This is a genomic window from Saccharibacter floricola DSM 15669 (assembly GCF_000378165.1).
Classification (GTDB): domain Bacteria; phylum Pseudomonadota; class Alphaproteobacteria; order Acetobacterales; family Acetobacteraceae; genus Saccharibacter; species Saccharibacter floricola.
On the sequence record NZ_KB899334.1, the window covers coordinates 1 to 111,578 of the forward strand.

The following is a 111,578-nucleotide window of genomic DNA, read 5'->3' on the forward strand; positions in this document are numbered from 1 at the left end:
AGAAGATGCCGTTATTGAACGTCTGGGGCGTGTCGGCGCCTCTTTTGGCCTCCGAAAAGCCTAGATAATCGTTGGCTGGCGTGCCTTCGGAGAGGTAGATCATCCCTCGGTCGCCAAAGATCAGCATGAGAATACGGTTGATGTCGGCAATGGAGCCGCTGGAGATATTGGCCGCCGCTTTGGCCATGATGAGCCTGCGATACGCGTCATCGGCGAGAGCGAAGTTCTGCGTACTGGTGGGACCGTTATAAAAGAAGCCCTCATTGAAGGGGAGCGCCGTTCCGGTGCTGTCGTTCGCTTCGTCAAAGCCGAGATAGCGCGGTTGAGGTACTTTCTGAACGCGGCCCACACCCACGATGCGGCCCCACACATCCAGCCCCCAGCCTTTAGCGGTGTCGATGTTCCAGACGTCGTTGTAGAAGCGCTCGATAAGGGCGTGCGGATCGGCGGCTTGGTTGAAGGTGCTTATGAGCGATAGAAGGCGCGGGGAGTTGGCATATTGCGCCAAGATCGTGCTGCGGAGATCGTCCATTATACAAGCTCCACGGTGATCGTGGCTGGGGTGACGGTCGGGAGCTGATTGATGGGTAGTTTTAAGCGGGTTTGTCCGCTGGTGTTGGCCGTGCTGAGGGTCAGAGAGAGCACCTCCGCCCAATCGCCTAGCGCATCGACCACCGCCGAGAGGCGGGACGCATAGAGCGTGCCGCCCATCCGCGCGCGGTATCGGCCCGCCGTGAGCACGCCCATAATGGCAGCCTGCACCTGCGCAACCACATCAGATGGCACGCTGTCGGATTGTTCGAGCGTGACGGCGACGCTCACGGGCACGGGCTGCGGTCGGTCATAACGAAAGGTGTAGGAGGGGCGATTGCCGTCATAGACCGGGTTGGTGTCCTGCACGGTGACAAGACGCTCGCCCATCGTAGCAATACCGGGCGGCTTCTTGGTAAGGATCGCTTGGCCAATCGCGGTCTCCGTCCCGCCTTCGACGAGCACATAGAGCGCGTGTGGCTCCATCGGCGCCCCGTTGATCGTCGTCGCGTTGCCGCTGGGATTATCCATCACGTAGGCGTCCGTCACGCCATCCAGTTCCAGCAAGGCGCCCATCAAAGACGCGTTTTGGCTGCGGCTATTGGCTGCGACAGAGTTCCGCCGCCGCGTCTCAAAGTCCGTTCGGTTCTCGGCCTCACTACCCATAGAGCCAGGGGCTGGATTGGTCAGTGAGGCGATGCCGAGACCGCCTTGATAAAGCTGGAGGCTTTGAGCAGGGCACGGGATGGCCCCGGCTGTTGTGCAAGCGAGATCAAGCGTGGCGGTTTGTGCCCCTTGCGGCAAGGTAACGGCGGAGGGCGTGCTGTAGAGAAGGCCGTTAGGGTCTGACGCCACAACCGTGCCAGCCGCGATGGTCTGGCCGGGATTGTTGAGCGTGGCCTGCACCGTCACGGTTGTAGGGGTCGCGGCGCGGCGCTCCATAAAATACAGCCGCCCGATGGCTTCTTGCATCCGACCCGAGGCAGAGGCTGGGTCAATCCCGTTGAAGAGGGATAAGAGGGCCGCGAAGGCGGCGCCAAGCACGGCGGTGTCCGATAGGGCAAGTTGGCCTTGCGGGGTATTAAGAGCAGGGTTGGCTGTGCCGCCGAGAGCCATGTTGAAGTCACTGACCCGGCCTGCGAGGATGTCCTGCTCAGAGGGCGCAATAAAGCCTGTCTCGGTGAGTTGGGGCTGTGGCACGGCTGTTGTGGGGTCAGAAAGCGACATAAGCAGTGCGTCCGTTGGTTGCGGTGATGACAAGAATGCCCGTCTGGCGGCGTTCTGATGTTGGGGTGAGAAGATGGCACGTTACAGCGGCCACACCGGGCACGGCCTGCACGGCTTGTTCAACATCGGCGGCATAGAAGGGACTGGTGGACTTGCCAGCTAAAAGCGCGTCGTCATAGGACACGCCGAGGCTCTGGTCATACAGAACCTCACCGAGCCATGTTTGCTCTGCCGAGCACGCATCTTGAAGGATGCTCTGCGCGTCAGACGCCACGGCAAGGTTGCCGGTATCATCAAGCCCAATGTCCCAGCTATCCGCATCAAGGAGGAGGGAGGTCATGAAAGCAGTTCTTCTTTTTGTGCGCACGAAAACTGTAGTATCTGGCTTGGTTCAACAGGGGCTCCAGCATTCGCCAGTCGTAATCCCTTGGCTTGAAGCAATGCTTTCCCATTAATGGCACCAACACATTCAAGTTCCAGATATCCAATAGTTTCTTGGACATTGGAGAGGGAAAGGAAGATCGGGGCTCGGACATCGGCTGGAAGATGTTCAACAGAGATAAGAAGCGATGTTCCTTCCCCGGTAGGTTCCATCCATAGATGAGAAACATGGGTATAGAGGCTAGGTCGTTCTGTTTGGGTCATGGGATGTTCCAGACATAAAAAAGCCGCCCATAAAGAGCGGCATAATGGCGGTTTTGTGCGGCTGTTTACTCTTAATGAGGGGTACGCTCTGTTCCCTGTGAAAGGAACTAATAATGAGCGATAAGAAAAATGCGCCGCCTAGCCAATGCGGCCCATCTCAACACGATATTATGAAGATGGCCGCAACAGACCCTCGGCATGTTGATGGAAGAATGGGGATGGATTCCGCCCTACCAAATACGAGAGGCCCATCTGTAGGAAACGGGAGCCCACTTCCACAGAAGGGTAGCCAAGGTAGCCGCAATGGGAGTGGCAAAAAGTAGCCTCCATGCTGCTATAAGATAGCGCCTATCTTTGGAAGCTGTTTTAAAGTTTTCAAGGGACGCACCATCTATGTAGAGCGTCATACGCCTTACCCCTTCTTCTCTCGTTTGAGCGGCAGGCGGTGAGGCCATGATGCTTTCTATCGTATCAGGGCCAATATTGATTGTTTTTGTTTGTCTGGGCCTTAGCCCTAAAATGCACGTTCCAATGACAGCAGCAAAGCCAATAGACATACCGCCGCATATCGTAGCATAGCTCTGTTTTGTAAAAGCTCCGGCAAGACTTGCAGAGCATAAGGTTGTGGAGAGGGATAGAACACTAAATAAACGGTTCTTGATACGCTCATGAACTTTTGCTGCTTCTTGGTAGCTGTTTGTTACGCGCGTGAGCTTTTCTTGTAATTTCCACTCTTGAAATTCTTTATCAGATTTCTTCTTTTTAGCGTTCCAGAACATAAGAGAACCTTTACTGTGAGATGCTTTACGATACAGCCCATAAAAAAAAGCCGCCCTGGTGTGGAGCGGCATAGATACGTTAATAGGTGGCATATTGCCGCGATGTTAAAAAACAATAATCTTACGAGATATTGCTTTTAGGGAGAAAAAGGAGAAGCATAACAATAAGAAAAAGGAGATTTATTATGTTATCTTACCGTTCTATTATTGGTGCTTCTCTACTGACATTACCGCTTCTATTGGCTCCCGCAGCTTATGCTGGGGATGTTAGAGGTGGAGATGGCACTGTAGTAGGTAGGACTGAAAGCGATGGCACCGTTAGAGGCGGAGATGGCACTGTAGTAGGTAGGACTGAAAGCGATGGCACCGTTAGAGGTGGAGATGGCACTGTAGTAGGTAGGATTGAAAGCGATGGTACCGTTAGAGGTTCAGACGGCACTGTAGTAGGTAATGTTGAAAGCGATGGCACCATTAGAGGTGGAGATGGCACTGTAGCAGGTAGGATTGAAAGCGATGGCACCGTTAGAGGTGGAGATGGCACTGTAGTAGGTAATGTTTCGCCGGGTGATAAGATCGGCGCTTTAGGTTTGCTCGGTTATTTCTTCACAAAACATTAAGTAAGTGGCTCGTGTTTTCTTTGCTTGGTTGCACGGTATTAGGGTTGTGCTCTTTGAGCGAAAAGCCGCCCCGGTGTGGAGCGGCTTATTGGAGGTTAATCTTTCCCGCCTTTGATGAGGCGGAGTAGGGAAGCTTTTTACGCGATACCTTCTTGAACAGAGCTAGAGTGCATGGGGGATAAAGAATACTTCTCTATCTCGTCATGCACATATTCCAACCTCTTTGCGAGCCATGCAATTGTAATAGCTCTTACGGGCTCATCGCCTTGAGAAAGAGAGTCTAGGGTCGCTTGAATGCCGTAAAGCTCATTCAGTTGTTCTTCGATGGAAGTTTTATGCTCTCCTAAGGGAGCGGAAAAACTCCCATGCTTCTTTGTGGTGTTAAGCATGGGCCATCTCCTTTACAGGGGTGAACGCGCCTAGTGTGGTTGCAATCTTAGTGAGGCCCTTTTGGGTGAGCACTGGTTGCCCGTAGGTTTCCCGGCCTGTGGTTTTGTGAAAGATCGTCACCTGCTTTACGTCCATATAGCCCTCTTTGATCGGCTTGGCGTAGGCGTGCTTGCGGCCTGTAGAGGTTTGCACGTAGAGCCACTTAATCGGGTCTTGCACGAGCTTCTGAATGAAACGCTTCTCCGGCCATCCGCACAGCTTGGCACTGTCGCGTAGGGTGAAGGTGCCTTCTGTGTTGGCGAGTTCGTCAAAAGCGAGGGCTTTAGGGTTTGCAACCTCAAGTTGTGCGTCGCGCTCTTTGATCGTGCGGTCAGCTAACTGCAAAGCACGAGCCATGAGAGTTTCTGGTGTGTCCTTCTGAGAGGCCACCATATAGCCGCCATGCTTGCGGATGGAGGGGATCACCTCAGAGGTAAGCCACTTCTTGAAACGCTTGGCTTCTGCCTTGCGGCTTGTCAGAACCAGAGACCACAAGCCGGACTCATTGATAGTTGTTACGTTGCGTCGTTGTGTAACGCCGTTTGAGCTGGTGTAACTAATGTTTACGTCAGCTTTTTCATCAGCGTCTAGGCGTTCCCCGGCTTTGCGGCTGTTACTGTGCTCCAGCACATCACACACATCAGACAGAACCCACCAAGGCTCATTGCTTTGTGTGACAACGCGCACATCTTTTCCTTCAAATGTGAAGGGAATTAGGTTATCGTTCGTCATTGATTGGTCTCCTTGACTGATTGTTTAGGGGCATCAGAGACGCTTTGGTCGGTGGGCTCTGGTGCCTTTTTGATTGCATTGAGTAGAAGTTCATTGATCTCAGCGGTAATGCTCCGAAAATTTTTAGAAGCAGATCGCTTTACCACTTCGTAAACATCAGGACGGAGCCTTAATGTCATGCGGCGACATTCATCGATAAACGTCATTTAATACCCTCTCAACGACACTGATGTCGTGTCATATATGTTGCATGGCACTATTTTGGTGTCAACTATTAATGACACTATTTTCGTGTTATCTGGCTGTATGTCATCTTGTAAGGACAAAAAATGGCAGAAGACCGCTACACTAGAATAACGCTACGGATTCCTAAGGAAGTGCATAAAGCGCTTTTGGAAGCGGCAAAATTGCAATCTCACTCAATGAATGCGGAGATAGTTCAAAGGCTTGAAGAGTCCATAAGATCATCGAAAGATGGAACAGGACAAGGAAGCGCGCCGACACTTGAGGATTATATAGAAAATAGTAAGGAGTTAAAGAAAAATTTATACGACATAATTGAAATGTTAGATAACGCTAAAAAACGGAAGATAGCTGAAATAGAGGAACCATGAAGAAAGCACTGTTAGCCGCTATGGCGCTTGGCTTGGTAGGAGTAGGGCAGGCGCAGGCAGTGCCTAACATCAGCCAGATGAGCGACGCAGAATTTACGCAGTTTCTGAAGAAGCAAACTACAGAAGAATATAATAATTTGCCCGATGATGTAAAACCCATAGAGGCAGAGAGAATAAACTCTAAACAAGAATGGATTGATGAAGATAATAGAAAAGAGGATATAGCCATGTGTGCTCGGGGGCATTGCTCTTCTCAGCCCCTTCTGACTAAGGAACAGTATCAGAATGCCCAAGCAACGATCGCGTCGCGTGATGAGCTTCATCTTAGGCAGATGGGACTGACCCCCGAGACGGCCCATAATGCGACATGGGCGATGGTGCATAAGCCACAGTCACAATGCGCTGTGTTCGCGATGCAGCTCGTCGGGGACTATAATATTGGGCGAACCGCGCCTGATATGGCTGACCCCCGAAGTGATGACGATAGCGTTATTCGTCTTGAGGAAAGCCATATCTGTGACCGAGCGACTATTCAGTAGGTTTCCCGCTTGTTCCCCCTCCCGGTTGTACGCCGCTATGTGTGTGGTTCATCAATGAAATACCGCCTGCGGTTACATCTCCCGTGGTGGTGAAGTTGCAGTTCGCTGTAATGGAAGCGGCTTCGATCTCGACTTTTCCGGGGGTCACGATCCTGATCCCTTCGTCCGTAAACTGCACATATTGAGAGGGGGCGTCATTGAGGAAGCCCCCGACATAGACGCAATCTTTTAGCGCAAAGACGCGCGACGATGCGGGCAGGGAAGGCGCTCTATTCAAGACAGCATGGCTATGGTCGCGCCCTGACACGACGATAAAGCCAATATCGCCCGGTTTGGGGTCGATAATCAGGGCTGATGTGCCACCTTGGATACGAAGATAGGGCACGTCATGCACGATCTCACGCGGATGCGTGCGACCTAGCCCGTCTTGCTGTTGCACCAGCGGCAGGACATCAACCTTGCCGGTTAAAGAAACACCGTCTTGATGCACGGCTTCCACGCGAACCAGCATAGGCGAGCCTAATTTAGCTAAGGCATTCCTCAGAGCTGAACGGGTGCTACGTGATCGGAGGTAGGGGATTTTATTAATGGGGGAGGACATAGCCGGTCATATCCGTTCGTTGGCATTCAGCAGTGGTAAACCACGGCCCGTTAGGCACTTCTGCTGATAAATCGTGAGAGACATAGATGGGCAACCAGAGCCCATCATAAGGTTTAGAGGGGATGCGTAGGGTTTGGCCTTGCTGGTTCTTCCCGGTCGTGCCGACCTCTTGCCAGCCTGCGGGCATTTGTTGGCTGCTCACCTGTAGGGGGACATAAAAGGCGATATCTTGCCGGAAGAGGCAGGAGAAGGTCAGGCCCGTGGCGCTATAGTTGGGATAGCCGACCATACCGCTTTGGGAGGAAATAAGTGGCGCGGAAGGCTGGGGTTTCCCTTGTGTGCCGTTATAATTAGGCCCCCATATATGGAGCGTTCCAGAAACAGAGACTCTTTCATGATCTTCCGTGCGGACAATGGGGACAAAATCATACGTTCCGCCTGTTGCTTCAAGCGTGCCTTCAATTTGGTCTAGTTTAGTCCCTTCGACGTAATGATTATAAAGGGTTCCATACGTGTCCCAGCCGCCATGATCGACTAAGGTGATACCTGCCCCTGTGCAAATATCCTGAAAAATGGACGAAACCGTACGCGGCCCGCGATAGCTGAGGGCGGGTGGGATTACTTTGGCCAGAGCGACTACGGTAAGAGCCTTGACGGTGAAGGTGCTGGAGCCGCCATTAAAGGAGGCGTAGCTTTCCCACACCATGCCGTGAAAGGCGATGGGAAGGGCCGTGCCGTAGGTGCCTGCACGAACGGTCACGGTGCTGCTGGATTGGTTGCGTAAGGTGGGGTTGATGACGTTGGGGGTGTTTTTGAGATAAGACAGGCGGGCGATTTTGTCGGGGCTCATGCCTTCAATCGTCAAGGCGAGTTCCGACCCAATGCTCATCCCCGCATGAGAGATGGTGGCGCGGATGCGGTGGTTTTCTGCCAGTGTCAGGCTGTCGTGAGAGCCGTCCTGATTAACAACGTCGAACGTGACGATAAGTTGCTTGCGGGTGAAGGAACCATCAGACATTGGGGCTCTCCGTGAATGTGAGCAGAAAGCGGCTCCCGAGGCCGTCAAAGGTGGGGTCTTGCGTGCCTTGCTGATCGACGAACATCAGCGTTCCGGGGAAAGGTGAGGCAGGGTTTCGGATCATCTCCACGCGGTCTAAGCAGAGGCAGCCGGAAAGCATCCGTTGCTCATTCATCCAGAGGTCGAGATAGAGGCCGGTTGAGAGCTGACGTATCCAGATGCGGCAGGGTTGCCCCGCGAGAGCGCAGTTTTTCTCCTGCGAGGCGAGAGGGTCGAGTGGGATAGAAAAAGATGTCATGTGCTTACTCCGCCAGAAGTGTTGGGCATGGGTTGAGGCACGACGGTGCCGGTATTTTGCTTAGGAGCGCCTTGGGGGTATTTTGTTTTGACCCAGCCGCTTGTTTTAGCGCTGCGGACTTCTTGAAGGGTGATGTCGATCACCAGCATGTCTGACGTGCCGTCTGAAGCGCGTTTTATGCGGTAGCTGATGATGTTGGCGTTGCTATACATTTTCTCTGGCGTAGAGACGTAGTAGAGGCCGGTATCGTCCACGATGCTGTCGAGTTCTTTAATGAAGGCTTTCTTCACGGAATCTATGCCGTCCCCCATCAAGCCACGCACAAAGCCGGGGAGCATGTTCTCCCACATATTGCCGCTCTCGGAGCCGTCGCAGATGAGGCGTAGGGTCACTTGATAGGGGTTCTTGATCTTGTTGTAAGAAAGGAACGCTCCGTCTTCTTGCGGGGCGGTGCTCAGGGTGCTGCTTTTGCTCATCTCAAGCGTTTCAACATGAGACGCGCCGAGGATTTTCTTGGTAACGTAAGAGCGGGTGGGCTTATGAACGACGCCATCCTTGATCTCTGTTGCATTATAAACGGGAATAGCGTGGTCTTTCCCGTCGTCACCTTTCTCCGTTACCGTTTCTTCTTCGCGCTTAAAGATGCCCCAATGTTTGGCGGCGCGGGCAATAGCCCAGCCCTCTAGCGCTTGCCCTGCAACGGCGGATGCTGTGCCTTCTAGTCCTGATAAGATTTTCATAGATGCGTCCTTACATCGTAGCGCTAAAGTCCGTGTCTGTGAGTGCTTGTGAGATGTGCGATGAGACCGCTTGGCCTATGTCATCGGGGGAGCCATTGCCGCCGTGCACGGTGACGTTGACCACCGGCGCATTCGTTGTGGTGTGGTGCGTTGTGTTGTGTGTGGTGGTCGAGGCAGCTGTGGCGGCTCGTGTGGCGTTTGTGAGGCGTGACACCATCTGTTCATGCTTGTTCTGCCGCTCTTCCTCCGCTTTGGTGAAGGAGCTGAGGAAAGAGGGCGGCAGGGTCAGCGGGCTGCGTTCGGGGGCATGGTCGTTGCGCCGCTGCTGGGCTGAGGACGATGTGCGAGAGGTGGCTCTGTTGTTGGGTGTTTGAGCTGCGATCCGGTCAACAAGAGCCCCATAGCGGTCATGCCCATTCTCCACGCCGATAATCGCGTGCATTAAGGTCGCCATCACGCGGGGGGACAAGGTGCCGAGATGTTGATCTTTCTTCACCCCAAGCCGCTGGGAGGCCGTTTGGATGTAGCTGTCTGTCTGGTTCTGGTCTGACCGTGGCGCGTATTTGTTGATGATCGCCTCAACTGTGTCGAGATGGTCGCGCGTATTGTAAAGCGTGAGCTGCCTTTTAAGAGCGGAAAGCCCTTCTTCTGGTGTGTTGAACACCGCAAAGCCTTGCTTAGGATGAGCGGGGTCTTCTGGGCGTGCGCCGTCTTGGCGAGCAAAGCGGAGATTACCGGGGTTGTTGTTACGTTCCCCACGCGCCATCCCTGCGGCGGCCTTAGCGGGCGGGGTGTTGTTTTGTGTCGGTGAGGGAGGCGCAGGCGATGAAGGAGTGGAATGGCCAAGGAGAGCATCCTTGCTTGTGCCAAGAATATCGGCCCATTCCTCTATTGCCACGCTAGCCGTGCTTAAAAGGCCGCCATCACCTTTAATGAGCTCGTGCCGCCGGTCTACATCGCGTTGGAGGAGGTCGTTGAGTGTCTTGTTAAGGCCCCATGTCTTCTTTGCGTATTCTTCACCTTCTGCAATGGAGTTGGTGATCTTGTGACTAATCCCGGACTGAAAGAACGTGTCTGTACTCCAAGCAGCGGCTCCTGCCACGCCCAGCCTCCCAGCGGCTTTTGCTGCACCAGCGCCGCCGCCTTTGACACTGACGCCGGCAATGGTCTTGAGCGATGATAAAAAGCCGCGTGCAGTGAGAAGGGCAGAGATAACGGCCAGAGCCTCAGCAACGTCTTTGATGCCGCCCGCGATCTCGTCTGGGTGGGCTTTCTCAATGGCGATGAGAGACTGAATGAAGTTGTGAATAGACGGGTCTATGTCGCTATAGACCTGCTGCATGACTTTATCGGTGTTTGCCTGAAGCTCTGTCCAGTCTCTGTAAATCTGTTGTGATTGTTCAAATTGTGCCCGGGTTGGCCCCATATTCTCGAATGTCTTCTTAATAGCGTCATAATCGTTGCGTGTTAGAAGATTATTGAGCGAGGCAGGGCCGCCTAGCCTTTGTATGGTATCGTCTTTTACGGCGCGGCTTTGCGACTGATACACTTTGGAACGGGCGATTTGGTCGAGGGCATCATCGCGCACATGACCGTCGCTTTTAAGGAGATCAACGCCGAGCATCTGTGAAAGATTGTTGACCTCAGCGCGCGTTTTGCCGTCGGCATACTTGTTTTGTAGAGTGACGAAGAAGCTGTCCACGTCTCCCGGGTTCACATGAACGGACTTTGCCGCATAATGAAGCTGAGTGAGCTTCTGTGGGGCGATGTCGAGCTGGTTTGAGAGGTTGCCGAGGGCGGTGTTGGCTTCTGTGATGTCTTTGGTAAAGCCCATGAGGGACTTGCCGCCGGTAAAGAGGGCAAGCGCCCCGACGGCTTCACGGCGGAAAGCTGCGAAGGCATCGGCCCCGTCTTTGCCGGTCTTCTTGAGGCTTTCCCCTGTGTTTTGAGTGCCTTCCTTCAGCTTCTCAAGCCCCTCTTGGGATTGTTTGGTGCCTTTGGCGAGGGCGGAGCCGTCAAGCCCGAGGGTGATAACGAAGGAGTCAGTAACCATTGCCATAGTGAGGGCCTCATAGAGAATATTTTTTTGCTTGCATCTTCTGGGGTGTTTTGCTTCTATGCTTGCATGAAGCGCAAGCATAAGGCCCTGTTGAACGCCATTTTCACAAACCCGGTGAGTGCTACATTGGCATGGGCAGACATTGAGGCCTTGCTTATCAGCCTTGGATGCCGCGTCATGGAAGGTAGTGGGTCACGCGTGAAGTTTATTTTAGGTCAACAGGTTTTGGCCGTGCACAGGCCGCATCCAAGCAAAGAGGCGAAGCCTTACCAAGTGCGGGCTGTGCGTGAGTTTTTAAAGCAAAACGGAGCAACGCCATGAATAAGATGCGTTACAAAGGCTATTGCGCTCGTGTTGAATTTTCCGATGAAGATGATCTCTTTATCGGTCGGTTAGCCGGTATTCGCGATATTATCACGTTTGAAGGCGGGACTGTTGCTGATCTGCGTGCCGCCTTTCAGGAGGCCGTTGATGACTATCTTGAGACATGCGCAGAGATGGGGAAACCTCCGCAAAAGCCTTATAGCGGGCGTGTCATGTTTCGGCTGTCTCCAGAGGTTCATGCTCAGGTCTCCCTTGCTGCTGAACTGGGGGGAACAAGCCTGAACCAATGGGCGGAAAAAGTATTGGGTGAAGCAGCTCAACACTCACTGTCGCATTAGGCGTTATTAAGCTTCTCCACAGCGGCCACTTCCCAAAGCAGCCACATATCTTCCGTGTCATAGACGGTTTTAAGGTCATGCAAGGTGGCGAGGCCGCTGCCCAGAACGGCGGCTAGGGGCGCGGAGACGTTGACGCAGCGGGCGGCTCGTTGGGGGTTAGCTTCTCCCTCAGGGCCGCGACGAACGGATAAATCTGGGAAGTCGCGGCCTTCAAAAAACCCACATTAAGCTTGAACGCCTCTGTGCGCAGGTCGGGCAGGGTTTGAGGGTCGGTAATATCCATCTCCGTGAGCGGAGCGGGCTTAACGCCGTCATTGCTGGGGTCGCGATCAATGGTGACGCAGTCTTGCAGCCCTTGGAAGGCGTAATCGCATTCTTCGTTGGTCATGTTGCCGAAGACGGCCATTGACTGCCCGGCTAGTCCTGCAATGCCGACCTCCAGCGCTTCGCGCGGAGTGCGGCTGCCTGAACGAGCCAGAGAGCGCACGACATTGCGCCCCCAGCGGTCGCCTGTAAAAGCGGACATGCGCGTGATGATAAAGCGCTTGCCTTTATCGTCTCCCGTGCTGGGAGACCATTCGATGCTCTTCATGATGAGTTTCCCTTAGACGCCTGCTGGCAGAATGCTTTCCCAGCGGATATGCACCGTGACATCGTCCAGCATTTCGCTGGCATTGGGCACGGCGTTATATTCCATTAAGACACCGTTAATGAGCGTATATTTCCGCCCCAGCCCTTTAAGGGTGATCTCCCCATTGAGGACATAGACTGTCTGCCCTTGACGGGCGGCGGTCGCGATGGTGTCGAACAGTTTGTAGGTGTTGGAATTGGGCGAGAAGTGCAGCGTCATGTCGAGAGCTGAGGGCACAAAGCCTTTGTTGAGCTTCCCGTCCATTGACATGCGCGTATCGGCGAGCTTGAGAGATTGGCTTTCCCATCCCTTCGCTGCTGCCCAGTTCTCAAGGGTGATGGGCGCATTGAACAGGGTTTGAACGGTCAGCGTAAAGACGGCATCGGCGGAGGTAAGAAGACCTGTGGCCATTATTGCACCTCAAGGCTGGCTAGGTTGATGGATTGGACAGATTGGCCGTCGGTGTACCAGAAGCGGCAAGGCGGGCTGCCCCGTGCGATCCGAACGCTGGCCGGGGTTGAGGACGCGTTGGGTTGGAAATACCAGCCACGGCTTTCAACCGTGCCGCTAATAGAGGTTCCTGCTGCGCCGTCGATCTGCTGCTTTTGGAGGTCGGTCAGAGCAACACCAGGGCGGATGGCCCCAAAGCTAACGGCTTGGTTGATGGTGTTCTGCACCGCCGCGCTGATAAGGCCGTCACCCTGCGTATTGTAAGGAATCTGCCCTACATTAAGCAGGAGATTGATGAGGTCAGACTGGAACGAGGCATTGAGCCAGACTTGGTTGATATAGCTATCAGCCCAGAGGAACTGTCCCGACACCGCGCCATTGCTGACCCATTGCCAGTCGCCAAGGCCGTTCGCGTTGGCGCCATAGAAGGAGTAACCGTTGGCAATGAGGGCATCAGATGTGTCCCCGTCAATCGCGGCGGGCGTGATGGCCCCATTGCGGCGGAAGCACAGATTTGTGCGGCCATTGGTCGCACTGAAGTCCAGAGACGCCATCCAGCCGAGGCAGAGCGCGGAGACCAGCGGGTCTTTGTAAATCGCCGTTGTGCCCTCTGGTGACTGTTTTTTCAGCCACGCGCCAAAGCTTGCGCCGCTTTGTGGGTCAAGGGCCTGCTCGTCGGTATCCCAAGGGACATACCAGTAGCGATCAGACTGAGCACTTGTCCATGTGGCGAAGGCTTGCTTCTGTTCAAGGGTTGGCTCCCAGCTTGTGGTAAAGCCGGTGAAGCTTTGTGTTGCGGATGTCACCACCTTCATAAGAGACGCGGGGTCTGCGTCTGAGGCAGGGTCAACGCTGTAGAAATAGAGCGTGCTGGGCGTTTGTGTGGTGCCACGGAATCCTGAGAAATACACACTCGCCATTTGTGCTTCGATGCTTGCAGGCGTGAAGTCTGTGGCAACGGCGGCGCTTGAGCCATAGGCCCGGATTTTCCCAGCAGGCAAGGCTTGCGTGTTGTTCGTCAGGATCAGGCCGTTGATAAACGACACCCCGCCTGCTGAAGTAATCGCTGACGGGGTGACTTTAACGGTTTTGGAGATGGGGATAGCCCCCATAAGAGTGCTCATAGGGTGAGTTCCTGTATGGGTAAGGGGGAAGAATGAAGATTAGCGATCCACCTCATCGGTTAGCCGATCTGCTCCCACAATACGGGTGGAGGGCATAGAGAGCTGTATGGCGCTCTCAACGGATCGGGTGATGCGGCTGTTAATGTGAAGGGCGAGGTCAAGTGACCATGTGTCCTCATATTGCTTTTCAGCCGTTGTGAAGGGATGTTGCCGGGGCTCTGAGCCATAAAGCGGGGCGGCTTCAGGCAGAACGTCACGGAAAAAGGCGACCGCATCATGGTCGCGCCAAGCGGTATTGAGCTGCACAGCGCCATCACCTGCCCCAGTGCCGTAGAGCGTGACTTGGATGGTCATCACCAGCGACTGAATGATGGTGACGCTCTGGTCATGATACTCGCGGCTATTGGTAGCGACGCGCTTTCGAGAAATGATCTGCATAAGTGCGAAGGGCGGGATCGGCGGTGTTGCGCGGTTTTGCTGGGCTTGAAGCACGACCCAACCTGACGGAAGCACCGTCTCGAGCCAGTCTCCAAGCGCCTTCATAATCTGCGGTTCAGTTGGGGTTAGTTGGATGTTTGTGGCTGTGCGATTTGCCGCGTAACAATCACCTTGCGCCATTCGTCGTCTCCCCATTCTTCGAGAATTTGGGTTATGAGCCATTCAGAGCCCTCAAAGACCAGCACGTCACCGCCGGTTTGAAGTGGGCGGTTAAGGGCCTGTGCCGAGCCGCGAAGATAGACAGCGCGGGCTTCTGACTGTTGTTGGAGGGTGTCCAGCAGTTGAAGGTCAGACGTTGAGAGGGCCTGAACCTCCATCTGGACAGGAATGTCCTCATAGCCGTCACTGACGCTATAATCATCCTGCCGCACCGGCCCGCTGGAGCGTCTGAGCACGCCCTCTGTCAGAGGGTTAACCGCCGTCGTTAAGCCAAGCGCCATATCGTAGAGGTCAAGAACCATCGTCATCCTCCACCTGATAGGACACAGAGTTAAGCATATGTCCTGTGCGGATGAGGGGTTTTTGGAGGTCTGTATCCTTCTCAAAAGCGCCCGTTTCTTCCCAGTCCCGCAGGCGTTCCTTGATGGTGCTGACAGCTAGTGTCGGCTCATGGACGGCTTGAATGGCTTTTTTAATATCTTCAGCAGCGGCAAGACCAACTCGTTCTAGCGCGACGTCTGGGTCATGGCCGTCTTCCTGTAGCGCTCTTTTGACGATCCTCATCCACTTTTTTTGTTTTTCATCGAATGTGGTCTTCATGAAGGGACGAGCAGGGATGTTTTGCGCAGGTGAGCCGAGTTCTTGTGTGGCGGCCACCGTGGCTACGGACGTGCCGTCTGGATAGGTGGCGTTTTCAAAGAAGCCGACCTTAACGGCTTTCTTTTTCCCAAGAGTTTCTTGGATTTTTTTAAGGTGAGCGGCCATTTTTGCGCCGCCTTTTATGGAAGAAGACATAGGTTTTTACTTGACGGTATGAGGATAGTGTCCTAAATATAGGACATGGACGCGGCAACGAAGCCCATCCAATTTTGGAGAGACCAAATGATGACCCTTGAAGAAAAAGCCCGTATCCGAAACCTGAATGCCGATACGGCTTTGAAGCTCGCTCAAATCAGAACAGAAAGACTCAAGGTTGTGACGGCAATCGTTGTTGCGGTTGCGGCTGTTATGAGTGCTCTTATTACTCTCATCAAGGCGCTTTAAGCGCCTTCCCCGAGGGAGAAAAATGATGAAAATGATCGACCGTTTTCTTGATAGTAAATACGTTCTCTACGCTGCTGTGGGCGTGGGCTTGCTTTGCGGTGCTGCGATTGGGCTTTCCTTGTGATGGTTGATGCAGACCTTTTGTGCCGCGTTGGTCAGTCTCTTTTTGGGGAGCGTTGGCAGACAGATTTGTCCGTTCTTCTTGGCGTTAATAGCCGCACGATGCGACGGTGGGCTTCGGGACAGAATGAGACCCCGCTTTGGCTTCATGAGCGCCTTGTTGCTCTTATCAATGAGCGGCAAGCGGCTCTCTCGGATGTTCTATCGCACCTTACGGCCAAATCCTCGCCGGATGAGGGCGTCCGGGAATCATCCTCATCTGACGGTATTGAGCGGTCGCTTGCCAGTAGGTGAGGCCGTATTGCGTCTGGGTAAACCAGCCAGCCTTTGAGGGCAGGCCCGCCCCGTCGAACGAGACGGAGACAGAGCCCCGAGAGGCGGACGCGATGCGCCCCACGCCACCTTGCGTGCCGGAACGTCCCGACCCGCTAGCGTTCAAGCCAAGCTGGGCGATATGGGCCATGAGCAGCCAGAGCAAGTCCTGCCGCTCCTCAACGTCTTTCACCATGGAAAAGGCGGTATTGTTGAGGAACAGGCACGCTTGCCGGAACAGCATCCGCGCCTGTGGCTCCTTCACACTCTGCGCAAGGTCGGGGAAGGCCGCCGCCCAGTCCGTGTAGGAGAACTCAACAACACCGGCGGTCATCGCTGTGCCTGCATGGCACTTTCATCGGGGCTGTAGTCGGTTGCGGGGCGTCCTTCAAACCCTGTCTTCATGTCTTTCAGCTCGCCCAGCCGACCTTCGCCGCGTGAGGCATTGGCTTCCGCAAAGATGATGTGCTCTTTCAGAAGAGACGAGGTGGCGTTTTGCTTTTTCCACGCCTCCCAGAAGTCGCTTGGCACCTCTGTGCGGCCAGCAAGACCTAGAATGCTATTGTGCATTGGATGGAAGCGTGGGTCATGTTTTGCCCCATTTAAGGTCACAGATTGTATGGCTTTCATCACGGACATATCGGGGCGCTTGGCTTTTTCAGCCTCCGCGCGGCGCTCTGCTTCCCCCTCTGGGTAGAGAGACAGAACAATCCCGGATGGTAGGCGACAGAACACGGTAACAGTTTGTTGGGCCATAGCGTTATACTCCAATCATCGTTGCGCAGGCCATTGGACGCCGCCATACGGTTCCCGAGCTTCCTTGAGAGGCTTTCTGGCGATAGGATGTCGAATAGGTTTCGAGGCGGTGCATAATCAGCTTGGATGAGAACGCGGTAAAAACGGTTTCAACGCCGTCGATTGCTTTAGCGAACAGCTGAATAATACGCTGTGTGATCCCCCCATTTCCGCCTGCCATAGCGGGGCCTGCTTCAGGTAGTGTTTCTATCGTCATGTTGGGGAACGATTTCTTGAGGATGTCAGACAGCGTGATGCCAAAGGAATTTGTATAGGTGAGCACATTGGAGAGTTCCGAAGGGATCACCAAGACGAGCTCGCTATTGGTATCAATCAGCCCTTGCAGTTGAGCATTAAGGCGGCGGAACAGTTCTTGCACATCCCCAAAAATGGCGATTGGGTCGCCTGTTTCTGCCCATGAAGTGACGGTTTTCCCAGATTGTGCCCCAGCTTTGGGCGTTGGACTGATAGCAGGCGGCAAGTCTGGGTCGTTGAGGGCACCACGAACATTCTTCCCGTCAATGCCAAACAAGCTGATGAGATTAGCCCGTTTATTGAGCGTCATGACCGCTGAAGTGCGAAGCTCATTGATCCAGCTAACGGAGGCTTCCCCCATCATTTCTGTCTCAAGGTCGCCGTATTTAATCCATGTCTGATAGATGAAGGTCTCACGCGGCTCCCAGTTGACGTTAGCGCCTGTAGCCCCCGCTTGACTGAAGTCGCCATAGGCCGCCGTTGTGCCGGAATTTTCAGAGAAGGGGAAATACACGACGCGTTGCGTGCGTGATCCTTTTTGCACCTCGCCGTAAATCTGCGCTGCCTTGGTCGGCGTCACTAAGGCCCGGACAACTTGCGGGTCAATCGTTGAGCCGACAATCGCAGGAATGCCGTTATTAGGCGCTGTAACGGGCGCATATGATGGCGCGGCATCGGTGGCAAGAGGGCGTTCGTGAGTAAAGTGAGTAATGCCGCGTAGCTCAACGCCATAATGTCGCTGGAGAGCTGGCGCGACGGTGCGATAGGTTTGTGTCGTCATGAAGTTTTACCGGAAGAAGAAGGGGAAGAAGCCTGAGCAGGGCCAACAGTGGCGCTCATAATCATGACTGCGCCTGCGTCTGCTCCGCGCGTGACAATCCATCCTGTTGCACTGGTGCCAGAGGGCGCGGCACCGGGGGAACCTGTTTGGATGGTGCCATCTGTTAAAGAGGCGTAAACAGCTTGGCCGGGGGTTGCTGGCGTGGACGAAACCGCGAAATAATCGCCACCTGTATGTAAGGTGACCATGAAGTTCGGCGGCACGATCATGGTGGATTGACTGAGAACATTGCCTAGATTGACATTGCTCTGGTCGCGGATCGCAAATCCTGTTGGGGGTGCGTTGGGTGTACTGGCAGGCGGCTTATTTAACACCGTTACGCCATCGTCCTGCACCCAAGCGAACGCCCCAACTGTAACGCCGCCATCTCCGGCTCGGTGTCCAAGTTCGCCGGGGATAGCTGTGCGGGTGGGATTGGCGCTCGCTTGATCGCCCGGATAGCCCAGAGGAGGGCCATAATTAATGCGGGTAGGGAAACTCATCGTAAAGCCTTATAATCTGCGGGGAAGAGAGGTTGCGCCAAAAGCTGCAAGCGGATTACTCCCTGCGCTGTCGTTGGCAGCCGGGCGGGGACTTTGTGTGGGATAAAGCGCGTTGACCTTAGCCTGCACCAATGCCTTCAAGCCGGGTGTATTGACACCTGTAAGGCTGTCATTGGCCATGCCTTGTTGAGAGAGGGCGTAGCGGTAAATATCTGCGGCGTTATCGAGGTCATGCACCTCGCCGACGAGCGGGCGGACATCACGACGCGCATCGTTTGCCGCGCGTTGACGTTGGCGTTCGCGCTCCAGTCGGCGCTCTACTATGCGGTTAATGGCGCTATCTGTTGCAGCTTTACGACCGCGCTCTTTGTCCTCGCCGTCATCTTTCGCTGGTTTCTTTTTGGGATCGTCTTCATCGCCATCTTCAGCGGGTTTCGTTGCTTTGCCGTCCTCTTCGCCGTCATTGGCAGAAGGCTTTTTGCCCTCCTTGTCGTCGCCTTCGTCTCCATCTTCGGCGGGTTTCGTTGCTTTGTCGTCATCATCATCGCCGTCATTGGCGCTTGAGGTGAAGAGCTTCTTAATCGCGGCGATTTTATCGTCATCGGCGTCTTCGCCTAAGATGTTGCGCAACGTATCGTCTTGGCTGTCGCAGCCTGTTTTTTCTTTTGTTTCGGCCATAATTGGCGCTCCTTGTGCAGTGTCGTGAACGATGACGTCACTCCCAGCGCGGCCATTGGGCACAAGAGCCACATGGTTGCCGCGAATGTTGGTCATGCGTCCGTCATAGGGCTCGCCTTTGTAGGTGCCCGGGGTCATATCGGCGTCGTAATCATAGCCACAGGACAGCTCACGCTGCTGGCCAGATTTGATCTTCTCAATCAGTGGGCCGTCCCAGATGGTCAGCCCGTTTTTAAGGTAGGGGTCTTCAAAGATGGCGTTTCGCATCGTCGAGCCCACAACGATATGCTTTTGCGGGTCGGCAGCGGTGACGCGTGAGGTGTTCGTGGGGTGTTCATCTAAAACGGGGAGGCCGTTAAAGGTCGCAGCGCCACGTTCGAGTTCGATCGGATCGCGGAGGAGGCGATAGGTCTGTTCGGGTTTGAGGCCAAGCTCTTCAGAACGAGGGATTTCACGGCCAAAATAGCCGCAAATATTGGCCTTGCTAATGGGCGTGGTGTCCACATGCAGCCGCCCATCCTTGTCAAAGGTGCGCACGGAGCCCATGCGGTCAATGGCTAGTCGTTCCATCAGATGTGCTCATAAAAAAACCCGCCATGAAGGCGGGCTGTTGAGGCGTATAAAAAGGGGAGGAAGAGGGCGTTATTCTTCTTCGCAAAGAAGAGCTTTTCGGCCTTTCTCAATGGCGTCTAGGAGAACAGGCAAGGGAATTGTAACGTCATCGGGGGTGCGGAAAAGATTGATCCGCACATCATCATCCCCGTTATCATATGAGAGGAAGGCTATATCCCCACCAGCATTGTCTGGTCCATAAACGGATATTTCACAGACGACGCGATCAAAGTCAGGGTAACTCACAATGTGAGGGTATGAACGCCATTCATTGTTTTTTTCCATGAGAATACTTCCTAAGATAGTCTTCCAATTCACCATCTCTGAGCGGCTCAAGAAGTCCAATCATATTATGTTCAGGGTAAAATGAAGCTCCTCTATCCGTACCATCCTTCGTGAAGGCGTGGAAGCTTTTTCCATAACGTCCTTGATTTTTGTGAAACACCAACAAGTCAGGATCATCTAAAATCTCTTCAATGAGGTGTTGCCCTTGTGCGTTAATGGCTTGGGGGCTCCCAGTAGGGCGAGCAAACACACTCCCCGGACGCCCGCCATGTTTTTGCAAAGCACGGCCTGCGCGGGTGAGGACTTTTCCTTTGTCGGACGGGTCAAGCTCTTGAGCGCGTTTCTTTGCATAATCATGATAGAAGCGCTCGCTTCCAATAGCGATAAAGCGGCCATGCTCATCGCGTGGCTGGTCGGGGTTTCCGGCGCTGTCGCGGGCCATCGGGCGAGGAGGGGCGTCATTATAACCGGGAATGATATATTCGGCGCGGCATCGGCAATTCACGAGCTGTCCGGGTTGGATGTGCTCCCCTGAAATGGGGCAGCCCTCTGCCACGAGGTAACGCCTTCCATCAGCGCGGCGATGGTCGTCACGAGAGAAGCGGCCGCCACCGACATGCCGCCAATAGGCTTCTTTTAAGCCCAGCTCGCCACAACGCTGACGTTCGACCGATTGGTTGATCTTATGTGTTTGGTCGCGAGCGATGGTGGTGGCTTTGCGTTCTGACACGCCGTAGCGGGACTGGAGCTTCTGAGTGAGCGTCCCAAGGTCACCACCTGCCATCACGGCGTCTGTGACGAGGGAGGCCACGCCTTGCTGATACTGTTCCCCAATGGAGGTAATGAGCTGCACGTTCTCTTGTGTCGCCAAGGAAAGGCGACGCTGGAGGTCAGCAGAGGGCTTGAACGTAATACCAAAGCCTGCACGTTTGAGACGGCGCTTGAGGTCTGCGTCCGTGTCTTGCAAGCCTTTCCTTACAACGAGTTCAGCGAGGGCTTCGGCTTGATCGCGGAAGAGGTGCAGCCATTTGATGCGGAGCTGTCCCAGAGCCTTTCGCAGAGCTGTCAGCGGGTTGGCATCGAGGGCAATGTCAGGCTCAGCGCGGCGATAATGGGAACGCACGGTTTGGAGTGTATCGCGGTGCATCCGCTGGATCAGAACGGTGAGGTGCTTGCGATAGGTGACCTCAAGCCCGGCATTGACGCGGCCCTTGCCCAAGCGCTTGGCACGACCGGGGGCGATAAGACGGGCCATTACATATCTCCATCGCCGCCTTCAGAGCCGCCAAGGTTGGGCGGTTCCGTCTCAGGAATACCGGGGGCTTCACCTGAGAGGTTCACGCCACGATACAGGCTGTTCTGGTCTTGCTCTTCGCGCATACGCGCCTCGTCAGGCGTGATCTTGCCCGCTTCGATGTTGATCTTATCCGCTTCAGCTTTGGCTTTCTCTACCGACGCGGCTTTTTCATCGTCGAGCTGCCAGAGATTGACGAAGTCAAAGTCGAGGCTCTCATCAAGCTCGCCCCACAGGTTGAGCTGCACGAGGCGTAGGATTTTCTCAAGGATCGGTCGCAGGTTGTTCTCTTGGAAGGCCGCGATCTCGTCATAGAAGACGCGGATTTCCCCTTCCGATGACGCGTTCAGGCCGTTTGGCGTGATGCCGAACAGCTTTACAAGCGGAATGCCGGGAATAGACGCCATTGCCTCCATCGCCTGCGCTTGTAGGTCAGACAGACCGCCGAGAGGGGTGGCGACGATAGAGACATCTTCGTTCTCCTTATCCGCCACAATCGTGCTTTGCCCTTCAGACACTTGCTGCATGAAAGACGCGCGGCCCATAATCGTGCTGGTGCCATTGTGATCCATCACGCCGCCTTGCAGGGCTGCGGTCATGTCTGTCTTGAGCACAAGCTTGGAAAAGTTGGCCGTGATGTCACTGACGCTATTACGCGTTCGTAAGAAGTTATGAACGTAAGGGCGGAGCTGCTGGGTGAGTGACAGGCCACCAAAGTTAAAGGCAGGCTTGAAGATGTCGGGCACCTCGTAAGGCACCATCTTTAGCAGGCGGTCTTTATGGGTCAGACAGCCCTGAACCCAGTAATTCTCAGGATCATAGAAGCCATCACGAAAGGGCGTATCGGCATTGAAGGCGTTGGTTGATGTCCAGATGGGGTCAATGCGCTTGAACCCGTTGAGGCTGCCTTTTTTGACGCCATGTTGGGTCAGTTTGAGGGGGATATTTTGGCCAGTCGCATCTGTTGCGAGGCCTGCTATATCAATCCACACATAGCCGACACCGTTAAGCAGAGAGTCCAGCACCATACGATAGAGCAGAGCGCGGACATCAAGACGCTTAAACTCGGCTTCAATCGCGCTGATTTTCTCAGCCGTCTCGCGTGATTGCTGTTCACGCGCCGCGTTGGCGTCGTCGTCCGTATCGTAATCGGTGATGTTAATGTTCTTGGTTGATTTAAGGCGTATCCATTCCCGTGTCGTTTCACGAGCGAGCACGTCGCATGGTTTGCGGAACTCGGGCCGTTGTGCCATCTCTGCGAGATAGGGATAGCCCATAAAGAACAAGCCATCTTCGAGCCAGCCAGCGCCAGCCGCACTGTTCGACGCAGCCCATGCCTGCACGTTTGCCATCGCTGCATTGGACGCGCTGTCACAGGCAAGGCGATCATGATCCTGTCCTCGCACGCCTGGAGGAGGGTCGTAGGGCTTAAAACGGTCTGCAAACGCGCTTTGTCGGGCGTCTAAACGCTCAGTCTCAGCCGTGTACTGCCCAAACAGAGACGACAACCACGAGCGCGGCTTCTCGTCAGACGTTGGATGCACGACGGGTTCGCGCCGTTGGGGCGGCGGCGTGGCTTTTTTGCGGAAGAGGGACATTATATTTTGTCTTGTGAGAATCAAAGGAAGGAAGCTAAACTCCCTCTCTTTGGAGGGTAGTTGTGGATTCTTTGTTTGCGAAAGAATTATACGAGATTAAGAGGCAAACATTTTTAAATGGATTTATTCAAAATCCTGATCATTTTTCTGAAGCGTTAGCATTCTCTTATTATCATAGAATTTCTCCTATATTTCATGAAGGAGATGATGGTGTAAGTCTGTATGAAGATGTTTATGAAGTTTCAACTTGTTTTGCTTCTCGCATTATAAAATACATAGATGATAATTTTTTTGGGCAGAGTGATAAAAAAATGACTTTCTCTCATCTTGAGGGGGAATTTGGCAAGGAAAACAGATGGAACATATACCTTGTTCTTACTTATGCGAAATTAGATGTCAGATTTAATTATAAGTTATGGGATGATATTTCTTCCGATTCTCCTTTCGGGATTGATGGCATACCGTCTAAATTTCTTCCTGAAGAATGTAATTTTTGATTTCTGGCATATTTCTCTAGGCTAAACAAAAGACCGTCGCACGACCTGCTGGCCTGCAAAAGCGGAGAAGTCCGGCATCTTGCGGCGGTTCTGAATAAGGCCATCGAGGGCGTAGCGGGTGGCGTCGATCCAGTGATTGTTAGCGTCCTCAATCTTGGGTAAGATGGCTTCTGTCTGGCGGTCGATCTTGTAAGAATAGGTGCGGAATTCCCGAGCAACCTTCTCGGCTCGCTTATGCACACGAATGCCGCGAAAGCCCTTGAGGCGCTCAATACCGTCTTCGACGCTTCCCTTCCATTTCTTCGCGGCTGCGATGCGATAGCTATACTTGTTGGCCATGAAAGAGATCGTCTCAGGGCGTGCACAATCGGCAAGGATAGGCCATGAGCGTGATCCCGGAACCTTGTCGAATAGAGCAGGCAGAGCGTCCATCTCAATCCCAACGCCGCCTTCTGCATAGTCGATATGGAGCACGTCGTCAGTGATAAAGCACCGCACGATAGCCGTTGGGTCTTTGGCAAAGCCCCAATCCACACCGTAATAGAGGCGGGCGTCTTCGGGCGCTTCAAAGTCACAGCCATACTCGACACGATGGCGGAAGATCAGCGCTTCAGTGACCTGCTGATAGCCACCTTCCCAGATATGGTCGTATTCGTCAGGCCGCGCCCTCTGGTCGCGTTCACGCTCATCATTGAGCACGTCAGGAAACCACGGATTGTCAGACCAGTTCGCACAAACCACGACGATCTCAGGATCAGCCTCGGCTTCTGTTGTGCGAAGGAACGCATCTACTGGGTCTTCAGCGTGCGATGGGTTCCAGCTAAACCAGATTTCAGAGCCGGGCTTGCGGATGGTTGGACGAAGGAGTTTGAGCGAATGAGCCGAGAGGGACTGCGCTTCTTCCACCCATGCGACATCAAACCCTTCTAACGACTTGATAGAGTCCGCCGTGTGGTTCTGCATCCCTTGGAAGATGATCACCCCGCCGCCCGGTGTGCGAATTTCCTTATCGAGCAACTCGAATTTATCCGCCAAGCCGAGCCTCATGATTTTGTCGGTCACAAGTTGCTTAACCGACATGGCCAGCGATTTCTGGATTTCACGAATACACACCGCCCGTAGGCCGGGGCGCATCACCGCTTGCGCTACGAGGTTTTCAGCAAAGAAGTGAGACTTCCCAGAGCCACGACCACCCCACACGCCCTTATAACGCGCAGGCTGGAGCAGCGGCGCAAAAACACGTGGTGTCTGAATATCAAGGGGTGCTGTTTCTGCCATCTTTTGGATCAACTATGGTGTGACGTATTTCAGTAATCGGGCCACCATCCGGGCCGCTATGTTCAAGCTGCTGTTTGTCGCCGTAGCGCTTGGGGGCACGTCGGGCCATCATCCAGCGGAGCATCTCAAACTTGGTTTTGTTGGCGGTAGCGTTTTCTGGGTTGGTGCGTTCAATGAGGTCGAGAATGTCATCCTCAAACCCGTCCGTTGCGTGTTCGCGTGCGCGTGCGTACTGGTCAGAAAGCGCTGTGTCTTTCCCGATCCAACGAAAGAACGTATCTTTGCTAGGCCGCTTAACGCCTGAACAAATTTCCCGCACCTTTTTACCAAGCATTATCTCAACCATCATCTCATCAAACAAAGTCTGAGAGAACGACACGCGAGGTTTTCTTGAGGTTTTGCCTTTACGTTCTCTCATTAGTCTCCCCCTCTACGATAGGTGGTGAGAGATGCGCTCTCGCGGTGCATGATTTCAAAACGCAGCATCTCGAACCGAACTCTGTGAGCAGCAGCATTTTCAGGTGTTGTCTCTGCCTCAAGGGCGCGGATTTCATCCGACAAAACCCAGCACGAGATGTTCAAGGCATCAACAAAGAGAAGTTTCTTTTCTTTATCTTCGTTTATAAGGCGCAGAAAGTCCCCGATTGTTGGGCGCCCCTCGCGTCCAGAACAGACGGTGTTAAGCGTGTAACCATCTGCGATCTCGTTCAGCATGGCACGCAGAACATCGTCAGAGAGGGCGTTGTGTAACGTCTGCTGGCTCATAATGTTCTCCGTTGGGGATAGGCATCTTCCCGCGCCTGTGTCCGCACTTCCTTACAGGCAGCGGCCCAAACGCGGGTCATGAGGGTGGAGGGAACGGTTGAGGGAAGAGGATAGACGACATGGTGAGGCAGCATGAATGGGCGGCACCGGATCACATCACGAGCGGACAGACCGAGCGTGCAAGCATCCATCCAAGACGGGTGGACATCAGCTCGGTGAGTGTTGGCAGGCCCGCGTCGGATCGGCACGAGTGCTACGCGTTCGCGCTCACGCTTGAGCACAACACAGAGGCCGCCGCGTGTAGACACAACTCTCCCGCGCCTCAGCCTGCGGCCAGGTTGGGACGTGGGGTAGGGCATGGTGTTTTCTTGTGTAAAGAGAGACAAAAAAGGGAGGTTAAACCTCCCTAAGCCGCAGTAGATACACGGCGATAAATCATCTACCGTAAAGTAAGGTAACAACAGAAAGGAGTCTTTATGGCAGACGATAAAACGAATTCTACACCGCCGTCCCAGTCGTCAACAAGTAGCAACATGACGCACTTCAACACGATAGCTCAGCAACCTAATACAGCTAGACGCGGTGGGTTTATCGGGGATTCAGCAGAGTTTGCGCCACCCCAGCCACATCAGTCCTCCGATAAAGGATAGAGCTGGCGTTAGGAGGGTCCCCCAAAAAACACGCTGAAGCCAGCGTCTATCAGACCAAATGGCTTTCCCATTCTCGACAACCTTATTGTCAATATAGGAAGCAATAAGGACGTTGGTTTCAGCTTGGGGATTGGGGAATTTCGTAACGTAATTGGCGATCTCTCTAATGTAATCAGGGCTTATCAACGTGCTTTGCAGAGCGTAGTTCGTATAAAGCCCACGCCAGCAACAGAGAGACGTTATGGAATAACCAGCCGCTAATATAGCGCAGGCAGGAGAATAAAACTTTCCAGCCATTGCCCCGCCAGTCGCGGCAAGAGTTGTTGTCGTGAGAACGGGTAAGAACATGGCGAGGCGTGAACGAATACGCTCATAGACACCCATTTGTTCTTTAGCGATAGTCTCAGCCATTTGCCGCTGTTGTTCGGACACCCAGAGGAGGAAGTCATTATCCTGTTTATCGGTCATATCTTCTCCTCTAGGTTGCATCCAGCCTATAAACGCCAAAAGCCGCACACCCGATTAGATGCACGACTTCCGACTATGCCAATATCATCTCACGTTTATGCTATACGTACAAGTCCTTTTTTCACGGGCTTCTTTTTTGTGCTTTTCAACATAGAAATTAGCGAGCTGTTCTAGGAGCAAAACACATTGAGAGCGAGCGCATTTAGAGGCGTCTGACTGGCTCTTATGAGGCCACAACTGCTTCCCAATGGCCGAGAAGCTCATGCCCTCGACCAGCAACATTTCTAACCTGTGGTGCGAGCACGATCCAAGCGCTTCACGCACCTCAGCAATCCGAGCGGCCGCTTTACCGCGCGCAACAGCGAAGGTGTGGACGTTGCCGGGGATATAGTCCCGGTCGAGCGGCTCTTTGAGATAATCGGCATAGCCCCCTTTGAAGAAGATATAATCCTCCAACCAACGGTTCGCGGCGGTGACGGCCTCCCCGCTGATGTCGCCGCTTTCGTGCAGTGTTTGCACGGTGCGGGCTTTCACGCGGCGTTTGCGCTTTCCCATGCCGACCGCTTCGTAGTCTGGCTTGAGTGTGCGTTCTGTGGTTGGCCCATCGGAGAGGGCATAGGCGGCGGCTTTGCTCATGAGGCACTCCGTTCTTTTTTCTTTTCAGGGAGCCAGGAGCCAGCGTATGAGCCGCAATGGCCGCGTTCCCACACCACCCACGCATAGGCTGTGGTGCCGCTATGTTTTTGTTTTTGACCGAGCAAATGCCCTGGGACGCAACTAATCCGATCAGGGAAATGCCATACACGGGCAGGGGGTGTTTGCTTGAGCCATTCCGACCGCTTGATTCCTTCAAGGAAGGCAGCGCGGAGGAAAAGGCACACGCGGTCTTGCGCATGATCTAGGGCTGTTTTTACGAACTCTTCCGCCTGATTAAAGGGCGGGTTAGAGATGATCGAGGTTGGCTTGAGATCGGGAATGGCCGCGCTGAAATCCTCAACACGCGCCCCGATGCCACGGTCAACAACGTCGCTTCCGACGGCTTTAATCCCGGCGCGCTCGCAGGCCCGAAGGATGTTCCCTTGCCCGCAACAGGGATCTAAGATCGTTCCAGAGAAGGGCTTTTCCACAGCAAGGAGCCGATCCGTGGCATGTTCTGGCTCTACATACCAATCATGAGCCACGCGGCTATAAGAGGTTTTCTTGGAGGACGTAGACTCAGGAGCAGATTGGAGGATGTCTTGGTAAATCTGTCGAGGGGTGCGGTCTTTCCGGTAAGACAGAAGCCTGACCTTTTCGGCCATGTCGCGCGGATAGCCGGGAACAGTGCCGTCAGTCGGCACAATGAGTTCTCCATAGTGAAAGTGCCCATAGAGAGCGGAATAATCACCGTAAGGCGCCAGCCGTTCCCATCCTTCAGAAGCCAAATATTGTTGCATGGCTCCCGGCGTCAGAAGCATCAGCTCTTGGAGCGTAGGATAGTTCTTTCTCACCTCGTTGTTATGCGTAGACGCAGCTTTTCTGATGCTGTCTGCATTTTCGTTGAGGCCATAAGCGTCAATGAATCTTTCAACTATCTTATCAGAGACTTCATGCCCTCCACGCTCCATACGGGAGATCACGGCGGCCTTTGTATCCAGCTTACGAGCTGCATCCAGCAGCCGATCATCGTGGGCGATGCGGATGTCGCGCACCATCTTTGCGAACTCAGAACGCATCACACATCTCCCCCAAAGCACCGATGCAGAGCGTCGCTCATGCCTTTTTCTTCTTTGTCAGTATGATCTGACGTGAGGAACATTTCATCACACTCCTCGCTTATCCTCGTGCCTCTCACGGCATGGTCTGGGTGCTGGCCGTGGACCATATCGTCACGCATGGCGTTTCTCTCGTTGGGTGGGGAAGAGGTTTGCGACTATCGCGTTCACATGGCGCTTCTGTTCTTCGGTTGGTGGGGTGCGGGGCTTTTCGGGCTCACGAATAGGCTCATTGACGAATAGCCAAAGGGTGGCGCGTTTGTTGCGCAGCGCTTGAACGTGTTTGTCGAGCAGCTCGTAGAATTCTGCTGGGGTTGGCATGAACTTGAACGACCGTAGCGCGTCTCGGCGGAATTCAGCCGTCCACGCCCCAGCGGGAACGTCCTCGGTGATAGCTTCCACAGCAAGCCGCCATGCTTCTCGTTTCTCTGGATCGCGTGGGTTGGCCACCAGAGCCCCAAGTGTTTGGTCGAATTGCGCGATCAGCTTTTGACGCACCTCAAGAGGCGGCGCTGTTAACGCTTCAGCATCCAAAACCGCTAGAAGGCGCACGGCTTCCTCGTGCAGCGCTGGCGTTTTAGCGGTGCGTTTGCCGCGAATGGTCAAGTCGGCAAAACGCTCCCAGCGTCGGGAATGCAGGGCTTCGCTGAGGGCGGCGCTGATAGTGCGCCGTGGGAGGGTGATGTGGGTGAGGCTGGCAGTGCTCATTGGAAGATAATCCTCTCGCTGTTGGCGTGGTCTTGGCTGCGGTATTGAGCGCGCATCTCCTCAAAAATGATGTTGCGGTTGCGTTCGCTTTCGCTCATTCGGGGCGCAGCCTGCTGGCCATGAGGGCGCTGACTTTTGGGCGCAAAGAGCCCCTGCCAGTTGTTGAGCGTTGAGGTTTCCAAGATGTCGCTTGGATCGTGGCCTTGAGCTTTGAACGCGGCCAGCCGCTTGACGGCGATCTCCATCGCTCGAACCGTGGCGGGTTTCTTCATCGACCGCCGCATCTCCAGCCAGCCGTTCCACGCCTCGACAGGCACCCAATCGGGTAAAGCAAATTCCTGCTTCGGTTTTGGACGTGGCTTTGAGGCCTTGGGGGGACTATAGGGGGTATGATGGTTATTGGTGGTTAAATGGTGGTTATGTGGAGCGGCATCTGCTGCCACTTTGGAGGCAGGAGCTGCCACATAGGAGGCAGCAGGTGCCACTTTTTCGGATGTGGCAGGAGCTGCCTCTTTTCTGGCATCAGGTGCCACTTTGGAGGAAAGAGCTGCCACATTGACGGCATCTCCTGCCATAACCAAACGAACGCCGTTTCTCGTATACGTCGTCGATTTTTCTATCAGTCCTGCCTCAATGAGGTCATAACGCGCCTGCCTAACGCAACGATTAGAGAGCCCTGTTGCGGCACAGAGCGTGTCTGTCGACGGGAAGCTCTCACCGCTCTCATTGGCGTAATTAGCGAGCACGAGCAGGACGTGCTTTTGAGTGGGGCTGCCCGGCTGTTCGAGCGCCCAGTTAATGGCTTGGATGCTCATAAGGACACCTCATGACATGGCACGACTTGGTGGGTGTGAAGGCCGTAGAAGCCCAGTAAGGCCGCCTCAGCTCGTCCGTCATCTTTCACGCGAGCAAAAGAGGCGGCATGGGAAGGGAAGAGCTGACAGGCTCGTTGACGTGCCCCGTTCTTATCTGCTGGGGTTTGAGTGCCGCGCTTCCATAGGCGGGGAAGGATAAACGACGTTGGAATAGCGCGAGAGGCTGCAATCCCTTCAAGCACCCCGAAAGCCCGACCAAATGAAAAGGACGATACCGTTCCTTCACCCGGGCGAGCCCCGACCTTTTCAATGAAGATGTGGCAGGGGGAATCATCCTCAATGAGGCGTGCAAGGTGCGACGTGTTAATATGCCGTCGATTTTTACCCGCTTCTTTGACCGTGATCGTGGGCATATCCACCACACGCACCAAGTCCCCGCTCGCAGAGAAGAGGGCCAGCGCACCGCCAGCCCCCGGATCAATGGCAAGATAACGACGGGTCATTAGATCGTTTTCTTCCAGCGCGGGTTTTCTTCCGCCCACGCAAGATCAGCCTCTGGTTCCTGTTGAATATGTACCATGCTATTCTACCTTTCTTCACTGGTGTGTGGAGGGCACGGGAGAGGTCGCTAAACTGTTCTCCCGTGCTGTCGCGCCTTGAGCGATGAACATTCCCCGACGGTTACGACAGCGCTTTTCTAGGCGCCCAATTTTCTTGCGAAGCTGGCCATTCTCAGTAGCGAGAAGTCGCGTTGTACTTTCTTGCAGGCTTTGATTAGCGAGCAAGGCTGTCACTTTATCTTGCAAGCGGCGGTTACGATGGCGAAGCCGGACATAGTTCACGACTAGGCACATCATGGGTTCCCAAAAAAACACCCTTACATCCCCAACGCTTTAAGGTAGATGTCGAGCAGCGTCTCTTGCTCTTCCACCTCAGCAGGCTCTCGCTTGCGGAGCCTGAGCAGCTCTTTAACAACCTTCACATCAAAGCCTGCTGACTTGGCTTCTGTGAAGAGGTCGCGAATGTCCGACCCCAGAGCTTTACGCTCTTCTTCAAGGCGTTCGACGCGTTCAATGATGGAGCGCAGACGATCAGCGGCAATGCCGCCTGTTGTGTGTGTATCTGTCATAATGTGCCTCTAAAATGGTATTTCGTCGTCGAGTGGGTCTTGGCTTGCATCCACGTCAGACATGGAGCGCTGAGAACCGTAGGACTGGCTTTGAGCGGGCTGTTTCTGCTGGGAAGACGCGTGGTCAGACTTGCTGTCGAGCATCTCAAAATCACCACGGAAGCGGCTAATCACGACCTCTGTCGTGTAACGCTCCACACCTTGCTTATCTGTCCATTTGCGTGTCTGAAGCTCGCCTTCGAGATAAACATTGCTTCCTTTGCGTAAGAAGCGTTCGGCCACACCAGCGGTGTGCTCGTTCCAGATCACGACCTTATGCCATTCGGTGCGTTCGCGACGTTCGCCGGTGTGCTTATCCGTCCAGCTCTCGCTGGTAGCGATAGAGAGCTGAACGATCTTTGCCCCTGACTGCGTGTTACGCACCTCTGGATCACGGCCCAATCGACCGACGAGGATGACCTTGTTAACGGAGCCTGCCATTACCGAACCCTCCGCACTTGCAGTTCCTCACGACCGCGCACGCGAATAGTGCGGGTACGCACGTCATCGGAGAGGGCCGCTTGGCTTTCTGTGCAGACAGCGCCGGGAGCGGGAACAAACCGCCCATCGCAGTCACTAAAGTAGGCAATGGTCGTCCATTGTGTGGGGATAGTGCGGCTCATGACGATGCCTCATCTTCACCGGTGCGGCGTTCAATCTCTTCATCGGCAATCTGAGAGAGAAGACCAGCAAGCCATCCCGGCATTGCATGGCGTCTGATCGTCCGAAGGTCTTCATCGGGTAGCTGACAAATAAACATCCGAGCACGCGGATCAAGCAGCTTAGGGCATCCCCATTTCTGCAATTCCTCATCGGTTGGGCTGGTAAGCCTTTTCTCACGGTATTTACGAATGTCCGTTTGAACAGCAAGATTAATCCGATCGCAACGCTCCTGCTCAGAGAGCGTATCGTCGTGGGGACGCTTCGCTTGGGTGTCTTGTGCTACGGTTTCGTTGCCTGCTTCGGAGGTCGAGTCCGTGCGGGCATCTTTTGAAGCTGAACTAGGGGAAGATGAATGTCCGGTATGACCAGAGAAGACCTGATCTGGACTGTCGCTAGAGCCTTGGCTTTGACTAAATTTACTGGAAGTGGCGGGGACAGTAGGGTCGTTATTGACCCCAGAGACGCTACGAACTTCAATGCGAGCGCGGATCAGGTTCGAGAAGCCGTGAAGGAGGCTACTGCGGTCGTGAACGGAAAAGCATATACGCCCCGATAAATAAGCATCGAATAAGGCGGCAGCCTTCACAGCGCGTTCTGCCGCCTGTTCTCCGGGGCTCTTTCCTAAAAACTCAACGGCCAGCTTTAAGCTCTCCTTTGATCGGATAAAGGATGGGAGCTGCCTTGCTTCATTGCTACTCATACCCGTGTCTCCTTCTGGTGTTGTGTGGGGGTGGGGTGATTAGAGCGGGAATTATGAGTGATGTATTCCAGCACCCTTTCTTCCGTGTCGCGGTACATTCTGCCGCCTCGTCGAAGACGCTTCACGAATTTCCCATCATTCACCGCTCTAAAACCGAACGTGCTTTCTGATATTCCCGCCTCAATGACAAACTGCTCGATGCGGGATAAGAGTTTCGATTTGTAAGTCATAGATTGACAGTAATGGGATTTATCCCACCATTCAAGATAAATTTGGGATCTGTCTCAATTGTTTTGCTTTTATTTTAGTGGGATATTTCCCACTATGACTAATGAACATCTGATCCGCGAAATTACCCGCCGCATGGAAGAAAAGGGCATAGGACAAAAAAGATTAGCCTTAGAAGCTGATCTAAAGGAGACCTATGTTCGAGACATCCTTAAAGGTAAATCTAAACGCCCAGATGTGTTTAGCATCGGGCGTTTAGCTCAAGTCTTAGGGTGCTCAATAGAAGAGCTAGTCGGTCTTTCCACCGTCAATGCTTCGCAAGTGAGAAGCTCTGTTGATAGCTTTAAATCTCCTAGTCAGTCTTTGTATACGGAAGAGGAGATTGCTATCGTTGACCTCTGGCGCTCCCTCGTTCCTAATCAGAGAGAGCATTTGATCGGTCTTTTTGAAGCCATTGCTGATCGTAGAGCTGTCTGATTTCTTACTGTTATTTTCGCACATCAAATGCTTCCTTTCTATGTTTGAGGAAGCAAGGCATGTATACTTAAAGCGACCATAAGTTATTGATTTATAGCATTTTAAGAAGATAGGTAAGGGGATAAATCTCACAAAATGTGATAAATCCCAATTTTTTGCTTGCGATATTGTGGGATGTGTCCCATTATACCCTCATACCGAACGAAACGTCCCACGTTGGGCCGTAGGAGGAGGGTAAGATGGCACAAACTTTAGACTGGAACCCCCCGGAATTTTTGAAGGACTGGGCTCTCAATGGCAATCAGTCTGTGCTTGGAAGAAACACAGCATCAGAGATTGAAGAGCAGAACGCCACTTTACAAAAATGTCTCAATAATCTGGATCACACTAGCGTACAGCCGGGTGCTGTTGAATGCTTGGAGAAAGCTATTGCCCAAGGAGAGAAGACGCTAAAAGCACGTCGGTATTTAGACGAACATTATGGCGTGGATTCTGTTTACAGGGTCGGCACTGTTTGCGCTGATAGGCTTCCCTCCAAAGAGGAGGCCGCGCAATGATCCATCTGCACGCAGTAGCGCAGCCACAGCAGGGCGTCTTTGAACAGATTGAGAGTGCTGAACCACGTACTCTTAGAGACGAGACGATCCTTTCTTTTGCTCAACGTCTCTCTCAGTGGGCAGGGCGTATGGCTGCTGCAAGTCGTGGCGCTGAACAAGAAGCGTTTAACGAACTAGAATACGGCGTTGAGACCGTTGTTCAGCATTACATGCCCTACATGCCCGATCCACTTGACCGTTTACGCCAAGGCCAAGATGTCGCACGCAAGCTCAATCAAGACGAGAGGGTGCTGGGGTGATGAGCTACAGGCAAGAGCATGAAGGAAAGATTGTCTGCCCTCATTGCTCCTATGAGAACGAGGGTGATGGTGAGCTAAATGAGGCAGATGAGGGAGCGAAATGGGACTGCACATCGTGCCATAAGAGCTTCATTATCGAAACAGTCGTTCGCACCATAACGGTCACAACGCTCAAGGAGAGTGATTGTATCCTTAATGAAATCTCTCTTGTGGACATGAATATAAATAGAAGCGAGAAAAGCGGTCTTTGTGCGAGTGAACTTAGAAAGAAAAAAGAAGAACTGAGCGTGAAACTTGCCGACCTCTTTCTTCAAGAGCGCCTTATAGAAGATTCAACCTACTAACCACCCCAAGTAAAACCGAGGATTTTTGAGATGCTGAAACACGCAAACAGGAAAGCTGTGTCTAATGTGCGCGACAGAGAACTTGACCAGCAATACGGCCTCTGGACCCGCGCTTACGAAGAAGCCGGACGCTACCGAGGCCGTGGCCAAGTCGCGGAAGCAGACCGAACCATGAGGCTCGTGCCGAATATTGAGAATGAGATTGTCATGCTCGGTGGCGAATTGCCCATGCAGGAGGCGCGGGTATGAAGTCTCTGATTACACAACCAGGCATCTATGATCTCAGTAATGAGCAGTATCATGCTGATCCATGCCCAGAGCCAAGCCTGTCTAATTCGATTGCAAAGGTGCTTTTAAAGCAGAGCCCTCTTCATGCCCATTTCCAGCATCCACGCTTAAACCCTCATCGTGCATCAGGCGCACCAAGTTTAGCTATGGAAAAAGGTTCTGCCTTACATCGTCTGATCTTAGAGAAAGGAGCGGATATTGCCGTTCTTCCATTCGATAACTGCCGGACAAAAGAAGCTAAAGAGGCCCGCGATTGTGCCTATGCAGAAGGAAAGATTGTCCTTTTAGAGAAGAACTTTGACGAAATTTTTGCCTGTGCTGAAGCCGCTAGAGATCAACTTCAACAACGCGAAGACTGTTCTGAATTATTCGGCCATGGACAAGCGGAAGCGACGATTGCGTGGAAGAGCAGCGATGTTTGGTGTCGTGGCATGGTGGATTTTCTGCCAGATAATCCAAGAGCCCCATTGTTTGACCTCAAAGGCACGACAAAAAGCGCAAGTCCTCATGAATGGAGCAGCTCGCTGGTCAGTGACTATCGCACACAAGACCGATTTTATGCTCGCGGCTTGAAAGCACTCCGAGGTGTGACGCCTCAACCTATGCGGTTCGTCGTCGTGGAAATGTATGCGCCCTATGCCGTGTCTGTTTTTACGCCTGCGCAAAGCTTGATGCATGTTGCTGATGAAAACGTCACACGCGCTATTCATCTGTGGAGCGAGTGCATGAAAACGAATAGATGGCCCGGTTACGCGCATATGGCGCATGTGGAAGCCCCGGCTTGGCTGCTGCGTGAGCAAGAAGATCAAGAGCTTAGAGACGATATTTTAGCAGAATTTGGAGCTGTAGCATGAGCTTTACCATTAAACCCGCCGTAAGAGAGAAAATTGGTCTTTTATTTGGCATCGCCGGAGCTTCTGGTTCAGGAAAGACATTCTCAGCTTTGACATTGGCAGAAGGCATTAAGGGCAAGAATGGCAAGATTGCTGTAATTGATACAGAAGCAGGGCGTGCCCTCCATTATGCGCCCCGCCCCGGAGAGAAAGCAGCCCCTGCTAAGGGGACATTCGACTTTCTTCATCTGGACTTTCAGCCTCCTTTCGAGCCGATGCGCTACATTGCGGCCATTCGTGCGGCTGAGGAGGCTGGTGCAACAGTGATCGTGATCGACAGCATGAGCCATGAGTGGGATGGTGAGGGCGGCTGCTCTGATATGGCTGAGGAAGCTGCTCTAGCTGCGGCGACTGACCGCAATGGCAATATCCAACAGTGGAAAGTCGAAGCTATGACGGCCCCAAGCTGGAAAAAGCCCAAGCAGCAGCACAAGCGCATGATGGCACGGCTGATCCAGACCAGAACCCACTTGATTTTCTGCCTACGGGCACAAGAAAAGATCAAGTTCGAGAAGGTGATGAACCCTCAGACAGGCCGGGAACGTAATGAGATCAAGCAAATGGGATTTCAACCGATTTGCGAAAAATCTTTCATGTTTGAGCTGTCTGGCTCGATGACCATGCACCCGGAAACTCCCGGACAGCCCCGTTATGACCTGCCTCGCAAACTCAATCATGAGTTACAGGCCATATTCCCGGAAGGGAAGCGCATTATCGCAGAGCAGGGAAGTCGCTTGAAAAATTGGGCTGAGACAGGAACTGACAGGCCTCCAGAAGATAAGAACCTGATGATAACCCGTGGAATGGTCGAAGCGGTTCAAGATGCTGTCACGGTAGAAGCCCTTCAGAACCTCACCAGTGAGGAGGTGTTCAAGAAGCGGCGTGAATGGTTGAAGTCCAACCGCCCGAAGCTGTCCGAGCAAGTTGAGAGTGCCGTTTCCGAGGCTTTGGCTCGTTTTGAGGCAATAGATGAGGAGATGCCAGCATGAGCCTCTTCCTCATCTTCTGCCTAGCCGCAGCACTCTACGGCCTCATCGGCGCGACACTATGGGCCGTGTTCGAGCTAACACAGCCAGAGCGCAGCTACGTGCCAACAGAAACCCGCGTTGTCGCTTCGTTCATGTGGCCGGTGCTCTTATGCGGCCTCGTCGCTCGCTTGTTGCGTAAAATTAAGAGGGGGTTGTGATGGGAAGTGGATACCACAATCAAGAGCAGTTTTCTGCGCTTTTTTAGAAGTGACACAATCTGTGTCACCTCATCCCAAAATATGCATTAATGCACCAGTAGAAAGATGTCTTATGTTTGAAGTATCTTTTGACAACACAGAATCCGATAAAGCGATCATCGAAAAAATTATACAGCGTCTCAGAGAATTTGATGCTGATGAACGCGATCCGCTCAATCGCAGCGAAGAAGAATATAGACAAGTTCGGGTGTCTATCGCAGCCGCCCAAGCAAATGAAAGCAGCCCCTTTCGCCTAGAGCGCCTCCTGTCCTTTGATATGGTGAGTTTTTACCATGACATCTGGGGATTTTACGACCACACATCACGAGACACAGGCGAGCTTCTTAATTGCTGGCTCCCCCGGTGTGGACAAAGGAACGGCCATGACTAACACGCTAAAATCGTGCCAGTTCTGCGGGGACGAACTGAATAAAGACAATACGCTTGAGTGGCTTCGTGATGCTGGAGATAGGATTGTTGTGGCCGCCGTTTACTGTTTGAGCTGTAGGCATGTGGTCTGGCGTGAGAGGCAGGAGGGATCGGAATGAGTGACAAGTTAAGGCCGTGCCCGTTCTGTGGGAGCCGTGAACTTGGGTGTGATGGACATTACTTCTATTGCACGACGTGTCATGCAACCGGCCCAGATGAGCCGTTGCCAGATCGTGCGTGGGCTGCACAACGCTGGAACCAACGTCGCGAATGGGTTCCGTTCCGTGAGGCATTAGCTATGCCGGAGTTTCGATATGGTGTCCGCTACCCTGCTAAGTTCCCAACAGCCTCGGAACCACATCGCTATGGACATGTGAAGGCTCGAAAGCCTGCTGATGGACGTATGTATTACTACGTCAACGGCTGGCACCAGCCGTCGTTAGACACTCGGGCAGAAGAGCTTTGGGGCGAACCAGTAGTCGGCGACGTGCTCGTTCTTGTCTCAGCTTTGGAGGAATACGCAGATCAGGAGGGAGAGAATGGCTAAGAACAGCTACCCGTTTCCTCCGGCCGCTATGGATGAAAATCAGGCGGCTTTCTTTTGTGGGAATCTAGATACGTCATCGTTCAAGAAGCACATTGCCCCACACGTTGCGGCTATCAAAATCGGGGCTAGAAAAGCCTATCTCACAACGAGCTTGCAAGACTATCTCAACGCTCTAGCGGGGAGGTCCTCCCATGATACCGGCAAGCCCACAAACCCATTGGATAACCTTCTATGAAGTCGGTTCGGATGCGTTACGTAAGACGGATTAAGGATCGCTCTGGGCGGTATCGGTATTATTTACGCCGCCCCGGTGCATCTCAACATATCCGGCTGCCAGACATTTTAGATGATGGCTTCTTTCAGGCCTATGCAAAGGCAATGGGGGAAAAAGTAGAACGTCCTTTCGTGAACTCTCCTAAAACGCTAGCATGGCTTATTGAAAAATGGCAATCAACATCGCGATACCTTGAATTAGCTGAGGAAACACGTAAGACATACGGTCGCATTCTATTACGTATGCAAGAGCAAGATTATGCCCAGTATCTTGTTTCTGATTTTGGGCCAGTTCATATTCGTCGTTTTCTTGACCGTCTGGGCGACAGACCAGCTGCTGCCAATAGTTGGCTCAAACAGTTTCGTATTCTGTTTGATTACGCTGTTGAGTATGGTTGGTGCGAACGTAATCCAGCCCGTGAGGTTAAAAGGCGCAAAGAAAAAGGAGAAGGGCAAGAAACATGGTCTGAAGCACATATTGCACAATTTGAGCAGGCATGGCCAAGTGGTTCACAGCCACGCTTAGCGTTGGCTCTGTTACTTTATACCGGGCAAAGAACAGGTGACGTGGTACGTATGAGCTCAACTAACCGCAGAGATGACCTTATCGCGTTACAGCAACATAAAACCGGGAAAAGACTATTAATCCCCGTTCATCCATGTTTAGCCGCTGAACTTGAAAATGCCTCAACAGGAGCCGCCTTCCTCATAACCGCGCAAGACAAGCCATTTAGCCCAAAGGGATTTTATGAGCGCTTCAAAGAATGGAGAAGGAAAGCGGGCTTACCAGAAGGATTAAGTCCTCACGGCTTGCGCAAAGCAGCAGCCCGCAGGTTAGCTGAAGCAGGATGCTCAACGCATCAAATCGCTGCAATCACAGGACACGCGACTCTATCGGAGGTCGCACGATACACCATCGCAGCAGATCAAGAACGACTAGCACGGGAGGGGTTAGCTAGAATTAAAAAGTAAAACATTTGGTTTTATAGTAAAACATTCTACCAAAAACGGCTAAATTTTGCCATTTTTTGTGCACTCTGGAGGTCCGGGCGGGAATCGAACCCACATACGCGGATTTGCAGTCCGCTACATCGCCATTCTGCCACCGGACCTCGATGAGAACGCTTGGGTTTCTTACTTTTTTAGTTTCCTTACGTCAATAGGGCATGAGCTATTAGGGAAAACATTTTCTTTCACGCATAAAAAAGTTATCATCTCTCAGCACGCTAACATCTCATGACGTAGAGCATTGGGCAAATCACTGGAATGAGCACAGATCATTTTTACACGTTAAAGACAGGCTGGATGATGCGAGCCACGGTTGGGATTGGAGTGTGTTCATCTCTATCATGGCAAGCTGCTGATGCTCAAAAATATGATGGGAAAGGCTCTCCCAATTTTCTTCCTCATACATTACGCGAGGCGATGGCAAGTGCTTATCTAACTAATCCCCAGTTACGGGAGGAACGGGCTCAGCTGCGTGCGGTGGATGAGCAGATGCCCGCAGCTGTGGCTGGGTGGCATCCAACAATACAAGGAACCTTTGGCCTATCGGCCATGAAAGGAAATTCCGCCACGACACAAGATGTTAATATTGGTGGTCGTTCTACAAAAATTCCGACAGCTCAAACATATAACAATTCAGGATATAGTGGCGGCGTTACAATTACTCAGCCGATTTACCAAGGCGGGAGAACGGTTGCAAACATCCGTGTCGCTAAAAACCAAATTCGTGCTGAGAGAGCACATCTGATTTTTGTTGAACAGCAAGTTCTTCTTGGCGTGGTTAATGCATATGTCAATGTTGTGGAAGATGAACAACTTCTACAAGCCAGTATGAACAATGAACGCGTTTTGCGTCAGCAGGTAGAAACAGCTAACCGACGTTTTCGGTTGGGTGAAATTAGTCGTACTGATGTTGCTCAGGCCCAAGGGGCTTTGGCTTCTGCTTCAGCACAACGGCAGCAGTCAGAAGGGACGTTGAAGGAGGCTCAGGCTGCATATCTACAGGTTGTCGGAGTGCCTGCGGCTTCTGATCTTGTTCCTCCACAACCACTTAACTTACCTGTCCATAATGAGCGCGAAGCTGTAGCCATGGCAGTTCATAATAATCCAAGTGTTGTTGGAGCATTATTTACGGAAGCCCAGCAGAAAAATAATATTTCTGTGCAGATGTCACTTATTATGCCCAAAATAACGGCAACATTGGGTTATCAAAACACGCGAAACTACGGGGATGGTGCGACTAACCAAGATAGTAAAACAGCCCAACTTGCTATGCAGGTTCCCATATACCAGGGAGGGGGTGAATATGCGGGGATCCGCCAAGCACGCCAAACGGCCGAAGGCGCTCATCATGAAGTCGATGTGCAGCGTAGGCAAGCTCTGCAACAAGCCTCTGCAAATTGGCAAAATATGTTGGCGGCCCAAGAGACTTTAAAAAGCAGTCGCGTCGCTGTATCTGCAGATATTGCAGCATTAGCCGGTGTCGAACGCCAAGCCCTTGTTGGGACGGCAAGTACGCTGGAAGTTCTCCAGCAGCAACAGACCCTTTTGCTTGCACAGGAAGCGCTTATCCAAAATATTGCGACCCTTGTGAACAGCTCTTACAATATTGCTGCAGCCATTGGGCGTTTAACCGCTATTGATCTGAAGCTTCCTGTTCCGCTTTATGACGAGAAAGCCTATTATAATGCCGTTAAAAATCGTTTGTGGGGTATCAGCGATTACGCTGTTAATCAGCCCGGACGTTAAGAGATTTACGCTGTTTGCTCTCGGCTTATTGGCGTTCCGGTGATATAAGCACGTTCACTGTCACATTTTTTCATGATCCGGAAAACCATGTCCGAACAGCACGAAACTGCCTCTTTGTCTAACTCTTCATTGGAAAAAACCTTCCTTCCAGCGGCGTATGAGGAAACCTTATACCGTCAATGGGAAGAAAGTGGCGTTTTTAAAGCGCACCCCGAAAAAGAAGGGGAAGCATTTTCCATTATGTTTCCTCCTCCCAATGTAACAGGCACGTTGCATCTTGGGCATGCGTTGAATTTTACGCTGCAAGATATTTTGATACGATGGAAACGCCAGCAAGGTGCCAATGTTTTATGGCAGCCTGGAACAGATCACGCTGGTATTGCTACACAAATGGTGGTCGAGCGTGCGCTTGATAAGGAAGGTATTAGCCGAACAGCACTTGGACGTCCCGGATTTGTTGACCGTGTGTGGGAGTGGAAAAAAGAATATGGTGGCACGATCATTCGTCAGTTACGTACATTAGGGGCGTCAGCTGATTGGTCGCGTGAACGTTTTACGATGGATGATGGGCTTTCTAAGGCGGTACGAAAAGTTTTTGTACAACTTCACAAAGAAGGTCTGATTTATCGAGATCGTCGCTTAGTCAATTGGGATCCTGTTTTCCGTTCAGCGATTTCAGACCTTGAAGTGGAAAACAAAGAAACCAAAGGGTCGATGTGGTATATTCGCTATCCTTTAGAGGATGGACGAACCATTACGGTAGCGACAACACGTCCGGAAACCATGCTTGGTGATGTTGCCGTAGCCGTATCCCCTGAGGACGACCGCTATCGTGATATGATTGGTCAGAAGGTTGTGCTCCCGCTGACAGGACGAAAAATTCCCATCGTTGCGGATGAACATTCTGATCCAGAAAAAGGAACAGGTGCGGTTAAGATCACACCGGCCCATGATTTCAACGACTTTGAGGTTGGGAAACGGCATAAACTGCCAGCTCCAACAGTCTTAGATGAGAGCGCTCATATTTGGCTGGATGAAATTGCTGATTCCTTAGAAAATATTGATGGGGTGGCAGACACCTCTTTCGTGCAGTCACTAGCTGGTGTGCATCGCGATGAAGCACGCAAGAAGATTGTAGCCGAGCTTGAACGTCTTGAATGGCTTGAAAAGATTGAACCCCATAAGCTGCAAGTCCCTACAGCAGACCGCGGGGGCGCTATTGTTGAACCGCGTCTGACGCTACAATGGTATTGTGATGCGCCTAAACTTGCAGGGCCCGCTATTGAAGCTGTTGAAAAAGACAAAATCGTTTTTGAACCTCGTCAGTGGGAAAATACCTTCTTTTCGTGGATGCGTGATCTGCAACCTTGGTGCATTAGCCGTCAGCTTTGGTGGGGACATCGCATCCCGGCTTGGTATGGTTCTGACAATGAGACCTATGTGGCAGAAACAGAAGAAGATGCGCGCAAGCAAGCTGGGCCAGATGTCACCTTAACCCAAGAGGAAGACGTTCTTGATACGTGGTTTAGCTCGGCTTTATGGCCTTTTTCTACGCTAGGTTGGCCAGATGATACAGAAGCCTTAAAGCGTTATTACCCTACCAGTATGCTGGTAACGGGTTTCGATATTATCTTTTTCTGGGTCTCTCGGATGATGATGATGGGGCTCCATTTCATGGGTGAAGTTCCGTTCCATAAAGTATTAATCCATGGTTTGGTGCGTGATGAAAAGGGACAGAAAATGTCCAAATCACGCGGCAACGGCATTGACCCCCTTGACCTCATTGCCGAATTTGGTGCCGACGCAACGCGGCTGGCGATTTGTGCAGGGGCAGGGCCTGGACGTGATATTAAGCTTGGACGTGGCCGAGTGGAAGAGCATCGCTCCTTTGTCACGAAGCTTTGGAATGCATCGCGCTTTCTACAAATGAATGGCGCAGCGCCTGTTGCTAATTTTGACCCAACAGCGGTTCAGAGCACGTTGTCACGTTGGATCATTGAAGAAGCACGCAAAGCAACGGATAGTGCGAATGCGGCATTAGAAGCATCACGCTTTGATGATTATGCACGCTGCTGCTATCAATTTGTGTGGAATATTTTCTGCGATTGGTTCGTTGAATTCGCTAAGCCTGTATTCAATACAAGTGGGACTGAGACGGAAGAGCTTAAAGCCGTTAGTGCATATGTGCTCGGCATTATTTTGAGAATGATGCAGCCCGTTACGCCTTTTGTCACGGCGACGCTATGGCAGAAGCTTGGATATGAAGGGGACTTCATGGCTCAATCTTGGCCACAAGTGCCGCAGGTTTCGCAAGCTCAAGAAGCAGCGGAGGAAGTGAACTGGCTTGTTCGTCTGATTACAGAAGTGCGAACTGTCCGTTCTGAAATGCAGATTCCACCATCTCAAAAAGCACCGCTTTGGTTCCGTGATGCAAAGCCTGAAACCATCGAGCGTGCCCAGCGTTGGGAAGAGGCTATCAGTCGTATGGCTCGTGCTTCGGAAGTAAAGGCGTTGTCTGAAGATGGTCCACGCGTTGCGGCCCAGATTATTCTAGACGAAGCAACCATCTTCCTGCCTCTAGAAGGATTAATTGACCTTGATGCAGAACGGGCACGTTTGCGTAAGGAAATTTCTCGTCTTGAGACGGAAATTGGAAAGGTTGAGAAAAAGCTGGGTAATGAAAATTTCGTTGCACGCGCGAAGCCTGAAGTGGTGCAAGAAAATCGTGATCGTTTAGCTCATTTTGAGCATGACCTTACACGGCAGCAGGCTGCTCTGGGACGGTTAGATTGATCATCTGACGGTAGGTTTCAACATTCTCTGAAAAACGGAAAGGACTTTGTCTTGAAAAAGTCCTTTCCTCATAGAGAACAATATACCTTCTTTCTTGGTGAGTGGTGATCAGGATATAGGCTTGAGATATTTTTTCTATTAAAGAAAATAAGTAGTGCTTTGGTAAAGAATTCATAATTTTTGATTGAGATAAACCTGACACGATTAGCCTAGCCAATCCCAAAAAAAATCTTTTCTTTTCCTATTACCAATGTAGTAAACAAGAGATCTTCTCAACGCATCCACATCAATCCTTTCATCAAGTAGAAGTTTAAAAGACATCATTCTTTGGTAGTTTCCTCTCTTATTCTAAGAGTGATTATCATTCACTTAGAAGTATACGCCGAAATAAGAATCTATCGTAAAAGCCGATACGAAAAGTGAACTTCCTTTAAACCCTCCGTATCAATTTTCATCGGAAGAATAACGTAATCAACGGTATAAACGATGTCGTATGAGTCATTTCTTTTAAAGATTATTCAATAGGTAGATCTATATTTAAATACTTTAAAATACATTCGATCTAGAAAAAAAGTAAGGATCACCCAATAGGAAGATCCTTACCTGTCTTATATTAAGAACGCTTTTTTACGATAATTTGTGAAAGGTCACGCACAGCGCCGTGCGCGGCACTCGTTGTCATCGCACCGTAGGCCTGCAGGGCCTTAGAAACAGAGCGTGTACGTTGAGGCTTCCAAGCATGCTCGCCTTTTGCAGTCATCGCATCACGGCGTGCTTGAAGTGCTTCATCACTTAAAGCCAGGTGAAGGCGGCGGGCAGGGATGTCGATTTCAATTACATCGCCTTCTTCGATCAGTCCGATAAGACCACCTTCAGCTGCTTCTGGTGAGATGTGACCCACCGATAGGCCAGAGCTCCCACCTGAAAAGCGACCATCTGTGATCAGAGCACAACTTTCCCCTAAACCCATGGATTTAAGGTAGCTTGTTGGATAAAGCATTTCTTGCATACCAGGGCCGCCTTTAGGCCCTTCATAACGAATGACCACCACATCGCCAGGTACGATTTCTTTATTCAAAATGGCATTGACGGCGCTGTCCTGACTATCAAAAACGCGCGCTCTGCCCGTGAAGGTAAGGATATGATCTGCCACGCCTGCCGTTTTGACGATAGCGCCATCTTCCGCAAGATTGCCATACAGAACAGCAAGCCCACCATCTTGGGAAAAGGCATGATCGCGGGATCGCACAACGCCATTTTCTCGGTCTTGATCAAGCTCTTTATAGAGGCTTTTTTGTGAGAAAGCCTCCACAGTTCGCACACCACCGGGAGCCGCACTAAAGAGCGCTAAAGCTTCTGGTTGTTGATGTATAATGTCCCATTTTTTGAGAGACGTAGCCAATGTTGCACTATGAACGGTTGGAACGTCAGTTTGTAGTAGTCCTGAACGATCCAGCTCACCTAAAATAGCGGGAATTCCCCCTGCACGATGCACGTCTTCCATATGTACGTCGGCTTTTGCGGGTGAGACCTTACAAAGGTTTGGAACACGACGCGACAGCTGGTCAATATCGCTCATATGAAAATCAACCTCAGCTTCACGCGCTGCGGCTAATAAATGTAATACCGTGTTGGTTGAGCCACCCATCGCGATATCAAGCGTCATGGCGTTATGAAAGGCCTCACGGGTGGCAATACCTCGAGGAAGTGCTGTGTCATCATCCTGTTCATACCAGCGTTTAGCCAAGGAAACACTAAGACGACCAGCTTCTAGGAAAAGATTACGCCGATCTGCATGTGTCGCAACGAGAGAGCCATTACCTGGCAGAGACAGCCCCAATGCTTCGGTTAAACAGTTCATTGAGTTCGCCGTAAACATACCTGAACAGGAGCCGCATGTTGGGCAGGCAGAACGCTCAACAAGCTCTGACTGCTCATCACTAACGCGGTCGTCTGCTGCCATAACCATAGAGGTTACAAGATCAGTGGCGCGTTCAACCCCATCCATATCCGTACGGCCAGCCTCCATCGGCCCGCCAGAAACAAAGATCGTAGGAATGTTAAGGCGCAATGAGGCCATAAGCATGCCCGGCGTAATTTTATCACAGTTACTGATACAAACCAGCGCGTCGGCACAGTGGGCGTTGGCCATATACTCGACAGAATCAGCAATCAGCTCACGCGAGGGGAGAGAATACAACATTCCTCCATGACCCATTGCGATGCCATCATCGACAGCGATCGTGTTAAACTCACGTGCAATCCCTCCTGCTTCCTCAATGGCGGAAGCCACGAGCTGGCCCATATCTTTCAAATGCACATGGCCGGGCACAAACTGCGTGTAGGAATTAGCGATGGCAATAATGGGCTTACCGAAATCTCCATCGGCGACTCCCGTCGCCCGCCAAAGGGCACGTGCCCCGGCCATATTGCGACCATGAGTGCTGGTGCGAGAACGATAAGCCGGCATAAAAACCTCGAATAGGGTGATAGTAGAACTGTTTTCTGAGAAATAATAATAAACGTTCTTTGTGAAAATTGAAAGATATGAAAACACCTTCTTCTCCCCCTAGCGAGAGAAGCCCGTAGGGCTCATATGTAACGATACTTGGATGACGTGTAAGATTAGGAGGCCATCTATGGCAGAAAAAGACACAATTCTTCTCGGTGGAGGATGCTTTTGGTGTGTTGAGGCTATTTTTAATGGCCTAAAAGGCATTCTCTCAACAGAGCCAGGCTATGCGGGTGGACATACGTCAGATCCATCTTATGAGCAGGTCTGCACGGATACTACAGGTCATGCAGAGGTGGTGCGTGTCACGTTTGACCCAGACATTATTGGATTGGCCGACATCCTCCGGGTCTTTTTCACCACACATGACCCCACGCAACTGAATCGCCAAGGGAATGACGAGGGGACGCAGTATCGCTCTGTTATTTTTGGTGATGCCCAGCAGCAGGCTGTTGCTCACGATGTCAAAGCAGCTATAGAAAAAGAAAATATCTGGGGCGCTCCGCTCGTCACGGCGATTGAAGGGCCTGTTACTTTCTGGAAAGCTGAGGAAAAACATAGCGACTATTTTGCACGCAACCCTGAGACAGCGTATTGTGCAGCTGTTGTCGCTCCTAAAGTGGCAAAAGCACGTAAAATGTACAGAGACCGCCTGAAAAATCCGGAATAAATTTTCCTATTTTCTTAGTCGTCAGCTTCAAGAAGGAAACGATCAGTCTCTTCATCATAACCGAAGAGGCTGGCATAACGCGCCCATGCGATGGCGGTGTTAAGCGTCTGATGCGCGTAGTTCTCAGACATGCCTTTTTCGAGCTGGCGACGGAAATAATCGGCGTCTATCGTATGGCTGTGTCGTTCGTCCAAAGCTCCTCGTATAGCGCGCAATAACGGGAGAGCATGAAGAAGAGCCGAACGCATGATATCGCGTCGTGCGTCAGCATCACCAGCGGTGAAGGTCTGCCCAACTGTTGTGAGGAGAATATCTCCATCTTCCAGTTCAGCGAGGTCGAGAAGTTGTAAAGTCTCACCAAGCGGGAGGAGATCGTCCAGTGTCATCTGCAAGCGCTGCGCAAGATCAGGAAGATCGGCACGACCAGAGAGCGGCGGCGTCTCAAGAGTTTCCAGCAAACCAACCAGCAGTTCGATCGATAAATCAGGAAGCACGATAAATGTGTCATCGTCCTCCGTAGGGGGAAGCGTTTCATGTGCAGGCGAAGCCGGCAAATCAGCTTCAGAAACAATTGGCGCACGACGCGTCATAAGAATATAAATCTGGTCAACGAAATGACGGAACTCAGCTGACTGCCGATTGCGTGGATGAGGAAAAGGCACGGGAATCTCGTGCGTGATACGCCCTGGCCCTGATGAAAATAGAAGAATACGGTCACACATTAACACAGCTTCTTCGATGGCATGCGTGGCAAGCATCATGGCTTTTAGCGGAGAAAGACGGTTTTCACTCCACAGTTCAATAAGATCTGTTCTAAGATTTTCAGCACTAAGCATCTCAAGATCTAAAAATGGCTCATCAAGGAGAAGTAGTTCAGGTTGCTGCGCTAACGCTCGTGCTAATATCGTGCGTTGTTTGAGAGCATCAGATAATTCGCGTGGAAAAGCCCCCTCATAACCGTCAATATCCATGATCTCAATCACATCATCAGCAATCTCTTTTCGGCGAACTGCTGATAATGAATAGGCTTCCAGCGCTAATAAGATATTTTCTCGTACAGTTAGCCAAGGGAATAAAGTGTCATCCTGCAGAACAGCAGAAACATGAGATAAATCATTCTTTGTTGCAGTCTCACCACGCCACAAGACACGTCCTTGAGAAGGAGGCATCAGGCCGCTCATAATTTCCATCAGGCTCGACTTCCCAGAGCCAGAGCGCCCCACAAGCCCTAAAATTTCACCCTCGCGGATCGTGAGCGTGATGTCCTCAAGGATTGTAATAGGTGATGCGTGGCGTTTAGCAAAAGAATGCGTGCAGCCTTGCAAACTGAGAATAACGCTCATGGTGAGACCTTGTATTTGCGGAGGAGATAGCGTTGCAAAGGGCATGCGATAGCGTAACGAACTATAAGAGCGCAGGACGTCATGATGATGAGGAAAGAAAATGCTTCCGCAGATTGTTTAGAGAGATTGCCTTCTCTGATAGCCAGCCATGCTAGAGGTGAGAACGCCCCTCCAAGATAGAGAGAGTTCCACATAGGTGAAAGTGTATACAGGGCTCCGCGTGAAACGGAAGGAAGTGCAAGAGGAAAGCGAATTTTTTGCCAAAAAGAAAGGGGCGGGACGCGCAAATGCCGTGCTGTTCGATATAATCGTTTTTGATGTTTCCCTTCATCTTTAGCCAAAATACTCCAACCAAACGCCCCTTGAAGAGATAGGATGAGGCATAGGACAAAAGTGACGTAAGAGTGGAAGAAAGGCTCTAAAAAAACAAACGGACTCATCAAAAAAAGAGCTGAAAGGAGATGAAGCAAACGTCGGTAACTGCCTCGTTTCCCTATCATATACCCACCTAGAACTGTCCAGAGCACTGCACAGCAGGTTAAAATGATAAGACTGATGATGAGAAGAAAGCCCCCTTCACGAACTAAGGAAAGCCATGAATGTAGGGGAGTAATAGCCCACAGGATCAATAATCCACTTACTAGAACGAGCCATACGAAGCTTTTTTTCCACCATAATGTTTCTCCATCATCATGGAGAGATGGAGCCAAGTGGGTAGGAATATGATAGCGATGTGAACGCTGTATTAATGGGCTAATAACGGCTTGATATATCAGTGCTCTTATGAGGAACATAGCGCCTAGAGCCCAACAAAATAGGCCTATTTTATGCTGCGTTAACGCCTCAAGAGCTTGAGCACCACATCCACTGCTATAATGCGGCTCAATCATGACCAATAATGCTTGACCCCCTAGAAGACGTAGCCAAAAATCAGGTACATCTTCGAGAATTGTTTGCGCAATTTTGGGAAAGGCAACGGGCATATGAATGCGCCAGAAGCACTGCCACGTTTTCAACCTTAGAGATTGGGCCGTTTTGAGATAGGAAGAAGGGATAGTCTCTTCTTCATTTAACGCCGTCTGCACCATACGGACACACAAACTAAAGGCCGTAATAGCTACAACAACGAAGAAGGGAGGGCACAATCCTAAAATTAAACTAACAGCCCCCAGAACAGGGATATCGGAACAGAAAGCGCAGATAGTGCGTGTCAAAACACGCAATCTTTGTGAGCAAGAGACAAGGGCTAAGATCGAGAAAGCCACACTCAGTGCAAGGCTGCCTGCTGCAAAAGCCTGAGCTAAGGTGACTAAAGGGGCCGTCCATAAATCTGCATTGTGTAGTTCTGGCAAACTGTTCGGTACAAGGAGCTGCCCTCCGTAAGCCAGAAGACCAACCGCAACGATACAAACGAAAACACCACGCCCCCCGTCAACAGAAAGCCAATGGGCAAATCTGCCCTCGGTTTTCGATATCCATGACATGAGAGGAAAGCAGCCTCTCATAACCAACTCATGGGTATTCGGTCGTCCATCGTTCCTTCCTTAATGTCCCGTGCTGCCGAAACCCCCGCTTCCGCGTGCTGTTTTATCCAGACTATCGCACTCCTGCCATGTGATTCGCACGACAGGCGCAAGAACACCCTGAGCAATTCGCATGCCTCTTTCAACTGTAAAAGCATCACGACCAGCATTCATAACGATTATACGGATTTCACCACGATAATCTTCGTCAATCGTTCCCGGAGAATTAGGAACAATCAGCCCATGCTTGAGCGCAAGGCCAGAACGCGGACGAATCTGCAATTCGTAATTGCTTGGCAAAGCGACACATAGTCCTGTCGGGATCAACGCTCGTTCACCTGGGGGGATAACAACCGGCTCTGTAACGGCTGCCAGAAAATCAACCCCAGCAGCGCCAGCGGTGCCATAGCTAGGAAGATCTAAACCTTCTGCATGCGGTAAACGTTTGAGGGGAACATGAACAATATGGGTCATGGGGGTTATTGTGTGTCCTGCTGGTGAAAAAAAGAAGCAATTTTCTGGGCTAATTGCATCGCAAGTGCCTCTTTGCTCATCGTAGGCCAGTCTTCTATCGTATCTTCTGTGATAAAGTGAACGCGGTTACTCTCTTGGCCGAACACGCCTTGGCTGACGTCGTTGGCAAGCAGCCACTCACAGCCTTTTTTACGACGCTTCTCCTGAGCATGCTTCAGGACATGGTCTGTTTCCGCTGCAAAGCCGACGACTAGGGAAGGGCGCTGTGCCCCTATGTGGCAGAGATCACGCAGGATATCAGGATTTTCCACAAGGTCGATTGGTGCAAGAGAGCTTGTGCCTTTTTTGTTTTTTACAACGCTTACATGCTTAGGGCGCCAGTCACTCACAGCAGCGACACAAACAGCGATATCGGCAGGAAGAGCAGAAATACAAGCTTCCTTCATTTGCTGAGCTGTTTGCACATTAATACGCGTAACATTTTCCGGGGTCGTTAAAGACACAGGCCCGCTTACTAATGTGACCGCAGCTCCTAATTGTGCAAGCGCTTTGGCAACTGCATAGCCTTGCAATCCCGATGAGTGGTTAGACAAAAATCGAACCGGGTCGATAGGTTCCACAGTTGGGCCGGCCGTGACGAGAGCATGGCGTCCAGTCAAAGGCTTTTTATGTGGGGATAAACATGCGCGAACAGCAGCGGCAATGTGCTCGGGGCTGCTAAGTCGACCAACGCCATATTCCCCACAAGCCATTTCCCCTTCCTCTGGCTCAATAATATTTACGCCACGTTGTGTGAGGAGCACTAAGTTATCGCGGGTCGCAGGATGGTCCCACATGCGCACATTCATAGCAGGCGCTAGCAGAATGGGAGCGCGAGTGGCTAATAAAACCGTTGTTGCGAGGTCATCAGCCATTCCATGAGCCATGCGCGCCATAAGATTCGCCGTTGCAGGGCAACATAAGAGGCAATCAGCAGAACGAGCTAAAGCTATGTGGTCTATCGCACTATCATCAGTTGATGAAAAAAGCTGATGATGAACAGGAGCTCCACATAAAACCTCGACTGAAAGAGGTGTGACAAACTCCTGAGCAGCTGCTGTCATCACAGGAGTAATATGATGCCCATCACGGCGCAGCATCCGGGCCACATCCAACGCGCGATAAGCAGCAATTCCTCCACTAATGACCAGCACGATATGAGCCATTTTTAGAGACGCCAGCCTGAATGGATAGCCACAATGCCACCGGAGAGGTTCCGGTATGTAACACGTTCTAGCCCAGCTGTTCGCATCATAGAGGCGAGCGTTTCCTGATCAGGGAACATGCGAATGCTTTCAGCGAGGTATTGATAGCTTTCAGCATCGCCTGCAATCATTTGCCCCATCCGTGGTAACACTTGGAATGACCACGCATCATAAATCGGTGCGAGAGCTGCAATATCGACTTTTGAAAATTCAAGACAGAGAAAACGTCCACCCGGTTTAAGAACGCGTCTGACTTCTCTCAAAACAGCGTCTTTATCCGTACAGTTGCGTAAGCCAAACGCCATGGACACGCGATCCATTGATGCATCAGGGAAGGGAAGTGTTTCCGCATCCACAACCTGCACATCCATACGGTCAATCAATCCTGCTTTAATGGCACGCTCCCGTCCCACGTCCAGCATAGCCTCATTAATATCAGACAGAATAGCATGGCCGCCCCCACGTTTCAGCCAGCCAAACGTGATGTCGCCAGTACCTCCCGCTAGATCAAGAAGTGTTTGACCTGGTTGCGGTGCTAACATCGTGATGAAAATGCGTTTCCAGACACGATGAATTCCCAATGACATGGCGTCATTCATCACATCATATTTGCCTGCAACGCTTTCAAATACGTGACGGACCATAGATTTTTTCTCGTGACGCGGTACATCACGGTAGCCGAAGTCGATATTTTCTTCCTCATGGCTGGAGGAAGGAGAAGACGAAAGGTGGGGTTTAGCGCTATCTGTCATACATTCATCGTTACCGTATTGTAGAGCATTATGCCAGAACTACCCGAAGTTGAGACTATCATGCGAGGAATACGCACTGCCCTTAAGGGAAAGCGTGTCCAGCAGGTGCATATAAACCGTCCTGATCTACGTCGTCCATTCCCATCAAACCTTAAGATGATCCTTGTAGGTGCAAAGGTTCAGGAGGTGAGGCGACGCGCTAAATATATTCTTATTGGTTTAGATAATAATTGGACCGTGCTTATCCATCTAGGAATGTCAGGACGTCTCTTTATAGATAAACCCAGCGATGCTCATGAATTACGCAAGCATCAGCATTTTGATTTTTTGCTCAACGACGGTACGCGTATCGCGTTGGTGGATCCGCGGCGCTTTGGGGTGGTGGATGCCTTCCCGTCCTCTCCTGAGGCATTGCCGCCTTTTATGAAGCGCTTAGGAATCGAGCCTCTGGGAGAGGAGCCCTTGACTCCAGTTGCTATAAAAAACCTGTTCGAGAAAACACACTCTCCTATCAAAAATGCACTTCTTGATCAGACCAAAATTGTTGGATTAGGCAATATTTATGTGTGTGAGGCCCTCTTCAGAGCTGGGATTCATCCGCAGAAAACTGCGAACACGCTTTCCCAGACAGAATATGAGCATTTATCCCAAATTATTCCCGAAATTCTACACGAAGCACTCGCAGCAGGAGGTTCTACGTTACGCGATTATGTAACCGTCGATGGTCAAAAAGGAAGCTTTCAGGAGCTTCATCAAGTATATGGGCGGGCAGGGGACGCTTGCCCAATATGTGCTCAAAAAAAGCATAGAGCGCTTATCACGAAAATCACCCAATCGGGACGATCCACCTTTTTTTGCCCACAGCACCAGAAAAGTGAGCATTAAACGGGTCGTCTTAAGGAAGAATGCTTGACGAAGCGCTGATCTAAGGGTAGAGGGCTATCAATATTTTGTAGCGAACTGTCCGCAGGAAATAACGGAAGACCCATGGCAAATACTCCTTCAGCACGTAAACGCATCCGTCAGAACGAACGTCGCCGTCTGCGCAATGCATCCCGTCTGTCACGCATGCGTACGTTCGTGAAGAGCGTTGAGAAAGCGATCCTTTCTGGTGACAAGACTGCAGCCGATGCTGCTTTCCGTGCCGCTCAGCCTGAAATGCAGCGCGCTGCTGGTAAAGGTGTGATCGCACGCAACACGGTTAGCCGTAAGCTTTCACGCTTGTCAGCACGTATTAAGTCGCTGGCAGCAGCGTAAGAGCACACAGCTCTAAGTTCTAAAAACAGTTTCTTTGGAAGCTGTTTTGGGCGCGCCCTTGGGCGCGTTCTTTTTTTTAGAACTATTCTGTCGTGTATAAAGCAGCCTTCGCTTGCTTAGCAGGTGGAGAATGTTTTATCCTCACACACCTGCAAGGCAGGTTATTGATGTCACCCAAGGCCAAACGGAGAGGGAATCAGACCTTTCTGTAGGTCGCCATAAGCAATTAAGAACGGAGATCGGAAGTGGAAAACGCTCAGTCTTTGGACGCTGCTGTCACCTCTTCTGAATCCGCCCTTCTTGAGGCGACTTGGGTGCGCATTCGCGATCGCCTCAAAACTGAGGTTGGTGAGGTTGAATACCGAACATGGCTTCAGCAGATCGTTCTAGGGCCTGTCGAAGAAGATGAGATTGTTCTCTTCCTTCCATCGCGCTTTCTGCGTGACTGGGTGCGCAGCCAATATGGCGAGCGTCTTCAGACTCTTTGGCGTCAAGAAAGCAAGGTCATCCAGCGCGTAGAACTCCAAGTTCGCAAAGGGATGACGCCTCCTTCAGACAATGATCAGCCGTCATCTTCGCCCGAGCCAGAGGTCGAGACATCTGTTGCAGAAGAGACAAGCAATACGCGCCCTCTCGCAACCGAGATTAAAAGCGATCTCGCTGTCCCTCTCGACCCACGTTTTACCTTTGATAGCTTTGTTGTCGGTAAGCCAAATGAATTTGCCTATGCCTGTGCTCGACGCGTTGCAGAACGTCCGTCAAGCCCCGGCTTTAACCCTCTTTTTCTGTACGGTGGAGTGGGGCTAGGTAAAACGCATCTAATGCATGCTATTGGCTCTGAACTCGTACGGATGGGCAATGTTTCAGTGGCTTATATGTCTGCTGAAAAGTTTATGTATCGCTTCATTGCTTCTATCCGCTCTCAATCTACAATGGAATTTAAAGAGCAGTTACGTTCTGTAGATGTTCTTATGATTGATGACCTCCAGTTCCTCATTGGGAAGGATAATACACAGGAGGAATTTTTTCATACCTTCAATGCCCTTGTGGATGCAGGACGTCAGATTGTTGTCAGCGCTGATAAAAGTCCGTCTGATCTTTCGGGGCTGGAAGATCGACTGAGAACGCGCTTAGGGTGCGGCATGGTTGCCGATATTCACGCGACGACTTTTGAACTGCGTATCTCCATTTTGGAAGCGAAAGCAGGTGCTTCTGGGGTTCCTGTCCCCGGAAAAGTGCTTGAATATCTCGCTCATAAAATCACAACGAATGTGCGTGAGCTTGAAGGAGCATTAAACCGCCTTATTGCTCATGCTGATTTAGTTGGACGTCCTGTCACGCTAGAAAGCACGCAAGACGTCTTGAAGGACATGCTGAAAGCCCATGAGCGTCGCGTTACAATTGATGATATTCAACGCAAAGTAGCCGAGCATTGGAATATTCGCCTTACGGACATGTCTTCTGCACGTCGCGCACGTGCTGTTGCTCGTCCCCGTCAGGTGGCTATGTATCTTGCTAAAAACCTGACGAGCCGGAGTTTGCCTGAAATTGGACGTAAGTTCGGAAATCGGGATCACACGACCGTTATGCATGCTGTTTCACGCGTGACGGAGCTGATTGAAGAAGATGCAACATTCGCTGAAAGCGTTGAATTGCTGAAGCGTATGCTAGAAAATTAAAAGATCTTTCCTTCTATCTTTGAGCTCTGTTACATAGAGGGATTGAGATTTCTTAAGGGTTTGGGACAGATATGAAATTCACAGCCGACCGCGTACCGTTACAACGTGCCCTTGCTCATATTCATGGCGTGGCGGAAAAACGTAATACAATTCCCATTTTGGCCAATGTGCTGCTTGCACATGATGGCGAGGTGTTGCGACTAACGGCAACAGATATGGAAATTGCATTGGTGGAGGAAATTCCTTCTGAAGCAGCCCGTCCCGGCTCAGCAACGGTGCCGGCGGCTGTTTTGTTTGAAATTGTGCGCAAACTTCCCGATGGGGCAGCTGTTGAGTTTGAACAAAGCGAGGAAGATGCCCCCCTTCTGGTGCGTGCAGGGCGGTATGAAACTAATCTTAACGTCCTTCCTGTTGATGACTTCCCCGCGATGGTTGCAGGAGATTTACCGCATCATTTCACGTTACAACCCGGTGTGTTGCGCAGCCTGATTGATCGTACAAAATTTGCGATGTCAAATGAGGAAACCCGTTATTACCTTAATGGGATTTTCTTTCATGTCGCCAATGAGGGACGGTCTAACATGTTACGTGCGGTGGCTACAGATGGCCATCGCCTTGCTAAGGTCGATGCTGACCTCCCGGTTGGGGCAGAAGACATGCCGGGTGTTATTATCCCGCGCAAAACGGTCGCAGAAATTCGCAAGCTTTTAGATAGTGATGATGCTGACGTGGAAGTGTCACTTTCTGAGACACGCATTCAGTTCCGTGCTGGTTCCGTTACGCTTACGTCTAAGCTGGTTGATGGGACTTTTCCAGAATATGGCCGTGTCATTCCTGAAGGGAATGATCGTATCTTACGGGTGTCTCGTCAGGATTTAGCGTCAGCAGTTGGGCGCGTTTCAGCTATTAGTCAGGAACGTTCACGACCTGTTAAGTTGATTGCAACGACAAATCATCTGACACTTTCAGCCACAAGCTCGGATCAAGGTGTTGCACAGGAAGAGCTTGATGAAAACCAGGTGACGTATAATGCAGAGCCAATGGAAATTGGCTTTCAGGCGCGTTATTTGACAGATATTACTGACCAGATTGATGCAGAAGCGGAGTTCTGCTTTGCGGATAGTGCATCGCCTACTCTGATCCGTGATACGCAGGAAGCGTCTGCCCTTTATGTGCTGATGCCTATTCGCGTATAAACCGTAATGTGATGGTTTTTTGAAACTTCTGCGGCTGGCTCTCACTGATTTCCGTAACTATCAACGGGCTGTGTGGGAGCCACACTCTCTTGTTAATGTTCTTTATGGCCTCAATGGTAGTGGGAAAACAAACCTGCTAGAAGCACTATCGCTGCTTTCACCAGGGCGTGGCCTTCATGGAACAGCCTCTCATCGTTTAAGCCGAAACGGCACCCGGCAATGGGGCGTTGCGTCTTTGTTGCAAAGCCATGACCAGCAATTTCGTTTAGCAACGGGATGTCAAAGTACTGGGAATAGTCGGCGCCTCTTCTTGCTTGATGATGAGCCTGTCAAAACACAAAGCGATATTACCGAACTCTGCGCTTGTGTATGGCTAACCCCCAAAATGGATCGCCTTTTTAGTGAAGGAGCTTCCCAGAGACGACGCTTTTTCGATCGTCTGGTTGCGGCTCTTATGCCCGATCATGCGAAACAACTGGTCGCGCATGATCGCTCTGTTGCTAGTCGCAATCGCATCTTAGCCACCCAAGCAGACCAAAGCGTGTGGCTTGATTCGATTGAGGCTTCTATTAGCCGTCATGCTGTTGCCATAACAGCCGCACGTTTGGCGACGCTAGAGCAGTTACATGACTCATCTCTGAGTGTTGCTGGCTTCCCAAAGGTGACGCTTAATCTGCGCTGCTCTTTAGCTGAACAGCTATGTTCGTCTCCCGCTCTTCATGTTGAAGACTGGCTACGGGATAGTCTGAAAAAGAGAAGAGAAACTGATCGCACAAAAGGTCTTACAAGTGTGGGCGCTCATCGAGCTGACCTTACGGTGCGTGATTCTGCTACCCATCAAGACGCTTCTTTTCTCAGCAGTGGGCAACAAAAAATTATGCTCTTGAGCCTTATTCTCTCTCATGGCCGTTGTGTGCAAAAAAACTGGGGAGAAGCTCCTCTTGTTTTGCTGGATGAGCCTTTTGTGCATTTGGATGAAAAACATCGTGCTGCCCTTATGGAGGCTGTTAAAACATTACAGACGACGGTCGTGCTAACAGGGACAGATGCCCAGCTTTTCTTGCCCATGAAAGGTTGGGCCGATTTTATTAGAGTTGAAGAAGGCAATCTTTATCCAGAGCGTGAGTGCTGCTCTGGCTTTGAAGGAGAAATCAACGTATAATCACTTTTTATACGTTGATCGTAAACCGGAGTGGTGCGCAGGCATGTCAGAAAATCAGAAGCAGCCGGAAAATCTTTCTGTCGATAAAGAGGAATACGGTGCCTCCGCTATCTCGGTGTTAAAAGGGCTCGATGCTGTTCGCAAGCGCCCGGGCATGTATATCGGTGATACAGATGATGGTTCCGGCCTTCATCATATGGTGTTTGAAATTATTGATAATGCCGTCGATGAAGCACAAGCAGGGTATGCAACTTATTGTACCCTCACATTAAACGGGGATGGTTCTGTTACCGTTCGTGATAATGGACGTGGCATCCCCACAGACATGCATGAAGAAGAAGGGATAAGCGCTGCTGAGGTTGTGCTAACCAAACTCCATGCTGGTGGAAAGTTTAACCAAAACTCCTATAAAGTGTCAGGTGGATTGCACGGCGTTGGTGCCGCTGTTGTGAATGCCCTCTCTGAGTGGATGTTCGTTCGCATTTGGCGTCATGGCAAAGAACATATCATCCGCTTTCAGCATGGTGAGCGCGACGAAGCTTTGCACGTCGTTGGTTCGTCGGAAGAAGAGAATGGCACTGAAGTGACATTTAAGCCGAGCCAACAGACATTTACTAAAACAGAATTTGATTTTGCGACCCTTGAAAGGCGCGTGCGGGAACTTGCCTTCTTGAATTCAGGCATGAAGATTATTCTTCGTGATGAACGTTCAAGTGATTCTAAGGAAGTTGTCTTTCATTATGAGGGTGGGTTGACGGCCTTTGCTCAATGGCTTGATAGCTCAAGAGTTTCTCTCTTTGATCCGCCGATCACGGGGGAAACAGAAGACCAAGAAAGCGGCATTCGGGTAGAGTTTGCTCTTTGTTGGAACGATAGTTTTCATGAAACGATGCTATGTTTCACCAACAATATTCCCCAACGCGATGGGGGAACGCATCTAGCCGGCTTCCGCCAAGCTCTGACGCGCGCTGTCGGTAAATATGCCGTTCAACACTCCAAGAAAGAGGCTGGCTCTTTAACCGGCGAAGATATGCGGGAAGGGATGACGGCTATTCTCTCCGTTAAAGTGCCTGACCCTAAGTTCTCTTCCCAGACCAAAGACAAGCTCGTTTCATCAGAAGTTCAGCCAGTCGTTCATACTGTGGCTTCTGACATGATTAGTCATTGGTTTGAGACGCACCCTAAAGAAGCACGGGCGATTGTTGGTAAAGTTATTGATGCAGCAAGCGCTCGTGAAGCGGCACGGCGGGCACGTGAGCTAACGCGTCGCAAAGGGGTACTAGACGTTTCGTCACTTCCGGGGAAATTGGCCGATTGTCAGACGCGCAATCCTGCAGAATCTGAAATCTTCATTGTGGAGGGCGATTCTGCTGGCGGGACGGCTAAGCAGGGGCGTGATCGTCGTTTCCAAGCAATTCTTCCATTACGTGGGAAGATTCTTAATATTGAGCGTGCCCGTTTTGACCGTATGCTGGGATCCGCTGAAATTGGAACCTTAATTACTGCATTAGGTACGGGCATTGGCCGGGGTGCTGTTGAGCAAGGTGGGTTTAATCTAGAGAAACTGCGCTACCACAAGATTGTCATTATGACGGATGCTGATGTGGATGGATCCCATATTCGCACACTTCTGCTGACCTTCTTTTTCAGACAAATGCCTGAATTAGTTGAAAATGGTCATCTCTACATTGCCCAGCCACCTCTTTATCGGGCCAAACGTGGGCAAGAAGAGCACTATTTGAAAGATGATGCTGCTCTGGAGACCTATCTCCTTGATAGGACGCTCAACCGGGCCACATTGGACTATTGTGATGGGCGTCATTTGGAAGGTGAGGCGCTTCGTCATGAAATTCTCTCATTACGTGAGATTGCTCATGGACTACAGACGCTGTCAGCACGGATCCCGCTTTGGATTGTTGAGCAAGCCGCCATTGCACAAGTTCTCAGCACAGAGGCCTCTGTAAGAGAAGCACATATGCTCGACTTCCAGAGACGCCTTGATGCTGCGTCCCCTGAGAATGAACGCGGATGGAAGGTCTCACTTACGGATCAAGGGATTAGCTGTGCACGTTCTCTGCGTGGCGTAGGGGAAGTATATACTTTCGAAGGCAGCCTCATCCGTTCTACAGAAGCCCGTCGCTTGGCACAGCAAGGAGAGCGTTTAGCGCGTGACTTCCATAAGCCTATTACTCTGACGGTTGATCAAAAAAGCTTCACCCTTGGAGGGCCTGGCCTCCTTCTGGATTATATTCTCTCTCAAGGGCGTCGTGGCCTTGCTATCAATCGTTTCAAAGGGCTTGGAGAGATGAACGATGAGCAACTTTGGCATACGACGCTCGACCCAGCCACACGGACACTGCTCCAAGTTCAAGTTGGCGATGTTGATGAAGCAAGCCAAGTTTTCTCCACACTGATGGGGGATGTTGTTGAGCCTCGTCGTGAATTCATTATCGATAATGCTCTCAGAGTTGCTAATCTTGATGTATAAGAAACGCTTTTATGTAGGTCACACTCTCAAGAGAGCAGCCTTTGCTCTTTGTGCTTGTGTTATCTCTTTGAGTGTTTCTCCCTATGCAGGTGCCCAAACATCGGCACCTGCCTCAGACACGATTAGTCTTCGGTATGCAACAATTGTTCATGGCTATCATGTCATCGACACGACAGCTTCTTATATCTTGCAGCCTTGGGGATATGGTGCCACAGCCAATCTGACCACTGTTGGACTGGCGAGTTGGTTTTTGACCGTCAACTTAACGGCTACTGTAGAGGGGCGTTTTGTCGGTGAGAAAACGTCTCCCGTTGTTTATGATAGCCACGGCTATTCTCGCGGCCATAACCGTCATGTTCATTTAGTCTTTGACCATGACGGACCTCATATCACCGCGCAAACCCCTAAAGACGATGACCGTGAGCCTCTGCCTTCTGAACCTTTGCATGCTTCAATGGACATTTTGAGTGCCTTAGGCTCTTTGCTTCACCATTTGGAAACGAGACAGTCATGCGATGTGTCGGGGTCTGTTTTTGATGGGCTCCGCCTCATGCAAATTGATGCACACGGCCCACGCAACGATACCGTTCCCGAAGAGCGGGATCCGTACTATACAGGATCCTTAATGAGATGTGATTTCACTGGGCGGCAAATCGGTGGTTTTGTGCAAGGCTCATCCCATAAAGCTATACAAGCATCACCTCATCCGGGCGCTGCATGGTTTAAAAAAATCGATGATGGCCATATTATTCCGGTTCGTATAGAGTTCTCACACCCTAAGCTTGGACAGCTCATTTTGGTTTTGCAGTCGCCCCCCAGGATTACACATGGGAATGATGTCAGACCCCTTCCGAAGTAGATGCCCTAAAATATCATCAGTCTTTCTTTTGACGTCCTCTCTAAGTTCAGGTAACCCGGACGATAGAAAGTAGAGAAGAGAGTAGCCATGACATCAATGACGACCGCTGTCATTCTTGCTGCCGGAATGGGGACACGCATGAAGTCCCGCTCTCCTAAGGCTATGCAGCGTTTGGCCAACCGTCCTATGATCACGCATGTGATTGAGATGGCCTCGGCTATCGTAGACCGGATCGTCGTTGTTGTCGGTCCTGATATGGAGGAGCTTGAAAAAACGGTAGCTCCCCATCAGACAGTTGTTCAAAAAGAACGCTTAGGAACAGGGCATGCAGCGTTAACGTCTATGCCATATGTTGGTGAAGGAGACGTCGTTTTCCTTTACGCAGACAATCCGCTGTTAACGTCTCAAACATTGGAACGCCTGTTACGGGCTCGTCAGAATGGTGCTCGTCTGTCTTTGCTTGGTATGCGCCCTGCTAACCCTGCTCATTATGGACGTCTCGTCACCGGGAAAAATGGCACGATTGAGCGTATTGTTGAATATAAAGATGCTTCACCCGAAGAACGTGCCATTACGCTTTGCAATGCCGGAATGATGTGTGCAGATGCATCGTTATTTCGACAATGGCTGGAAAAAATTGAACCCAACAATGCCCAAGGTGAATATTACCTGACTGATGTTGTCAGTCAGGCTGCTTCTGGCGGAGAGGTCTGTTGTGTTGAAGGGGATGAAAAAGAGCTCATAGGCGTAAATTCTCGCATGGAACTTGCGCGTGCAGAAGCATTATTGCAGGATCGATTACGCTTTGAGGCTATGGAAAATGGCGCAACTCTCGTCGACCCAGCTTCTATTTTCTTGAGTGCCGATACACAGATAAGTCCAGACGTCACCATTGAGCCACATGTGTTTTTAGGGCCACAGGTTATCTTGCGGGCAGGGTGCACAATTCGTGCTTTTTCTCATTTAGAGGGCTGCATTGTTGAAGCGAATGCTGCCATTGGTCCTTATGCTCGTTTACGTCCTGGAACTACGTGTTCAGAAGGATCGCATGTTGGTAATTTTGTTGAACTGAAGAATACGGTTTTGGGTGAGGGCAGTAAGGCTAATCATCTCTCTTATTTGGGTGATACGACTATTGGAGAAAAAACGAATATAGGCGCTGGAACGATCACATGTAATTATGATGGTGTTTTTAAGCACAAAACAACAATAGGGAATAACAGTTTTGTGGGCTCAAACAGCATCATTGTTGCTCCCGTTACAGTCGGGGACAATACGTTAATCGCTGCTGGCAGTGTGATTACGGAAAATATCCCGAACAAGGCAATGGCTCTAGGACGGGCCAAACAAGTCATTAAAGCCGAACGAGGCTTAGCCTATCAAAGGGCGCTTAAAGCGAAAAAGGAACAAAGCTAATGTGTGGTATCTGTGGCGTTGTCGGACATCATCCTGGAACACCGATCGTATTGGAAGGGCTGAGACGTTTAGAATATCGGGGCTATGATTCAGCCGGTATTGCGACGATCGACCATCACCAACATATCACACGCTGCCGTGCCGCTGGGAAGCTGGATAATCTTGAAGCGGCTCTTCGTGAAACTCCTCTTACAGGGACAACAGCGATTGGCCATACACGTTGGGCGACGCACGGCGCCCCGACGACCCTCAATGCACATCCGCATCATGTCGGCCAAGTTGCTATTGTTCATAATGGCATTATTGAAAATTTTGCCGAATTAAAGCGTGAACTAAGCGCAAGAGGTCGGTCATTCACAACAGAGACAGATTCCGAGGTTATTGCGCACCTTCTTGATGAATGCATTGAGCGTGGCGATACGCCTCAAGAGGCGGCTTTCGCTACGATTAGACGACTTGAGGGCGCTTACGCTCTTGCGATGATTTTTGAGGGTCATGATGGCTTACTGATTGGGGCGCGTCATGGAGCCCCTTTGGCGATTGGCTATGGGGAAGGGGAAATGTTTCTCGGCTCCGATAGTTTGGCTCTTGCTCCTCTGTCTCGTCGAATTACCTACCTCGAAGATGGGGATTGGTGCGTTCTAAAAACGCATTCTGTTGAGATTTTTGATCAAGAAGGCAACAAAGTCCATCGTTCCATTCAAACGGCTTCTTTGACCAGCGGACAAATCGGAAAAGACGGTTATCGTCATTTTATGGAAAAGGAGCTCCATGAGCATCCTTTAGCAATTGGTCAAACCTTACAACGCATTACAGACCCCACAACACGCCAGCTTGTCTTGCCAGAAATGCCGTTTGATCCCGCAACCTTGCCTAGAGCGACGATTACGGCGTGTGGTTCTGCCTTTTATGCTGGGATGGTGGGGCGTTACTGGCTGGAATCAATTGCTCGTTTGCCGATTGATATTGATGTTGCTTCGGAGCTTCGTTATCGCAACCCACCCCAACCTAACCAAGGTATGGCGTTGCTTATATCACAATCTGGAGAGACAGCCGATACACTGGGCGTGTTGCGTGTGCTCAAAAAAGAGCAGCAAAAAATTGTCTCTATCTTGAATGTTGAACACTCAACGATGGGGCGAGAAAGTGATCTTGTCCTCGGCATGGTTGCTGGGCCAGAAATTTCGGTTGCTTCGACAAAAGCTTTTACGGCGCAATTATCCGTTCTAGCGGCATTAACACTTACCTTTGCACGTAAACGAGGCGTGATTAATGCTCAGCAAGAGCGAGAATTAACAAACCATTTGCTTGACCTTCCTTCTCGAGCTGCTGAAGTGATGAAGCTCTTTGGTGCGGTACGTGTCATGGCACGTGTGATTGCGCAAGCACGTGATGTCCTTTATTTGGGCCGCGGTATTTGTATGCCGATTGCACAAGAAGGTGCGTTAAAATTAAAGGAAATCAGCTACATTCATGCTGAAGCTTACGCGGCTGGTGAGCTCAAGCATGGTCCTATTAGCTTGATTGACCCTAGCGTTCCAGTCGTTGCTATCGCACCGTCAACCATTCTTTTTGATAAGACACTCTCTAACCTGCAGGAAGCAAAGGCACGAGGCGGGCGTATCCTCGCTTTCACAGATGCAAAGGGTGCAGAACGTCTTAGTGATATTGCCGAACATCTTGTCATTCTACCTGATGTTGATGCTTTTGTAGCACCGATATTGTACACTATTCCTGTGCAAATGTTGGCCTACGAAGTAGCCTTGCTAAAAGGAACCGACGTTGATCAACCACGTAACCTCGCCAAGTCTGTTACTGTGGAATGATCATCCTTTAAGGAGCTGCCATCATGACCTCCCGTCACCATGAATCTCATGAATTGACGATGTTTGTTCATTACCTCAAAGATGGAGAATTTGAGGGGGATGTTGGCAGCTCCTATGCCGAACGACTGATAGCAGCAACAGATAATAGCATCTATCAGCAGATGCCGAAGCTTTCTATCTATCCCAAACATGGGAAAGACCTCACACTTGCCGTAGAAGCTGCTCAGCAAGCGCAGATACCTCTTTCTCCACGGGGAGGGGGAACGGGAACAAATGCCCAGTCCTTAACGCAAGGGGTAATGGTTGATGTGTCTCGTTATATGGATCAGATCATTGAGTATGATCCAGAAAAATTAACGGTTCGTGTTCAACCAGGGGTTATCTTGTCGCGACTTAACGCGTTTCTCAAACCTTATGGTGTTTTTTTTCCACCAATGGTCTCAACCGCAACACGCGCAACAATCGGTGGCATGATTGCGACGGATGCATCGGGGAAGGGGTCGCGTATTTATGGGAAAACATCAGATTATGTTGAAGCGCTGAATGTTGTCTTATCAGATGGCTCGTCTTTTTGTGCTAAAGCCTTTACTCAAGAGGAAACGCAAACCCTATTAAAGGGAACAAGCCGCACCTCAATCGCATGCCGCGAACTCTATCGCGTTGTTACAGAACAACAGGATGAGATTGAGCGTGTTTTTCCTAAGATGAATAGAGGTTTGACGGGATATAATTTGCAGAAGATTTGCCTTGAAAGTGGTGAATTTAACCCCATACGTCTTTTTGCCGGTTCTGAAGGAACACTTGTCTTAACGGAAGAAATTGTTCTTCGTGTAAAGAAAATTCCCACACATCGTTCTCTTCTTGTTGTGCGCTATGATGATTTTGATGCTGCCTTACAGCATATAAAACCATTATTATCATCTGATCCTTTAGCGATTGAAGTTCTTGATGACCGGCTCTTAGATACTGCCCGTGATGATGCTTCGTGGTCTACAATTAAAGAAGCTCTTGGAGGAGAAACAGAGAAACCGGTTCGAGGAATCAATTTTGTCGAGTTCGCCGGGGACGATATCTCTTCGCTTGAGCAGCACCTTAAGCAAGCGAAACAGCTTTCTTCCTTCCCAGGAGTTATTGACTGCCATACAGTTGTCGATCCTGCTGTCATTTCGCAGCTTTGGGAACTTAGAGCTAAGGCCGTTGGTCTTTTAGGGCGTCCAAGAGGCAACAAACAGGGAGTTCCCTTTGTGGAGGATACGGCTGTTCCTCCCGACAATCTTCCTGCCTATGTGCGCGACTTCCGGCGCGTGTTAGACAATGAACAGTTAGACTACGGCATGTTCGGCCATGCCGATGTGGGCTGTCTCCACGTTCGACCTTTTTTAAATATGCAATCTCCAGAAGATCAGCGCCGTATTCGTCGCATTACAGATAAGGTTGCTCAATTAACTCATCACTATGGGGGATTGTTGTGGGGAGAGCACGGTAGGGGAGTTCGCGGAGAATTTTCGCCTCTCTTTTTTGGTGAGACACTCTTTAGTGAGCTATGCCGTATTAAAAAAGCGTTTGACCCCAATGATCTGTTTAACCGAGGTAAGCTCGTTCCTGTCGATGGTCATCATGTTTTAAAAATTGACGAAATTCCTTTTCGTGGAACTTTTGATGCCTCTATTAAAGAAAAGCATCAGGAAAATTATAGAGAAGCTATTGATTGCAACGGTAATGGCACCTGCTTTAACCAAGAGCCAGATATCATTATGTGCCCTTCATACAAGGGTACAAAAGATCGTTTGCAATCGCCGAAGGGGCGTGCTGCTTTATTGCGTGAGTGGTTAAGACTTTCTGCCGCCCCACGAAAGAACAAAAAAGCGTATCGCTCCTTTCTATCTTCAGTAAAAAGAAACTTAGACACGTGCCTTGCCTGTAAAGCCTGCAGCTCTCAGTGCCCTATCCGGGTTGATATTCCAAAATTACGCTCACGTTTTTACAGCGAGTATTATCGCTTCCGCGTGAGACCGTTAAAAGATTATCTTATTCTTTTTCTTGAACCTCTTCTTACATTAGGTCGTTGCATGCCAAGATTAACTAATTTTGGTATGCAGAATAGCCTATCAAAAAAGATACTTTCTTTTATTGGTCTGGTCGATCTTCCCTCTTTGTCTCCTGCAACATTGCCTTCTTCTGCACAAATAACGGATAAATGGCTTCAAGATGGGGATCGCAGAAAAAAAGTTGTTATCTTACAAGATAGCTTTACGGGAAGTTTTGATGGTACCTTAGTAGAGGATGCTTACTCTCTTCTACGTAAGCTAGGCTACGATGTACGCGTCACGCCTGTTCTTAATAATGGTAAAGCATGTCATGTGAAGGGCTTTAGACAACCCTTCTTACGAACAGCGAAGAAAATCATTCAGGCAGTTTCTTCTATCACACAGAATAATATACCTGTGATAACCCTTGACCCTGCGACGGGCCTGATGTTTGAGCATGAATACAGAGACGAATACGGAGAACACTTAGCTTATCCATGCTCTCCAGAAAAATTCCTTTATGACCGACGAGAAGATCATAAAGGAATCTTATCAAAAAAATGTGATGTTCATTTTATCTCACACTGCACCTCACAGGCACTCATACCCGAAAATGGTCAATTATGGTCTCATGTTATGTCATCCTTCGGAATTTCCATGACCCAGAAAAAACTAGGATGTTGCGGCATGGCAGGACTTTTTGGCCATGAGAAAGAAAATGTCGATTTATCTAAAAAGATATTTCGTCAACATTGGAGGAATCATGTAGACTCCTTTTCTCTTGCAGAAGGTTTTTCTTGTCGTTGCCAAAGTGAGAGAATGACAGATTTTCGTCCACTTCATCCTCTCCAATTTTTGAACAGAGCCTTGTTCGAAGAGGCCGCTGCTGAATAATTTCTTTCATCTGGCAGGAAGGGAAAGGGGTTCATTAAAATATCTTCATTTCGCTAAAAACATGAGATGATATCTTGAAACAGTAAGAGTTCATCGCCTTTTATGACTGCGTAATGAGGAAAGATCTGCTACAAGCAAGGCTGCAGGAAGATATAAAGCAAGGTGAGGGGACATAATGGAAATAGGGCTTGCAGCTATCCTTCTGACGTTAGTGTTCCTTCTTTTGTTGATCAGCATTGCTCAACCTCTTGCCCGGAAAATAAATTTCCCTGAAACTGTTCTGATTGCTATCATTGGTATTTTAGTAGGTGGAACTGCATCTTTTATTAGCAATTCATTAGGTGTTGATTTACTAGAAGGGCCGGCAGAATCACTAACGTCATTTCCTATTAGCAGTGAAGGTTTCCTGCTGATTTTCCTTCCTGTGCTGGTCTTTCACGGTGCTATGAGTATCAATGTGCGTAGTCTTACGCACGAGATTGCAACGGTGCTTTTGCTCGCCATTGTAGCTGTCGTCGTCTCAACTGCCACGATCGGCTTCGCTTTATATCCATTTGCGCAGCAAAGTCTCACTGTGTGCCTCTTATTAGGTGCTATCGTCGCAACGACAGATCCATCTGCCGTTGCTGGTATATTCCGCGATATCGGTGCTGCATCTCGCTTAAGCCGCCTTGTTGAAGGGGAAGCGCTTTTTAATGATGCAGCTGCTATCGCTATTTTTTCTATTCTTGTCGCAGCAACAACAGCCCATCATGCTGTTAGTGTGGGTGAGGCGGCCTTCAGCTTTTTCACAAGTTTTTCTGGCGCGGTTATCGTTGGGATTGCCGTTGCGCGGCTAATGCTCTTATTAATTTCAACGATCAGTGGTTTCCCCGCAGCAGAAGTAACCTTAACGCTCGTTCTACCTTACACTGTTTATATTATATGCGACGATATTCTAGGCTTTTCCGGGGTTGTGGCTACGGCTACTGCCGGTCTTACAATTTCTGCCTATGGACCTTCGACCTTTCGCCCACAGGTATGGCGTTTCCTTCATGAACTCTGGGAGCAACTTGTTTATTGGGCAGGTTCTCTAGTCTTTATTCTCGCGGCCATGCTCGTTCCACGTATGATGGTCGGTATGACACGCTGGGATTGTGTGCTCATTTTAATTGCTAGTGTAGCAGGGTTGTTAGCGCGTTCAGCCGTGATTTTTGGATTACTTCCAATTCTTAGCATCACGCGTTTATCTCCTCCTGTACCAACACGCTTTAAAACAACAATGGCTTGGGGGGGATTACGAGGAGCTATTACTTTAGCTTTGGCTCTTGCTATCAATGAAAATCAACATATTAATGAATCCATCACTCATTTCGTTGGTATTGTTGCGACAGGCTTTGTCCTTATTACGTTATTGGTTAACGGAACAACATTGCGTTCTTTGGTTCTTTTCTTGAAATTAGACCAGCTATCACCAGTTGATGAAGCCATTCGACATCAAATTATCGGTATCGGATTAGGACATGTTGCTAACCGCGTTGAGCAAGTCTCAAATGAACTTGGCTTCAGCAAAAGAACACGCTCGGGCGTTATTAGCCGGATTGAACGACGCGCTCAAAAGGAAAAAGAAGCCAATAACTTTGAAGCAGCCTTAGGAGACCGTGACCGCGTCACAATGGCTCTTATTACCATTGCCAACCAAGAACGCAGCCTTCTACTTGACCTATTCCGCGTTCAAGGCATGTCAAGTCGCCGAGTTATGGAAATATTATTACGTACAGCTGAAGCAATGGTTGATGGTGCACAGAGAGAAGGACGTTATGGCTACGTAAGAGCTCGTAAGAGACGGCTACAACCCAGCTACCGTTTCCAACTTGCGCAAATGATCCACCAGAAGTTTCGTATTGATCGTCCCATGATGTTTTGCATGATGGAACGCTTTGAAATGTTGATTATTACGCATCTTGTTTCAACGTCTCTAATGCGCTTTGTCCGTGACCGCATGGAACCTACTTTAGGCCCACGTATTACAGAAATTGTTTCTGAAGTTCTCGGACGTCAACGTAAGCTTCTTGACGATGCTCTTGAAGCATTAAGAATGCACTATGCAGGATATTCTGAAGCTTTAGAAAGCCGTATCTTACGGCAGATTTCTTTACGGATGGAAGATGAGGAATATGAAACACTCGTCCGAGAAAACCTTATTTCTCAGGAACTTCATAGAGAGCTTCATCGTATCATTGAGCGTCATCGCCTGCGTTTAGAAACCCCGTTACGTTTTAACCTACGAAGTGGAATTGAGCAGCGTTTAAGAGCTTTCCCAGCTTTTAATGGTGTGCCTGATGCCGCATTGCATGAGCTAGCTTCTAAGGTTTCTATGTGTTTTTTGTCACCTGGTGAGATTCTTTTCAAAAAAAGAAGCAAAATTAGATTCATTTATGCGCAAGTAGCTGGATTAGTTGAACTACAACGAGAAGAAAACGATGTGCAGCTGGGGGCAGGGGACTTAGTAGGAGCTGTTAGCCTACTAAAAGGTCACCGAATGCGCGCAACGGTTCGATCCTTACAGTTTTCACATATGCTAGCTATTCCTAAGGATGAATTTGAGCATTTGATTGAAATTTATCCAATCATCAAACGGCAAGTTATCAAGCGTAATCAGCAGCGCCGAAATGGTCTCATTCTTCCGAATGTTGCCGTTACATCAAACGGTAGAAACGTTTTGCCAGCACATAATGCAGAGCTTAATATTTCGTCCTTATCATAGCGATAAGGGCGAATTCTATAAAATGAAGCTTCTAAAGCAGGATGTAGCTCCCCACAAGATTATCACATAATGATTATTATGCCAACTAACATGGGAAGGCAAATCAGCCATAATGATTCAACGGCCCATGCTCTGGAACAAGCTTTAAAGCATCCGCTGTTTTTAATGTCTTTATAAGATAATTCCGTGCTCGTGAAACGGCTTGTGGCACAGGATGATCAATCATGAAAAAAGCTAATGCTGACGATAAAGTGCAACCGGTGCCTCGTCCATGTAAAGTTTTAACACGGTCATGAGAATAAAAATGGCATTGTTCGCCTGGCCCTACCAGCACATCTGTGCAAATTTCTTGATCACTTAAATGCCCACCTTTAAGCAAAACCCATGGAACACCTAACTTGTGCAGCATGATTGCCTGCTCTTTCATTTCTGCCACCGTTCTCGCCTCTGCTCGTTTAAGAAGAATAGCACTTTCCCTCAAGTTTGGCGTTATAAGCGTGACAGTCTTTATAAGTTTTTCCAGTATATCTTGAGAAAGATTTTCTTTATGTAGCCTACCCCCAGAGCTAGCTTTCAATACAGGGTCATACACGATTGGAATTTTCGAGAAAGAAGGCAGTAAGACTGTAAGTTTTTCTGCAATAGAATTACTACCGATCATTCCTATTTTAATTGAACGTACTGGCATTTCCTGAAATGCCATATCTATCTGCTGAGATACGACATGGGCCGCCATAGTAACCGTTTCACCTACATGACGGCTGTTTTGCGCAACGACGGCGGTTACACAACTTAATGCATATCCACCAAGTGCTGAAAGTGTTTTGATATCTGCTGCGATCCCTGCGCCACTTGTCGGATCTGTTCCTGCAATCGTAAGCACTGCATATGTCATAACGCCTGCTTCCCCAATGCGAGAACTGCTATGTCTCTCTTCCCTCTTTCATAGAATTGTTCTGCTGCCCTAGCCGCACGTATTCCTGTCTGACAACACAACACGATACGACCGTTATACGAAAGATCGCGTTCCTCAACGGTAAACTGATCCAACGGTATAGAACGAATATTATTCCTTGATAAAGTAGGTTTTTCACCGGGAATTCTCACATCAATCACCAGATCATCATCATCGATGTCCTGCCAAGAAAGGAAAGGCCACTTTTTACGAGGCTCTTTTGCTGAGTGAAAAGAAAACTGACTCATTCGCATCTCCTGAGCATCCCAACGATAGAATGTCCCCACCAAAGAGGATTCCTTATTCAGTAAGAGCGAAAGACATAATTGAGCTTGGATAGTACCAATAAGCGCGACAACAGGCCCTAAAACCCCACCAACTCGACAGTCAGGAGCAGTACGAGATAAATCTGGAAAAACGGCTCTATAACTAGGAGAATTACCGCAAAAAACACCAGCATACCCCCCTAACCCCACTGCTGATCCACTAATCAATATGTTTTTCTTACTCTGGCAGATATCACTAAGCATATAAGTTGTCGCAAAGTTATCTGCAGCATCAATTACAATGACATCTTCTGAGATAATTTTTTCAGCACTATGTGACGTCATATAAAAATTATGAGGAGTAATATGGATCGTCGGATTCAGTGAAGAAAGACGTTTACACATGCAATGTGCTTTACTCTTTCCGATATCATCTGTGGTATAAAAAGTTTGTCTATGAAGATTACTTTCCTCTACACTATCTCCATCAACGATGTGAATATGCCCTACTCCAGAGCCTGCAAGACACGGTAAAAGAGCACATCCAAGCCCTCCAGCCCCAACCACAACGACTTCCGCCTCTGAAAAGGCACGTTGCCCTGCAGCTCCAACCTCTGCGAGAGACATTTGGGTCATATAACGTGTTAGCATGAGCAACTGTCCCTCAGCGCTTCTTGCCAAGCTTTAACCCTTTGCTCAATTGAAGCGGTATGACGGAAAACATCACTGACAACCGCGACCGCCTCTGCACCGGCTTTTAAGCATGACAAACTACGCTCAGTTGTCACTCCTCCAATTGCAACCAAAGGAATAGGAGCAATCAGAGAGGCCCACTCACGCACTCTTTTAAGCCCCTGCGGCTGCCACGGCATAACTTTTAGCGTTGTTTCCCATACAGGCCCCAAGGCGATATAATGCGGATCAACTTTTTGTGCTGAAGAAAGCTCATGATGATCATGAGTACTCACTCCTAGCTTAACACCCTGCCTGTGAATGGCTTTATAATCTGCTGATAGAAGGTCTTCTTGTCCTAAATGAATGTAAGGCGCACCTTCATCTAGAGCAATTTCCCAATGGTCATTAACGACCAAACAAGCTTGATAGACACGAGAAACCTCAAGAGCTTTCCTCACTTCGTGTCTAACAAAATTTTTGTCCTCTGTTTTGGCACGTAATTGGATAAAACATGCTCCCGCTTTTACAGCTTGTGCAACTTCATCTGCAGAGCTTGCAATAGGATAGAAACTATCTGGTAGATGCGTCATCCCAAGCATGCCTTTCCGATAATTGGGCTCGAAGCCATGCCTCCTTTATAGGGTTCCATGCAGTCGGCTTGATAAGCTAAATGCCCTGATTCAATGGCTTTAGAAAAAGCCAAAGCCATTTGGATCGGGTTTCCAGAACGAGCAACGGCCGTATTGAGGAGGACAGCATCAAACCCCATTTCCATAGCTTCTGCAGCCTGTGAAGGACGCCCAATCCCGGCATCAACAATCAGTGGAATATTGGGAAAACTGGCACGCATAGCTTCCAATGCTGCGACATCACTTAGCCCTTGCCCACTCCCTATAGGAGACGCCCACGGCATTAAGACTTGGCACCCAACCTGCAACAGACGCTCAGCTACGCCTAGATCCGTTGTTGTATATGGGAAGACAGAAAAGCCATCCTCCGTCAAAATGCGCGCAGCTTCAACTAAACCAAAAACATCGGGGTGCAAGCTATGTTCATCCCCAATAACTTCCAGCTTAATCCATGAGGTTCCCATCAGTTCACGTGCCATATGGGCTGTGGTGACAGCCTCCTGAACGGAAAAACAGCCCGCTGTATTAGGGAGAACCTTCACCCCTATTTTCTGAATAAGTGACCAAAAACTCTGCCCGGGTCGTTCACTGTTGTTAGAAAAGCTAAGCCTTTCCCTGCGTAGTGACACGGTAACAATATCACAATCCGAGATTTTTACCGCTTTTTCGAGAGAAGCTGGTGAAGGATAGCGCGCCGTTCCTAAAAGAAAACGGGATTGCACAGTTTCTTGATAAAGAGAAAGCTGAGACATACTCATCCTCCTTGAAGTGGCGCCAAGATTTCAATCGCATCTCCAGAACGGAGCGTCGCCGCATCACGTTCATCAGCTGCAACAAAATGTCCGTTTAATGCCGTTGCAACAACAGCATCACCTAGGCCAAGTTCCTTTAAAAGTTCCGTTAAGGTAGGTGAAAGAGGACGAGTTTCACCATTAACATGTAGAATTGTCATGCTGCCTCTCCGCATAATTCCTGAAGATACGCAGCCACCTTTTGGGCACACCATGGCGATAGAAGAAAACCGTGGCGATACAAACCATTGGCGTAGATAACGCGTCCATCACGTTCAATGTCAGGTAAGTTATCGGGAAAAGCCGGACGCACACCAGCACTTGCTTCTATGATATCCGCTTCACCTAATGCGGGATGCAGTCGTTGCACGGCTTCAAGCATCTCATAGGCAGAACGAACAGTCACAGGCCCATCGTAGTCACTTTCTATACTCGTCGCGCCAACCATCAAGATTCTATGGTCGCGCGGAACCACATAAATCGGCTGACGCGGGTGAAGCAGCCGAATGGGACGAGAAAAATGTACGTCCTGTGAATGAATCCGTAGCATTTCCCCTCTTACACCCCTCAATCTTGACAGATCATGGCGTGCACTTAGGCCTCGGCAATCAATGATAAATGCTTCCGATAAATTATCAGCTGAAACAGAGCGTCCCATTGATAAGACCCCACCCCTTTGCACAAAAGAGTGCGCAAGAGCGGGTAATGCCTCGCGTGGATCCACATGCATTTCTTTGGGATAGAACAGCCCTTCATGGAAGCGACTCCCTAACACGGGCTCCAGTTCCATAATCCCTTGAGCATCCAGATCTACATGTTCAGCCGTTCGGCGGGAAAAACGAAGCACTTCACTTCGGTCTCGGGCCGCTGAAAGCACGAGGCTTCCATTTTTTTTGACACCCGCATAGTGCTGCTCCCACCATGTCAGGGCCTGCTGCCCACGCTCAATAACCTCAGTCTCTGCTCCGTCACGCTCACACCATGGCGCAATCATTCCTCCAGCGTACCATGAGCACGTCTGAGGCCCTAACTCAGGCGTTTTCTCATATAAATGCACAGCATAGCCGTCATCTTGAAGCGTCAATGCCGTGACGAGACCAACAACTCCACCACCGATAATGGCAATGTCTGTTTGTTCGTCAGATGGTTTCAACATAAAGCCCCCCACCTTGCTGACGAAATTCTTCTGATTTTTGCTCTAAGCCCTCCAGACGCTGCGTTTCTTCACGAATATCGTGAGAAATCTTCATTGAGCAGAATTTAGGGCCACACATCGAACAGAAGTGAGCCGTTTTATGGGCTTCCTTAGGCATGGTTTCATCATGGAAAGCACGTGCTGTATCGGGATCGAGTGACAGATTAAACTGATCTTCCCAACGGAAAGAGAACCGAGCACGCGACAATGCATCATCACGGTAATGAGCTGAAGGATGTCCCTTCGCAAGGTCGGCTGCATGAGCAGCAATTTTGTAGGTAATGACACCTGTTTTTACGTCATCACGATCAGGCAAACCTAAATGCTCTTTTGGTGTAACATAACACAACATCGCTGTGCCAAACCAACCGATCATCGCAGCACCGATACCAGAGGTAATATGATCATAGCCCGGTGCAATATCGGTCGTGAGCGGGCCTAATGTATAAAAAGGTGCCTCACCACATAGCGCTTCTTGCTTGGTCACATTCTCACGAATCAAATTCATAGGCACATGCCCTGGCCCTTCAATCATGACCTGACAGCCCGCGGCCCATGCTTTGTGTGTAAGCTCCCCCAATGTTTCTAATTCTGCAAATTGTGCTGCATCGTTCGCGTCGGCAATGCTTCCTGGACGCAACCCATCACCGAGTGACAAAGCGACATCATAACGCTGGCAAATTGCGCAAATATCCTCAAAATGTTCATAGAGAAAATTCTCTCTATGCCCATCAAGACACCATCTCGCTAAAATAGAGCCGCCTCGGCTAACAATTCCTGTAACGCGTTGAGATGTCAGAGGAATATGCTTCAAACGAAGCCCCGCATGAATTGTAAAATAATCCACGCCCTGCTCAGCTTGCTCAATTAAGGTATCACGAAAAATTTCCCAATTCAGCGCTAAAGGATCATTGCCAACTTTTTCAAGTACTTCGTAAATGGGAACTGTCCCTACGGGCACCGGTGAATTTCTCAACATCCATGATCGAATATTTTGGATGTGCTTTCCCGTTGAAAGATCCATAATAGTATCCGCCCCCCAACGGGTCGCCCATACCATCTTTTCAACTTCCTCGGCAGCACCAGCTGTAACCGCTGAGTTGCCGATATTCGCATTAACTTTTACAAGAAAGTTTCGACCGATGACCATCGGTTCCAGCTCAGGATGATTAATATTAGCCGGAAGAATAGCACGCCCTGCTGCGATCTCTTCTCTTACAAATTCGGGTGTTATGATACGCGGCAATGCGGGGCCAACCCGCTCTCCACGGAGTGGAAGATCGTCATCTTCTTGCTGTGTATGCCCTAAATTTTCACGCCAAGCCGCGTAAGCCATTTCTTCAGTAACAATACCCGCCTGAGCATACTGAAGCTGCGTTACATGCTTCCCCTTCTTACCCTGTCGAATATGGTAAGATGCAGGGCAATAAGCAACACTACTATGCTGATGAGGATAAGCCGCGGGAATACTCTGGAAATCACGTTTCTTTAGCCATTCTTCCCTAATAGAAGGGAGACCATTTTCTAAAGAAATATGGGCATTATGATCTGTATAAGCGCCAGAGGTATCATAAAGCAAAACGGCCTCTTCATCAGAGGTACTAAGTGCAACCTTGCGAAAAGGTACCTGGATATCCGCATAGCTAGGAATAGAACGATACGTTTTTTGGGAACCACATATTGAGCCAGTGGTAACGGTAAAATCCTTCATTGATCTTCTCCACAGACAGAGCGCGGGAAAAGATCCGGGAATGACGATTGTTTAGGATATGAGCATAGACTGCATTCATGCTTTCCTGTCCCTTCGCCGGCATGACCCGGATCAGGTTCAAAGGGTCCAGCTCTCGCTATCTCAGCCCTCTTTTAAAAAAGGGCACCCCTCGGAACAGCTCTTACGCTATGCTCCCTTACTCTAGGCGTCAAGAGACAACGCCGGATTTATCTTTCTCATTTTCATTCATTATCGCAATAAATGCGACTAAAGCGGCTCCCCAAAGAGGTTAAAATTTCGTATCCAATCGTCCCAGAGGCTCGCGCTAGCGCGTCAACATCCTGATGGGGGCCAATAACTGACAGTGACATATCGTCCGTAAGAGCAGCTTCTGGGATAGTACTAATATCAACAGACAAACTATCCATTGAAACGCGCCCAACAACAGGCAAACGTTTATCACGCCACCATAAAGCAGCTTTATTCCCAGCGGAACGTAAAAAACCATCAGCATAACCGATTCCTACGGTAGCAATACGAGCTGCATGTTTCGCTTCCCATGTTAGGCCATAACCTACGCTAGCCCCTTTGGTTAAATGGCGTATTTGTAGAATACGAGCATCCAATTCAACAACGGGCTTCAGAGAATGCGGCGTTTCTTCATTCGGAGCTATCCCATAAAGTGCAGCCCCGGGACGCACTAAATCAAAATGATACTTTGACCCCAAAAAAATACCTGACGACGCAGCGAGAGAACGAGGCACGCCTGGAAAGCGCTGCGCCATGCGGATGAAATTCTGCCGCTGCCATTCATTAGAAGCATCATTGGGGTGATCCGCACAGGCCAGATGGCTCATCACGAGTACAGGCTGACAAGAGCTCAGCGCCTCTCTGTCCAAATCTTCTTCTGACAAACCAAAGCGCGACATGCCGCTATCAAATTGCAAAGCGACCGGATGACGGCATCCATGAACTTTGCAAAAATTTTGCCACTGTTTCACCTGCGCATAGCTGTTCAAAACGGGAACCAAATTATAACGCACTATATCGTCGATCTGATTAGGCAAAAAGCCATGCAGTATGAAGATTCTCTGTGATGGGAGAAGAGAACGGAGCCTTTTCCCCTCTTCTGGATGAGCAACAAAAAAAGTCTTCACATGGTCTCGTAGTGCACGTGCGACTTCTTCCATTCCGAGGCCATACGCATCAGCCTTTAGAACAGCAGCGCATTCTGTCGTCGTTCCGACAAAATTCCTATGCAAAGAAAACCAATTATGTCGTATAGCCGCTAAATTGATTTTTAAAAATGCGCTTGTCTGTTGATTAATTTGTTTCACATCCAACCTTTGAACAGAACTCTTCCTGTTGCCCCTCTCTTAATGAGGTAATGAAGATCATCCTGCTTCATCTACTGCTACGGGGAGACATATCCAATATGTTCTAGAATTCCCTAAAATATGGCAAGAGAGAGCGGCTATATTCTCACCCCTTGTTAGGTGGTTTTCTTACCATACCCCAGAAAATTCCTCCTTCAATCTCAAAACTCTCACTCATAAGCTTGAGGAGAAGGGGTATTCTGTATTACAGACAGTCAGCAATTCAAGCAGCTCCTTCTAAGAGCTGATTTTGCGCTGCCTATCCGGGTAGCAACATGTTGTCATTTTTCGCATAAGGCCCCTGAAAGTGTCGGTGGTCCGAATGGAGCTAGTCAAGGTTTGACCGAGGCCAACCTAAATACCCAAAGCCCCCTGTCTATGACGCCAAGCCGCTCAGGCTTAACACGTCGCTATGGGGATTTTCCAAGCTTTCCAGCCGCGCTTGACTACGCAGCGCAGGGGGATTCTGGATTCAATATCTATTCGGGCCGCGGAACCCTCGTAGAGGCACTTCCGTACCGTCAGCTACGTGAGCAGGCGTTGGTTATTGCTCGCCGCTTGTTAGGGCTTGGCTTAAAACAAGGGGATCGTGTCGCTCTCGTCGCTGAAAGTGATGGTGATTTTGCCCGCATTTTCTTCGGCTGCCAGTACGCAGGCCTTGTTCCCGCCCCTCTACCACTCCCTGTCGCTTTTGGTGGGCGTGAATCCTACATAGACACACTTCGTGGCATGATTAACAGTGCGAGTGCTCGTGCGGTTATCGTTCCCAAAGTGATCGGCGGTTGGACTGAGGCCATCGTCGAAGGATTAGATATTGTTTTTGGCGGCTCTCCTGCTGAACTGATGGAACATCCCGCTAAGGAATGCTCACTCCCCCAAATAAATCCCGATGATCTGTCATACCTGCAGTTTTCTTCAGGAAGTACCCGCTTTCCTATGGGAGTAGCGGTTACCCAAAAATCAGGTATGGCGAATGCACATGCCATCGCGGCTTACGGATTATGTGTTCATCCATCCGAAGACCCTCGTGATGACCGTTGCGTTTCTTGGCTTCCACTTTATCACGATATGGGGCTAGTTGGTTTCTTCCTAACCCCTATGACCTGTCAGCTTTCGGTTGATCTTCTTCCAACGCGCGAGTTTGCACGGCGCCCTCATATCTGGCTTGAGCTTATTTCACGCAATCGCGGTACATTATCTTATGGTCCGTCCTTTGGCTTTGAGCTATGTGCTCGCCGCGGTGCTCGTGATGAAATGGATCTCTCCTGCTGGCGTGTAGCAGGCATTGGTGGGGACATGATTCGCCCTCACATCTTAAAACAATTTTCTGATATCTTTGCTTGCCGGGGGTTCGATCAACGTGCCTTCGTTGCAAGCTATGGCATGGCTGAAACAACATTGGCCGTCAGTTTTGCTCCTTTAAATCAAGGTCTTAAAGCGGATACGATTGACCTTCGTTATTTAGAAGGGCAAAATTACGCGCGGCCTGCTGATGAACAAACAAAAGCGAAACGTGCTTTTGTGCTATGCGGCAAACCATTACCTTTACATGAAATCGAAGTAAGATCGCCAGATGGATCTGTCCTTTCGGAACGAGAAGTCGGGACGATTTTCGTTCGTGGGCCTAGCCTCATGGTCGGTTATTTTAATCAACCTGAAGCTACAGCTCAGACGCTTTCTCAAGATGGGTGGTTAAATACGGGAGATATCGGGTATTTCCTTGATGGACAAATTGTTGTCACAGGACGTGCCAAAGACCTCATTATCATCAATGCGCGTAATATTTGGCCACAAGATTTAGAGTGGGCTGCAGAGAGTGAAATTCCTTCTTTACGCTCACGTGATGTGGCCGTTTTCTCTGTAGATGATACCGATGGTGAAAAGGTTGTTGCGCTTGTTCAGTGCCGCATAACAGATACATCACTTAGGGAAGAGCTAAAGAACGGACTGACCTCTCTCTTCCGGCGATTACACGGTATTGATGTGGATGTTGTCCTTGTTGCTCCCCGTACCCTCCCTCAAACCTCATCCGGGAAATTGAGTAGAGCGAAGGCCAAAAACATGTTCTTGGCCGGAGAGTTTAAGTAGGTATATAATGGGGCAATGCATTTGGGAGAGTACACCCCCGCTCTCCCTTTTTAGACGCTTACAGAGGTTCAAAGCTCATGACTGACAGCATCCCTAACATCGCCGATATGATTATTGAGAAGCTGCTCGCTAACCCTAAGGTTCCACGTAACATTAACGCGGATAGCCGCATTGTCGAAGACCTTGCTTTCGATAGCTTAGCTGTCATGAACTTTGTGATGGAAATTGAAGATACGCTTGATGTTTCTGTCCCTCTTGATAAGCTGGCGGACATAAGGACGATCAATGATTTAGCATCGTGCTTACACGATATTAAGGCAGAACAAGCATGACATCTGGATTGTTTGATAAGTACGCATCTCTTAAAAAGTCATACGAATCTCTCGTTGAGGCCTCTCCGCGTAATCCTTTTGGTGTGGTTATTGAGCGGCCTCTATCGGCTACGGTTGGTATCATTGAAGGGCGTGAAACGCTTCTTTTTGGAACCAACAATTATCTTGGCTTAAGCCAGTCTCGTCATGCGCGTGATGCAGCTATTGAAACAGCGACATCGATGGGCGTTGGGACGACAGGTTCACGTATTGCAAATGGTACCTTCTCCCTTCACAAGAAGCTGGAGAAACGCCTCTCTGAAGTTTTCCATCGCAAACACACGATGGTCTTTTCAACAGGCTACCAAGCGAATCTGGGAACAATCTCAGCCTTGGTCAACAAGGACGATATCTTATTCCTCGATGCGGATAGCCATGCAAGCATCTACGATGGAGCAAAACTATCAGGCGCTCAGGTCATCCGCTTCCGCCATAATGACCCTGCTGACCTAGATAAACGACTAGCTCGTACAAAAAATTCTCCAGGAGCGCGCCTTGTTATTGTTGAGGGTATTTATTCCATGACTGGGAATATTGCCCCCCTCAAGGAGTTTGTCGACGTTAAAAATCGTCATAATGCGTCCTTAATGGTCGATGAGGCGCATTCCTTTGGTGTGTTAGGAGAACACGGACGAGGTGTTGCTGAGCTGCAGAATTGCGAAGATGGCGTTGACTTTGTCGTTGGCACGTTTTCTAAATCTTTGGGAACAGTCGGTGGCTATTGTGTTACAGACCATGATGAGATCGACCTCATGCGTCTATGCTCACGCCCCTACATGTTCACAGCTTCTCTGCCTCCCGAAATTATTGCAGCAACTCTCGCGGCATTAGAGGATATTCAAAACAAGCCAGAATTGCGTACTGCTCTTCAAAGAAACTCTACTCAGTTGCATGCAGGGTTGAAAGAGCTAGGCCTCACGACAAGCGATTTCGTCTCCCCCGTCATCGCAGTGACACTTGAGACTATTCCGCAAGCTATAACTTTTTGGAATGCGCTTCTAGAAGAGGGTGTTTACGTTAATCTTTCACTACCTCCCGCAACGCCAGATAATCGCCCTCTTTTACGTTGTTCTGTTATGGCTGCTCACTCTCCTGAAGAGATCGCGAAAGCCGTAACTGTTTTCGGAAAAGTTGCGCGCACTCTCGGTGTTATCTCTTAATAGACATGGCTTTCCTAAGGGAAGTAAGCATTCAACTTACTTCCCTTATTACCTTCAAAGAGGATACTTTTTTACTTTTGGAAGGCAGACCTGATATGCCTAAAACGCCATAGAAGAAGCGGCAAGCTGAGAATAGGATGATTCATCTCAAAAGAAGAGAGAGTAATATTTTCTCCCGTGTGGCGTTGAATCTTCCATACTAAATATTTGATCCCATCACTGAATGTAAAAGCTGCTTTTAGAAGACGTGCTATATTCAAAATATGTCCCGTTTTTTGAATACTCTCCCATTTTTTACATGCTTTTAAACGTGCAGCTGGTGTTAAATGAGGTTGCAATGTATCATTGATGATATCTGCGCTCAAAGACGCATGCTGCCATGCTGCCAGTAAGAGGGTTTTATAGCGCTTCTCTCTTCCCGCTAATAAATTTCGGCTTCGCCCTTTTTTCTCGACCCTTAGCTCTGCCTTGTAGGTATGCGCAAAGAGGCTGTGCCAGTAACCTTCAGCTGTTCCTGAATAAGGACCTAACAAAGCAGCCCAACAAGACGCTGTAATAATGCAACGCCTAAGACCCTCTAAAATACCATCAGCGGCTTTACTATCTCTGACCCAAACCAACCTTACTGGCTGGCAAAAACGTGCCCATATTGTGCTATCTCTGCTTTCTAATGTACTGCGTGCTAGGAACTGAGAAAGAGATAAAACTGCAACCTTTGCTCGTAGCGTCTTACCTGCAACAGTAGTGTGCTCAACATAATACACATTAGGGGGCAGAATCTTATTAGCCAATCGCCCTATGCTAGAATGACTCAGATTAGCAGTCCGATCCGTTATGACGTAAAAATCTAAAATCCCCTCATAGTCTGTTTCTCTTAAAACAGATCCATAAAAGAGTATCCCTAATGGAGGAGATACAAATAAACGCGCAATATGATCGGCTAGCTCACCCACCGCAGAATCAGTTGTTTCTGTCAGCTCGCTAATTAAAATTTTCTCCAAAGAATCAGACATGTAAAAACCTAAAGCTGGGGCCTTTTTCTAAAAAAATGCGCCTGTCATCTTTAGCTGGGAAAACCTCTCCATCCAAAACAAAATCACTATCGGTTTCAAGGGTGATTCGAATCGCCCGATCGCTCTTATAATCCTCATGCTGTCGCAGCCAATTTGGCACTCTTCCTCTGAGAATACTCCCAAGAACTTTAGGAAGATTCTTAGGAAAAGCAGCGACATCTAAGAAGTGAAAACCTTCATCGTGCCCTTTATCGCTCCAAAAAGGCCATATCCCACGGGATAACTGTTCCAACGCAGTGGCGATAAAAAGAAAGCTATTTCCATCACGATTCCCCCCTTTACATGGAGGGGAAACCTCACGCTTCAGATAGTTCCCCTCCATCCAGGAATTTCGGCTACGCGCAAAAAATAGACTAATAACGCTCGTCAAAAAGGTATAAATGACAGCTAAATCATGAGGAGCAAAGCGAATGACCGTTGGTTCATGAGCAATCCGAATAGCACGTGCGTACCCCGTACAGCCACCAAACATGCCTAATACACTAGGTTGACTGCCGTCATGCCACGAAAGACGGATAGGCGACCGTTCACTAGATTTAAGCGCTTTACCCGCCATGACATATTCAACAGCAGCAGGTCCACGCAACCCAAAACCAACATCAGATGCAATCAGGTTGGTGTTCCCTGCTGGTAAGATAGCGATTGCTGGTAGGTTATCTTCTGGATAAATGGCTGCAATCGCCGTTAAGCAGGCACTAACGGTTCCATCCCCTCCGTTGATCATGATCAAATCAACATTGTTTCTTTTCAATTCATGAATATGTTCGGGCAAATGCTCATCATGCTGAGAGCATACACAAAACTTTCCGAGCTTTCCCCGTGCAAAGGTAACAAACTTACCCCCATCTTGCTGATTTCTACGACTGTTTGGATTATGAATAAGAGCTGGTCGCACGATTTTAGTCGGTCTTTATGGCTATAAATGTGGAAGCCAGAGGTGCAAAATGCTCAACTGGCTGTTCTGGTGCTAGCCGAGGTCTTATATCACGGCTATGTTAACGGAACCAGTAAGGAAGGGGTCTTCCTTATTGAAAATAATATCCTCGCCTCTTGATGTCGGAACCACATGCCTTCCACAGCTCACTTTTTTCCTCCTGCCCCTTTGCAGGCCGCTCAAACGATCAGCTTGGCGCATATATCAGATCCACATCTTCCTCTTCCTTCAATCCCATGGTCATCTTTTTTTCTCAACAAGCGCCTTCTCAGTGCGCTTTTATGGCGTATAAAGAGACGCCACTGCCTCCGTTCCGATATTAATGAAAAGCTCTTAAAAAGCATCCGGAGTGTTACGACACTTTCTAACATTCTTGTGAGTGGTGACATTACGAACTTTGGAACTTACGAAGAATATTGTTCATCACGAAGTTGGCTTGAAAGCTTGCCTGCTCCCCCCATCGTCGTTCCTGGGAATCATGACATTATGGTGCCCATTGCGCATGAAAAAAGCCTAGCCCTATGGAAAGAATGGTCTGGGGAAAACTATCCTTTTGTGCGCTTCATTGGTCATGTTGCTGTTATTGGCCTCAATTCGGCTCTTCCTACACCACCCTTCACTGCTTATGGATACCTTTCCAAGTCACAACTTCTTAAGCTAGACTCACTGCTTGAAACACTTGGAAAGCAAGGTTATTGCCGGGTTATCATGATTCATCACCCGCCTAAAAAAGGGCTTTTAAGAAAACAAAAATCTCTGCTTAATATGAACAAGCTTTCGCGTGTCTTACAGCGAAGAGGAGCAGAGCTTGTCGTGCACGGGCACTCTCACAATGCTACTGTGACAACTGTTGAGAATACAGATATTCCTCTCGTTGGGGTCGGTGCTGCGTCAATGTCTAGCCATTGCGACGATCGAAAAGCCAGCTGGAATCACTTCATTTTCACACCTCAAACAAACGAGCATCATATTCAACTGATGCGCTATAATTACGAGGGGGAAATCATGACACAAAAACACTGGGTAGCACCTATCGGGAGGCTATTATGAAAAATAGCTTGCCGACACTTGATCGCTATCTTTTGCGTCAACTAATCCCCCCCTTTAGCATAGCACTCACTACGATGTTGATAGCCCTTCTCCTAGAAAGGCTACTCATCCTTTTTAATCACTTAGCAAACTCAGGTAGCTCTATTGCTACTTTTGTAACGCTGCTAACAGACTTGCTTCCTCATTATATGGGACTCGCTGTCCCTGCTGCGCTTTGTATCGCGGTGTTTCTGACAATTCATCGCATGAGTGAGCATAATGAGATTGATGCTTTATGCGCTGGTCATATTTCACTTTTGCGGATCACCGTTCCCTATATGAAGGTCGGTCTCATTCTTGGCGTATTAAGCGTTTTTCTCTATGGCTATATACAGCCAGTTGCCCGTTATGATTATCGTGCAGGGTTTTATTTCGCCCGCCATACAGGTTGGGCTCCTCACTTACAGTCAGGCATGTTTGCGAGCACATCGGGCCATACGATGATCACAGCAGATCGCGTCGATCATGGCGGCTCACGTTTGCTTCGTGTTTTTATTCGTGATGTTAAAAAGGATGGAACTGTCCAAATCATCACCGCCCCTAAAGGCTTGCTCACCATTGCAGAGCAAACAGAAGCAACCCAGCTTGATCTGTGGAATGGTCACATTATGTCCTCCAAGCACCCAGATACCCTTGGAAATGACGTTACTGTCACGCATTTTGATCATATTACACGCCTGATTGAACGTGCTCATAAGAAGACAAGCTTTCGCTCACGTGGTGATGACGAAAGAGAACTAACTATTTTAGAACTCGCTCATGCCCTACGTCATGGCGCTCCCGGAATCCCGTATAAAGCCTTACGTTCTGAGCTAGATTTCCGGCTTGCCCGAGCTATTGCTATTCCCTTTATCCCCCTTCTATCAGTTGCACTAGCTGTTGGCCGAAAAAGGAAGAAATCCGCTTTTAGACAAATTGCTCTTGCCGTTATTTTGGTGGGTTTTGATGAGACACTTCTTTTTGGACATAGTCTTGCTGCTGAGGGTGCCTCTCCTGTTTGGCTCTCGATTTGGGTTCCTGAAATAATTTTTTGTACAGCTTGTATTCTAGTTCTGCTTTCACGATCGTACCCTGCGTGGTACCGTCCTTCAAAGCGTGCTCACACGGATAAGCATCCATGATCTCTTTTTCACGGCATTCAACATTACTTCGTGTTTTTTTAAAGCCGCTTACAGCTCGCATTCTGCTTTGTTGCGTCGTTCTATCCGCACTGCTTGAGGTGCTGGCTCTTCTGGAAGAAGCATCTACGATATTGGCGCGTCATTTAGGCGTATACGGCCTTGTAAAATATAGCCTTCTCCATCTCCCAACATTAGCCGCAGAGATCATGCCTCTGTCCGTCATGGTTGGCTCTCTATTTACGCTTTTACAAATGACTCTTTCCAGTGAAATCGCAGCAATGAGAGCGTCCGGTTTATCGACATTTAATATGTTTAAATATCTGCTGCCGGCACCAATTTGTATCGGCATTCTCACAATGATTGCTCAATTTTGGGTCATTCCTCCTTGCGAGCAGGCACTTAATATTTGGTGGAACGAAACAGCGACTCTTTCCAACGATCAAGATGCTCTCAGAGGTATATGGTTCCGCAATGGGAGAGATATTGCTCATATTGAGCAAGTTAGTGCAGGCGGTTATCATCTAAAGGGAGTAACAATTTACAAGCGACAGCCTGATACTGGACTATTACAGAAGACCAAACATTTCTCTACTCTCACTGCGAGCCCTTCAGGCTGGATCTCCAGCAACGACTCCTTAGAAACAACGATTGACCAGAATCAGGACAAGGGCGAGACCTCTCCACTGCCTCAAACATTTCCCCTAACCGTGACCCCACGACAGATTATTAACATGACTGTAGAAGGAACATTCTATACTCCCTCTCAAATATGGGACGCCCTAAGCGGCCATATTCCTTCTAGTTTGCCTGCATCTAATTATTTGATGGCCTTATTGTCAGGGTTTTTCCTTCCTCTGCAAATGGCCGTTATGCTTCTCATCACTCTTCCCATCACCTATATCCCTCCTCGAGCTGGTTTAAGAAATCCTCTGCCGGTATATGTTATGGCGTCAGGATTAGGTATTGTCATTTTGCAAGGAATGATCTCTGCCCTAGGGAGTGCTGGTTCTGTACCGGCTTTGCTTGCTGTCAGCTCTGGGCATATCATAGCAGCCTTACTAAGCTTAGCTTGGGTGCTGCGAATGGAGGAAAAATGAGTACGCTGGGAAAATTCTTTAAAGAAGCCCCACTGATGAGAAAAGGGCGAAGTCACGACCTTGGCAAGATGAATCTTGCCCAGTTATGGTCTGCTTACCTGACCTATCCGATAATTATGTTATATTTTCTTCTCATTATCGGAACGGCTGTTCTTTCAGTTTATCTCTCACACAACATCTGGCTTAGCCTAATTCCTATCCCTGTTGTCATCGCTGTTTATCCAACAGCTTGGTACATGATTCATCGCTATATTCTTCATGGTCGCTGGTTTTATCGTAATCCTATTACGGCCTCTATGTGGAAACGTATCCACTTTGACCATCATCAAGACCCTCATCTGTTAGAAGTATTGTTTGGCTCCCCCCTCAATACCGTACCGACAATGATGGTTATTACCATGCCTATTGGTGCAATTATTAGCGGATGGAGCGGTGCTTTCTCAGCACTTTCTACAGCTTTGGTGATGACATGCATTTATGAATTTTTTCATTGCATTCAACATCTAGCGTATAAGCCTCGCTGGAATTGGGTTGTTTATATTAAACAGCTTCACGTGCTGCATCATTTCCACGATGAAGACGGGAATTATGGAATCACGAACTACCTTCCAGACCGTTTGCTTGGAACCTTCTATCGTGAAGCAAAAGAAAGACCACGTAGCCCCTACGTCTTCAACCTTGGATATACAGTTGAAGAAGCCGAGCGCTATCCATGGGTTATGAAGAAAACGGGAGCCCCTCCTCGTGATCGGCCTGATCCTGCACGCGCTCCGAGGCGTGAAGAACTGAACCGGCGCGCATAATGCTTCCTGTCTTGATATTAGCAGGGTCACGTGATGGTGAACGTGACCCTTTAGCTCAATTAGGCAAGGTCTCCCATAAGGCACTTCTCCCAATTGCTGGTATTCCTATGATTGAGCGGGTTGTGCGTGTTCTTGAGAGCACCCCCGACCTGGGGCCAATTTGGGTAAGTATTGAAAAACCTTCCTGTTTAGAATTCTTGGGAAAACGTATTCGTATCCTAAAAGCAACCTCTACCCCAAGTGAGAGTGTTGCTAAGGCGTTAGAAGAAATCGGTACACCATGCCTTATTACGACGGCTGATCACGCCCTGTTGTCTTCTCAATGGATCCAAGAATTTCTTGAAAAAAGTCGTGCTTCTCAAGCTGACCTCACGGCAGGAGTAGCATCTGACCAAGCTATTCAACGTGATGTCCCCAATACGAAACGCACTTACATCAAACTATCTGATTTGACATTTTCAGGGTGCAATCTTTTCTACTTCCATGATGCTCGTGCACGCTCTGTCGTCGCATTATGGAAAAACTTGCAACGCAATAGAAAACATCCTCTAAAAATGGCGTGGACATTAGGCATTCCAACGCTCGTGCGCTTTATCCTTCGACGATTAGATACCAGTGGAATCGAGCAACGCATTGCCTATTTGACGAATGCTTCTGTTAAAATTATTACCTTACAAGATGGTAAAGCGTCCATTGACGTCGATAAAGTTTCTGACTTTCACCTCGTAAGCGACCTCCTCAATGAAGAGAAGAATCAGTCATAGAGTATGCCTCTATGACTGTCTAAGATTCCTATCGTTTAGACACGAGATCCCGAATGAGAGGAATTTTATGAGCTATACCGTAATTGATCTTTTTGAAGTCAACTAATGTGACCGATCCCGCCGCTGACAATGTATGCATGCCATCAGAATGCGAGCCTGCTAATGTTTTAGGTAGCGGAAAATGACCTCTAGTTTCTATGCGGGGTTTCCCATAGCCTAGCCCAGAAATACGCAATGTTTGCATTCCTCCACCGTAAGATAAACTGCAATCTTGCACAGGTAGGATAACGTCATCATTGACAACACACGCTGTACCCCCAGGACGTGCCCCTTCTCGATCAACAAGAACGCAGCCCATGTCGCACCAAGAGCCTGTTAATTCTTCAGCAAGGGCGATGTGCAATGCACTTTGACGATAAGATTTAGGCGTTGGAGGTGTCCAAAACAGCCACCAGCGATTCCTATAAAACAACGGAGTCGCATCAATTGCACCAATTGGGAAATCAAAAGCCGTAACCCGTTCCCATTGATAAGGAAATTTCACGGCACGGTAGAGAGAAAGGCGGCCAGATTTATACCCTTCGGGCAAAAGATAAAACTCATCACCATGTCGAATGATTTGTGGGTAAGAAAGATGCCAAGGTTCTTGTAAAACAGTTTCATGCTCTATGAGAGAGAAGGCTTCATCATAGACCAAAACGTCAATTTTACCTTTCCCTGAATGATAATCATATGACTCTACAAAAACATACAGACGACCATCATGCCAAATACCAAATGGATCTGCGAAAAAATGCCTTTTCCCATGATCTGGAAGCCATGTGATGCCATATCCTTCAAGAGTATTTCGCTTGATAACCTCTTCAAAAGGAGCATGCACAATCGCACAACGCCAATGATCCATTTCAAAAAGTGACATGACCTCTCCTATATAATTTGATGACATTATGCTGTAACCATCCCTCTATTCTATATTACTATCATAAAAGATGATTTTATGTTAGCGAGGAACAATAACCTTGATGAAAAACACCATGACAAATACGGAGATTGACCTCCGCTTCCAAGCCGCTTCCAATATTGTCGCCGATGCGGCCGACCTCGCTCTCTCTATGCAGCCCGCCCCAGGGAAACCTCAAGCTTCCCTTAAAGGACGGCAGGACTACGTCACCGAGGCAGATCAAGCTGTAGAAAAATTTGTTACAGAACGCCTACAGGCTCTATTCCCACATGATAGCGTGCTTGGGGAAGAGAAAGGCGGTGACATTGGTGCTCAATACCAATGGGTCATTGACCCTATTGATGGAACCTCAAACTTTGCGCGCGGGCGCAGCCGTTGGTGTATTTCGCTCGGTCTCATGAAAGAAAATACGCCAGTCGCTGGTATTATTAATGCTCCTGCCCTACGGGAAATTTTTACAGCACAGCTTGGTCAGGGTGCTTTCCTCAATAACCGACCTATCAACGCTTCAAAAACTGAAACCATGAGCGAAGCCATGATTGAGATTGGTTGGTCTCCCTATGTTCCCGAAGGCTGGTTTCAAGAGCGTATGTCCTCGATGCTCTCTTTAGGCGCCATGCCTCGTTCCCTCGGGTCTGGAGCGTTAGCTCTCTCTGATGTCGCATGTGGTCGTTCTGATGGGTATTTGGAGCATACTATTTTCTTATGGGACGTTGCTGCTGCTTTGGTTCTTTTAAAAGAAGCAGGTGCTGATGTTTCCCCGTTCATCGCGATGGGTGGTGCTGCACAGCCTACAACCATTCTTGCAAGTGCTCCTGGTATCTCACCTATTTTATCACAATCTTTTAATGTAAAAATGACGTGACGCTTTCCTCAGAACATTTTACGAACGTTTTATACGGTCTTAGCCTGATGAAAGAACCTTCTTATGCCCTCTTTTTCGCGCTTTCCCAATAAAGCGCTATGCGCTCTAGGTGGCATCACACTACTAGGTGCCTGCTCGTCAACAAGTTTAGCAACGACAGCCTCTAAGCAGCAGCCTCTCGTTGAGCAGGCAGCGTCGTCTGTGAAGAGTTTTTTCAATAATGAAAACCAAGCACAACGCGCCGCAAAACTTCTAAAGAAGTCGCACGCTGTTATGGTGTGCCCTTCTATATCGAATATATCCCTTATTTTTGGTGGTTCCGGCGGGCGATGCACGCTTTTAAGTCGTGATGCACGCGGGTCATGGTCAGACCCAGCATTTTATACCATCAGCTCAGGCACATTTGGGCTTCAGCTTGGGTATCAACACTCTCAGCTCATGCTCTTTATCACCTCCAAACGTGGCGTTCAGGCACTTTTGGATCATCAGTTCACTTTTGATGCCAACGCCAGTGCCTCTTTTACCAGTTTTGGGGGGAGTGCTCAGAGCAGTCATGTAAGCGGCGGGAAACATGATATTTATGCCCTACAGCAAGTAAATGGTGTCTTTGCCGGAGGCGCGCTTGGGGGCAGCAAATTATCAGCAGATAGCGCTGCAAACCGAGCCTATTACCAGCAATATGTTGGGCCAGAAGATATTGTTGTGAATATGCGCGTCAACAATCCTTCTGCAGACGTTTTACGTCGTGCTTTAATGGAAGCTGAAAAGAAAGCGCGCTAAACCAAATAGGCCGCTTCCTAAAAGAAGTGGCCTTTATACACCGTCATGGCTTACGTCGTTGTTTACGATAATCGCGCACATGCTGTGTGTGCTCTGCCAACGTCTGTGAGAAAGAATGTCCTCCTCGCCCCGTAGCCATAAAATATAAGGCATCGCCAGATGCAGGATGAGCAACAGCTTCCATTGATTGATGGCTCGGAGAGCAAATAGGGCCAGGCGGCAACCCCGTATTTTCATACGTATTATACGGGCTGTTATACTCCAGATCAGCATGAGACAGAGGCCGTCCCAAACTCCCCTTTCCCTCACTTACAGCGTAAATAACAGTGGGGTCTGTTTGCAAGCGCATATTTTTCTTGAGACGATTCAAAAAAACACGTGCTACCTGTGGCCGCTCTGCCGGAAGAGCTGTTTCTCGTTCTACCAACGAAGCCAGAACCAGTAATTGTTCAGGCGTCTCTACAACACCTTGTAGAGCATCACGATCGCGATGTTCCCAAACCTGAATTTCGTAACGATGCATTAACTCTTGCATCTTTGCCAAAAGACTGCGTCGTTCTGTTCCCCAACGATAAAAAAACGTTTGAGGGTAAACCGAACCCTCCGTAATCTCGGGAAGCTCACCCTGCAAAGCGGCAGCTTTTTGAAGAATGTCGTAGATACGAAGAGCCGTGATGCCCTCAGGAATGGTCACACTATGTGTAACAGGACGACCATGCCGCAAAATATCAAGAATATGAGAAATCGAAACACGTGCCGGAAAATCAAATTCCGCAGCGTGGAGCCCACCATGTCTCGATGTCACTAAAGCAGCGGTACGAAAAAAAACGAGTGAAGACCAACCCGGTGACAAAAGATGCTGCTCTTGTAAGGTTTGAGCGACCTTATGCATCCCCCCTTGAGGAATCACTACCATTCGCTCTTCGGAAAGAGGGCCAGGGTCTGTGTAATGCGCATAACCTGCAATGATACAAGCCACACAGACACACACTCCAAAGAAGAAAGCACGCCCAGCCGTAACATAATCACGCCAACATTTTTGAGAGTCTTCCCCCAAAGAAGATTCCTCTGATCTTTCTTTTGATTTCTTAAAAAGGGAGAAGCATGACATGATTTACGTGATACAATGAGAAGAGGAGCTTCTCAAGTTTAAGGCAGAGAAACTCCCGATACTCCTCATTTTACTCAGCAAAGCGCTTCAAAATGAGGCTTGCATTTGTTCCGCCAAACCCGAAGCTGTTAGAAAGCGCAACGTTGATTTTACGCTCTTGAGCTTCATGAGCAACCCGGTCAATCACAGTTTCACGCGCAGGATTATCTAAATTGAGCGTAGGCGGAATAACCCCATCACGAAGCGCTTGAAGGCAGAAAATAGCTTCAATCGCCCCAGCGGCCCCAAGCAAATGCCCAATGGATGATTTTGTAGACGACATCGCCAAGTGACGCGCATGGTCTCCAAAGCGACGCTCAACAGCAGCAAGCTCAAGGTCATCCGCCATCGTGGAGGTGCCATGAGCATTCACATAGCCTATCTCACTCACATCAGTCTGTGCGTCCTTCAGAGCAGCTGTCATGGCCCGATAGGCCCCTTCATGCCCTGCAGCAGGTGCTGTGATATGATGCGCATCACCAGAAAGACCATACCCACCAATCTCACCGTAGATCTTTGCTCCACGGCGTTTGGCATGTTCATACTCTTCCAGAACAAGCACCCCTGCACCTTCGCCCATCACAAAGCCGTCGCGCTCTTTATCCCAAGGACGTGAAGCCTTCGTCGGCTCATCGTTAAAGCCTGTTGAAAGAGCACGAGCCGAGCAAAAACCAGCAATCCCGAGAGCGCAAATAGCCGCTTCCGTGCCACCAGCAACCATCACATCGGCATCGCCATGTTGGATAAGGCGAGAAGCATCACCAATCGCATGGATCCCCGTTGCACAAGCGGTCACAGCCGCATGGTTAGGGCCTTTAAAACCATAGCGGATCGACAAATGTCCAGACGCGAGGTTGATTAATGCGGCAGGAATAAAGAAAGGCGACAGACGCCGCGCCTTTCCGTTCGCAACAGCAAGAGAATTCTCATAAATCGTTTGAAGGCCGCCAATCCCAGAACCGATCATCACACCGGTTGCACAGCGATCTTCTTCATTTTCAGGCTTCCAGCCTGAATCTTCAACAGCCTGAATAGCTGCAGCCAAACCAAGATGAATAAAACGATCCATCTTTTTCTGGTCTTTTGGAATTACCCAATCTGATAAGGTCAAGCCCCCTTCTTCAGTGGGGCCTTCTGGCACTTGTCCACCGATTCTTGCAGCAAGTTCTGATGGGTCAAAATGGGTAATCGGCCCAATGCCGGAGTGACCTTCGGTAAGACGCTTCCATGTCAGTTCAGCACCAACAGCAAGCGGGCTCACTGCACCCATTCCCGTGACGACAACACGTTTCCTGTTTGTTCCAGCCCCGCTCATCGACGCCCTACCTCGTATTCTTCTTATCAAACAAGCGGAATAGCCTTACACCACCCCGCTTTTCCATTCACAATGGAGACTAGCATAAAAAACCAGTCTCCAATGCATCTCTTGTCAAAGAGATTGATTAGGAAGCTTTTTGCTTGCTGATGTAGTCAATAGCATCAGAAACCGTTGCAATTTTTTCTGCTGTATCTTCTGGGATCTCAACAGAAAACGCTTCTTCAAAAGCCATTACCAACTCAACGGTATCAAGACTATCAGCACCCAGATCGTCAATGAAAGACGCATTTGGTGTGACCTTGCTTTCTTCAACGCCAAGATGCTCGACGACGATTTTCTTGACCTTATCAGCGATTTCGTTGTTGCTCATTTGCCTTTTCCCTTCTCCCCTCATGGGGTGCTACTAAACAAAACTCTGCCAGCTTCCATCACGAAAGACAGCATTGCCGCGTGACGAAGCAAGTTAGCGGCCTTCGTCAGGCAAAGCAGGGGCGCATTAGCACGCTTTGCCTCCTTTGGCCAAGTATTTCACACCATCGCCATGCCACCATTCACATGAAGTGTGGTACCAGTGACCCAGGCGGCCTCATCTGAAGCCAGATACAGCACGGCAGAAGCAACATCTTCTGGCCGTCCCATACGCCCAAGTGGAATCCCGCCCAAGAGGCGTTCACGCGCAGCTTCCGGCAGCGCATCTGTCATTGGGGTTTCCACAAAACCAGGAGCGACAACGTTTACCGTGACGCCACGTGATCCAGACTCTTGAGCCAAAGATTTGCTCATACCGACCAAACCAGCTTTGGCTGCTGCATAATTCGCCTGTCCTGGGTTACCCGTTGTCCCCACAATAGACGAAATAGAAATAATACGTCCAGAACGCCGACGAAGCATCCCCTTTAATGCCGCACGCGCTAAGCGAAATGGGCTCTCAAGATCAACTTTCATGACCTGTTCCCAATCGCTATCTTTCATACGCATCGCTAGCGTATCACGTGTGAGACCTGCATTGTTAATAAGAATATCCAATGTCTGTCCAGCGACTTCCTCAGCACGCTTAACGAGGGCATCAGCCTGCTCACCATCAGAAAGGTTCGCTGTAACAACATGAACGCGTTCTGAACCTAGTTGCTCTGCGACGCTTTTAAGCGCTTCTTCACGCGTACCACTCAACACGACACAGGCACCTTGGCGATGCAACTGTTCTGCAATCGCCTTGCCGATACCACCAGAGGCTCCCGTGACGAGCGCAAGCTTTCCAGAAAGAGAAAACATGACGTGATCTTTCCTTAAAGATTTTTCAGCATGGTCTCGACGTCACCGGGTTTACCAGCAAAATCTGCCTTTAATTCCGGTGCGATCCGACGTGCTAGGCCCGTCAGAACTTTCCCCGCTCCCAACTCATGCTGCTGGGTAATAGCGCGTGTTTCAAAAGATTCAACCGTTTCTCTCCAACGCACACGCCCTGTAACCTGACGTACAAGCAAAGCTTTGATTTCATCAGGCGTTGTTACAGATTGAGCCGTAACGTTGGCAATCACGGGGATCGCCGCTTCCTTGAAACTGACCTTCTCCAAAGCATCTTGCATCTCGTCGGCCGCTGGCTGCATGAGAGAAGAGTGGAATGGTGCAGATACGGGAAGCTGCACAACACGACGCACCCCCTCTGCTTTGGCGAGCTCCATGACACGCTCAACAGAAGGAAGCTGACCTGAGACAACAATCTGTCCCCCGCCATTATCGTTAGCTACTTCCAGAACTTGTCCATCAGCAGCTTTAGCACAAAACTGTGCTGCCTTATCAGAATCGACACCTAACAAAGCAGCCATGCCTCCTTCCCCTACAGGAACAGCACGCTGCATGGCCTGACCACGAAGACGAAGCAACTTTGCTCCGTCAGAGATGGACATCACCCCCGCACTCGTCAAAGCGGCATATTCGCCTAAGGAATGGCCTGCAACGACGGAGGCTTTATCTTTTAAAGCAAACCCTCCTTCACTTTCCAGCACACGCACAGTCGCCATAGACACGGCGAACAAAGCCGGTTGCGTATTCTCAGTCGCTGTAAGCTCGTTAGCATCCCCTTCGAACATAAGCCGAGAAAGATGAGCGTTAAGAGCATCATCAACTTCTTCAAATACGGCCCGTGCTACAGGAAAGGCTTCAGCAAGCTCTTTTCCCATACCAACAAACTGACTGCCTTGCCCTGGGAAGACAAACGCGTGACGTGTCATGCAGACCCCTACTCTTTATTCAACTGTCTCGCTATGTAACCTGCGCAGACCCTTCCGACTACCCCAAAAGAGCCCAGCATATGGTCTTAAAGAACGGTCTTATACCGTTGAATAGTCAATATGCCGACATTAGCGCGGCAAAAGGCGCCCTCTTTGCCATGCCTCTGCTGCTTCTTCAGGATCCTTCCCTTGAACACTGACAGCATAGTCTAGCGCGTTCATGACGCGTGTTCCCAGCATCATAATAGACATTTCATCAAGCAAATCTTCATCAACTTCGTCACGCAATCCATCACGCAAAATAATTTGAGCAGAAACTGATTGGCCTTGCAGAAGATTACTATCTGGGAGCTCGACTAACGATCCATCGTGGAAAGCTGCATGAGGCTGCCATACGGCAAAAACTGGATTTTCCCCGCGCTCATGAGCCTGCTGCACGCGGTCGAGCAGCGCCCCTTCACCAATGGTCTCAACAGCTAAGTCTTTTAACGCTTGGTGTTGCTCCTGAGCTGCCTTCACGTAAGAAAGGCTCTCTTCTGTCACAATGAAGCTGGTGTACGCACCATCTTTAGCGTCTTTAAGCACTGATAACGCCAGCTGAGGCTGATAAAGATCACCGATGGTTTCACGCCCTTTATGAACTAAACCCTCATCTTGAGGCATCCATGCGGAAACCAAAATGTCGATATCGTGGCGCGCAAGCGCTTCCTCACGTTCATCTGCACTGAGATCAACATAAGATACATCCACGCCGTTTGCTTCCACCACACGTGCAACAGCACTCGCACATGCCGCATGAAGCGCGGTGTAAAGATGACCAATAGCAAGATGAGACATCAGGAAAGCCCCTACAACCATAAGAAATGCTATATGGAATAGACAGAGGCTTCCTATTTGTGAAGCCTCTCTGCCCCATTAATAAAACGACAGAGAGGTTGTTAAGCCAGTGTTACCAGATTTTCACACGTTGATCTGGTGATAAATAAAGTTTCTGGCCCGGCTTTACCCCAAACGCGTCATACCACTCATCAATATTATGTGCAGGCATGTTAACACGCGTAATAGCAGGAGCATGCTCATTGGAAAGCATTTGCCGACGCAATGCATCAGGACGATCTTTCTCACGCCAAGCTTGAGCCCAGCCTAAAAAGACCCGCTGATCCCCACTAAGGCCATGAACCACCACACTTGGTTTGCCATGTAGAGAATTGTGATAAGCTTGAAGTCCTAGGTTCAACCCTCCGAGATCAGCAATATTCTCGCCCATTGTCATGGCACCATTGACATGCAGCCCTGGTAAGACCTCTTGTGCGTCATATTGCGCGCCGAGGCGTTTAGCGAGCTTTTCGAAAGCAGCTGATGATTGCGGGCTCCACCAATCATAAAGTCGACCATGTTCATCATAATGACGTCCTTGGTCATCAAAACCATGGCTCATTTCATGACCAATCACCCCACCAATAGCCCCATAATTGACTGCCATATCCCCTTTCGGATCAAAGAACGGAGGCTGTAATATAGCGGCTGGGAATACGATCTCGTTCATCGTTGGGTCATTATAGGCATTGACCGTTTGCGGCGTCATATCCCACTCATCACGGTCGACGGGCCGATCAAGCTTAGAAAGCTGGTAATTCCACCCAAAGGCAATACCGCGTTTCGCATTGCCATAAATATCCCCTGGCCGAACCTCAAATGCGCTGTAATCACGCCATTTTTTGGGATAACCAACCTGGATCGCAAAATGATCTAACTTCACGAGGGCTTTCTGTCGTGTTGGTGCATCCATCCACGTATTATGCTGCAAACGTTCCCGGAAGGCCGCTTTGAGCTCCCCAACTAAGCCTGTAATCTGCTCTTTTGCAGAGGCTGGGAAGTAACGCGCGACATATTCGCGCCCAAGAGCCCATCCCATCGCACTATCCGTCGCGCTCACTGCACGTTTCCAACGCACCGGCTGTACATCAACACCTGTCAACGTATGGCCGTTAAAATTAAAGGATGCGTCAGAAAAGTCATGCGACAAATATGGCGCTGCATTGTCGGCAAGATGAAATGCAAGCCATGCTTGTAAAATCCGTGGCTCAGTACGAGCTAAAACACGGCCCATTGCAGCAATGGCTTTTGGCTCACGAACGTCAATAATTCGATCTTCCAAGCCTTCTTCAGGCAAACCTGCCGCAAGAAAAAAGCTCTTCCAATCAACATCTGGCGCTTTAACAGCGAGCGCCTTAATGGTCATTGGATTGAAGACTTTTAGTGGATCCCTTGTTTGATCACGTGGAGCTTCAACACGAGCTAATGACGTTTCAAGCGCAACCACATCGTCTGCTGACCTTTGAGCATCAGGCCACTGAGATAACGTCAGTAAACGCGCAATGTAAGCGCGGTACGCCTCTTTTTTAGGCGCAAGCTTTGGATCAAAATAATAGCTGATATCTGGCAAGCCGAGCCCACCTGAAACACCAATACTCATCCCTTGGTCAAGCATCAGCATATACCGTGCTGGATCACGCTGATCTTGCTCAATACCAAACACAAAGGTACTGAACATAAAAGAATGAACTGACTGACCAAAAATACGCGCTAAAGATTCGCGATCCTTAACAGAACGAATAGCGGATAGATCTTTAGAAAGAGGCTCTCCTCCTTCGCGATCTGCTGCTGCTTGATCTAGATAGCTTGCGTAATAGATGCCAAGCTTCCCTAGCTCGCTCTGTGCGCCTCTTGGATGCTGGACGGCGTCTTCTAGGATAGCTTTTTGACGTGCCTGGGAAAGCTCAAAAAGAATCCTGAACGGCCCATAGCTGCTCATATCGTCAGGAATCTTTAAATTCTGCAAATAGTGCCCATTCGCATAATGAAAAAAATCATCCCCAGGGTGAATGTTTGTATCCATTCCTGACTGATTAAAGCCCCAGTCATTATGATAAGGTTGCACAGATACAGAAGAGGCCTGCGCTGCGTCTAAACCGCCCCATACTACCCCTAGCCCTAAAGCTACGAGCCCAGTTGTTTGTGTTACTCGTGATGAAAATTGCGAGAATCGCACATTTTTTCTCCTAATAGGGCGATGATATGATCGCCCATCGTAATGATGTTAAGCAGCTATCTTTGTTCGTTTCAAATATGTTTTTTGCCGCCATTTGATCAAAAGATAAGCCCCACGAGCAATGAGGCGCTGCCAACGGGAATGTGGTTTCAAACCCGTCGTTTTGACAATCATCGCCGTCACTCGGTCAAGGTGCTTTTGCTGATAAAATTCCATCGCACGCCCCATATAAGCCGCAATACAGCGATTATGGTCATACATGACGTCAGAACGCTCATTCGTCACATGATAGGCTGTCGCCAGCTCATCATCCTCACTTTCAAGAACACGCCCAAGTGCAATCCGTAAACGTGACCATGGCCCCAGCTTTTCGCGCTCCAGATAGCGGTGCATCTGGTCATAGAACAGCTTAAAATGACGATATTCATCCGCTGCAATCTGCTTACAGAGCGCCTTTAAGACAGGTTCTTCTGTTGCATCAGCCAGTGCTGTGTAAAATGACGATGTTCCCGTTTCGACCATACAGCGGGCGATCATTTCACCTGTTCGGGAACCACGGATAGAAGCATCAACATCAGCATCAATACGATATGTATCCCGATAACGCTCAAATGCCTCTGTATAATCCCACGTTGGGTCAGCCAACATGGCCCATTTCCCTAGCGCATCTCCGTGCTGAACTTCTTCCTCTGCCCAGTTCTGCGCCGCTGCACTAAACCCCTCATCACCTGCAAAAACATGCAAAAGATAGTCCGTGTAATCACGAGCGTTTCGCTCAACCACAGAAGCCGCTTTCACGAGAGCAATCATGTCAGGGTTCACTTTTGACGGCTCAAACGCTTCCCAATCCATTTGTTCAATGCGCCAATGTTTCACAACGTCCCTCTCCTGTGCATTCGTTTACATTTGATATATAGACTGCTCATCGCCTCGTACTTCCAGATGGCATGCCGTAGGCATTATGGGTAGGTGTAGGCAGCCAATAGGAGACAACATTTAGATGAATGCTGATCATATGACAGAGCATGCACCAAATTTTCCGCTACGTCACGACTGGACACGCGAGGAAGTCGAACGGCTCCTTGCTCTTCCATTTCCGGAACTTATTTTCCAAGCTCAGCAGGCTCACCGTCAGTATTTTGACCCGACCAAGGTTCAAATTTCCACTCTGCTCTCCATTAAAACAGGGGGTTGTCCTGAAGATTGCGCTTACTGCCCACAGAGCGCTCGTCATAACAATGAACAAAATGCTGCCAAGCTCCTTCCGCTAGAGACCGTCATTGCGGATGCTAAAACAGCCAAAGCAGCTGGTGCTGGTCGCTTCTGCATGGGAGCGGCGTGGCGAGCCCCTAAAGACCGTGATCTCGACCCCGTTTGTGAGATGGTAAAAGAGGTCAAGGCGTTAGGCTTGGAGACATGCCTTACAGTTGGCATGTTAACACCCAGCCAATCCCAACGTCTCAAAGAGGCCGGGTTGGACTATTACAACCATAACCTCGATACGTCTGAAGATTTTTATGGTAAAATTATCTCCACACGTACGTATCAGGATCGCCTCGATACGCTGGCTAATGTCCGTGATGCAGACATTAAGGTCTGTTGCGGGGGGATTATCGGCATGGGGGAAGATGTTTCTGACCGTGCGGGACTCCTAATGACGCTCGCTAATTTACCAACACATCCTGAAAGTGTTCCCATCAACCTACTTGTCCGCGTTGAAGGTACACCACTTTCTGATACAGAAGCCGTAGACCCCGTCACGTTTGCACGCGTTATCGCGACAGCCCGTATCATGATGCCAGCCAGTCATGTTCGCCTCGCTGCGGGGCGCGAAAACATGTCAGAAGCCGCTCATGCTCTTTGCTTCCTTGCTGGAGCAAACTCTATCTTTTGGGGAGAGAAGCTTCTGACGACCCCTAACCCTAAAGAAAATAGAGACAAGCAGCTCCTTGAGGTTTTAGGTATGTCGCCCATGATGGATCGCGACCCAACGTTAGTGTCTTCGTAAAAACATGTGCCACGCCTCGTCTTCTCATAGACGGGGCGTCGGCATTACGCTGTCTTATCCTGCATTGTCATTTTGAACACTATCTTGTATTTGCCGCCTTAACTTCGCGGCCTTATCGAACTCACCTAAACCATCATAGGCTTGAGACTGCAGAAGTAGAGCGCGGCGCATCGCCCGATAATCTCCTGCTTCCTCACGCATTTTCGTTAAGTTCCCTGTAAAGGTGGCAGCATTAGACCAGTCGTGCACCATTAAGTAATAATGAGATTGTAGCTCCAGCAAATTACTTTTCGCACGAGCTTCTTTATAATGCGACAGATGCTCAATTGCTTCTTGCAGCAGTGCCTTATCTTGGGTTGCCGCAGCATTTAAACCTAAAACCGTATAAGCCTGCTCCTGCGTTTCCACATCTTGTGACGTAAGAGCTTGACGCGCTTCCCTCTCGGAAGAGGTCCATCTTTTTAAGCCGTAAAAAGCGTAAGAACGAATAAGTTTTAAGTCTTCTTGTCTCTTCCAGTCACGGACAGACAATGCCGCTAAAACCTGATCGAGTGTTGATAAACATTCATCCAGCTTATTTTGACGCAGCTGCGCAGTCGCTAAATTATACCCAGCATCATGGATACCCTGCGCATCATTCGCGGCAAGAGCCCTCTGAAGCGCCCTGTTATACTGAATGGCAGCTTGGCCCATATGACCGCGATTAAAGATCGTATGGCCTGTATCCATCGCTAAGGAATATTGTCCATCCTCCCAAACCTGATGTTGCGGGCTACACGCCCCAAGCATCAGCAGTGCAGAAAGGGAGAAAAAATATGTCTTGTTCATGGGTGCACCTCATAAGCTGGTAAGCGCCGTTTAACTTTAGAGCTTCCACTCCCTCCTAAAATCCATAAAGAGCGAAGTTGATCCGTCATTTTTCGCAAACTGTCGGCCGTTGCTTCGGCCTCAATCATAAGCTGTGGCAATTGTTCCGTACTCAGGGCTGTATTATGCATGATGGCGTTCACATCAGGAGTAGACTTCTTGAGATCTCCAGTTATGACATGTGCATTACTTAACGTCCCATTCGCTTCTTGCAACGTCGTGTCAAGCTTTCTTTCAAGAGGCTGCACATTCTGGATAGCCGCATTGAGGCTTAATAAAAGCTGGTTAACATGCTGAGCCGTTTCTGGCTTACTCAACAACTCTCCTGCTGTCCCCTTCCCTGCTCGCAAGTCTACAAGCAGTTCCTTCGCTTGCTGCGTAATCGCCTGCACATTGTCCATCGCCGGTAAGAGACGAGCACGCACATCTCTTAGCGTCTGTATAATCATATCGGCAGGATTGAGCTCAACATTCGCTTGCATGACCGCAAACCCCCAATCAAGCGGCTGTCCTTGCCCACGTGACAGCTCAATGTAACTCGCCCCTGCTACAACGAAACGCCGTCGAATTGTCGCCGTACTGTCTGTACGAATATAACGCTCAAACTGAGGTTCAATCGTCCCTTCTGCCGACATACGGCCAGCTTCGTTCATATCAATCTTACGAATCTCACCAACATGAACACCCATCACCTCAATATCATTGTTGATTGCTAATCCGGCAACACCGCTCTCTGGGAGCACAAAATGAATCCGCCCTGCTGGAGTAAGCCATTGCCGCAAGAAGCCCGCCTCAATGATGGCCGCTATCAGCACAACGAGTGCTACCAAAACGAGAAGCCCGACCCACTCATCGGCATAGCGATTACGAAATAATGGCCTTGCTGTATCTGTCTGACGTTTTAGGCGCAGCATCACGCACTCCTCATTTCCATAAGACCACTATCACCTAGGCGAAACACCTGCATGTTCTCTTTCACGTAATCATGCCAAACTGCATGGTCAGACGCTATCCATACAACAGCACAGCCCCTCTGCATGGCCGCTGTCAACTCAGAAAGAAAAGCCTCATATAGTCCCTCCGGCTGTAAAGAAACGGGGTCTTCTAAAAGCAGCAGAGAAGGCTTTCCCAAAAAAGCCCGAATATATTCAGCGCGCCGTCGATCCAGAGCTGACAGACGCCCCGGGGGCTGTATGGGTAACCCGGGCAAACCAAACCGTATCCCCAGCTTTACCGCTTCCTCAACCAAAACATCTAAATCTGTTGAACTATGATGAAGACGAGGCCACATGACGTTCATGTGAGTACCGTAGAGGTCTATCCAATTACCACTTGAAAAAACACGCCCTATACGTCCTCTCAGAGCCCATACCTGACGCTCTTCAAGGTCTTTCCAATCCAAGCCCATACATTTCACGGAACCTTCACCTGTGGGCAAAACGCCCGTGCAAACGTCAACAAATTGCGTTCGCTGCACCGCATCACGGCATTCGATAAGAGCACATTCTCCAGGCCCTAACAAAAAATTATATTTTGCCGAGGCCAAGCCGCTATCCCCCAGCATAGGCCGTGCTTCCATAAGTTCCAAAGCAGCTGAATAGGAAGCTGTTGTCATTGTTTCGCTCATCATACGCTCCCTAGAACCAGATCAACGACAACATTAATCGCAAGGACAGACAGTATTCCCCGTGAAAACCCGCGAGGAAGAAGGGTTGTTAAATTGTCTTCTGATGTAATATCCATTCCAGATAGGCAGCAACACAACCCAACAACCAAGCCACTTAATAAGAATTTGATAGGAATGCCGATATAATCAAGCGGATTAACGCTGTTGACCACTTGAAACATGAACGACCAAAGAGAAACGGTTACTATCCCTTTAGCCCAACAAACAACATAACCTGTTCCCAAAGCAATCAAGCTAAATAATGTTCCCAGTGTGAAGCCACTAATGGTCATCGCAACAGTGCGTGGCAACACGAAACTTAAAAATGGATCAATGCCTAAACTCGTAAGTGTTTTTAATTGCCCTTGCGTCGCGAGATTTCCCATCTCAGCAAGCATCAACATGCCCGACCGACCAAGTAGAATCACACCAACGAGAACAGGCGCTATCTCACGCACCAAAACGCTTGCAAGGATTCCCCCGGTCATCTGCGCCATCCCGGCAAATCCAAGCCAAAAAACAGCCTGCGCGACAATTCCAAACCCTGTTATGCTCGCGACAACAATGACACTAAGCAAACCACCCGCCGTGACCTGTCGTAAGGTCTTCCAAAACTCAATCTTAACCGTACGACGCCATGTGCTGGGAAGGAATATTTCTTTTAAGATTCCCCATCCTGCACCGATCATAATCAGCATAAAACGCGGTTGAGACCGTGTAACCCGCCCGACAAAACCGGTTACGCGATGTATAATTAAAAAGCGCTCAGAAATATTCATCGCCGACCTGCCAAGATATAACTTCGTGTAACACCACTTCCCGGCAAGTAGAAATCTCCTCTAGGCCTAAAAAGGAAATAACTTCTTAATTCTTGATATGCTTGCTCAGAAACTTGTATTTGACCATCATCAGGAGAATTACGGGCCAACAACTCTGCAACATTGAGGCCCTCCCCCCAAATATTGAACACATCAGGGTCTTTCCCCAGATGAGAAGCCATAACAGGCCCCACATCAAAACCAATACGGAAAGTCAGGTCAGTATTAATTCCTGCTAGCGCCATCAAACATGCTTCACGTATCCTAATCGCTGAATCAGCTAATCGAAGAGCGTCCCCATGGTTAAGTTTTTGCTGACAGCTCCCTAAAAAGACCACACGGCTCCCAGAAACCTGTACGGCAAACAGTCCAGTTTCACGCGCTATATTTTGTATTCGAGACGACAGATCACCAATGAGTTGGATCATCTGTTTCGCCGCATCTTGTTGCGCTGTATAGGCACCAGCAAATTCAAGCACCATAAGCGGAACCGCTGGATACAATCCAGTTTCCGGCACAGCCTTTGTTCCATCTAACGGATTAACCAAAAAGCCATGGACATAATGAATCTGCTCATCATGATCAGCAACAGCACGTTCAAAGTAGCTATCTTGCCCTGTTGATGGTGCAGTTTTCTCTACCCGCTGTTCCTGAGCAAAACGAACAGCCAATACAGAGGACGCCAAAGCAACAATACGCTCTATCCCTTCATTGTGGCCCGCATTCTCTATCATGAGAGCTCCAACAGGACGGTGCTGCTCTGTTACTGGGAAAAACAGTAAACGTTGAGTGTTCGCGGTTCTCATAACCAGCCGATGGAACACCTCAAAACGCTCATCTTGCGTCGCATCCGACACATTAACAGCGTACATCTCAGATAATGTTTCAAACAATTTCTCATAAGATGATTTATTGAGCTCTATCCCCGCAGCATGCACGTTACGGGCTGCGTCAAACATATCCTCACAAATGAGGCGCTGCTTATCTGAAAGCAAGCGCCAAACACTCACTCTTTTTCCTCCTGAGCGTTCTGCTAAGGCTTCTGTCAAAATTGGGATTTCCTGAGAAGGATTAAGCAAACCTGGTGTGTTTGCTACCCGAAGCAGAATCGCATTTTCACGTTTTTCTTCATCACTTCGTCCACGAATAACCTTTTGCAAACGTTCCACACGGCGCCCTTGATAGATCAGCCCCAAGGCAAGCAGAGAAGCAAGACCAACAATAAGGAGTGAAAAATAGATCGTTTGCTTTTGTACATCTTGCGTAAAGCTCGCGAAGTCATTTTCCGGAGCATTCAGAAGCAGCACCCATGACCGCTTTGCTAATGGCATAGCAGACGCAATCGTCACATAGTTCTGTCCCCTTGCATGGACTAAACCAGCACCATCCCCTCTAACCCTGAAAATATTTAATGCTCGCACAAAAACAGGTTGTATAACCGGGTCTAAATGAACATCGGCAGCATTAAACCCCGGCTTCTCAAGGCCCTCCATATTGCGACCAGCAATAACATGACCATCCAAATCAACGATAACAGCTTTGCCGCTCTTCCCAACTTTCAAGCTGTTAACAAACTTCGTTAACTGGTTGAGAGAAACATTAATCGCAAAGACAAAACGATGCCCGTCTAATGTGTGGAACGACGTTGACGCAGTAACAATAAATTGATGCGTTGAGACATACGGATATGGGTCTGTCCAATAGAGACGGTTACTTCCTTCTTGGTGCTCGTGACGTATACCCCCTGTGTACCAAGGCCTTGTCCGCGAATCGTAATCCCCCGCTGGATACCTCTCAACGCTCAGAAATTTTCCATGAGAATCTGTCGTTGTATTCTCAAAAAGATTTTCCCCATTCTTCTTTTTAAGTGCCAGCTCCACATAATTATCACCATGGCGTGATACCATCCAAACACGCCCGTCTTCATCTCCCAAAAAGAAGCTATCAACCTGTGGTGCATTTTTAAGAACGGCCCTCCCCAACGACATAAAAGTTGCGGCATTCTGGTCAACATCAGGTCGATTCAACGCATCACGTGCAACAATGGATGTGGATGTCGCAGGCGAAAGATAATCGCTGACTTCTTGCGTAATATAACGCTGCTGTGTCCTCAAAAGATTACGTGACAGGACAATCGCCCCCTCACGCATCGTATGATAGGTATGCAACGTTACGAGAGCGATGGTACCAATAACCAGAAGCACCCCCAAGATAGGCGCTATAAACTGGAATATCTGCCAACGCCGGTTCGCTAAGCTCGCGGCGGGATCAACGATTTCATCTGACGACAAGATTCTTCACCCTTTTATTGATCGTCACGTCTTGGGAAATTTAGCCCATCTTTTTAAAGATAGCGGACTGTCCGTTTCTCACATTCTCTACTATCATGCCGCTAATGATGAAGCGCAACCATCTTTCTCACCGTTCGGTTCTTTCTCTCACAGGGAAAGAACGTTTGACCTTCCTCCAAGGTCTCATCACTAACGATGTTCTTTCCCTGAAAAATGGAGAGATCTGTTGGGCAGCCCTTCTAAACGCACAAGGGCGTATCCAAAGTCTTTTCTTTGTCTTTGGTACGCCTGACGCGCTTTTTCTTGATCTCCCTGATGATCACGCAGAAACAGTCATGAAGCAGCTGAAGCGTTTCCGTCTTCGAGCTGACGTCACTATCGAACTGACCTCCCTCACTGTGTTATCAGGTTCTTGTAAAGATCCTCAGCCTTCTCACGCTCTATGCTGTGCGCGTGACCCACGCCATCCTCATCTTGGCTGGCGTGCACTCGCAGACCATTCTTCAGAAAGCGACGATAAAGGTGAAGGTGACGCTGTCTTCCAACGTCGTCGCCTTGCGCTCGGCATTCCTGAAATGGCGGACCTTGGCGCTCCCGGGCAAACTCTTGCGCTGGAAGCTAATCTAGATGCTCTCAATGGCGTTTCATGGGAAAAAGGCTGCTATCTAGGGCAGGAAGTTACGGCGCGCATGCATTATCGTGCCCATGCGAAAAGACGTCTTCTTCCTGTCATTCTTCCCGATGATGCTTCTTTTTCTTGTGGAGACGATATTTTTTCTCACGACCAACATATAGGCACATTAAGATCGACCTGCGGGCCCTATGGGCTGGCGATGGTTCATCGGGACGCGTGGAACAATAATAACCTTCATATCAAAGAACGCACTATCCAGCTTGTATGGCCGGAATGGCTTCCAACGACATTACGTCCCGAAAAAGGATAAACTTACTTTATGAACTGGTCTTCCGTCCCTGATAGCGTGCTTCACGACATTCTCGAAGCAGTCTCCTTCAACAGTGATGGCCTCATCACGGCAATCGCACAAGATGAGACGCGTCACGTCTTGATGCTCGCATGGATGAATAAGGAAGCACTGGCTGAAACATTAAAAACTGGCCGTGTATGCTATTATTCCCGGAGTCGTCAGTCCCTCTGGCGCAAGGGGGAAACCTCAGGACAAGAGCAGCACCTTCTCTCTGCCGATCTGGACTGCGATATGGATGCTATTCTTCTAACAGTAAGGCAAAAGGGAGTCGCGTGTCATACAGGCCGCAGGAGCTGCTTCTACCAAAGCGTTACACCGCAAGGCTTAACGGAAAACGCAGCTCCCGACATTTCGCCTGAGCAGCTTTATCACTCAAAAAATTAAGCGCGTAATTCTGCGGCATGATGGTTGATGTGATCTTCTATAAAGCTTTGCACAAACCAATAAGAATGATCAAAACCCTCATGCTGCCTTAACGTTAGCGCCTGACCAGCACTACGAGCGGCCTCTTGCAACAAGTTGGGTTGTAGTTTCTCAAGGAAATTATCACTCAACCCTTGGTCAACCAGTAATGTCCCTGGGTGATGCTTGCCAGCCTTAAGCAGCAAGCACGGGTCATACTGTTGCCACAGCGATTGATTGCCGCCGAAATAAAGATTGGCAGCCTTCTCTCCCCAGTCAGTCCGAGAAGGGGAAGAAAGAGGGGCAAAAGCTGAGACGGTTTTCCACTTGTCTGGCGCGGAAAGAGCAAAGCTCAGTGCGCCCATTCCCCCCATAGAATGTCCCATAATACCACAACGTTCGGGGATAAAGGGGAAAGTCTCTTCCATGAGAGCTGGGAGTTCTTTCCCAACATAAGAAGCCATCCGGTAATGCTCAGACCACGGTTGGGCTGTTGCGTCTACATAATATCCAGCGCCTGTTCCGATGTCATAAGAATCGTCCTCTCCCGCAATGTTCGCTCCACGGGGTGAGGTGTCTGGCGCAATCAGCGCAATACCATGTTTTGCAGCATATCGAACGGCATTCGCTTTAATCAAAAACGTTTCTTGCGTGCACGTTAAGCCTGCCAACACATAGATTGTCGGGACAGAAGCCCCCTCTAAGGCTTGACGAGGCAGAAAAACACCAACCTTAGCATCTAAACCCAGCTCACGCGATGCATGAGAGAGGAAGCTTACTTCCCCTCCGCAGCAAGCATGGCGCTCTAACAGTTGTACTGTATCGCCCACCATACTTTAGTACTCCACAACATTACGGATTCCCTCACCACGACTCATCATCTCGAAGCCCTCGTTGATATCCTCAAGCTTCAATTTATGCGTGATCAGGTCATCAATATTAATGTGACCTTCCATGTACCAATCCACAATTTTTGGAACATCTGTGCGACCACGTGCGCCACCAAACGCAGAACCAATCCAGCGACGTCCGGTCACGAGTTGGAACGGACGCGTACTAATCTCCTGTCCGGCACCGGCCACGCCAATAACACAAGAAACACCCCAGCCGCGGTGCGCACTTTCCAAAGCTTGACGCATAAGTGTTACATTACCGACACACTCAAACGTGTAATCAGCCCCTCCGCCTGTCATCTCGATCAGATGCCCAACGATATCACCGTTTTCACCGAGATCTTTTGGATTGACGAAGTCTGTCATCCCAAACTTACGCGCCATAGCTTCACGTTCTGGGTTGATATCAATACCAATGATCCGGCGTGCACCAACCATCTTGGCACCCTGAATGACGTTAAGACCAATGCCACCCAGCCCAAAAACTGCAACCGTTGATCCAGCTTCTACCTTAGCGGTGAACAACACAGCACCAAGGCCTGTCGTGACACCACAACCGATATAGCAAACTTTATCGAAAGGGGCGTCTGGACGGATTTTAGCCAGAGAAATCTCAGGCATCACCGTATAATTCGCAAAGGTGGAGCAGCCCATATAATGATGGACAGGCTTGCCTTTGTAGGAAAAGCGCGTTGTCCCATCTGGGAGAAGCCCTTTCCCCTGCGTGCTACGAATGGATGTGCATAGATTCGTTTTCTGCGATAGGCAGGAAGGGCATTCACGGCATTCCGGTGTATAGAGCGGAATAACATGATCACCTGGCTTTAGGTGTTTCACACCAGAACCAACCTCACGTACGATTCCCGCCCCCTCATGACCTAAAATAGCAGGGAACAACCCCTCTGGATCTTGGCCAGACAACGTATATTTATCCGTATGACAAAGTCCTGTCGCCTTTACCTCAATAAGCACTTCCCCCTCACGAGGGCCTTCTAACTGAACAGTGTCAACAACGAGAGGCTTCCCAGCTTCCATTGCAATGGCGGCGCGCACGTCCATAATATCTTCCTTCTTCATATTCTTGCCCTTTGAATGTGCTAATTCGTATCAGGGCTTCAAGCCCTATCTTCCGTTTTCTCTAAATTCGAGGAGCATCACCCTTTGATCGTCCAGCGCCGCTACGGTATGATTGCCCTGGTCAAAGAGACCATGCCATCTCTTATTATCCTCGCTTTGTGGGACTCTGTTGTTGTTATTCTGTTCCAAGTTTTTCACCAGGAATGGATGGAGCAACCCTCTCTTCCCATTTCCTTAATGGGGTCAGCACTCGCTATTTTCCTCGGCATTCGTAACAATGCTGCTTATGCCCGCTGGTGGGAAGGAAGAAGCCTCTGGGGATCTGTTACGAATAATTGTCGCTCATTTGGTCGGCAAGCCGCAAGCCTTCTGCACAGCCGCCCAGATCTCGCACGTGCAATGGCAGCCTACCCATATATATTACGCGCCGCATTAAGTGGTAATGCTGTAGGACCAGAGATTGACACGCTTCTTACGCCCGAAATGAAGGAACGTATCTTTTCCTGCACGAACACATCTAATGCGTTGATTTACGAAATAGGAATTGAAGTTAAAAAAGAGGTAGAACGTTACAACATTGATGGTGCAGTTCATGGAACAGTCGACCGTATCTTGTCCGACCTTGCTAATGCACAAGGGGGACTTGAGAGAATTCGGAACACACCTCTTCCTGTACAGTATTCGATTCTCCCTAATATTGTGACACATCTTTTCTGTATCGTTCTTCCCTTCTCTGCCGTACAAACACTTGGCTGGATTACGCCACTCGGCTCCAGCATTATTGGCTTGCTTTTCCAGATGTTAGACCGTAGCGGACGGGACTTACAGGAGCCATTTAGCAATACCATACATGCTCTACCAATGCTGAATATGGCCCGTACGATTGAACGCGACCTTCTCCAGCCAATTGGCTTAAAAAGCCACCCTCTTCCCTCACCTAAAAATGGAATTCTTCCGTAAATAGAAGAACTGTACGAAATACGAGACAAAGAGTGGTTTTTCTGATAGGATAAGCACTATGAACAACAGCTTCAGAATGCCTCATAAAGTTGGCGTAACGGACGAAATGGCCCGCACTGCTGCCAAGAACACCGCTCGCCAGAAAGACCCAGAACAGGGTAGCAACCCCTTCCGTGAAGGGGACGCAATTGTCTATGCCGCTCACGGCGTCGGCCATGTTGACCGCATCGGCGAGGAAGAGGTTGCCGGTACCAAGATTGAGATGATCCAGATCTCTTTCCCTGGCAACCAAATGACGCTTCGTATTCCAATGGCTAAAGCTCGCAAATCGGGCTTACGCAAGATTGCGACGCGTGAAATCGTTGATAAAGCAATGGCTGTCATTAAAGGCAAACCGCATGTCAGCCGTGGTATGTGGGCACGACGGGCCGTCGCCTATCAGGAAAAAATCAACTCCGGTGACCTTGTGCAAATCGCTGAGGTTTTGCGCGATCTACGTCGAAACGTTGATAGCCTTGATGGTAGCTTCTCTGAACGTAAAATTTTTGAAGCTGCTCAAGAACGTTTTGTTGCAGAACTCGCTGTTCTTGAGGGTAAAGAACCATCCAAGGTTCTTGATGAACTCACTCAAACCATGAAGAACGCCTAAATTATGTCATGTTCACCCCTAATGATAAAGAAATATTAGGGGTGATCTTTTTATAAAACTCCTTCCTCTGGCTGATCCTGAAAGGAATTGATGACCCATGACGACCTCATCACGATCCCGCTTCAAAGGCCAAAAAGTCCTTATTACCGGCGCCTCTCAGGGAATAGGTGAAGCAACGGCACTTTATTTCGCTCAGGAGGGAGCACGCGTTGCTCTCAATGGGAGGAAGGAAGACAAACTTCTTGCTGTTCGAGAGAGCCTTCCAAAAGTACCAGAGGGTGATCATGTCATTGCGGCAGGGGATATCTCCAAAGAAGACGATGTCGCAGCCTTGATGGATAAAAGCATTCAAGAAATGGGTGGGTTGGATGTTTTAGTCTGCAATGCAGGGTATCAAATTCCCTCTCCTTCGGAAGATATTAGCCTAGCTGACTTTGAGGGGGTTATGGCCGTTAACGTCACGGGGGTTATGCTCGCTTGCCGTGCAGCACTGCGTTACTGGTTTAAAGAAGGCATTCAAGGGCGTATTGTTGTAAATTCCTCTGTTCATCAACTTATTCCTAAACCCCATTATCTGGGCTACTCCGCATCTAAAGGAGCTGTAGGCAATATTGTCCGCACATTAGCTCTCGAATATGCAAGCCGTGGCATTCGCGTTAATGCTGTCGCCCCTGGGGCCATTGTCACGCCAATCAATGACTCTTGGGTTAAAGACCCTAAACAATACGAGGCTGTTTCAAGTCATATTCCTATGAAACGACCGGGTCAGAGTGAAGAAATCGCGGCAACTGTCGGCTTTTTAGCCGCATCAGAAAGCAGCTACATCACAGGTCAAACTCTCTATGTTGATGGCGGCCTGACGCTTTACGGAGATTTTGAAAAGAACTGGTCTTCTTAGATAAGAATTAGGGAATTACTACACTTTTTATTCTTCCCTTCTGGCTTGCCTCCATCATTCTAGATATGTCCCCTCTCTGAAGCAGGACAGGGAAAGACTGAAATGAAATTATACTTACTTTTTAGTTAACAGCATTTGTATTCCCAAAAAGACTATATACTCTTACACTTACAAAAAAATTACCAACTACAATGGTATTTTTCTTATAAGCATAGAGGCTCGTTGATAACCTCTTCTTACTTGTTGACAGTGAAGAGTTTTCATATATTCTTTTCTTAGTTTTTTTTGAAGGGGATAG

123 protein-coding genes, 1 tRNA gene and 1 riboswitch are annotated in these 111,578 nt (G+C 49.5%); of the genes, 49 read left to right on the forward strand and 75 right to left on the reverse strand.

What is annotated here, in order from left to right; translation table 11 throughout:
- The 5 genes from F457_RS11910 to F457_RS0101780 all read right to left on the reverse strand — a co-directional run.
- Positions 1–532, reverse strand: a 532-nt coding sequence (locus F457_RS11910; protein ID WP_018979410.1) for a DUF2612 domain-containing protein, incomplete at its 3' end; no start/stop codon positions are given.
- Positions 532–1,758, reverse strand: coding sequence for a baseplate J/gp47 family protein (locus tag F457_RS0101765; RefSeq protein WP_018979411.1), 1,227 nt, complete (start codon positions 1,756–1,758; stop codon positions 532–534). The genes F457_RS0101765 and F457_RS11910, both read right to left, overlap by 1 nt.
- Entirely contained in the window at positions 1,745–2,098 is a 354-nt protein-coding gene (locus F457_RS0101770) for a hypothetical protein (protein ID WP_018979412.1), read from the reverse strand. The genes F457_RS0101765 and F457_RS0101770 overlap by 14 nt, the downstream gene beginning before the upstream one ends.
- Positions 2,095–2,403 carry a hypothetical protein gene (locus tag F457_RS0101775; RefSeq protein ID WP_018979413.1) on the reverse strand — a complete coding sequence of 103 codons (309 nt, stop codon included), beginning with the start codon at positions 2,401–2,403 and terminating at the stop codon, positions 2,095–2,097. Before F457_RS0101775 ends, F457_RS0101770 begins: the two co-directional genes overlap by 4 nt.
- 230 nt (positions 2,404–2,633) lie before the next feature.
- A complete protein-coding gene (locus F457_RS0101780; protein WP_156809319.1) occupies positions 2,634–3,275 on the reverse strand; it encodes a hypothetical protein in 642 nt (213 codons plus the stop codon).
- A gap of 92 nt (positions 3,276–3,367) precedes the next feature.
- Here F457_RS0101780 and F457_RS11915 point away from each other — a divergent pair, with 92 nt between their 5' ends.
- Positions 3,368–3,799, forward strand: coding sequence for a 5-fold beta-flower protein (locus F457_RS11915; protein ID WP_018979415.1), 432 nt, complete (start codon positions 3,368–3,370; stop codon positions 3,797–3,799).
- 137 nt (positions 3,800–3,936) lie between these two features.
- Here the strand turns inward: F457_RS11915 and F457_RS0101790 are convergent, their stop codons facing one another.
- Genes F457_RS0101790 through F457_RS14060 form a run of 3 tightly spaced genes read right to left on the reverse strand, consistent with a single transcriptional unit; the run spans position 3,937 to position 5,166 of the window.
- Complete coding sequence (locus tag F457_RS0101790; protein WP_018979416.1) at positions 3,937–4,188, reverse strand: hypothetical protein; 252 nt, start codon at positions 4,186–4,188, stop codon at positions 3,937–3,939.
- The gene (locus F457_RS0101795; RefSeq protein ID WP_018979417.1) at positions 4,181–4,960 is read right to left on the reverse strand and encodes a phage antirepressor KilAC domain-containing protein; all 780 of its coding nucleotides are present in this window, start codon (positions 4,958–4,960) and stop codon (positions 4,181–4,183) included. The genes F457_RS0101790 and F457_RS0101795 overlap by 8 nt, the downstream gene beginning before the upstream one ends.
- Positions 4,957–5,166, reverse strand: coding sequence for a hypothetical protein (locus F457_RS14060; protein ID WP_018979418.1), 210 nt, complete (start codon positions 5,164–5,166; stop codon positions 4,957–4,959). Before F457_RS14060 ends, F457_RS0101795 begins: the two co-directional genes overlap by 4 nt.
- 123 nt (positions 5,167–5,289) lie before the next feature.
- Here F457_RS14060 and F457_RS11925 point away from each other — a divergent pair, with 123 nt between their 5' ends.
- A complete protein-coding gene (locus F457_RS11925) occupies positions 5,290–5,574 on the forward strand; it encodes an Arc family DNA-binding protein (protein WP_018979419.1) in 285 nt (94 codons plus the stop codon).
- Positions 5,571–6,113 carry a hypothetical protein gene (locus F457_RS0101810; RefSeq protein WP_018979420.1) on the forward strand — a complete coding sequence of 181 codons (543 nt, stop codon included), beginning with the start codon at positions 5,571–5,573 and terminating at the stop codon, positions 6,111–6,113. Before F457_RS11925 ends, F457_RS0101810 begins: the two co-directional genes overlap by 4 nt.
- Here F457_RS0101810 and F457_RS11930 read toward each other — a convergent pair.
- From F457_RS11930 to F457_RS14065, 5 genes are all read right to left on the reverse strand, one after another.
- Positions 6,103–6,624 carry a phage baseplate assembly protein gene (locus tag F457_RS11930; RefSeq protein WP_018979421.1) on the reverse strand — a complete coding sequence of 174 codons (522 nt, stop codon included), beginning with the start codon at positions 6,622–6,624 and terminating at the stop codon, positions 6,103–6,105. The two genes, F457_RS0101810 and F457_RS11930, sit on opposite strands and share 11 nt — an antisense overlap.
- Before the next feature lie 73 nt (positions 6,625–6,697).
- On the reverse strand, positions 6,698–7,732 hold the full coding sequence (locus F457_RS0101820; protein ID WP_018979422.1) for a hypothetical protein: 1,035 nt from the start codon (positions 7,730–7,732) through the stop codon (positions 6,698–6,700).
- Positions 7,725–8,030, reverse strand: a complete 306-nt coding sequence (locus tag F457_RS0101825; protein WP_018979423.1) for a phage baseplate plug family protein — start codon at positions 8,028–8,030, stop codon at positions 7,725–7,727. The genes F457_RS0101820 and F457_RS0101825 overlap by 8 nt, the downstream gene beginning before the upstream one ends.
- Positions 8,027–8,770 (reverse strand): phage baseplate protein, encoded by a 744-nt coding sequence (locus tag F457_RS0101830; RefSeq protein WP_018979424.1) that lies wholly within the window; start codon positions 8,768–8,770, stop codon positions 8,027–8,029. The genes F457_RS0101825 and F457_RS0101830 overlap by 4 nt, the downstream gene beginning before the upstream one ends.
- Before the next feature lie 10 nt (positions 8,771–8,780).
- Entirely contained in the window at positions 8,781–10,829 is a 2,049-nt protein-coding gene (locus tag F457_RS14065; protein WP_018979425.1) for a structural protein, read from the reverse strand.
- A gap of 66 nt (positions 10,830–10,895) precedes the next feature.
- Here F457_RS14065 and F457_RS0101840 point away from each other — a divergent pair, with 66 nt between their 5' ends.
- A complete protein-coding gene (locus tag F457_RS0101840) occupies positions 10,896–11,150 on the forward strand; it encodes a type II toxin-antitoxin system HicA family toxin (protein ID WP_026294085.1) in 255 nt (84 codons plus the stop codon).
- A complete protein-coding gene (locus F457_RS0101845; RefSeq protein WP_018979427.1) occupies positions 11,147–11,491 on the forward strand; it encodes a type II toxin-antitoxin system HicB family antitoxin in 345 nt (114 codons plus the stop codon). Before F457_RS0101840 ends, F457_RS0101845 begins: the two co-directional genes overlap by 4 nt.
- 112 nt (positions 11,492–11,603) lie before the next feature.
- On the opposite strand, the gene F457_RS11935 is transcribed toward F457_RS0101845, so the two are convergent.
- The 6 genes from F457_RS11935 to F457_RS0101875 are packed head-to-tail and all read right to left on the reverse strand — an operon-like array spanning position 11,604 to position 15,118.
- Positions 11,604–12,083 (reverse strand): hypothetical protein, encoded by a 480-nt coding sequence (locus F457_RS11935; RefSeq protein WP_018979428.1) that lies wholly within the window; start codon positions 12,081–12,083, stop codon positions 11,604–11,606.
- Between the two features lie 12 nt (positions 12,084–12,095).
- Entirely contained in the window at positions 12,096–12,533 is a 438-nt protein-coding gene (locus tag F457_RS0101855) for a phage tail fiber protein (protein WP_018979429.1), read from the reverse strand.
- A complete protein-coding gene (locus F457_RS0101860) occupies positions 12,533–13,696 on the reverse strand; it encodes a DUF3383 family protein (protein WP_018979430.1) in 1,164 nt (387 codons plus the stop codon). Before F457_RS0101860 ends, F457_RS0101855 begins: the two co-directional genes overlap by 1 nt.
- Before the next feature lie 39 nt (positions 13,697–13,735).
- Complete coding sequence (locus F457_RS13205) at positions 13,736–14,314, reverse strand: phage neck terminator protein (protein WP_156809320.1); 579 nt, start codon at positions 14,312–14,314, stop codon at positions 13,736–13,738.
- On the reverse strand, positions 14,260–14,655 hold the full coding sequence (locus F457_RS0101870) for a hypothetical protein (RefSeq protein WP_018979432.1): 396 nt from the start codon (positions 14,653–14,655) through the stop codon (positions 14,260–14,262). Before F457_RS0101870 ends, F457_RS13205 begins: the two co-directional genes overlap by 55 nt.
- Positions 14,645–15,118 (reverse strand): hypothetical protein, encoded by a 474-nt coding sequence (locus F457_RS0101875; protein WP_018979433.1) that lies wholly within the window; start codon positions 15,116–15,118, stop codon positions 14,645–14,647. The genes F457_RS0101870 and F457_RS0101875 overlap by 11 nt, the downstream gene beginning before the upstream one ends.
- 117 nt (positions 15,119–15,235) lie before the next feature.
- On the opposite strand from F457_RS0101875, the gene F457_RS0101880 reads away from it, so the two are divergent.
- Positions 15,236–15,397, forward strand: a complete 162-nt coding sequence (locus tag F457_RS0101880; protein ID WP_156809321.1) for a hypothetical protein — start codon at positions 15,236–15,238, stop codon at positions 15,395–15,397.
- A gap of 331 nt (positions 15,398–15,728) precedes the next feature.
- Here F457_RS0101880 and F457_RS0101890 read toward each other — a convergent pair whose 3' ends face one another.
- The 8 genes from F457_RS0101890 to F457_RS11960 all read right to left on the reverse strand — a co-directional run bounded on the left by F457_RS0101890 (position 15,729) and on the right by F457_RS11960 (position 22,669).
- Positions 15,729–16,163 (reverse strand): DUF4054 domain-containing protein, encoded by a 435-nt coding sequence (locus tag F457_RS0101890; RefSeq protein ID WP_018979436.1) that lies wholly within the window; start codon positions 16,161–16,163, stop codon positions 15,729–15,731.
- Entirely contained in the window at positions 16,160–16,585 is a 426-nt protein-coding gene (locus F457_RS0101895; RefSeq protein WP_018979437.1) for a hypothetical protein, read from the reverse strand. The genes F457_RS0101890 and F457_RS0101895 overlap by 4 nt, the downstream gene beginning before the upstream one ends.
- Before the next feature lie 4 nt (positions 16,586–16,589).
- The gene (locus tag F457_RS11945) at positions 16,590–17,660 is read right to left on the reverse strand and encodes a hypothetical protein (RefSeq protein WP_018979438.1); all 1,071 of its coding nucleotides are present in this window, start codon (positions 17,658–17,660) and stop codon (positions 16,590–16,592) included.
- Positions 17,657–18,202: a structural cement protein Gp24 gene (locus tag F457_RS11950; protein WP_018979439.1), complete on the reverse strand. Its 546-nt coding sequence runs from the start codon at positions 18,200–18,202 to the stop codon at positions 17,657–17,659. Before F457_RS11950 ends, F457_RS11945 begins: the two co-directional genes overlap by 4 nt.
- Positions 18,203–18,211: 9 nt before the next feature.
- Positions 18,212–19,450, reverse strand: a complete 1,239-nt coding sequence (locus F457_RS11955) for a DUF2213 domain-containing protein (protein WP_018979440.1) — start codon at positions 19,448–19,450, stop codon at positions 18,212–18,214.
- Between the two features lie 72 nt (positions 19,451–19,522).
- Positions 19,523–19,777, reverse strand: coding sequence for a hypothetical protein (locus F457_RS0101915; protein ID WP_018979441.1), 255 nt, complete (start codon positions 19,775–19,777; stop codon positions 19,523–19,525).
- Positions 19,761–21,032, reverse strand: coding sequence for a phage head morphogenesis protein (locus F457_RS0101920; protein ID WP_018979442.1), 1,272 nt, complete (start codon positions 21,030–21,032; stop codon positions 19,761–19,763). The genes F457_RS0101915 and F457_RS0101920 overlap by 17 nt, the downstream gene beginning before the upstream one ends.
- Positions 21,032–22,669, reverse strand: a complete 1,638-nt coding sequence (locus F457_RS11960; protein ID WP_018979443.1) for a phage portal protein — start codon at positions 22,667–22,669, stop codon at positions 21,032–21,034. The genes F457_RS0101920 and F457_RS11960 overlap by 1 nt, the downstream gene beginning before the upstream one ends.
- A 62-nt stretch (positions 22,670–22,731) precedes the next feature.
- Here F457_RS11960 and F457_RS0101930 point away from each other — a divergent pair, with 62 nt between their 5' ends.
- Complete coding sequence (locus tag F457_RS0101930; RefSeq protein ID WP_018979444.1) at positions 22,732–23,166, forward strand: hypothetical protein; 435 nt, start codon at positions 22,732–22,734, stop codon at positions 23,164–23,166.
- A 21-nt stretch (positions 23,167–23,187) separates the two neighbouring features.
- On the opposite strand, the gene F457_RS0101935 is transcribed toward F457_RS0101930, so the two are convergent.
- From F457_RS0101935 to F457_RS0102010, 15 genes are all read right to left on the reverse strand, one after another.
- Positions 23,188–24,444 carry a PBSX family phage terminase large subunit gene (locus F457_RS0101935; protein WP_018979445.1) on the reverse strand — a complete coding sequence of 419 codons (1,257 nt, stop codon included), beginning with the start codon at positions 24,442–24,444 and terminating at the stop codon, positions 23,188–23,190.
- Positions 24,422–24,823 (reverse strand): terminase small subunit-like protein, encoded by a 402-nt coding sequence (locus F457_RS0101940; RefSeq protein ID WP_156809322.1) that lies wholly within the window; start codon positions 24,821–24,823, stop codon positions 24,422–24,424. The genes F457_RS0101935 and F457_RS0101940 overlap by 23 nt, the downstream gene beginning before the upstream one ends.
- A gap of 38 nt (positions 24,824–24,861) precedes the next feature.
- Positions 24,862–25,209, reverse strand: a complete 348-nt coding sequence (locus F457_RS0101945) for a hypothetical protein (protein ID WP_018979447.1) — start codon at positions 25,207–25,209, stop codon at positions 24,862–24,864.
- Positions 25,206–25,517: a hypothetical protein gene (locus F457_RS0101950; protein WP_018979448.1), complete on the reverse strand. Its 312-nt coding sequence runs from the start codon at positions 25,515–25,517 to the stop codon at positions 25,206–25,208. Before F457_RS0101950 ends, F457_RS0101945 begins: the two co-directional genes overlap by 4 nt.
- A gap of 291 nt (positions 25,518–25,808) precedes the next feature.
- Positions 25,809–26,327, reverse strand: a complete 519-nt coding sequence (locus F457_RS0101955) for a hypothetical protein (protein ID WP_018979449.1) — start codon at positions 26,325–26,327, stop codon at positions 25,809–25,811.
- Between the two features lie 84 nt (positions 26,328–26,411).
- The gene (locus F457_RS0101960) at positions 26,412–26,963 is read right to left on the reverse strand and encodes a hypothetical protein (protein WP_018979450.1); all 552 of its coding nucleotides are present in this window, start codon (positions 26,961–26,963) and stop codon (positions 26,412–26,414) included.
- On the reverse strand, positions 26,960–28,042 hold the full coding sequence (locus F457_RS13485; RefSeq protein WP_018979451.1) for a helix-turn-helix domain-containing protein: 1,083 nt from the start codon (positions 28,040–28,042) through the stop codon (positions 26,960–26,962). The genes F457_RS0101960 and F457_RS13485 overlap by 4 nt, the downstream gene beginning before the upstream one ends.
- 153 nt (positions 28,043–28,195) lie before the next feature.
- Positions 28,196–28,789 carry a type 2 periplasmic-binding domain-containing protein gene (locus tag F457_RS0101975; RefSeq protein ID WP_018979453.1) on the reverse strand — a complete coding sequence of 198 codons (594 nt, stop codon included), beginning with the start codon at positions 28,787–28,789 and terminating at the stop codon, positions 28,196–28,198.
- Positions 28,786–29,604, reverse strand: a complete 819-nt coding sequence (locus F457_RS0101980) for a helix-turn-helix domain-containing protein (protein WP_018979454.1) — start codon at positions 29,602–29,604, stop codon at positions 28,786–28,788. Before F457_RS0101980 ends, F457_RS0101975 begins: the two co-directional genes overlap by 4 nt.
- The gene (locus tag F457_RS0101985) at positions 29,601–30,107 is read right to left on the reverse strand and encodes a RuvC family protein (RefSeq protein WP_018979455.1); all 507 of its coding nucleotides are present in this window, start codon (positions 30,105–30,107) and stop codon (positions 29,601–29,603) included. The genes F457_RS0101980 and F457_RS0101985 overlap by 4 nt, the downstream gene beginning before the upstream one ends.
- A gap of 93 nt (positions 30,108–30,200) precedes the next feature.
- On the reverse strand, positions 30,201–30,461 hold the full coding sequence (locus tag F457_RS0101990) for a hypothetical protein (protein ID WP_018979456.1): 261 nt from the start codon (positions 30,459–30,461) through the stop codon (positions 30,201–30,203).
- A gap of 20 nt (positions 30,462–30,481) precedes the next feature.
- The gene (locus F457_RS0101995; protein WP_018979457.1) at positions 30,482–30,733 is read right to left on the reverse strand and encodes a DUF2312 domain-containing protein; all 252 of its coding nucleotides are present in this window, start codon (positions 30,731–30,733) and stop codon (positions 30,482–30,484) included.
- Between the two features lie 9 nt (positions 30,734–30,742).
- On the reverse strand, positions 30,743–31,213 hold the full coding sequence (gene ssb / locus F457_RS0102000) for a single-stranded DNA-binding protein (RefSeq protein WP_018979458.1): 471 nt from the start codon (positions 31,211–31,213) through the stop codon (positions 30,743–30,745).
- Entirely contained in the window at positions 31,213–31,395 is a 183-nt protein-coding gene (locus F457_RS0102005; protein WP_018979459.1) for a hypothetical protein, read from the reverse strand. Before F457_RS0102005 ends, ssb begins: the two co-directional genes overlap by 1 nt.
- Positions 31,392–32,135 carry a hypothetical protein gene (locus F457_RS0102010; RefSeq protein ID WP_018979460.1) on the reverse strand — a complete coding sequence of 248 codons (744 nt, stop codon included), beginning with the start codon at positions 32,133–32,135 and terminating at the stop codon, positions 31,392–31,394. Before F457_RS0102010 ends, F457_RS0102005 begins: the two co-directional genes overlap by 4 nt.
- Before the next feature lie 324 nt (positions 32,136–32,459).
- Here F457_RS0102010 and F457_RS0102020 point away from each other — a divergent pair, with 324 nt between their 5' ends.
- The 12 genes from F457_RS0102020 (at position 32,460) to F457_RS0102080 (ending at position 38,667) form a co-directional block, all read left to right on the forward strand.
- Positions 32,460–32,840 (forward strand): helix-turn-helix domain-containing protein, encoded by a 381-nt coding sequence (locus tag F457_RS0102020; RefSeq protein WP_018979461.1) that lies wholly within the window; start codon positions 32,460–32,462, stop codon positions 32,838–32,840.
- A 239-nt stretch (positions 32,841–33,079) separates the two neighbouring features.
- Entirely contained in the window at positions 33,080–33,397 is a 318-nt protein-coding gene (locus F457_RS0102025; protein WP_018979462.1) for a hypothetical protein, read from the forward strand.
- Positions 33,394–33,696, forward strand: coding sequence for a hypothetical protein (locus F457_RS0102030; protein ID WP_018979463.1), 303 nt, complete (start codon positions 33,394–33,396; stop codon positions 33,694–33,696). The genes F457_RS0102025 and F457_RS0102030 overlap by 4 nt, the downstream gene beginning before the upstream one ends.
- Positions 33,696–34,040 (forward strand): hypothetical protein, encoded by a 345-nt coding sequence (locus F457_RS0102035; protein ID WP_018979464.1) that lies wholly within the window; start codon positions 33,696–33,698, stop codon positions 34,038–34,040. The genes F457_RS0102030 and F457_RS0102035 overlap by 1 nt, the downstream gene beginning before the upstream one ends.
- Before the next feature lie 30 nt (positions 34,041–34,070).
- Positions 34,071–34,289 carry a hypothetical protein gene (locus F457_RS0102040; protein WP_018979465.1) on the forward strand — a complete coding sequence of 73 codons (219 nt, stop codon included), beginning with the start codon at positions 34,071–34,073 and terminating at the stop codon, positions 34,287–34,289.
- On the forward strand, positions 34,286–35,182 hold the full coding sequence (locus F457_RS0102045; RefSeq protein WP_018979466.1) for a PD-(D/E)XK nuclease-like domain-containing protein: 897 nt from the start codon (positions 34,286–34,288) through the stop codon (positions 35,180–35,182). The genes F457_RS0102040 and F457_RS0102045 overlap by 4 nt, the downstream gene beginning before the upstream one ends.
- Positions 35,179–36,210 (forward strand): AAA family ATPase, encoded by a 1,032-nt coding sequence (locus F457_RS0102050; protein WP_018979467.1) that lies wholly within the window; start codon positions 35,179–35,181, stop codon positions 36,208–36,210. The genes F457_RS0102045 and F457_RS0102050 overlap by 4 nt, the downstream gene beginning before the upstream one ends.
- A complete protein-coding gene (locus F457_RS0102055; RefSeq protein ID WP_018979468.1) occupies positions 36,207–36,407 on the forward strand; it encodes a hypothetical protein in 201 nt (66 codons plus the stop codon). Before F457_RS0102050 ends, F457_RS0102055 begins: the two co-directional genes overlap by 4 nt.
- Before the next feature lie 112 nt (positions 36,408–36,519).
- Positions 36,520–36,837, forward strand: a complete 318-nt coding sequence (locus F457_RS0102060; protein ID WP_018979469.1) for a DUF6874 family protein — start codon at positions 36,520–36,522, stop codon at positions 36,835–36,837.
- Between the two features lie 153 nt (positions 36,838–36,990).
- Positions 36,991–37,422 (forward strand): hypothetical protein, encoded by a 432-nt coding sequence (locus F457_RS0102070; RefSeq protein ID WP_018979471.1) that lies wholly within the window; start codon positions 36,991–36,993, stop codon positions 37,420–37,422.
- The gene (locus F457_RS0102075) at positions 37,415–37,657 is read left to right on the forward strand and encodes a hypothetical protein (protein WP_018979472.1); all 243 of its coding nucleotides are present in this window, start codon (positions 37,415–37,417) and stop codon (positions 37,655–37,657) included. The genes F457_RS0102070 and F457_RS0102075 overlap by 8 nt, the downstream gene beginning before the upstream one ends.
- Complete coding sequence (locus F457_RS0102080; protein ID WP_018979473.1) at positions 37,654–38,667, forward strand: tyrosine-type recombinase/integrase; 1,014 nt, start codon at positions 37,654–37,656, stop codon at positions 38,665–38,667. Before F457_RS0102075 ends, F457_RS0102080 begins: the two co-directional genes overlap by 4 nt.
- Before the next feature lie 66 nt (positions 38,668–38,733).
- Here F457_RS0102080 and F457_RS0102085 read toward each other — a convergent pair.
- Positions 38,734–38,807: transfer RNA gene (locus F457_RS0102085), tRNA-Cys, on the reverse strand.
- A 196-nt stretch (positions 38,808–39,003) separates the two neighbouring features.
- On the opposite strand from F457_RS0102085, the gene F457_RS0102090 reads away from it, so the two are divergent.
- Together F457_RS0102090 and F457_RS0102095 are read left to right on the forward strand one after the other, a co-directional pair.
- Complete coding sequence (locus F457_RS0102090; protein ID WP_026294091.1) at positions 39,004–40,449, forward strand: TolC family outer membrane protein; 1,446 nt, start codon at positions 39,004–39,006, stop codon at positions 40,447–40,449.
- An 87-nt stretch (positions 40,450–40,536) separates the two neighbouring features.
- Positions 40,537–43,242 carry a valine--tRNA ligase gene (locus F457_RS0102095; RefSeq protein ID WP_018979475.1) on the forward strand — a complete coding sequence of 902 codons (2,706 nt, stop codon included), beginning with the start codon at positions 40,537–40,539 and terminating at the stop codon, positions 43,240–43,242.
- A 613-nt stretch (positions 43,243–43,855) separates the two neighbouring features.
- Here F457_RS0102095 and ilvD read toward each other — a convergent pair.
- On the reverse strand, positions 43,856–45,712 hold the full coding sequence (ilvD, locus tag F457_RS0102105) for a dihydroxy-acid dehydratase (protein ID WP_018979477.1): 1,857 nt from the start codon (positions 45,710–45,712) through the stop codon (positions 43,856–43,858).
- A gap of 169 nt (positions 45,713–45,881) precedes the next feature.
- Here ilvD and msrA point away from each other — a divergent pair, with 169 nt between their 5' ends.
- Entirely contained in the window at positions 45,882–46,424 is a 543-nt protein-coding gene (msrA, locus tag F457_RS0102110; RefSeq protein WP_018979478.1) for a peptide-methionine (S)-S-oxide reductase MsrA, read from the forward strand.
- 14 nt (positions 46,425–46,438) lie between these two features.
- Here msrA and F457_RS0102115 read toward each other — a convergent pair whose 3' ends face one another.
- From F457_RS0102115 to ubiE, 5 genes are read right to left on the reverse strand one after another with little or no spacing between them, the layout of a single operon-like run.
- On the reverse strand, positions 46,439–47,767 hold the full coding sequence (locus F457_RS0102115) for an ABC transporter ATP-binding protein (protein ID WP_018979479.1): 1,329 nt from the start codon (positions 47,765–47,767) through the stop codon (positions 46,439–46,441).
- Positions 47,764–49,251 (reverse strand): hypothetical protein, encoded by a 1,488-nt coding sequence (locus F457_RS0102120; RefSeq protein WP_018979480.1) that lies wholly within the window; start codon positions 49,249–49,251, stop codon positions 47,764–47,766. Before F457_RS0102120 ends, F457_RS0102115 begins: the two co-directional genes overlap by 4 nt.
- A 60-nt stretch (positions 49,252–49,311) precedes the next feature.
- Positions 49,312–49,764, reverse strand: a complete 453-nt coding sequence (dut, locus tag F457_RS0102125) for a dUTP diphosphatase (RefSeq protein ID WP_018979481.1) — start codon at positions 49,762–49,764, stop codon at positions 49,312–49,314.
- Between the two features lie 5 nt (positions 49,765–49,769).
- Entirely contained in the window at positions 49,770–50,969 is a 1,200-nt protein-coding gene (gene coaBC / locus F457_RS0102130; RefSeq protein ID WP_018979482.1) for a bifunctional phosphopantothenoylcysteine decarboxylase/phosphopantothenate--cysteine ligase CoaBC, read from the reverse strand.
- Positions 50,970–50,971: 2 nt separating this feature from the next.
- Complete coding sequence (gene ubiE, locus F457_RS0102135) at positions 50,972–51,760, reverse strand: bifunctional demethylmenaquinone methyltransferase/2-methoxy-6-polyprenyl-1,4-benzoquinol methylase UbiE (protein ID WP_018979483.1); 789 nt, start codon at positions 51,758–51,760, stop codon at positions 50,972–50,974.
- A gap of 30 nt (positions 51,761–51,790) precedes the next feature.
- On the opposite strand from ubiE, the gene mutM reads away from it, so the two are divergent.
- From mutM to F457_RS0102190, 11 genes are all read left to right on the forward strand, one after another.
- Positions 51,791–52,645: a bifunctional DNA-formamidopyrimidine glycosylase/DNA-(apurinic or apyrimidinic site) lyase gene (gene mutM / locus F457_RS0102140; protein ID WP_026294094.1), complete on the forward strand. Its 855-nt coding sequence runs from the start codon at positions 51,791–51,793 to the stop codon at positions 52,643–52,645.
- A gap of 102 nt (positions 52,646–52,747) precedes the next feature.
- Positions 52,748–53,017, forward strand: a complete 270-nt coding sequence (rpsT, locus tag F457_RS0102145; protein WP_018979485.1) for a 30S ribosomal protein S20 — start codon at positions 52,748–52,750, stop codon at positions 53,015–53,017.
- A 245-nt stretch (positions 53,018–53,262) separates the two neighbouring features.
- Entirely contained in the window at positions 53,263–54,696 is a 1,434-nt protein-coding gene (dnaA, locus tag F457_RS0102150; RefSeq protein WP_018979486.1) for a chromosomal replication initiator protein DnaA, read from the forward strand.
- A gap of 71 nt (positions 54,697–54,767) precedes the next feature.
- A complete protein-coding gene (gene dnaN / locus F457_RS0102155) occupies positions 54,768–55,892 on the forward strand; it encodes a DNA polymerase III subunit beta (RefSeq protein ID WP_018979487.1) in 1,125 nt (374 codons plus the stop codon).
- Positions 55,893–55,911: 19 nt separating this feature from the next.
- A complete protein-coding gene (gene recF / locus F457_RS0102160; protein WP_018979488.1) occupies positions 55,912–57,054 on the forward strand; it encodes a DNA replication/repair protein RecF in 1,143 nt (380 codons plus the stop codon).
- 43 nt (positions 57,055–57,097) lie between these two features.
- Positions 57,098–59,542, forward strand: coding sequence for a DNA topoisomerase (ATP-hydrolyzing) subunit B (gene gyrB, locus F457_RS0102165; protein WP_018979489.1), 2,445 nt, complete (start codon positions 57,098–57,100; stop codon positions 59,540–59,542).
- A gap of 67 nt (positions 59,543–59,609) precedes the next feature.
- Entirely contained in the window at positions 59,610–60,401 is a 792-nt protein-coding gene (locus F457_RS11965) for a DUF3108 domain-containing protein (protein WP_169584102.1), read from the forward strand.
- 87 nt (positions 60,402–60,488) lie between these two features.
- Complete coding sequence (gene glmU, locus F457_RS0102175) at positions 60,489–61,817, forward strand: bifunctional UDP-N-acetylglucosamine diphosphorylase/glucosamine-1-phosphate N-acetyltransferase GlmU (protein ID WP_018979491.1); 1,329 nt, start codon at positions 60,489–60,491, stop codon at positions 61,815–61,817.
- Positions 61,817–63,643, forward strand: coding sequence for a glutamine--fructose-6-phosphate transaminase (isomerizing) (glmS, locus tag F457_RS0102180; protein ID WP_018979492.1), 1,827 nt, complete (start codon positions 61,817–61,819; stop codon positions 63,641–63,643). The genes glmU and glmS overlap by 1 nt, the downstream gene beginning before the upstream one ends.
- 59 nt (positions 63,644–63,702) lie before the next feature.
- The gene (locus F457_RS0102185) at positions 63,703–66,564 is read left to right on the forward strand and encodes an FAD-binding and (Fe-S)-binding domain-containing protein (protein ID WP_169584103.1); all 2,862 of its coding nucleotides are present in this window, start codon (positions 63,703–63,705) and stop codon (positions 66,562–66,564) included.
- A 175-nt stretch (positions 66,565–66,739) separates the two neighbouring features.
- Positions 66,740–69,310, forward strand: coding sequence for a cation:proton antiporter (locus tag F457_RS0102190; RefSeq protein ID WP_018979494.1), 2,571 nt, complete (start codon positions 66,740–66,742; stop codon positions 69,308–69,310).
- A gap of 103 nt (positions 69,311–69,413) precedes the next feature.
- Here the strand turns inward: F457_RS0102190 and thiD are convergent, their stop codons facing one another.
- The 8 genes from thiD to alr form a co-directional block, all read right to left on the reverse strand.
- Positions 69,414–70,205, reverse strand: a complete 792-nt coding sequence (thiD, locus tag F457_RS0102195) for a bifunctional hydroxymethylpyrimidine kinase/phosphomethylpyrimidine kinase (protein WP_018979495.1) — start codon at positions 70,203–70,205, stop codon at positions 69,414–69,416.
- Entirely contained in the window at positions 70,202–71,182 is a 981-nt protein-coding gene (locus F457_RS0102200) for a HesA/MoeB/ThiF family protein (protein WP_018979496.1), read from the reverse strand. The genes thiD and F457_RS0102200 overlap by 4 nt, the downstream gene beginning before the upstream one ends.
- Positions 71,176–71,796 (reverse strand): thiamine phosphate synthase, encoded by a 621-nt coding sequence (locus tag F457_RS0102205; RefSeq protein WP_026294096.1) that lies wholly within the window; start codon positions 71,794–71,796, stop codon positions 71,176–71,178. The genes F457_RS0102200 and F457_RS0102205 overlap by 7 nt, the downstream gene beginning before the upstream one ends.
- Entirely contained in the window at positions 71,793–72,587 is a 795-nt protein-coding gene (locus F457_RS0102210) for a thiazole synthase (protein WP_018979498.1), read from the reverse strand. The genes F457_RS0102205 and F457_RS0102210 overlap by 4 nt, the downstream gene beginning before the upstream one ends.
- Positions 72,588–72,589: 2 nt before the next feature.
- Entirely contained in the window at positions 72,590–72,787 is a 198-nt protein-coding gene (gene thiS, locus F457_RS0102215; protein WP_018979499.1) for a sulfur carrier protein ThiS, read from the reverse strand.
- Entirely contained in the window at positions 72,784–73,782 is a 999-nt protein-coding gene (gene thiO / locus F457_RS0102220) for a glycine oxidase ThiO (protein ID WP_018979500.1), read from the reverse strand. Before thiO ends, thiS begins: the two co-directional genes overlap by 4 nt.
- A complete protein-coding gene (gene thiC, locus F457_RS0102225; RefSeq protein ID WP_018979501.1) occupies positions 73,766–75,532 on the reverse strand; it encodes a phosphomethylpyrimidine synthase ThiC in 1,767 nt (588 codons plus the stop codon). Before thiC ends, thiO begins: the two co-directional genes overlap by 17 nt.
- Before the next feature lie 70 nt (positions 75,533–75,602).
- Positions 75,603–75,712: riboswitch (TPP riboswitch) on the reverse strand.
- A 62-nt stretch (positions 75,713–75,774) separates the two neighbouring features.
- Positions 75,775–76,875, reverse strand: coding sequence for an alanine racemase (alr, locus tag F457_RS0102230; protein WP_018979502.1), 1,101 nt, complete (start codon positions 76,873–76,875; stop codon positions 75,775–75,777).
- Between the two features lie 411 nt (positions 76,876–77,286).
- Here alr and F457_RS0102235 point away from each other — a divergent pair, with 411 nt between their 5' ends.
- The 3 genes from F457_RS0102235 (at position 77,287) to spt (ending at position 80,527) form a co-directional block, all read left to right on the forward strand.
- Positions 77,287–78,996 (forward strand): fatty acyl-AMP ligase, encoded by a 1,710-nt coding sequence (locus F457_RS0102235; RefSeq protein WP_018979503.1) that lies wholly within the window; start codon positions 77,287–77,289, stop codon positions 78,994–78,996.
- Between the two features lie 77 nt (positions 78,997–79,073).
- Positions 79,074–79,328: an acyl carrier protein gene (locus F457_RS0102240; protein WP_018979504.1), complete on the forward strand. Its 255-nt coding sequence runs from the start codon at positions 79,074–79,076 to the stop codon at positions 79,326–79,328.
- A complete protein-coding gene (spt, locus tag F457_RS0102245; RefSeq protein WP_018979505.1) occupies positions 79,325–80,527 on the forward strand; it encodes a serine palmitoyltransferase in 1,203 nt (400 codons plus the stop codon). The genes F457_RS0102240 and spt overlap by 4 nt, the downstream gene beginning before the upstream one ends.
- Positions 80,528–80,598: 71 nt before the next feature.
- Here the strand turns inward: spt and F457_RS0102250 are convergent, their stop codons facing one another.
- Together F457_RS0102250 and F457_RS0102255 are read right to left on the reverse strand one after the other, a co-directional pair.
- Positions 80,599–81,540 (reverse strand): hypothetical protein, encoded by a 942-nt coding sequence (locus F457_RS0102250; RefSeq protein WP_018979506.1) that lies wholly within the window; start codon positions 81,538–81,540, stop codon positions 80,599–80,601.
- A complete protein-coding gene (locus F457_RS0102255; RefSeq protein ID WP_018979507.1) occupies positions 81,533–82,495 on the reverse strand; it encodes a diacylglycerol/lipid kinase family protein in 963 nt (320 codons plus the stop codon). The genes F457_RS0102250 and F457_RS0102255 overlap by 8 nt, the downstream gene beginning before the upstream one ends.
- Before the next feature lie 171 nt (positions 82,496–82,666).
- Here F457_RS0102255 and F457_RS0102265 point away from each other — a divergent pair, with 171 nt between their 5' ends.
- From F457_RS0102265 to F457_RS0102285, 5 genes are read left to right on the forward strand one after another with little or no spacing between them, the layout of a single operon-like run.
- Positions 82,667–83,584: a metallophosphoesterase family protein gene (locus F457_RS0102265; protein WP_018979509.1), complete on the forward strand. Its 918-nt coding sequence runs from the start codon at positions 82,667–82,669 to the stop codon at positions 83,582–83,584.
- Positions 83,581–84,744: an LptF/LptG family permease gene (locus tag F457_RS11970; protein WP_018979510.1), complete on the forward strand. Its 1,164-nt coding sequence runs from the start codon at positions 83,581–83,583 to the stop codon at positions 84,742–84,744. The genes F457_RS0102265 and F457_RS11970 overlap by 4 nt, the downstream gene beginning before the upstream one ends.
- Positions 84,741–85,841 carry an LptF/LptG family permease gene (locus F457_RS0102275; protein ID WP_018979511.1) on the forward strand — a complete coding sequence of 367 codons (1,101 nt, stop codon included), beginning with the start codon at positions 84,741–84,743 and terminating at the stop codon, positions 85,839–85,841. The genes F457_RS11970 and F457_RS0102275 overlap by 4 nt, the downstream gene beginning before the upstream one ends.
- Positions 85,838–86,644: a sterol desaturase family protein gene (locus F457_RS0102280; RefSeq protein ID WP_018979512.1), complete on the forward strand. Its 807-nt coding sequence runs from the start codon at positions 85,838–85,840 to the stop codon at positions 86,642–86,644. The genes F457_RS0102275 and F457_RS0102280 overlap by 4 nt, the downstream gene beginning before the upstream one ends.
- Entirely contained in the window at positions 86,644–87,408 is a 765-nt protein-coding gene (locus F457_RS0102285; RefSeq protein ID WP_018979513.1) for a nucleotidyltransferase family protein, read from the forward strand. The genes F457_RS0102280 and F457_RS0102285 overlap by 1 nt, the downstream gene beginning before the upstream one ends.
- A gap of 28 nt (positions 87,409–87,436) precedes the next feature.
- Here the strand turns inward: F457_RS0102285 and F457_RS0102290 are convergent, their stop codons facing one another.
- Complete coding sequence (locus F457_RS0102290; RefSeq protein ID WP_018979514.1) at positions 87,437–88,327, reverse strand: glucosamine inositolphosphorylceramide transferase family protein; 891 nt, start codon at positions 88,325–88,327, stop codon at positions 87,437–87,439.
- 115 nt (positions 88,328–88,442) lie between these two features.
- Between F457_RS0102290 and F457_RS0102295 the strand changes: the two genes are divergently transcribed.
- The gene (locus F457_RS0102295; protein WP_018979515.1) at positions 88,443–89,234 is read left to right on the forward strand and encodes an inositol monophosphatase family protein; all 792 of its coding nucleotides are present in this window, start codon (positions 88,443–88,445) and stop codon (positions 89,232–89,234) included.
- A gap of 63 nt (positions 89,235–89,297) precedes the next feature.
- The gene (locus F457_RS0102300; protein ID WP_018979516.1) at positions 89,298–90,014 is read left to right on the forward strand and encodes a lipid-binding SYLF domain-containing protein; all 717 of its coding nucleotides are present in this window, start codon (positions 89,298–89,300) and stop codon (positions 90,012–90,014) included.
- A 43-nt stretch (positions 90,015–90,057) separates the two neighbouring features.
- On the opposite strand, the gene mltG is transcribed toward F457_RS0102300, so the two are convergent.
- From mltG to F457_RS0102340, 8 genes are all read right to left on the reverse strand, one after another.
- Positions 90,058–91,071 (reverse strand): endolytic transglycosylase MltG, encoded by a 1,014-nt coding sequence (gene mltG, locus F457_RS0102305; RefSeq protein WP_040920698.1) that lies wholly within the window; start codon positions 91,069–91,071, stop codon positions 90,058–90,060.
- A 124-nt stretch (positions 91,072–91,195) separates the two neighbouring features.
- Positions 91,196–92,479 carry a beta-ketoacyl-ACP synthase II gene (gene fabF, locus F457_RS0102310; protein ID WP_018979518.1) on the reverse strand — a complete coding sequence of 428 codons (1,284 nt, stop codon included), beginning with the start codon at positions 92,477–92,479 and terminating at the stop codon, positions 91,196–91,198.
- Positions 92,480–92,606: 127 nt separating this feature from the next.
- Positions 92,607–92,852: an acyl carrier protein gene (locus F457_RS0102315; protein ID WP_018979519.1), complete on the reverse strand. Its 246-nt coding sequence runs from the start codon at positions 92,850–92,852 to the stop codon at positions 92,607–92,609.
- A 158-nt stretch (positions 92,853–93,010) separates the two neighbouring features.
- A complete protein-coding gene (gene fabG, locus F457_RS0102320) occupies positions 93,011–93,754 on the reverse strand; it encodes a 3-oxoacyl-[acyl-carrier-protein] reductase (RefSeq protein ID WP_018979520.1) in 744 nt (247 codons plus the stop codon).
- A 14-nt stretch (positions 93,755–93,768) separates the two neighbouring features.
- On the reverse strand, positions 93,769–94,713 hold the full coding sequence (gene fabD, locus F457_RS0102325) for an ACP S-malonyltransferase (RefSeq protein WP_018979521.1): 945 nt from the start codon (positions 94,711–94,713) through the stop codon (positions 93,769–93,771).
- Positions 94,714–94,842: 129 nt separating this feature from the next.
- Entirely contained in the window at positions 94,843–95,550 is a 708-nt protein-coding gene (locus F457_RS0102330) for a glycine betaine ABC transporter substrate-binding protein (protein WP_026294100.1), read from the reverse strand.
- Positions 95,551–95,662: 112 nt separating this feature from the next.
- Positions 95,663–97,612 (reverse strand): M13 family metallopeptidase, encoded by a 1,950-nt coding sequence (locus F457_RS0102335; protein ID WP_018979523.1) that lies wholly within the window; start codon positions 97,610–97,612, stop codon positions 95,663–95,665.
- Positions 97,613–97,813: 201 nt separating this feature from the next.
- On the reverse strand, positions 97,814–98,641 hold the full coding sequence (locus F457_RS0102340) for an acyl-ACP desaturase (RefSeq protein ID WP_018979524.1): 828 nt from the start codon (positions 98,639–98,641) through the stop codon (positions 97,814–97,816).
- Positions 98,642–98,765: 124 nt separating this feature from the next.
- Here F457_RS0102340 and bioB point away from each other — a divergent pair, with 124 nt between their 5' ends.
- The gene (gene bioB, locus F457_RS0102345; protein WP_018979525.1) at positions 98,766–99,773 is read left to right on the forward strand and encodes a biotin synthase BioB; all 1,008 of its coding nucleotides are present in this window, start codon (positions 98,766–98,768) and stop codon (positions 99,771–99,773) included.
- Positions 99,774–99,827: 54 nt separating this feature from the next.
- Here the strand turns inward: bioB and F457_RS0102350 are convergent, their stop codons facing one another.
- Genes F457_RS0102350 through F457_RS0102370 form a run of 5 tightly spaced genes read right to left on the reverse strand, consistent with a single transcriptional unit; the run spans position 99,828 to position 105,415 of the window.
- Positions 99,828–100,601, reverse strand: coding sequence for a hypothetical protein (locus F457_RS0102350; protein WP_018979526.1), 774 nt, complete (start codon positions 100,599–100,601; stop codon positions 99,828–99,830).
- Positions 100,598–101,554, reverse strand: coding sequence for an MlaD family protein (locus F457_RS0102355; protein WP_018979527.1), 957 nt, complete (start codon positions 101,552–101,554; stop codon positions 100,598–100,600). Before F457_RS0102355 ends, F457_RS0102350 begins: the two co-directional genes overlap by 4 nt.
- The gene (locus F457_RS0102360; RefSeq protein WP_018979528.1) at positions 101,554–102,267 is read right to left on the reverse strand and encodes a P-loop NTPase family protein; all 714 of its coding nucleotides are present in this window, start codon (positions 102,265–102,267) and stop codon (positions 101,554–101,556) included. The genes F457_RS0102355 and F457_RS0102360 overlap by 1 nt, the downstream gene beginning before the upstream one ends.
- On the reverse strand, positions 102,267–103,085 hold the full coding sequence (locus tag F457_RS0102365; RefSeq protein WP_018979529.1) for an MlaE family ABC transporter permease: 819 nt from the start codon (positions 103,083–103,085) through the stop codon (positions 102,267–102,269). The genes F457_RS0102360 and F457_RS0102365 overlap by 1 nt, the downstream gene beginning before the upstream one ends.
- Positions 103,082–105,415 carry an adenylate/guanylate cyclase domain-containing protein gene (locus tag F457_RS0102370; protein ID WP_018979530.1) on the reverse strand — a complete coding sequence of 778 codons (2,334 nt, stop codon included), beginning with the start codon at positions 105,413–105,415 and terminating at the stop codon, positions 103,082–103,084. Before F457_RS0102370 ends, F457_RS0102365 begins: the two co-directional genes overlap by 4 nt.
- Positions 105,416–105,519: 104 nt before the next feature.
- On the opposite strand from F457_RS0102370, the gene ygfZ reads away from it, so the two are divergent.
- Positions 105,520–106,359 (forward strand): CAF17-like 4Fe-4S cluster assembly/insertion protein YgfZ, encoded by an 840-nt coding sequence (gene ygfZ, locus F457_RS0102375; protein WP_169584104.1) that lies wholly within the window; start codon positions 105,520–105,522, stop codon positions 106,357–106,359.
- A gap of 9 nt (positions 106,360–106,368) precedes the next feature.
- A complete protein-coding gene (hisI, locus tag F457_RS0102380) occupies positions 106,369–106,785 on the forward strand; it encodes a phosphoribosyl-AMP cyclohydrolase (RefSeq protein WP_018979532.1) in 417 nt (138 codons plus the stop codon).
- Here the strand turns inward: hisI and fghA are convergent.
- Both fghA and F457_RS0102390 read right to left on the reverse strand, forming a co-directional pair.
- A complete protein-coding gene (gene fghA / locus F457_RS0102385) occupies positions 106,782–107,636 on the reverse strand; it encodes an S-formylglutathione hydrolase (RefSeq protein ID WP_018979533.1) in 855 nt (284 codons plus the stop codon). The two genes, hisI and fghA, sit on opposite strands and share 4 nt — an antisense overlap.
- 3 nt (positions 107,637–107,639) lie before the next feature.
- Complete coding sequence (locus F457_RS0102390; protein ID WP_026294105.1) at positions 107,640–108,755, reverse strand: S-(hydroxymethyl)glutathione dehydrogenase/class III alcohol dehydrogenase; 1,116 nt, start codon at positions 108,753–108,755, stop codon at positions 107,640–107,642.
- 102 nt (positions 108,756–108,857) lie between these two features.
- Between F457_RS0102390 and F457_RS0102395 the strand changes: the two genes are divergently transcribed.
- From F457_RS0102395 to F457_RS0102405, 3 genes are all read left to right on the forward strand, one after another.
- Complete coding sequence (locus F457_RS0102395; protein WP_026294106.1) at positions 108,858–109,733, forward strand: bestrophin family protein; 876 nt, start codon at positions 108,858–108,860, stop codon at positions 109,731–109,733.
- 58 nt (positions 109,734–109,791) lie between these two features.
- A complete protein-coding gene (locus tag F457_RS0102400) occupies positions 109,792–110,382 on the forward strand; it encodes a CarD family transcriptional regulator (RefSeq protein ID WP_040920663.1) in 591 nt (196 codons plus the stop codon).
- A gap of 97 nt (positions 110,383–110,479) precedes the next feature.
- Complete coding sequence (locus F457_RS0102405) at positions 110,480–111,280, forward strand: SDR family NAD(P)-dependent oxidoreductase (protein WP_018979537.1); 801 nt, start codon at positions 110,480–110,482, stop codon at positions 111,278–111,280.
- Positions 111,281–111,578: the final 298 nt, after the last annotated feature.

Coding starts and splice junctions, on each gene's coding strand:
- F457_RS11925 (WP_018979419.1), top strand. CDS start 5,290: ATGGCAGAAGACCGCTACACTAGAATAACGCTACGGATTCCTAAGGAA.
- F457_RS0102190 (WP_018979494.1), top strand. CDS start 66,740: ATGGAAATAGGGCTTGCAGCTATCCTTCTGACGTTAGTGTTCCTTCTT.
- F457_RS0101860 (WP_018979430.1), bottom strand. CDS start 13,696: ATGAGCACTCTTATGGGGGCTATCCCCATCTCCAAAACCGTTAAAGTC.
- ubiE (WP_018979483.1), bottom strand. CDS start 51,760: ATGACAGATAGCGCTAAACCCCACCTTTCGTCTTCTCCTTCCTCCAGC.
- F457_RS11955 (WP_018979440.1), bottom strand. CDS start 19,450: ATGGAACGACTAGCCATTGACCGCATGGGCTCCGTGCGCACCTTTGAC.
- fabG (WP_018979520.1), bottom strand. CDS start 93,754: ATGTTTTCTCTTTCTGGAAAGCTTGCGCTCGTCACGGGAGCCTCTGGT.
- F457_RS0101875 (WP_018979433.1), bottom strand. CDS start 15,118: ATGGCCGCTCACCTTAAAAAAATCCAAGAAACTCTTGGGAAAAAGAAA.
- F457_RS0101895 (WP_018979437.1), bottom strand. CDS start 16,585: ATGGCCCAACAAACTGTTACCGTGTTCTGTCGCCTACCATCCGGGATT.
- F457_RS0102035 (WP_018979464.1), top strand. CDS start 33,696: ATGAGCTACAGGCAAGAGCATGAAGGAAAGATTGTCTGCCCTCATTGC.
- coaBC (WP_018979482.1), bottom strand. CDS start 50,969: ATGGCTCATATCGTGCTGGTCATTAGTGGAGGAATTGCTGCTTATCGC.
- ygfZ (WP_169584104.1), top strand. CDS start 105,520: ATGATGAAGCGCAACCATCTTTCTCACCGTTCGGTTCTTTCTCTCACA.
- F457_RS0101790 (WP_018979416.1), bottom strand. CDS start 4,188: ATGCTTAACACCACAAAGAAGCATGGGAGTTTTTCCGCTCCCTTAGGA.
- thiS (WP_018979499.1), bottom strand. CDS start 72,787: ATGACAATTCTACATGTTAATGGTGAAACTCGTCCTCTTTCACCTACC.
- F457_RS0102055 (WP_018979468.1), top strand. CDS start 36,207: ATGAGCCTCTTCCTCATCTTCTGCCTAGCCGCAGCACTCTACGGCCTC.
- F457_RS0102010 (WP_018979460.1), bottom strand. CDS start 32,135: ATGAGTAGCAATGAAGCAAGGCAGCTCCCATCCTTTATCCGATCAAAG.
- F457_RS11950 (WP_018979439.1), bottom strand. CDS start 18,202: ATGAGTTTCCCTACCCGCATTAATTATGGCCCTCCTCTGGGCTATCCG.
- mutM (WP_026294094.1), top strand. CDS start 51,791: ATGCCAGAACTACCCGAAGTTGAGACTATCATGCGAGGAATACGCACT.
- thiD (WP_018979495.1), bottom strand. CDS start 70,205: ATGACATATGCAGTGCTTACGATTGCAGGAACAGATCCGACAAGTGGC.
- bioB (WP_018979525.1), top strand. CDS start 98,766: ATGAATGCTGATCATATGACAGAGCATGCACCAAATTTTCCGCTACGT.
- ilvD (WP_018979477.1), bottom strand. CDS start 45,712: ATGCCGGCTTATCGTTCTCGCACCAGCACTCATGGTCGCAATATGGCC.
- F457_RS0101945 (WP_018979447.1), bottom strand. CDS start 25,209: ATGAGCCAGCAGACGTTACACAACGCCCTCTCTGACGATGTTCTGCGT.
- F457_RS13485 (WP_018979451.1), bottom strand. CDS start 28,042: ATGCGTTCTGAGTTCGCAAAGATGGTGCGCGACATCCGCATCGCCCAC.
- F457_RS11960 (WP_018979443.1), bottom strand. CDS start 22,669: ATGTCCCTCTTCCGCAAAAAAGCCACGCCGCCGCCCCAACGGCGCGAA.
- F457_RS0102020 (WP_018979461.1), top strand. CDS start 32,460: ATGACTAATGAACATCTGATCCGCGAAATTACCCGCCGCATGGAAGAA.
- F457_RS0102210 (WP_018979498.1), bottom strand. CDS start 72,587: ATGTCTCAGCTTTCTCTTTATCAAGAAACTGTGCAATCCCGTTTTCTT.
- F457_RS0102285 (WP_018979513.1), top strand. CDS start 86,644: ATGCTTCCTGTCTTGATATTAGCAGGGTCACGTGATGGTGAACGTGAC.
- F457_RS0101915 (WP_018979441.1), bottom strand. CDS start 19,777: ATGGAAAAAAACAATGAATGGCGTTCATACCCTCACATTGTGAGTTAC.
- F457_RS0102280 (WP_018979512.1), top strand. CDS start 85,838: ATGAGTACGCTGGGAAAATTCTTTAAAGAAGCCCCACTGATGAGAAAA.
- F457_RS0102115 (WP_018979479.1), bottom strand. CDS start 47,767: ATGAGCGTTATTCTCAGTTTGCAAGGCTGCACGCATTCTTTTGCTAAA.
- F457_RS0102265 (WP_018979509.1), top strand. CDS start 82,667: ATGCCTTCCACAGCTCACTTTTTTCCTCCTGCCCCTTTGCAGGCCGCT.
- glmU (WP_018979491.1), top strand. CDS start 60,489: ATGACATCAATGACGACCGCTGTCATTCTTGCTGCCGGAATGGGGACA.
- F457_RS13205 (WP_156809320.1), bottom strand. CDS start 14,314: ATGGCGCAAGGTGATTGTTACGCGGCAAATCGCACAGCCACAAACATC.
- msrA (WP_018979478.1), top strand. CDS start 45,882: ATGGCAGAAAAAGACACAATTCTTCTCGGTGGAGGATGCTTTTGGTGT.
- F457_RS0102030 (WP_018979463.1), top strand. CDS start 33,394: ATGATCCATCTGCACGCAGTAGCGCAGCCACAGCAGGGCGTCTTTGAA.
- F457_RS0101770 (WP_018979412.1), bottom strand. CDS start 2,098: ATGACCTCCCTCCTCCTTGATGCGGATAGCTGGGACATTGGGCTTGAT.
- F457_RS0101795 (WP_018979417.1), bottom strand. CDS start 4,960: ATGACGAACGATAACCTAATTCCCTTCACATTTGAAGGAAAAGATGTG.
- F457_RS0102400 (WP_040920663.1), top strand. CDS start 109,792: ATGAACAACAGCTTCAGAATGCCTCATAAAGTTGGCGTAACGGACGAA.
- F457_RS0102200 (WP_018979496.1), bottom strand. CDS start 71,182: ATGCTAACACGTTATATGACCCAAATGTCTCTCGCAGAGGTTGGAGCT.
- F457_RS0102120 (WP_018979480.1), bottom strand. CDS start 49,251: ATGTCATGGATATCGAAAACCGAGGGCAGATTTGCCCATTGGCTTTCT.
- F457_RS11915 (WP_018979415.1), top strand. CDS start 3,368: ATGTTATCTTACCGTTCTATTATTGGTGCTTCTCTACTGACATTACCG.
- rpsT (WP_018979485.1), top strand. CDS start 52,748: ATGGCAAATACTCCTTCAGCACGTAAACGCATCCGTCAGAACGAACGT.
- thiO (WP_018979500.1), bottom strand. CDS start 73,782: ATGTTGAAACCATCTGACGAACAAACAGACATTGCCATTATCGGTGGT.
- F457_RS0102095 (WP_018979475.1), top strand. CDS start 40,537: ATGTCCGAACAGCACGAAACTGCCTCTTTGTCTAACTCTTCATTGGAA.
- gyrB (WP_018979489.1), top strand. CDS start 57,098: ATGTCAGAAAATCAGAAGCAGCCGGAAAATCTTTCTGTCGATAAAGAG.
- F457_RS11970 (WP_018979510.1), top strand. CDS start 83,581: ATGAAAAATAGCTTGCCGACACTTGATCGCTATCTTTTGCGTCAACTA.
- F457_RS0102330 (WP_026294100.1), bottom strand. CDS start 95,550: ATGTCTCATCTTGCTATTGGTCATCTTTACACCGCGCTTCATGCGGCA.
- F457_RS0102080 (WP_018979473.1), top strand. CDS start 37,654: ATGAAGTCGGTTCGGATGCGTTACGTAAGACGGATTAAGGATCGCTCT.
- F457_RS0101810 (WP_018979420.1), top strand. CDS start 5,571: ATGAAGAAAGCACTGTTAGCCGCTATGGCGCTTGGCTTGGTAGGAGTA.
- F457_RS0102205 (WP_026294096.1), bottom strand. CDS start 71,796: ATGACGCATCTACCAGATAGTTTCTATCCTATTGCAAGCTCTGCAGAT.
- F457_RS0102250 (WP_018979506.1), bottom strand. CDS start 81,540: ATGTCTGATTCTTTGGAGAAAATTTTAATTAGCGAGCTGACAGAAACA.
- F457_RS0101825 (WP_018979423.1), bottom strand. CDS start 8,030: ATGACATCTTTTTCTATCCCACTCGACCCTCTCGCCTCGCAGGAGAAA.
- F457_RS0102040 (WP_018979465.1), top strand. CDS start 34,071: ATGCTGAAACACGCAAACAGGAAAGCTGTGTCTAATGTGCGCGACAGA.
- hisI (WP_018979532.1), top strand. CDS start 106,369: ATGAACTGGTCTTCCGTCCCTGATAGCGTGCTTCACGACATTCTCGAA.
- fabD (WP_018979521.1), bottom strand. CDS start 94,713: ATGACACGTCACGCGTTTGTCTTCCCAGGGCAAGGCAGTCAGTTTGTT.
- fghA (WP_018979533.1), bottom strand. CDS start 107,636: ATGGTGGGCGATACAGTACAACTGTTAGAGCGCCATGCTTGCTGCGGA.
- dnaN (WP_018979487.1), top strand. CDS start 54,768: ATGAAATTCACAGCCGACCGCGTACCGTTACAACGTGCCCTTGCTCAT.
- F457_RS0102275 (WP_018979511.1), top strand. CDS start 84,741: ATGATCTCTTTTTCACGGCATTCAACATTACTTCGTGTTTTTTTAAAG.
- F457_RS0102075 (WP_018979472.1), top strand. CDS start 37,415: ATGGCTAAGAACAGCTACCCGTTTCCTCCGGCCGCTATGGATGAAAAT.
- F457_RS0101830 (WP_018979424.1), bottom strand. CDS start 8,770: ATGAAAATCTTATCAGGACTAGAAGGCACAGCATCCGCCGTTGCAGGG.
- F457_RS14065 (WP_018979425.1), bottom strand. CDS start 10,829: ATGGCAATGGTTACTGACTCCTTCGTTATCACCCTCGGGCTTGACGGC.
- F457_RS0102025 (WP_018979462.1), top strand. CDS start 33,080: ATGGCACAAACTTTAGACTGGAACCCCCCGGAATTTTTGAAGGACTGG.
- F457_RS0102405 (WP_018979537.1), top strand. CDS start 110,480: ATGACGACCTCATCACGATCCCGCTTCAAAGGCCAAAAAGTCCTTATT.
- F457_RS0102070 (WP_018979471.1), top strand. CDS start 36,991: ATGAGTGACAAGTTAAGGCCGTGCCCGTTCTGTGGGAGCCGTGAACTT.
- glmS (WP_018979492.1), top strand. CDS start 61,817: ATGTGTGGTATCTGTGGCGTTGTCGGACATCATCCTGGAACACCGATC.
- F457_RS0101845 (WP_018979427.1), top strand. CDS start 11,147: ATGAATAAGATGCGTTACAAAGGCTATTGCGCTCGTGTTGAATTTTCC.
- fabF (WP_018979518.1), bottom strand. CDS start 92,479: ATGAGCGGGGCTGGAACAAACAGGAAACGTGTTGTCGTCACGGGAATG.
- ssb (WP_018979458.1), bottom strand. CDS start 31,213: ATGGCAGGCTCCGTTAACAAGGTCATCCTCGTCGGTCGATTGGGCCGT.
- spt (WP_018979505.1), top strand. CDS start 79,325: ATGACATCTGGATTGTTTGATAAGTACGCATCTCTTAAAAAGTCATAC.
- F457_RS11930 (WP_018979421.1), bottom strand. CDS start 6,624: ATGCTGGTTCGCGTGGAAGCCGTGCATCAAGACGGTGTTTCTTTAACC.
- F457_RS0102355 (WP_018979527.1), bottom strand. CDS start 101,554: ATGCTGCGCCTAAAACGTCAGACAGATACAGCAAGGCCATTATTTCGT.
- F457_RS0102235 (WP_018979503.1), top strand. CDS start 77,287: ATGACGCCAAGCCGCTCAGGCTTAACACGTCGCTATGGGGATTTTCCA.
- F457_RS0101985 (WP_018979455.1), bottom strand. CDS start 30,107: ATGACCCGTCGTTATCTTGCCATTGATCCGGGGGCTGGCGGTGCGCTG.
- F457_RS0101920 (WP_018979442.1), bottom strand. CDS start 21,032: ATGGCCCGTCTTATCGCCCCCGGTCGTGCCAAGCGCTTGGGCAAGGGC.
- F457_RS0101775 (WP_018979413.1), bottom strand. CDS start 2,403: ATGACCCAAACAGAACGACCTAGCCTCTATACCCATGTTTCTCATCTA.
- F457_RS0102360 (WP_018979528.1), bottom strand. CDS start 102,267: ATGAGCGAAACAATGACAACAGCTTCCTATTCAGCTGCTTTGGAACTT.
- F457_RS11945 (WP_018979438.1), bottom strand. CDS start 17,660: ATGACGACACAAACCTATCGCACCGTCGCGCCAGCTCTCCAGCGACAT.
- F457_RS0102050 (WP_018979467.1), top strand. CDS start 35,179: ATGAGCTTTACCATTAAACCCGCCGTAAGAGAGAAAATTGGTCTTTTA.
- F457_RS0101765 (WP_018979411.1), bottom strand. CDS start 1,758: ATGTCGCTTTCTGACCCCACAACAGCCGTGCCACAGCCCCAACTCACC.
- F457_RS0102185 (WP_169584103.1), top strand. CDS start 63,703: ATGTTTGTTCATTACCTCAAAGATGGAGAATTTGAGGGGGATGTTGGC.
- F457_RS0101935 (WP_018979445.1), bottom strand. CDS start 24,444: ATGGCAGAAACAGCACCCCTTGATATTCAGACACCACGTGTTTTTGCG.
- F457_RS0102350 (WP_018979526.1), bottom strand. CDS start 100,601: ATGAACAAGACATATTTTTTCTCCCTTTCTGCACTGCTGATGCTTGGG.
- F457_RS0102315 (WP_018979519.1), bottom strand. CDS start 92,852: ATGAGCAACAACGAAATCGCTGATAAGGTCAAGAAAATCGTCGTCGAG.
- F457_RS0101890 (WP_018979436.1), bottom strand. CDS start 16,163: ATGACCGCCGGTGTTGTTGAGTTCTCCTACACGGACTGGGCGGCGGCC.
- thiC (WP_018979501.1), bottom strand. CDS start 75,532: ATGAAGGATTTTACCGTTACCACTGGCTCAATATGTGGTTCCCAAAAA.
- F457_RS0102390 (WP_026294105.1), bottom strand. CDS start 108,755: ATGGACGTGCGCGCCGCCATTGCAATGGAAGCTGGGAAGCCTCTCGTT.
- F457_RS0101855 (WP_018979429.1), bottom strand. CDS start 12,533: ATGGCCACAGGTCTTCTTACCTCCGCCGATGCCGTCTTTACGCTGACC.
- F457_RS0101995 (WP_018979457.1), bottom strand. CDS start 30,733: ATGACAGATACACACACAACAGGCGGCATTGCCGCTGATCGTCTGCGC.
- F457_RS0102060 (WP_018979469.1), top strand. CDS start 36,520: ATGTTTGAAGTATCTTTTGACAACACAGAATCCGATAAAGCGATCATC.
- F457_RS0101820 (WP_018979422.1), bottom strand. CDS start 7,732: ATGTCTGATGGTTCCTTCACCCGCAAGCAACTTATCGTCACGTTCGAC.
- F457_RS0101980 (WP_018979454.1), bottom strand. CDS start 29,604: ATGAGCATCCAAGCCATTAACTGGGCGCTCGAACAGCCGGGCAGCCCC.
- F457_RS0102300 (WP_018979516.1), top strand. CDS start 89,298: ATGCCCTCTTTTTCGCGCTTTCCCAATAAAGCGCTATGCGCTCTAGGT.
- F457_RS0101780 (WP_156809319.1), bottom strand. CDS start 3,275: ATGCCACCTATTAACGTATCTATGCCGCTCCACACCAGGGCGGCTTTT.
- F457_RS0102295 (WP_018979515.1), top strand. CDS start 88,443: ATGACAAATACGGAGATTGACCTCCGCTTCCAAGCCGCTTCCAATATT.
- F457_RS14060 (WP_018979418.1), bottom strand. CDS start 5,166: ATGACGTTTATCGATGAATGTCGCCGCATGACATTAAGGCTCCGTCCT.
- F457_RS0101870 (WP_018979432.1), bottom strand. CDS start 14,655: ATGGTTCTTGACCTCTACGATATGGCGCTTGGCTTAACGACGGCGGTT.
- F457_RS0102290 (WP_018979514.1), bottom strand. CDS start 88,327: ATGTCACTTTTTGAAATGGATCATTGGCGTTGTGCGATTGTGCATGCT.
- F457_RS0102365 (WP_018979529.1), bottom strand. CDS start 103,085: ATGAATATTTCTGAGCGCTTTTTAATTATACATCGCGTAACCGGTTTT.
- F457_RS0101880 (WP_156809321.1), top strand. CDS start 15,236: ATGATGACCCTTGAAGAAAAAGCCCGTATCCGAAACCTGAATGCCGAT.
- F457_RS0102045 (WP_018979466.1), top strand. CDS start 34,286: ATGAAGTCTCTGATTACACAACCAGGCATCTATGATCTCAGTAATGAG.
- F457_RS0101840 (WP_026294085.1), top strand. CDS start 10,896: ATGAAGCGCAAGCATAAGGCCCTGTTGAACGCCATTTTCACAAACCCG.
- F457_RS0102090 (WP_026294091.1), top strand. CDS start 39,004: ATGCGAGCCACGGTTGGGATTGGAGTGTGTTCATCTCTATCATGGCAA.
- F457_RS0101960 (WP_018979450.1), bottom strand. CDS start 26,963: ATGAGCAAAGCCGCCGCCTATGCCCTCTCCGATGGGCCAACCACAGAA.
- F457_RS0102005 (WP_018979459.1), bottom strand. CDS start 31,395: ATGAGCCGCACTATCCCCACACAATGGACGACCATTGCCTACTTTAGT.
- F457_RS0101955 (WP_018979449.1), bottom strand. CDS start 26,327: ATGACCGATAAACAGGATAATGACTTCCTCCTCTGGGTGTCCGAACAA.
- F457_RS0102335 (WP_018979523.1), bottom strand. CDS start 97,612: ATGGATACAAACATTCACCCTGGGGATGATTTTTTTCATTATGCGAAT.
- F457_RS0101975 (WP_018979453.1), bottom strand. CDS start 28,789: ATGAGCACTGCCAGCCTCACCCACATCACCCTCCCACGGCGCACTATC.
- dut (WP_018979481.1), bottom strand. CDS start 49,764: ATGACCCATATTGTTCATGTTCCCCTCAAACGTTTACCGCATGCAGAA.
- F457_RS0101990 (WP_018979456.1), bottom strand. CDS start 30,461: ATGATGTGCCTAGTCGTGAACTATGTCCGGCTTCGCCATCGTAACCGC.
- F457_RS11935 (WP_018979428.1), bottom strand. CDS start 12,083: ATGAAGAGCATCGAATGGTCTCCCAGCACGGGAGACGATAAAGGCAAG.
- F457_RS0102240 (WP_018979504.1), top strand. CDS start 79,074: ATGACTGACAGCATCCCTAACATCGCCGATATGATTATTGAGAAGCTG.